Source organism: Pseudobacillus sp. FSL P4-0506, from assembly GCF_038003025.1.
Taxonomy (GTDB): Bacteria; Bacillota; Bacilli; order Bacillales; family Domibacillaceae; genus Pseudobacillus.
In genome coordinates this window covers 2865001-2979938 of the sequence record NZ_JBBOOI010000001.1, presented here as the reverse complement: position 1 = coordinate 2979938, position 114938 = coordinate 2865001, and the positions used below count along the sequence as shown (strand labels likewise).

The following is a 114938-nucleotide window of genomic DNA, read 5'->3' as shown; positions in this document are numbered from 1 at the left end:
AAAAAAGTGGCACGTGGAATCATTACAAAGGATAACTGGTCTGCACGTGGATAAGTGAAATAAGCTAAAGAGCCCTAGTGAGCAGTGCTTGAGAAGGATGAATCATCCCTTTGATTTATCGTATCTCCAAGAGGCTGGGGAAATTGAGCAAGAGGGGTAATAATTGGATGATGGTGATTTAAGTGCTTTCTCCACAATTTTCAACTTAATGAAGAACCCCTTTCACTTTTGGAAAGGGGTTTTTTCGTTATTTTTAAAAGCGTGCTCTGCGATTTGATGGTTCCTCATAAGTTTGTTTGGAAAGCCTTCTACATGTGCTGCCGGTTTATAATTGGAAGCCTATCCTTTTTATTATATATCCCCGCATTGAATTCGCTTAATTAACTCTTCAAGCCATTTAATTGTATGCTCTGCTTTAGTAGAAACATACCCACCTATAAACTCATTTAACTTTTCTTTATCCTTTTCTATGGAAACATGCTTTTTAAAATCCGCAATATGCTCCCAACGAGCAATATAATTTTTAAGTTTATTTTCTAGTATATCTACTACTTTGTGACGCTCCACATACTTGATATTGGCGAGTCCTACTAGCATGTCACTAATGGCATCCGCTTTTTCAAATAGTTTGTAGATTTTTTTTGGTAGTTCCTCGCGGCCTTTAGAGGTAATGGCGAAGACTTGCTTATCCGGTCGATGCTCTTCTTTTATAATTTCAACCGTTTCAATTAACCCCTGTTTTGCTAACGCTTCAAAATGGTAGTATAACTTACTCTCTGTTAATCCAGCTAGTTTATCCAACGGAATAGGCTCTGAAAGCTCTTTTTTCAACTTATAAGGATAATTATTATCCTCCATCAATTTGCTCAAAATAAAAATTTGGATGGACATTCTCTTTTTGCTCCTTTAAGAAGAGTTCTCCTCATTTTAGCAAAACTACATGCCAATTTCAGCAGGGGTTTCGGCGCTTTCAGCTTCCGTCATTGTTTTTTGTTGATCTACTGCTGATGATTTATGCAAAAACGCTACAATCGCTATGTTAATTAACAGGGCAACTGCTCCAACAGCAATCATCGACCAGATATACGGATTTGGACTGATGCTGCCATACAGATTCGCAAAATACGATTGAACCGAGTAATACATTGGTGAAATGTAGCTCATCCATTTATATGGCAAGTACATCATATCACGTGTCAATGTGGCGCCATTGGCTAATGTTTGGATCAACAAAATAGGTAAGTTTAATACCATGCCGCCTTCGCCAACCAGGAAGATCAAAATAGCTGTGAAGTTAAAACATACCATATAATTTAAAATTTGTTGGCCTAGTAAACCAAAGAATAGGTCACCGCTCGGTTGGTTGACTAGATAAGCTACTCCTGCAGCAAGGAAGGATGAGACAACAGCAATTAATAATGCGGCTAATTGTACATACAGGAATAATCGTGTTTTACTTGCTTTTCCGCGGCTTGACTTAAATGCGCCTACCAATTGCATAGCTCCGATCATCGCACCAACATAACCGGCCATGGTTAAAAACATGGGCAGCATATTATTATTCATACCATCTGGCATTTTATTGACTGTTACTATATTTCCTACATACGCTGTTTCAATCTTTTTGGCTAATTCAGCAGCTTGCTTTTCAGGGACGTTAAAGTTCATTAGAACGCCTTGAGCGGTTTGCTGCGAGAACTGTTCGCTTAATTGATTATTAATTTCTGTAACGACGGACTTCATAGTGGATGAAACGACAGTTGCTCCCGCTTCATTAATTGTAAAATCGATGCTTGATGCCGTTTTGCCTTTTTGCATATCAGCAGAGAAGGTCTCAGGGATACGTACGACTAAGGCTAAATCATTTTTCTCCAAGTCTTTTAACGCTTGACTGTTCGTTAAATTAGTCTCGATTTTCTTAAATGGTAAATTTTCTTGTAACTGGTCGGCAATCTTTGCTCCATAGGCACCGGTATCCTCATTGATAATGGCAATCGGTAATTTATCGACATTACCTGGTATTGCTGAATAACCAGGCAAGAAGATGCCCAGCATGGCGATTGAATAGAAAATCCCCATGAATATGGCAGCAATGGCCCCTTTTGTTTTTAAAAACTGAATAAATTTCATAGGCTGCTTTTCCCTTTCTTAAGCTAAATATGATTCAAACAAAGTACTTTATTTAAAGTACTTTGTTTAAAATACTCTACTAGTTTAGTGTGTTCTTTTTATAAAGTCAATTATTTTCTTCTGAATCAATATGTTTAAAAGTCAGTTATATTGAAAATTAGGTAATCATTTAACATAAAGGTTACAATTTGGTTGTTATGTTGATGTAAATCATCGCTCCATCGCGGAAACGGGGCATTTTAAAATAGCAAATATGGGGCAATAGTTTCACAGCATGAGGCTTTAATTGGTGAATTGAGAGAGAAAATTTTCTCATGGATTTCATTGTCGGCATTGTGGAAGTAAATCAGTGGTTCGTTACGGCAAACGAGATGGTCGCTAACAGACAGTTTAATGGTGTTTCTAGAAGCATTTACAGCTTTATTTAGTGTGGTTTCAATTTCTCGGCAAAAGGAAAATGGAAAGTGAGTTGGACAGGAAAAAGCAGATGCTTATCTTGGCAAGTGTTCATAGTACTTGGGAAACCGCAGATAAGTTAAGGCTGAGAAACATGGCATTCTAAATGTAAAGATTACTCATGTTGTTTCATAGAAAATACAAATGCACATAAAAAATGAGCTGGGAAATTATCTCCAAGCTCATGAATTTTGCTGTCTGTTTTTTACTAAAGCCTTTGTTAGTAGAAGAGTAACACTAACAAATTATACAAGGAATGAATAATAATTACTGACCAAAGAGAATTACTTTTTTTATATACAAACCCAAATACAATACTCAATACAAAAACGCTTATTATAGAACCCAAAATATTAGGAAATTCAAACAGACCTTTATAAAACCAAATAGGAAAATGGATAGATACAAAAAGTAAAGATGTAATTGTGTTCGCTATCCAGAATCTATAAGAATCTACAAATTTTCTTAATAAAAAACCCCTAAAGACAATTTCCTCGGTTATTCCAACTAACAGAACAGTATTAAGCCATTGGTTAAATCCTATTTGAAAATTAAGATTTTTCTCTAAAATAATGACATTAACGACTACAAAATAGGATATGAAGATTATGGATACCCAACCTGTCCATATTAGCCCTTTTTTAATATTATTACGTAATCCTAAAAAGGAAGACGGGTCACTTTTTTCCACAATTTTAACTAAAAATATGACTGGAACAATCCAAACAGCTATTTTAGTGACAGCTGATGCTATAGCTCTGGGAACGGAATCCATCAAATTTAAATATTGAACTAACCATAATTATCTGATGCACCATAGTGTAAAAAATGTTATGAAATATACCCAAATATAATTCTTGTTTGATTTTACACTTACCAAAACAACACTTCCTTTTTCCACTAAACTGCCTCGTTCGTATTATAAGGTCAGCCAGATTTTTCTGGTTGATCTTTTTTGTTTAGGATTTATCCTATCGGTAGCCGGGGTAGAACGTACCTGCCCGTGGAACAACGATTCCGCCAACTAACCTGTTCGCCCCCTACTTGTAGAAACATGTTTGAGGCTGGTTGGGACTGCGATCCCGTATAACAAGCGAAGCTATGAAACTGCAAGCAGGAATTAGGGGTTACCGGCAATCATTCAATCAGGAGGAGATAACAAGCATGAACCCAGTAATTGGTCTGGATGTGGCGAAAGGTGAAAGCCAAGCCCAGGCATTTTTAGACAAAGGAAAACCTTATGGAAAGAGCTTCGGCATTCAGCATACACGTGAGGGATTAGATACATTTCTTCACTTTCTAAAAGAGGTGGAAAAGCAGACAGGACATCAACCTGCGGTCGTTTTAGAGTCAACAGGACACTACCATACTCCCGTCATTCAGTTTCTGGAGGAACATTATTACCTGTTTATTGTCATTAATCCTATCATCTCTTATCAAGCGAAAAAAGCCAGTCTACGCAAGGTAAAAACTGATGCCATTGATGCCTATCATCTAGGGGAACTTTACTACAAAGAAGAACTTGAACCGTATAAAAAAAGAGGAATTCAGCTTTTAAACCTCCGACATTTGACTAGGCAGCATGAAACCCTGACGGGTTTATGTGTTCAAGCCAAGTTACAGTTTCATTCAATTTTAGACCAGGTGTTTCCTGAGTATAGAGGTGTGTTTGGTGACTTGTACTCCAAAGTATCTCTGCATACTTTATTGGAGTTTCCTACGTCAGAAGCTATATTAAACGCTGGAGAAACGAAAGTAGCTGAAAGAATTGCCATACTATGTATGAGCCGTTCCGAACGGTGGGCAAAGGAAAGAACAAAAAAGCTAATGGAGGCAGCCAAACGAAATCCATTTCAAAGCATTATATATCACAGTCACCTCATCAGCCTAGAAATGTATATCAAGATGGTTCTCCAATACCAAGAGCATCTAGCTCAGTTGGAGAGCAAAATTGATGCCCTAGCTGGAGAACTGGAAGAATATAAGATTATCCAATCAATCCCTGGTATAGGAGAAAAGATCGCCGCCACGATTATTTCTGAAACAGGAGAAATTGATCGGTTTAATCATCCTAAGAAACTGGTGGCCTTTGCCGGTATAGATCCTAGTGTTCACTCATCTGGTAAGTTTACAGCTACGATCAACCGTATCACCAAACGAGGCTCAAGCAGGCTTCGGCATGCCTTATACATGGCTGTTCTCTGTGGTATTAGAGGTTCCCGAAATAAAAAGCTGAAAGCTTTCTATGACAGAAAACGAGAAGAAGGAAAACCCTTTAAGGTGGCAATTATAGCCTGTGCCAACAAGCTAATTCATTGGATTTATACTCTTTTGAAACGCAAAGAACTTTTCCTTGACTTAGATTAGAAAGAAATTTTAATTAAAAAACCCAAAACCTTCCACATAGAAAATGGAAGGTTATTTGGCATGTCTATTTTTAGTATAGCATCTAATTCTTAAAATATTTATAGAAAAATATTGACAAACTATTAGCTGGGTTAGTTTAAGTACGTCTCTTCATAATATTCGGATTTATTTTAACATAAATATCCAGTTGGGATTAAGCAAATTTAAATATGTGAAGCGGGTTCTTCATACCATTTTACAATTAATCAACCTTTTCCTTTAACATAGCCTAAGTGAAAATAAAAGAGTCGGAAGAGAATTGGGTAAGTGAGTGTGCCTATTATCATCCATCCAGAGACGATGCAAAATTCACTCCTCTTTAAGTAGTTATTTTTGTAGTTAGAGTACAGGTTTTGTACTTTTATCAAAGTGCATTTGATAGAATATAAATACCATGTCAATCAGGAAGAAACTATATACATTTGATGCATGGGGTAAGTCACTTTGTTCTTTTTTCACTTGCTTTAATGGTGAAACAGGACATATGTGAGAAGAGTTTAAAAGGCAAGGCCATATTGCCTTTTAATTCTTTAATCAGTGGAAAGAGCTTATTATGTCGCACGAAGGAGTGCTTACGAGTGGAAACATTGCTTATTTATCAGAATGATACATCTAATAAATTTTGGAAAATATACGTGTCCGGCAACTCATTTACTGTAACATATGGAAAGGTTGGCACAGGGGGATCGGTAAAAGTAAAAGATTTTGAATCAGAGGCGGCTTGTCAAAAGGAAGCAGAGAGGCTCATTCAATCTAAATTAAAAAAAGGATATATATGGTCAAGGTCTGCTTATCAAGTAATTAAAGAAAGTGCGATGACAGAAGAGCGGTTTTGGGAGCTGCTCGGGACATCTAAAGAGAAAGGGCAGAGTATAGACGAGCAAATCGAGTGGTTAGTCACCTATTTGTCGAGAAAATCGATCAAGGACATTGTTATGTTTGATTCAATTTTCAATCAGCATTATTACCAATCCTATACATCTGATTTGTGGGCGGCTGCTTACATCGTTATGGGGGGATGTTCAGATGATTGCTTTGATTACTTTAGAGCATGGATGCTTTACCTTGGACAAGAGACGTATGAAGAAGCGATTAAGAACCCAGAAACTCTTCTCCCGCATTTTAAGAGATTAGAAGAGCAAGAGGATATTCCACAGCTGGAGGAACTATTGTATATTGCCAGCTCTGCTTATGAGGAAAAAACAGGACTAGATGATGAGGCGTATTTCAAGGTGTATGATCAATTAGTAAAAGATGATGAAGGTGAACCAGAAATGGAGTTTGACTGGGAGGAGGAGGATGAAGAAGGATTGCGGAAAAAATTCCCTCTGTTGTGGGCAGAGTATGGAGAAAAGCCATTATGAGGATGAGAGAAGATAGTAGTTATGTTGATCCCTCAGGCTACAAATTGCTCTTCCACTAATTTGCATAAAGTGGAAGTCTTTTCAGGCTTCAGAAGAGGGAATAAAAGAGTCGCCCCTAGACGGGAGAATACAATTGTTTGGAGTTTGAGCCACTGACATTCCTTGCGGTAAGTTGGTGGCTGTTTGCATGTGCTCTCTTCAAAATAACAGCCGTCTGGCCTGACTGCACGGACGCCATTTAAAATTAGACGGATGGACTGGGAGATTTAGTCGTTTCTAAAAAAAGGCACCAGAATAAGATAATAGTGCAGGGACAAACTTTTTGAAAGGAGTGAACGTGAATGCCAATTATTAAACCCTTTATGGCTTCGAGAAAGTTTTTCGCTACCATAGGAGACGGGACAGGTACTGGTGCGACCTTTGCCATTGCGGCTACAGCTTTTACTGACGATACGGGAGCAGCTGCCACAGCATTTCCAGGGTCACTTGCTTATTATGTTTTATATATAAATGCTCAGCCGCAAACAGCTGATACTTCAACTCTTACTCCTACAGAAATAACGATTCCAGGCGGTGACGTGCTTGATCCGGCCACTCCAATTCTTATTGAAGTTGTAGTTAACTAGCGGGTTTTTATTGAATGGACTAGTTTCCCTTTAGGGAAACTAGTCCATTTTTTATTTTACTATATCCCTTTATTCCTCAAGATAAGAGAGAAGCAGCTATCACTTTTTATCCATTAATAGTTATAAATTGAAGCGTAATCGGTACGCCTTCTGCCGGGGGCTGATCCGTCAATAAAGTTAATTCTCCTGCTTCTACTTTGTAGTCACTCTGAGGTTGGATCATGCCATTGATAAACAAATTGATATAAGAAACTTGGCTCGGTGGCAATATTTCTGTTGTTCCGTATTGCTCTAATCCATCGCTGTTAGTATAAGTAAGTTTTTGTCCATCTGAAAAAGTGAAGTATAGTGAATTTTGTGCAGGAATGGGACTTGGAATAGAGGGGCCAGGAGGACCGGGAGGCCCAGGAGGACCAGGTAATCCCTGTGGTCCGGGCCTTCCTTGAGGGCCGCGTGGACCAGGAGGACCGGGTTCACTTTTTTCTTCCGAACGTTCAGGAATGGGGCAGGAATAGAAACGAGGCCATGTGCTTCTTGTGTGTGTGTTTTTTCGATAATTGTTGGTACGTGTTCTCTTGCAGTTTATCCCACGTTGATAAGGTTTGTTGGGAGGATAAGGATGTTTCCCAATAGACACCCAATACTTACATGATGGGCTATATCTAGATGAGCATCTACATGATTGATCGCTAAAATGACAGTTTGGGCATAAGTTCAATCAAATCACCTCTTCATTCAGTTACTATATTTTATTAATTACTAGACAAAGTGCCTGTGCTTATAAGCTAGAACAGAATCCTGGCACTTTTGCCGTTTTCGATAGCATTTCCCTTAAATCGGTTTCATTTCTAAGTTCTCAGCCGTGCGCATAGGATGAATCATAGGCAGAGAAGAATTTAACATTAGGAGAATACGTTATGCCAACTGGAATCATAGAATTATTAATATCTAGGCCTAATACAGCGATAGTAACTAAATCAGGGGATGATTCTAAAGGTTCAATTGGAGGGTCTCCCTTCAAGACGATTAACGGAGCGATAGCAGCCATAAATGCATTAGGTGCTACAGGAATAACGATTCTTGTATTTCCAGGAATGTATGACGAGAAAATAGTGATGCCTCCAGGGAATTCATTAAGGGGTCTCAGTTTATCAACTGTAACGATTCGCCAACAAAATGTAACGGCAAACTCAACCTTAGTAACTATGGGTGAAAATACAAGAGTAGAAGACGTCAGTTTGCTGTTAACTTCCTCCAACCACGTTTCCCTAGTCGGGATCGCTTTTCCTGGAACTACCTCGCAGACCGCTAAATTGCGAACAACGTCCCTAACAGTGGATAACTCTGCTGCTTCAACCACCGGTACATCGAATGTTTATGGAGTTCACTCTTATGGCACAGGAAATCCCTTGGATTATGTAGATGCTGTCAGGTCGTCAGTAGTAGTAGTGAGATCAGCGGGTCTCGGCACAAAACGAGCATTGCTAGTAAACACAACTGCCCATCGGTTTAATTGCCGTGACAATAATTTTTTAGTGACAAGCGCAGGAGGGGGCGGTTCATATATAGGTGCGGAAGTCAATCAAATAGGAGCACAACTGGTAATACGGGCATCAACCGTTCAAGGGGTGACAGCTGATATTTCTCAAACAGCGGGAACGCTCACTGTGGGTACGACAAATCTGTTTAATTCCAATGCTAATAATTTAAATTTCTCTGCTGTCTTACAGCCTTCTACTGTGATTTGGGGAGATCCAGGCAGCTTGCCTAAAGGAGCTACCCGATTTTATCGTCCGGGAACAGCTGCTGTTTCAAGTACGGAAATCTTTATCCGGCTAAGCCAAAAGTGTCTTTTAAAATCATTAAGTATCCGGTCGTTAACCGGGCCGGGAGCTGGCAATACAGATATTTGGACCGTTCGGAGAAATGGTGTTGATACGCTTCTTGCCGTTTCATTAACAGGTACACAAACTGCGAATATCAATAATGCGGCATCCGTTTCTTTCCAGGCAGGGGACAGTCTTTCATTAAAAGTAACGACAAGTGCCGCAACCACTGTGACAGACACCGTTATTCAAGTGGATGTTTTTTAGGCAGCAAACAAAGAACATAAAAATTTGAAAATCGAAGTTGTATCTATTTAACAACCGTTGGATAGGAATAGCGTTTTCTATGTATAAACGGTTTTTCAAATATACACAACAATATAAGGATAACGAGACGGCAGGCGAAAGTTTTTAAAGTGATAAGCAGGTAAAGAAGCCGGAAAACCAATTGGTTGCCGGTCTTCTCTTTTTATAGATGAACGATTTACTCCAATCAGACCTATGACACACAACACGGGTTTTTTATGAGAAGCGACCGCAGGGATAGGCTATTTACAATAGTTAAAGAGGATAAAAAGGGCAAAACGGCTTTGACTAAATAAAGTTGAAAGATAGGGGAATATTTTATAAAATTTAGAAAAGCGAAAAGAATTTTATTTTAGTAGCATAATAGGTTGTAATCAGGAAAGGAAGCATATATAATGTCTACTATATAAAAACAAATGTACACTAGAAAAGAACACGGGAGTGAGGAATTGTGAGAGACAACGTAAAAGTAGGTTTATTAGGGTTAGGCACAGTCGGTACAGGGGTTGTAAAGATGATTCAAAATCATCAGGAGCAGCTCATTCATCAAGTAGGATGCCCAGTATCAATTAAAAAAGTACTAGTGAAGAATCCAGACAAAGTTCGGGATGTCGAACTCGATAGCAGCCTCCTCACTACAGATCCGTACGATGTAATTAATGATTCAGAAATCGATGTGATTGTTGAAGTCATCGGTGGAATTGAAGAAACACGCCAGTACATAATTGATGCCTTAAATTTGAAAAAGCAGGTCGTTACTGCTAACAAAGACTTAATCGCTCTTCATGGCTCAGAATTGCAGAAAATCGCTGTGGAAAATGGCTGCGATTTATTCTATGAAGCAAGTGTAGCCGGTGGCATTCCAATCATTAAAGGATTGGCGGATGGTCTGGCTTCTGATAAAATCCAAAAGATGATGGGGATTGTGAACGGAACCACAAACTATATTTTAACGAAGATGACGAAAGACGGTCTTTCTTATGAAACGGCTTTGAAAGATGCCCAAGACTTAGGGTTTGCGGAAGCCGATCCAACATCTGACGTGGAAGGTTTGGATGCAGCACGCAAAATGGCGATTCTCGCCCGCCTCGCTTTCTCTATGGATATTGAGCTGGATGATGTATCCGTAAGCGGCATTTCAAGCGTAACGAAAGACGATTTGAAATATGGCAATATGCTCGGTTACACAATGAAGCTGATCGGCTACGCTGAACAGGAAAATGATCGGGCGGAAGTAAGTGTTCAACCAACATTCTTAGAAAACAATCATCCGCTTGCTTCTGTTCATGACGAATATAACGCTGTTTATGTGTATGGGGAATCCGTCGGTGAAACAATGTTCTACGGTCCGGGAGCGGGAAGCTTACCGACTGCTACTTCTATTGTAAGTGATGTTTTAGCGGTTGTTAAAAATATGCGTCTCGGCGTAAATGGCCGCAGCGTGCTGACACCGCAATTTGACCGTCAATTAAAAGAGGCGGATGAATGTTTCGCTAAATACTTTATCCGTTTACACGTTCGTGATGAAGTAGGTGCTTTTTCCGAACTGACAAAATTATTCTCTAGTCATTCGATTAGCTTCGAAAAAATTCTTCAGTTGCCGCTTGAAGAAGAAGGAGTAGCGGAAATTGTGATTGTTACTCATAAAGCTTCGATGGAAAACTACCAAAATGTATTAACACAAGTAAAAGACCTAGGTGTAGTCAAAGGTGTGGAAAGCTTCTACCGGGTTGAAGGAGAGGGAACAACAAGATGAAATGGGAAGGCTTAATTAAACAATACAAGGAATTTTTGCCGGTAACAGAACAAACACCGGAACTGTCTTTAATGGAAGGGAACACACCGTTGATTCCGCTCCACAACTTGTCTAAAAAGCTTGATATTGATCTTCATGTAAAAACAGAGGGAACTAATCCAACTGGTTCTTTTAAAGACCGCGGCATGGTTATGGCTGTAGCAAAAGCGAAAGAAGAAGGCAGCAACACGGTAATCTGTGCTTCTACCGGCAACACGTCAGCTGCGGCGGCGGCTTATGCAGCCCGTGCGGGAATGCGTGCGATTATCGTTATCCCTGAAGGCAAAATCGCCATGGGAAAACTAGCTCAGGCGATGATGTACGGTGCTGAAATCGTTTCAATCGAAGGAAACTTTGATGATGCGTTAAAAATGGTCCGCAATATTAGCGAGCATTCACCAATTACGCTTGTTAACTCAGTTAACCCATACCGAATTGAAGGCCAAAAGACAGCTGCTTTCGAAATTTGTGATCAGCTTGGCAAAGCGCCGGACGTTTTAGCTATTCCTGTAGGAAATGCCGGTAATATTACAGCTTACTGGAAAGGGTTTAAAGAATATAACGAAAAATTTGGCACAGGTCTTCCAAAAATGCACGGTTTTGAAGCGGAAGGAGCAGCAGCGATCGTGAAAAACATGGTGATCGAACAGCCGGAAACAGTGGCTACAGCGATCCGCATCGGGAATCCGGCAAGCTGGGATAAAGCAGTTGCCGCAAGAGATGAATCTGGCGGTAAAATCGACCTCGTAACAGACGAGGAAATCCTCGCAGCCTTTGAATTAATCACAAAAGAAGAGGGGATTTTTGCAGAGCCGGCTTCTTGTGCATCCATTGCTGGTATTATTAAACATCGTAAATCTGGTGAAATTCCAGCTGGTGCTACGGTTGCGGCTGTCTTAACAGGAAACGGCTTGAAAGATCCACAAACAGCGATTGACCAAATTGCGAAAAAGCCAGTTGTTCTGCCAAATGAAGAAAAAGCTGTGTTTGATTTTATCCAAGGAGTGGTTCGTGCATGAGTACGCCGGTAACAATGAAAGTACCGGCCAGCACGGCCAACCTCGGGCCGGGGTTTGATTCCCTCGGCCTTGCCTTAAATTTATATTTAACACTGGAGATTACACCAGCCTCTGAATGGCACTTTGAACACCGTTCACCGGCGCTTGCCGGTTTGCCAAATGATAAGACTCATCTTGTATATCAGGCGGCCGAGAAAACGGCGAATGCCTATGGTGGCACTTTACCGCCTTTGCACATCGTGATGGACAGTGAAATTCCGCTTGCCCGCGGACTTGGCAGCAGCGCAGCAGCTATTGCGGCCGGCATTGAACTGGCAGATCGGTATGCGAATTTGCAGCTGTCTGATCAGGAAAAGCTAAAGATCGGCAATCAAATGGAGGGGCATCCTGATAATATTGGAGCTTCTTTGTTTGGCGGCATGGTCGCAGGCGTTTCATTCGGCGAAGAAGCTGATATTGTGCAGCTTCCTGTTCCTGATGTAGATGTGGTCGTTCTCATTCCATCTTATGAAGTGAAGACGAGTGATGCACGAAGCGTTCTTCCAGAAAGCTTTACAAGACAAAAAGCGGTAGAAGCGAGCGCGGTGGCCAATGTCCTGCTTGCGGCGTTATCTGCTGGCAATTATGAGCTTGTTGGCAAGCTCATGGAGAAAGATCAATTTCATGAGCCTTATCGGTTGCAGTTGATTAAGGAATTGCCGGAAGCGAGAAAGCTTGCACATGAAGCAGGGGCGTATGCCACGGTTATTAGCGGAGCAGGCCCGACAATTTTAACATTTGCGCCAAAAGGAACAGCATCTGATATCCTGTCGGTGTTCCGTGATCAGTTCACGGATTGTGAGGTTAAGCAGCTTGATTTTCATACAGGTCAAATCCAGTATACATAAAGCATAGCTTAACGGACTAAATCCCCCGATCGCAGAGAGGAAAACCACTCTGCAATCAGGGGATTTTTGTGTACAAGCGATTTTATACAGATTGTGCCGGTCTGTTATCAAGAGTAACAATTGATTCTTTTGGAAAATAGCATCTTGGCTAAAATTAAGCGCTAAAAAGCCAAGAAGCTGAGAACACGCATCCTACAAGCAGCCGGGCAACAGAGAAAAAAGAGCCGCCGGCTGCATCGACCACAAAGCCAATGGACAGTGGCGCTGCGAATCCAGCGAGCTGCCCGCCAACAGATTTAGGGAAGCGTTTTAACGTAAGTGCATGGATAAGAAGAGTAATCGTCGTTAAGAAGAATGGCAAAATGGATTGATAAATAATAAACACGATTCCACTTTTTAGCAATCAAGTCGTTTGAAAATCTAAGCTTTATTCAAATCTTATTGAAGCTCTCTCACTCTGATCAAAACGATAAAAATCAATTGTATAATCATCATCAGAAGAACTAACTGTTTTGAGCTTGCATCAGTTCATATATCTTACGGGCAGTGTTGACATTTCTTACCGTAATTTGTTTGTATATCTTTGATCCGATGATCTTTGTCTTTCCACTTTTGGTTACATTTTTCTTGTCAACCGACCATAGAATCGCGCCGGGGACATATTTCACTGTGTCGATATTTGGTTTAATAACCAGCTTCTCAAGTACCGATTCATCATCGATTTCATCCCATAAAAACATGACATCACTCGTCATGTTTTTATCATTTTTCCATGTGTCAGGAATAGCGTTCATAATTCCTCTGACATCATCGACACTACGAACTACTACTTTAATTTGTAATTGGAAATCATTATAGATTGCTTCTTCCAAAATACGTGATAGTTCAGTTTTTGATAGGCTATTGTGTGAAAAAATAATGTTACCTGTATTGATGTATGTCACTACGTCATTCATCCCGACGTGCTCAAATGTTTGTTTAAGCAGCTTCATGTCAATTTTATTCTTTCCACCCACATTAATCCCCCGCAGAAGAGCAATATAAACCATAACCATCATCCTTTTCACTTTTTATATAAATCTATTACAGTCTTAGTCACTTTTTATTCTCCGCTAATTGCTTCGATTCCTTTTTCTTAATCGCCCTGTTCTTTAATTAAATGGTTCTATTTATACTTGAGCGTTGATTTTCATTGCAGGGGCGGTCCGTGAGCCTCGACGTCGTATGTACTTCTACGGGGCTCACAAGGACTCTCTTTTCCGTTACGATCAACAATAGAAAAAACAACCTTTAGCTTTAACAGAGCCTATTAAAAAATTGGTATGAATACATCAAATCGGGCAATATTTCCGGGGGATGAGTATTTTACCGCCGTTATGTTGAAAAACTCGTACGTTTAATGAAAAATTGTTCACTTAATGAACACATACTCGAAGAGACAGTAGTCTAAACAGGCAGGACATTTTGTCGGTGTGAAGAATATACCCTATACAAATGTGTACGTACGACTCCATAGAAAAAAACTCAATTGCCCATACTGTAAACAATACGCAACCTCTTGATTCCTGTTCGTTTTGTCTCAGAAGTAAAGAAGAAAAGATTAGAAAGTTAGCTATCGGACCAGGAGTCTCTATATGCCATGAATGTTTGGAGTTTGGCGCGGAAGTGATTAAATCACATTCTGCTGTAATTTAGATGGTGTTCTGCTTGAATAAGGCAAGGGAAACTTTTAGTTGTACGGGTTTTCCTCTATTCCCATTCAGTTATCGATCATAATATTTAAAATAGCCTAAATAATAAAGAAAGATGGTTGACAATAAATGTGAATCGGTTATAATTGAAATTGAAATTCATTCTCATTACCCCCTCTTTTAATGAGACTGAAGCATTGCTGATATGTGTGAGAAGGCAGTACGTTTAACGTGCTGTCTTTTCTTTTTTATGAAACGGATTGCATCTGCTGGGCTCGTATCGTAATGTTATAAGAGGCTGCTAAGCTCCTGTTAAAGAAAGGAAGGGAAACATGAATAAAAAGGTACAGGAGGATTCCCGTTTCAAAATAGCTAAAAAAGAAGCGTGGATAGGAATCTTGTTAGTCGTTTTTAATTTTATTTGGTGGTACGGTTTTGCATATGGTCTTGGCAGTGGTCCAGCTGAAAATTACAGCTTCATCTTCGGACTTCCAGCTTGGTTTTTTTTCAGCTGTGTAGTAGGCCTTATTGTAATGATTTTTCTCGTAGCCTTTACAGTAAAATACTTCTTTAAAGAAGTACCGTTTGATGAAGAAGGTGAGAAGCGATGAATATGTCGGTAATTTGGCCGCTTGTTGTGTTTCTTGTACTGATTTTTTTAGTTGGGATTTATGCCTCAAGGCATGTGCAAAGTTCGTCCTCATTTATTCAGGAATATTTTTTAGGCAGCCGCGAGCTGGGGGGATTTATTCTTGCCATGACGATGGCGGCGACGTATGGAAGTGCCTCCAGTTTTTTGAGTGGTCCTGGAGCCGCTTATAATTATGGGCTTTCCTGGGTGCTGCTGGCGATGAGCCAGGTGGCTACCGGGTATTTTGTTTTGATGATTCTCGGAAAGAAGTTTGCTATCATGGCGAGAAGGTATCAGGCTGTAACCCTTGTGGACTTTTTATTTGCCCGTTATAAAAGTCAGCTTGTTGTTATATTGGCCGCACTCAGCATTATTATTTTCTTATTTTCTGCTATGGTGGCCCAATGGATTGGCGGAGCACGGCTTGTAGAGTCACTTACGGGTCTTTCCTATACTACCGCCTTAATAATTTTCGCAGCCTCTGTCTTAATTTATGTGGTAATTGGTGGATTTCGTGCAGTAGCAATTACTGATATGGTTCAGGGCCTTATTATGGTTGCTGGTACAGTGATTTTATTTGTGGCTGCTTTGAAGGCCGGTGGAGGCATGGAGAAGATTATGATGACTCTCGGAGCAGAAAATCCCAATCTATTAAGCCCCTATGGAAATGATCGCAGTCTAACACCGCTTTATGTTTCATCTTTTTGGGTGTTGGTCGGCATCGGTGTTGTTGGCTTGCCACAAGTAGCTGTCAGAGCAATGAGTTATAAAGATGCCAAGGCTATGCACCGTGCGCTGATTATCGGCACCATCGTGGTAGGGGTGATTATGCTCGGCATGCACTTGATTGGAGTGATGGCGCGCGCAATTATTCCTGGTGTGACAATAGGCGATAAGGTAATGCCTGAACTGGCAATGACCATAATGCCAGACTGGCTGGCCGGCATTGTTCTTGCGGCCCCGATGGCGGCGATTATGTCTACGGTAGATTCTTTGCTTCTGCTCGTATCAAGTGCGGTTGTAAAAGATTTATATTTGCACTTTATTAATAAAGAGGCAGAAGAAAAGAAAGTGAAAAAGCTAAGCTTTATTGTGACGACGATTATTGGAGTGGTTGTTTTTATCGTTGCTCTACAGCCTCCTGATTTAATTATCTGGCTCAATTTATTTTCATTCGGCGGTCTTGAAGCTGTATTTATCTGGCCGGTTGTTTTAGGCTTGTACTGGCAGCGGGCAAACGGAGCAGGAGCAGCATCCGCAATGATTATAGGTATGGTCTCCTATATTCTTTTTAATACGTTTTATCCCAATGCATTTGGGATGCATACAGTGGTTTTGCCCATTTTGTTATCACTTGTTACATTTATAGCGGTCTCTTTATTGAGCGGACGTTCCAATTGGAAGCAGGCCTAGATATAATCTGGGCCTGCTTCTGTTTTTATAATCATATCAGCCCATTGGAATGCGTCTTGATAACAGGCCAATAATACCCGTTCCTCCATTTGCATTTCATGGCTGATTTCACTGACAGCTGTCCAATGTCCTCTCTCCATTTCCACTATCAAATGAAGCAGCTGAAAAAGTGTCCCGTCTTCAAAGAGAAGGGCTTCTTTTATTTTTTCATCAACCGGCAAATCTTGAAGGAGCACTTCTATTGGCTTATGGATGAAAACGTCAATCATCGAGAGCATGCCTAAGAGAAAAAACAGAGATGAAGGTTCATCGTGAAGGTAGCATAAGGCAAGTAATTCTAACGTTTTTGCCCGCACCAAAGAAACACGGATGACCTCCTCTGAACACATCGAATCAGAGGAGCTGAACATCATCACAAACAGCCACTTTTTTAATTCATCAAGACCAATAAGCATAATGGCTTGATGAATCGTTTTTATTTTTTTTCTTTGAATAAAAACAGTCCGGTTGAGCAGCTTTAATAACTTGTAGGAAAGAGACAAGTCTGCTTCAATAAGTTTGGCTATTTTATAAACGTTAGGTTCGGAACTCATGACTTCATGCAAAATAACAAAGTAGCGTCCTGAAAACTGGGGAATGGATTTAGCGCTGATAATTGTAGGCTCAGCAAAGAAGAATCCTTGGAATAAGTCGAATCCTTCATCCAGCGCTTCTTGTAAATGTTCCCTTGTTTCTACTTTTTCTGCGAGCCATATAAGAGGAAGGCCAGCCATGTCCCGTTTCATTTTGCCTCTCTCAGCTTTGGTCGTATCAAGAAAATCTACCTTGATAATATCCGCATATTGTATCAGTTCCTTATTTTCGTCTCTTAAAAGGAAGTCATCAAGAGCGAGAGTATAGCCTTTTGCCTTTAATTCCTTGCAAGCAGCCTTTATTCCGGCAGTTGTTTCTATTTCTTCTAATAGCTCAATGACAATTTTTTCTGCCGGCAAAATTTCAGGAAAATGCTGCAAAAGCAAATTTTCTGTGAAGTTGATATATACTTGTTTTCCTCTGGAAAGCTTATCGAGTCCAATGTTTAAGAGACTGTTCGCTAATACTTCGATCGTTGCTTCATCACCGTTTATTGACGTTCCAGGATGTTTGCCGTCACTGTCGCGATAGAGCAGCTCGTAAGCAACTGTTTGTTCTTTTCGATTAAAAATTGGTTGCCTGGCTACATGCACAGTCATTGATCTCACCCCATCTATTACTACTTTGTTCATAACCTATAGGTAAAAAGATACAATCATTAGGAATATTTGTCTATAAATACCTATAAAAATTTGGAAAATCTATTTTTAACAAAGTGAGACGACCATCAGGCTTATAAAAATAAAAAAATTCAAACAAAGGGTTGACTTTTTATATAAAATTAGAATATGATGTATTACAACAAAACAAAGAACGACTTATAACAAGTGTTGACGAAGAAGAGTAGCTTTAATGAATGCTTCAGAGAGCTGATGGTTGGTGCAAATCAGTGCAAACATTTTAGTGAATGGCCTTCCGAGCTTCCGTACCGAACTCCTTTCGATAGTAGGCTGCGGCGAACGTCTTATCGTTACAAAAGACAGGCATTCAAGCAATAAGCTTCGATGCTCTCAGAGTGGACTGCACGAACCGCAGTCAATAAAGGTGGCACCACGGCTCCCCGTCCTTTGCGATAGGGGGCTTTTTGTGTTTTTTAAATTTATAGGTAAATTCATTGACGAAGAAGAGTAAGTTTGTGACGCGCGCAACAGAGAGCCGGGAAGGTGAGAGCCGGTGCCGCATATCAGGCTGAATGGACTTCGGAGAGGCAGCAGGAAATGGCTGCCCGGCTTCCACCGTTACCAGGACCCAGACGGGATCAATATTCCGTCTGGACGAAGAGGAAGCTTTAGAGCTTCAATGCGAGGTGGCACCGCGGTTAATCCGTCCTCCGCAGCAGTGATCTATTCACTTGCTGCGGAGGACTTTTTTATTTTTATTAAACGCTCAAGAGGTGAAAGAGAGATGAAAACAACAGAAAAAATGAATTATAAATTGAAGGAAATGGAAGGCGATATGCTGACACCGATTATGCTTTATCATCAAATGCAGGGAGAAAAGAAATTTCTGCTTGAAAGCTCTTATAAGCATGAACAAAGCGGGCGGTATTCTTTTCTTGGAATGAATCCAGCAGCCGAATATAAAGCGGCTGGCCAGGAGACAGAACGAATCAATCACCGCACTGGAGTGAGAGATTCGTCTTTCGGCCATAGTCTCCACCAGTTAAAAGAAATGCTATATAACAGAGAGACAACTGAACAGCCTTTTCCTTTCTTTGGGGGCGGGATTGGGTATATCGGGTACGATGTTATGTTTTTAGATGAGCATATCGGTGAATCGCTAGAAGACGAACTGGAAATGCCGGATGTTCACTTTATGTTTTACGATACATTTATCATTTATGACCACTTGTTGCAGAAAGTAACACTTGCCGCAGTTGATCTGTTTGGTGACCGGTCAGAAGAGGAGCTGGAAGAAACGTTACTGAATTTGGAAAATTGCGTAAACGGCGCGAGCCAGCCAAAGCAGACGGAAGTGCTAGATCATCTTTCATTTGCTGGCAATGTGGATAAAGAGCAATTCAGCCAACTGGTTGAAACAGCCAAACAGCATATTATTCGCGGAGACATTTTCCAGGTAGTCCTTTCCCAGCGACTGAAGGCAGCATTCGAGGGCAATCCGTTTTCGCTATACCGGCGTTTACGAACATCCAATCCTTCGCCTTATATGTTTTATATTGATTTTAATGAATATACGGTATTAGGGGCTTCGCCTGAGAGCCTTATACGGATTAATGGTCGGGAAGTTACAACCAACCCAATAGCCGGTACAAGGCCACGAGGAGTAAATGAAGAGGAAGATACAGCGCTAGAACGGGAACTGCTTAATGATGAAAAGGAAATAGCTGAACATCGAATGTTGGTAGATTTAAGCCGTAATGACCTTGGTCGGGTATGTAAAATTGGGAGCGTTCATTTATCTAAATATCAGAAGATTGAAAAATATAAGCATGTCATGCATATTGTCTCGGAAGTAACAGGAGAACTAAAGGAGGAAATTCATCCCCTTGAAGCGCTGTCAGCTTGCCTGCCTGCCGGAACAGTATCGGGTGCGCCAAAAATCCGGGCGATGCAAATTATTAATGACTTAGAGTCAACGAAGCGCGGCTTGTACGCCGGAGCAGTCGGCTATATCTCATCAAATGGTGATCTCGATTTTGCCCTTGCGATCCGGACGATGATTGTGAAAGGCAACCAAGCCTATGTTCAGGCAGGAGCCGGTATCGTGTATGATTCCATTCCGGAAAAAGAATATGAAGAAACAATGCATAAAGCAAAAGCATTGCTGGAGGTAAAATAATGATCCTACTCATTGATAACTACGATTCCTTTACGTATAACTTGTATCAGCAAATCGGTTCTTTAGGAAAAAATGTACGGGTCATCCGCAATGATGAAATGACACTCGCAGAGATTGAAGCCCTTGAACCGGAAGCTATCGTATTATCACCCGGTCCCGGCACACCGGAGGAAGCAGGCATTTGTATCGATGTGGTTCGCAGCTTCTTTCACCGGATTCCGATCCTTGGCATTTGCCTGGGGCACCAGGCGATTGCGGCCGCATTCGGGGCGAAAATCAAGCCCGCAAAAACGATTAAGCACGGAAAAATCTCACTCATTAAGCATGACGGCAAAGGGATGTTTCAGGCACTAGCTGGCCCAGTTCCTGTCATGCGGTATCATTCGCTTTCTGTTGATCAAGAGTCGCTTCCAGAAAAGCTGGAGGTACTCGCCACATCTGCGGACGATGAAGAAATTATGGCGCTTCGCCATCGAGAGTACCCCGTGTACGGGTTGCAATTTCATCCTGAATCCATCGGAACAAAAGCAGGAACGGATATGATTCAGCAATTTTTCCGTCAGTACCGAAAGGAGAAGAACATGAAACAATACTTACTGAAATTGTCCGATCACCAGTCACTGCAGGAAATAGAAATGGAGGCGGCCATTGAAGAAATCCTGCAGGAGGATGCAACAGACAGCGAAATTGCCGCTTTCCTCGTTGCTTTAAAGGCAAAAGGGGAAACGGTGGAAGAGATTGCTGCGCTTGTGAATGTGTTGAGACAAAATGCACTTGGTATAGGGAAGCAACTGCCGGGCGTAATGGACAATTGCGGAACCGGTGGAGATGGCTCGCAAAGCTTTAATATCAGCACGACATCGGCTTTTGTATTAGCAGGTGCGGGAGTAAAAGTAGCGAAGCATGGCAACCGCAGCGTATCGAGCAAAACAGGCAGCGCTGATGTATTAGAGCATCTCGGCATTTCTCTTGATTACTTAGAAGGGGAAACAGATGAGCTTCTGGAAGAGAACGGCATCGCCTTTTTATTCGCGCCTCACGTTCATCCAAGATTAAAAAAGATTATGAAAGTCCGCCGGGATTTAAAAATTCCAACGGTTTTTAACTTAATCGGTCCATTAACAAATCCGGTTCACCTTGATACCCAACTGCTCGGTATTTATCGCCGGGATATGCTGGAGATGATGGCCAACGTGCTGAATCGTCTTGGAAGAAAGCGAGCGGTTGTGCTAAATGGAGCAGGTTTTATGGATGAAGCTTCTTTAGCAGGGGAAAATCATTTGATTTTACTTGAATCAGGAGAGACGAAAAAAATGATCGTCACACCAGAAGAAGTTGGACTCCCTGTTTATGGTCTAGAGGCGATCCGCGGCGGCGAAGCAAAAGAAAATGCCGAAATTTTAAAAAGCATTCTGGAAGGGGAAAAAGGAGCAAGACGCGATACCGTTCTCTTAAATGCCGGCATTGGCTTGTTCGCTAATGGCAAAGCAAAAACCATTCAAGAAGGCATCGAGCTAGCGAGAGAAAGCATTGATTCAGGTGCAGCCTTATCAAAATTACAGTATTTAATTGACTATTCAAAACATCGGCAGAAAGTGAGGATCCCAGTATGAATGCAACCATTTTAGATAAAATTCTGGCTAAGAAACAGGAGGAAGTCGAGCGATTGAAGCAGACTTTCCAGGTGAGTATACCAAAAGAGAAACAGGAAAAACGATCTTTATATACCCGTTTTTATGAATCTAAAAAAATGAACATTATTTCTGAGATTAAAAGGGCCTCCCCTTCTAAAGGAGATATTCATCCAGACGTTGATCCTGTTCGGCAGGCAAAAGAATATGAACAAAGCGGTGCCGATGCTATTTCTGTCTTAACAGACGAACCTTTTTTTAAAGGCACGATGAGCGATTTGGAAGCAGTGCGCCAGAACGTGACGGTCCCAGTCTTATGCAAGGATTTTATGATTGATTCTATCCAGATTGACCGGGCAAAAGCAGCGGGTGCGGATATTATTTTACTGATTGCAGCCGCTCTTCAGCAAGACCAGCTGGCAAGTCTCTATTCATATGCTAAGGAGCAGGAGCTCGATGTATTGCTTGAAGTTCACAATGAAGAAGAGATGGAGCGGGCTCTTCTCATTGATGCCGATGTCATTGGTATTAACAATCGTGATTTAAAAAGCTTCGTGGTCGATCTGGGAGTAACTGAGCGGCTATTGCAGTCTTATTGGCATCCTGAAAAGGTGTTTATTGCCGAAAGCGGCATCCGCACAGCTGCTGATGTAGAAAGAGTCAAAGCGGCTGGAGCCAAAGGCATTTTAGTCGGAGAAACCTTTATGAAGAGCGGGAATATCGGTAAAACGTTCCGTGAATTGAAAATCAGCCTGTGAGGTGACGAGCATGAAAGTGAAAATATGCGGCATTCGGGACGTAGAGACCGCTCTGTACGCCAAACAAATCGGAACCGATGCACTTGGCTTTGTGTTTGCCAAAAGCAAGCGGCAGCTGTCAGCTGAACAGGCACAAGAAATTGCTGCCAGCCTGGGGAAAGGCCCGTTAAAAGTCGGGGTCTTCGTGAATGAGGAATTAGAGAAAATAGAATCTATTGCCGATCAGGCTTCACTCGATGTGATTCAGCTCCATGGTGATGAACCGCCTGAAATGGCGAAAAGACTCCGATTGCCAGTGATTAAAGCATTCAGCTTTGAAAAAGGGGCGAAGCTTTCAGACATCCTGAGCTATCCAGCAGACTTTATTTTGCTTGATAGTCCGGCTGGCCCTTACCGGGGCGGCAATGGGACGTCTTTTGACTGGACGCTTTTAGAAAAAGAATCTTTTGATCGTTCCCGTCTGATTTTAGCTGGGGGACTAAACACGGAAAATGTAGAAGAAGCGATTGGAACGGTCCGTCCGTTTGCCGTAGATGTCTCAAGTGGAGTGGAAACAGACGGAGTAAAAGATCGGGAAAAAATAAAACAGTTTATTCAAACAGTGAAGGGAGTAACGAAAGATGACTACATATGTACAACCAGATGAGCGAGGGCACTTCGGACCATTTGGCGGCCGTTATGTACCGGAAACATTAATGCAGGCGGTTCTTGAATTGGAGGAAGCTTATCAGGAAGCAATGCAAGATCCAGCGTTTTTAGAGGAGCTAAATGACTATTTGACAGATTACATTGGCCGGGAAAACCCGCTTTATTTTGCCCGGAACTTAACCGAAAAGCTGGGCGGGGCAAAAATTTATTTAAAACGCGAAGATTTAAATCATACGGGTGCCCACAAAATTAACAATACGATCGGGCAGGCGCTGTTAGCGGTGCGTATGGGGAAAAAGAAAGTCGTCGCAGAAACGGGAGCCGGCCAGCATGGTGTGGCGACAGCAACAGTGAGTGCGCTGTTGAATTTAGAATGTGTCATCTTCATGGGAGAAGAAGATATTCGCCGCCAAAAGCTGAATGTATTCCGGATGGAGCTGCTAGGGGCGAAGGTGGTCAGTGTGAGCCAGGGAAGCGGCACGTTGAAAGATGCAGTCAATGAAGCATTACGTTATTGGGTAGCCAATGTGGAGGATACGCATTATGTTATGGGATCTGTCCTAGGACCGCACCCATTCCCACAGATCGTCCGTGATTTTCAAAGTGTCATTGGCAAGGAAACGAAAGAGCAGATGTTGAAAAAAGAAGGAAAGCTTCCAGATGCAGTCGTGGCTTGTGTGGGCGGTGGCAGCAACGCAATGGGCATGTTTTATCCGTTTATTAATGATGAAGGTGTAAAGATGTATGGGGTAGAAGCTGCCGGAAGTGGTGTGGATACGGAAGAGCATGCTGCTTCGCTGACGAAAGGAAAGATCGGCGTCCTGCACGGCAGTAAAATGTACCTTCTCCAAGATGAGGCCGGCCAAATCCAAGAGGCGCACTCTATCTCAGCGGGGCTGGATTACCCAGGTGTCGGACCGGAACACAGCCTGTTAAAAGAAATCGGCCGGGTCGAATACACATCGATAACTGATGAAGAAGCACTGGAAGGGTTCAAGCTGCTGACGCAAACAGAAGGGATTATTCCAGCACTGGAAAGCTCGCATGCGATCGCCTATGCTGCAAAGCTCGCAAAAAAGATGGAGAAAGACGAATGTATCGCTGTTTGTTTATCTGGCAGAGGGGACAAAGATGTAGAAGCCATTCAAGCAAGATTAGGAGGCAAAGAACATGAGTAAATTCAAGCTAGAAAAAGCTTTTCAAACCGTACAAGAAAAAGACTATAAAGCCTTTATTTCTTATATTATGGCTGGGGACGGCGGACTCGATGCTTTGAAGGACCAGCTTCTTTATTTACAGGAAGCGGGTGTTACCGCAGCAGAAATCGGCATTCCTTTTTCTGATCCGGTCGCCGACGGCCCTGTTATTCAGGAAGCTGGAAAGCGGGCGTTAGCACATGAGGTAACGTTGAAGAGGGTGTTGGAGTATTTAACCATTCATCAAGATTCTTTTACGATCCCAATCATTTTGATGACGTATTTGAACCCAGTCTTTCAATACGGGGCTGAAGCGTTTGCTGAAGATAGCCGCAAAGCAGGGGTATCCGGTGTGATCATTCCCGATATGCCAATTGAAGAAGAAGGAGAAGTAAGTGAAGCGCTGAAGCAGAAGGATCTTGCGTTAATCCGTTTAGCTACCTTGACGAGTCCTGAAGACAGGATCGCTAAAATTGCAGATGGAGCGGAGGGCTTTATTTATGCAGTAACAGTAAAGGGAACAACAGGTGTCCGCGCAAGCTACCAGGATGATGTCGCCTCTTATTTGCAGCGTATTAAATCAAAAAGCGCGGTTCCCGTACTAGCCGGATTCGGCGTATCTTCAAAAGAACAAGCAGAGGAACTTGGCCAGTATTGTGATGGGGTCATTGTCGGCAGTAAAATCGTTGAATTGTTCCATGAAGGAAAAAAAGAGGAAATCAAACAATTGATTCCTCACGCTACGGTTAAAGTGAATTAATGAAGAGAAGTATTCTACTAATGTAGAGAAATGATAGGGAATCGAGTGTGAGACTTTAACGGTTTCACACTCGATTCTTGTTGTAATACGACATGTTTTTAGCAGTTTAAAATAAATTTATTTCTCATCTTAAAATCTAATAAAGAGATTTAAAGCGGTCATTATCGAAAAAAGTCGAATTTAAGCAAAAAGACCCCTTTCAAATTCCTCGTGAATTTCAAGTTATTGTCATGTTATAGTAAATCTAGAAGTAAAAATTATATTATTTTGAGAATTTAGAGACTGTTCTTAGTCATCCTCTCACTGTAATAGAAGGGAGGTACCACAAGATATGTCATCAAACCATACAGCAACCATGTTAAAAACCCTGAAGGAATACCATAACTGTGAAATATCATTAACTTTTACAAGTAATAGTGGCACACCTCTATTATTCGTAAGCTACCAGAACAATAGCTACCAAATAACATATCTTACAAACCTCATGATTGAAACTTATGAAACCATTGAATCTACAATTTCAGCTGTTGATAAAGCTATGCAATCTGATTTATGAGAAACCTCTGATTTTAATTAGGGGTTTTTATTTTGCAATCCACAGCATTTATTCGATTCTTTTGCCGATAGCCACGCTACAATAAAGCATGAGTTGATCAGTAAAGGGATAGTTAGAACAGGAAATTTAAGAACAATGAACATTCCATATAAAATTTAGTTTTACGTAAGGGAGGGAAAGAATGAAGCACGTATTAGTAGTAGGTGGAACGGGGATGCTTGCAGGAGTATCACTTTGGCTATTAGATAACGGCTATCATGTATCCATCCTCGCAAGAAATGCTGGGCGCATGAAATCATTAATAGAAAGAACCGGTTTAAAAAGCTGTGTAACACCTATACTAGTTGATTATCACAATGAATATGAATTAAGAAAGAAAGTAAAGGCAACCATTAAGCAAAACGGAGATATCGATATGGTAGTCGCTTGGATTCACTCGACTGCTGAACGTGCACTTGAGTTTATAGTAAAAGAGGTTTCTGCCAATGAGAATAAATGGGAACTATTTCATATTTTAGGCAGCAGTTCGGATGCGGATAAAATCAAGAGAAAGCGTCCTTTAGCTGATAGTTACTTTTATCATCAAGTTCAATTAGGTTTTATCGATGAAGGCAGTCATTCAAGATGGTTAACAAATGAGGAGATTTCTAAAGGTGTAATTGAAGCTGTAAAGAAGAAAGAAAAACTACTAACCATTGGTCAAATTGAGCCTTGGGAAAGACGGCCTTGACAAAGTGAGACTGCTTTTATGGTAGAATATGTATATCAAAAGATAGAATGGTGGAGATTCTATGTATACATACGATTCATTTGAAACTATGGGAGCATTCACTTTATTGCGGCCTGTCTTTATTACTTTAATTGTGGCAATGTTGTTTCTATTTCTTATCGCGCTGCTTCCTTCTTTAAGAAGAAAGGTTCATCATTTATTCGTGGTGGGGGGATCGGTCGTTTTAGTCATTGTATCTGCCCAACTGTTATATTATGACGCAATTATCGTTGATGAGCTCGGTTTAGGGGGAGATGAAATAACGACCTATCTGTTCTTGATAATTGTTATCTTTAGCGTGATGAATTCTATCATCTTTTATGTTAGGCAGAAACGCTCAGAACGATGATAAACGAGTCTTGTACGATCCTAATATGTAATAAAAGGAGACGGATTAGGAAAAAGCTTAGGACCATAATAATCCCTAAGCTTTTTAAATGTTATGTAGTGTGCTTTCACATGAGAATGACAAAAGATAAACTGCTTATCTTGCGTAATGTTTTTCCGCTCACTTTTTGAAATATACCTATAAGGGTATTTGACAATGAGATTATTTTATAATAAAATGCAAGTATACAGTGACTGGATATTTTTTTATCTGAAAATATACCCCCATGTGTATATGTAGAAGGAGGAAATAAAATTGAGTAAAACAGTAGAGGTAAAAGAAATTGATCATCTAGTAAAGGAAGGTGCTTTACTGATTGACGTTCGTGAGGAATCGGAGAGGTTAATGGGCTATATAGAAGGAAGTAAAAATATTCCGCTCGGAGAACTATCCAAGCATTTGGGCGAACTGCCTAAGAATCAGCCTGTCTATATTTCCTGCCAATCCGGAAAGCGTGGAGAAACAGCTGTTCAGTTATTATTGGAGAATGGATTTGATGCTTATAATGTAGCGGGCGGATATCGTGCTTATGCTGAATATCTTCAATCTACGGGTAATGAGAAAGAAGAGAAGATAGAGGGGACACAAATAAAACCAGATAAGGAATTGAATTGCTCAGGGTTACAATGTCCAGGGCCGATTAGCCAAGTGTTCCAAGCAATGAATCAAATGAAAGATGGAGAAGTACTAGAAGTAAAGGTAACTGATCCAGGATTTATTGCTGATGCCAAAGCATGGTGTGCGAATACAGGAAACACGTTTATCGGCAGTGAAACAACAGGGAAAACAACGGTTGCCTACATGCGCAAAGGAGCAGCGGGAAAACCTGAAGCTTCTGTACAAGCAGGAGAAGAAAAGACTAATAAAGGAGCGACTCTCGTTGTATTTAACCAGGATTTAGATAAAGCGATTGCTTCCTTTATTATTGCAACAGGCGCAGCCGCTATGGGAAAGAAGGTCACGATGTTCTTCACATTCTGGGGATTGAACATTCTGCGCCGTGATGAAGAAATTCCTCAGGATGGAAAAGATTTTATGGAAAAAATGTTTACGAAAATGATGCCAGCGGGTCCTAAGCATTTGCCTATTTCTAACATGAATATGGGTGGCATGGGCGCAAAAATGATTCGTCAAGTGATGGAAAAGAAAAACGTAGACAGCTTGGAAACACTAATGGAAAATGCGATGAACATGGGAGTTCGCATCGTTGCTTGTGCAATGAGCATGGATGTTATGGGCATCCGTAAAGAGGAATTGATCGATGGGGTAGAAATTGGCGGGGTAGCTACCTATCTTGGTCAGGCCGAGAATGCTAATGTGAATTTATTCATTTAAAAAATAAGAAAAGTGTGTGCGTTTGCACACACTTTTCTTATTTAATAGCCGTCACGCAAACGGTTAACACCGGCCGCTCTTCTTTGTAATGAACGGCAGCGCCGGAAAAACCGGCTTTCTCCAGGTCGTTGCAGATCATTCGTGCCAGCTGCTTTGTCTTAGTATCGTCGGCATTCTCCTCGCGTGGTTGGACGGTAATGGCAATTTGTCCATCCTGTTTCACCAGCTGATATAAGACGGCAAGTCCTTTTTCACGGTTTGACCAGAGCGGATAATTATTGACTGACAAAACCCGATCATAATGCTTATCTGTTTCGAATTCAGCAATATCCTTGACGAATAGACGCAGCCTTCCTTCACTTACTAACAATTGGTTTCGCTTTTCACACGTATGTTTCATTGTTTCGGACGCATCCACTCCGTCAATATAGATAGAAGGAAAGCGTTTGCCTGCTTCTTCGATAGCGAAGCCAGGTCCAAAGCCAACTTCGAGCACGTGGTCATTCAGTTTGATGTTTAAAAGATCAAGCGTCCATTTATTAATGGTTCGATTCTCCACTGACATAATTTTGCCTGCTGCTTGGCCGAGCAAGCCATCCGGCTTTTCGAATTGTTTAGAAAAAAATGAAAACATCCAGTCGTCCTCCGCTTTTTTCTATAATATATACCTCTTTATTTTCTATGAAATCATCGATCGAGCATTTATTTTAAGCATTGCTTCATTAATCATATAAAAACGCAAGTCCTATTCATGGAATGAAGCAGCAAATTTCCCTCATAACACAGCGAAGAAGTGCTTACTTGACAAGTTGTATAATAAATGCGACTTTTTTATGAAAAAATATTGGTTTTTCGCCGCAAGAGTAGTAAGATTGTACATGGAAAAAATGATGCTGCTCTATTGAGATGAAGATAGAGGAATGAATCAAGCGGGGAAATGCTGTAAAATTGCTGCTTAGCAGAATAATTTCCACTTGTCAAATTATACTAATAAAAAATACGTGGCATATTTGGCAAATTAAGCTTTAATGCTTTCCCTCAATACCTTGCAGTGGTAAGATGTCCTTGTAGGCAGTATAAATTTTCATCCTGGGTGTATCATGGTGTATAGAGTGATAGGCAATACACAATGTAAGCCCATCAAAATATCATTTAGCAAAAATTAATGGGCGAAATAGTTGGAGGTTTTTCAGAATGAAAATGCAGACAGCCCAAGGGAATCCGTGGAGTGAGTTCTCCGGACCAAACCTTGGATATGTAATGGAGTTGTACGAGCACTATCTAAAAGATCCTGAATCAATCGATCCAGAAATGAAGCAGATGTTTGAAGAGTGGGGAGCACCTGTAGCAAATGTACCCCACCAAGAAGGTGGTAAGACAGCTGTACCTGCATCAGGCAATGATTTAAATGTTTTGTTTAACGCAGTCAAACTGGCTGACAGTATCCGTACGTACGGTCATCTTGCAGCAGATATTAATCCACTGAGTGACAAGAATAAAGATACGTACCGAATCGAATTAAGCACTTTCAACTTAACAGAAGAAGAATTGCGAAAAGTTCCTGTTCAATATTTATGTCCTGATGCACCTGCACATGTGAGGGACGGATATGATGCGATCCAACACTTGAAAAAAGTCTATACAGATAAACTGGCTTTTGAGTTAGCCCAAGTCCATAATTTAGAAGAAAGACAATGGTTCAGACAGCAAATTGAATCAACTAATTATTATCCAACATTCTCAAGCGAACAAAAAATTCAGCTGTTAAAGAGACTGACACAAGTAGAAGGCTTTGAGAAATTTATTCATAAAACATTCGTCGGCCAAAAGCGCTTCTCTATCGAAGGGTTGGATGCGATGGTTCCTCTACTAGATGAACTTGTAAAGCATTCAACAGAAATAGGAGCAAAAACAGTAAATATCGGCATGGCCCACAGAGGCCGCTTAAATGTTTTGGCCCACATCTTAGGTAAACCATACGAAATGATTTTTGCCGAGTTCCAACATGCGCCAAGCAAAAATCTGCTTCCTGAAGGCTCTATGAAGATGACTACATATGGCTGGACGGGCGATGTGAAATATCACCTTGGAGCGGATCACAGCTTTAAGGAAGATGCAGATATTACTCGTGTGACGCTCGCTAACAACCCGAGCCACCTTGAAATCGTTAGCCCAGTTGTAGCTGGCTACACAAGAGCGGCACAGGAAAACCGCGCTAAACCAGGTGTGCCTGAACAAGATACAAATGCTGCGTTGGCTATTTTAATTCACGGTGATGCTGCATTCCCAGGCCAGGGCGTTGTGAGTGAAACATTTAACATGAGCCGGATTCCTGGTTATCAAACAGGCGGTTCCATTCACATTATCGCGAACAATATGATCGGATTTACGACAGAAAGCTATGATTCACGTTCTACTCGTTATGCTTCTGACCTGGCAAAAGGTTTCGAAGTGCCGATCGTTCATGTGAATGCGGATGATCCAGAAGCATGTATTGCTGCGGCTCTTATGGCCGTTGATTATCGTAATCGTTTCGGTAAAGACTTTGTTATCGACTTGATTGGTTACCGCCGCTTTGGTCATAATGAAATGGATGAGCCAATGACGACAAATCCAACGATGTATCAAATGATTCATCAACACCCAACCGTTCGTCAGCTTTATGCAGATAAGCTCGTTAACCGCGGAGTCATTTCTAAGGAAGAAGCAGAAAAACTTTACGCGGAGAATGAACAGAAGCTAAAAGACTTGTATGAAACGGTTCCGAAGAAAGACGAGAATCCGGATATTGTAATGAATCCGCCAAAATTCGTTGAACGCGAGCTTCCATCCAGCGAAACAGGAGTAGAAGCAGACGTATTAAGCAGAATTAACAGCGAATTATTAAACTGGCCGAAAGATTTACACGTATTTAAAAAGCTTGAGCGTATTTTAAAGCGTCGTGAAAATGTCTTTGAAACAGATGGACAGATTGACTGGGGCCATGCAGAAGCACTTGCCTTCGCTTCCATCCTGAAGGGCGGCACACCAGTCCGCTTAACAGGGCAGGATGCTCAGCGTGGTACGTTCGCTCATCGCAACCTTGTTCTTCATGACGTTGAAACAGGCCAAGAATATATTCCTTTAAATCACTTAGAGGAAACAAATGCTTCTTTCGTTGTCATTAACAGCCCATTAACAGAACTAGCAGTTGTCGGTTATGAATATGGCTACAACGTATTTTCTCCGGAAACACTCGTTCTGTGGGAAGCCCAGTTTGGTGATTTCGCCAATATGGCGCAGCCAATGTTTGATCAGTTTGTGTCTTCTGGCCGAGCAAAATGGGGACAAAAATCGGGTCTTGTTATGCTTCTGCCACATGGCTATGAAGGACAAGGACCTGAACATTCAAGCGGCCGTCTAGAACGCTTCCTGCAAAATGCTGCAGAAAACAACTGGACAGTAGCCAACCTTTCTTCAACGGCTCAATACTTCCACGTGTTGCGCCGCCAAGCCGCAATCTTGCAAAAAGAAGAAGTGCGCCCGCTAGTGATCATGACTCCGAAAAGCCTGCTGCGCCATCCGCTTGCGGCTTCTAAGGCTTCTGAGTTTGCTTCTGGCTCCTTTAAGCCGGTTGTAGCAGAACCAAGACTTGGAGATCATCCGGAACAAGTAGAAAGAGTTGTTCTGTGTAGCGGTAAAGTGTCTGTTGATTTGGCTGAACAAATTAGCAAAGCAGAAGAAGAGCTTAACTGGCTGCACGTGTTAAGAGTAGAAGAATTATATCCATTCCCTAAAGAAGAAATTAGAGAATTTTTAGCGCAATTCCCGCAATTGAAAGAGGTAGTATGGATGCAGGAAGAACCGCAAAACTTCGGAGCATGGACTTATATGGATGCACGTCTTCGTGATGTAGCGCCAGAAGAAGCGACCGTTCGTTACATTGGCCGCCGTCGTCGCTCCAGCCCTTCAGAAGGGGATGCGATTGTGCATAAGAAAGAACAAGCGCGTATTTTAAAAGCAGCTATTACAAGAGGCTAATAAATTAGATGAAAAGCTGGCAGGCTGTCTTTGCGGCCTGTTCAGCTTTGAAATAAAATATTTTTATTACAACTAACAAGATAAGACGAATGTATATTAGAGGAGGACACGAAAGTGGCTGAAATTAAAGTTCCAGAGTTGGCAGAATCAATTACAGAAGGTACAATTGCGCAATGGTTGAAAAAACCAGGAGATGTAGTTGAAAAAGGCGAATACATTGTTGAACTTGAAACAGATAAAGTAAATGTAGAAGTAATTTCCGAAGAAGCGGGTGTTATTCAAGAGCTGAAAGCGGAAGAGGGCGATACAGTAGAGGTTGGTCAAGTCATCGCTATTGTAGGTGAAGGAAATGGCGCAGCACCGGCACCTGTTGAAGAAGCAGCACCTGCGGCAGCTCCTCAGCAAGAGGAAGCTAAACCAGCACAAGAAGTTGTAAAAGAAGCTCCAGCAGCTCAAGATGCAAAGCAACGCCCAATCGCTTCTCCAGCAGCCCGTAAAATGGCTCGCGAAAAAGGCATTGATTTAAATGAAGTGCCTACAGTGGATCCAATGGGCCGCGTGCGTAAACAAGATGTAGAATCTTATTCTGCTAACGGAGCTAAACCAGCAGCTCCACAACAACCAGCAGCTAAGCCTGCTGCTCCAGCGGCTGCCCCAAAACAAGATGACAGCAAACCTGTTGTTCGTGAAAGAATGTCTCGCCGCCGTCAAACGATTGCTAACCGTCTTCTAGAAGTGAAGCAATCTACAGCTATGCTGACTACATTTAACGAAATTGATATGACAGCTGTCATGGAACTGCGCAAACGCAAAAAAGATAAATTCTTTGAAGCTCATGATGTCCGCTTAGGATTTATGTCTTTCTTCACAAAAGCAGTTGTTGCTGCATTGAAGAAATTCCCTTATGTAAATGCTGAAATTGATGGAAATGAAATCGTATTGAAGAAATTTTACGATATCGGTGTGGCCGTTTCTACTGAAGAAGGCCTTGTTGTACCGGTTGTTCGTGATTGTGATCGTAAAAACTTCGCTGAAATCGAAAGCGATATTTTAGGTCTTGCACTAAAAGCTCGTGACAACAAACTAGCTCTTGGTGATCTTCAAGGCGGAACATTTACGATTACAAATGGTGGTGTGTTCGGTTCCCTGCTTTCTACACCGATCCTTAATGGTACACAAGTAGGTATCCTTGGCATGCACACTATTCAAACTCGTCCGGTTGCTATCGATAAAGACCGCATGGAAAACCGTCCAATGATGTATGTGGCTCTATCTTATGACCACAGAGTAATCGATGGAAAAGAAGCAGTTGGCTTCTTAAAAATGGTAAAAGATTTACTTGAAAATCCTGAAGATCTTCTTCTTGAAGGTTAATAAGAAAAAACCAGCCGTGAATGGCTGGTTTTTTTATTTGTAGCATAAAAAAGGTATGCCAACTTACGGCATACCTGGCATTTTTTTAGTTAGTTAATTTTTCGTCACATTGAGGCCGCGCTTCTGCGCCTCGTTTCGAAGCATTCTAATCCAATCTGTGTCTTGACCTTTGTTCTTTGCGTCTCGATAGGCTGCTACAAGCATTTCATTACTCATGATTTTCATGAAATTACCTCCTTGAAATAGGTCAGTATATCCGTGGCTTAGAAAATGAAATAAAGATTTATCTTTATTTTCTGTCATTATACATAATCTGATTAGATTTTTAAAGAGAAATGGGCAAATTCATCCGAAAGTCAGTGCCTAAAAAAATTAGATAGCCCTTTCGATGGGGTAGCTTGCTTTTATTTATTATAACATTATTATGTAAACTTGTTTGCGATAGCTTTGTTTGATGAAACAGCTTTCCAGTTCAATTTTAAATATGGTATGATAATGGAGAAAAATATAAATAGATCTATCAGTATAACCGTGTGATCGAAAGGAGAAGTTATGAATCATCTTCAATGGACAGAAAAAGAAACAATCAAGAAAGTGAAATGTCTTCATACAGATGCGAAGAAATACATGGTGAAAAATAGATTAACACCAGGGAAGCTGTACGACGTAAAAAATGAAACGGAAGAATTTTATTTTCTTGTAGACGATAAAGGAAAGGTATCAGGCTTTTATAAAGATTATTTTGAACAATAAAAGTGAACATAATTAAAACGAATGGGCCACCCTTTTTAAACAAAATACAAGAACAACTAGTATTTACAGGGATTTTTTGTTAAGATAATGGGCAGGGAAGAGACTGGTAATTTTGTAGGTCATCTTTTCTATACATAAATATAACGTTTTTTGTCCATTATAGGGGGAGTACTAGGTGTTTGATGAAAGAATTGCATTAAAGATCAGGCTGGAACAATTGGCTAATTCAGAACTAAGGATTATACAGGAATTTCAAAAAGAGAGAGATGCGATTTTCCGGAGATTAAAAGAGTTGGATATGATGGAAGCTGTAAAAGCAGAGCCCTCTAAGGAGATTGTCTCACTTACTAAAATTGGCGGTTTGCCTAAAGAAAGAAAGCGAAGAGGGCGGCGCAGTGAAAACCTTGAAGAGTTACGTCAGTTAGCGGTCACTATACTAAAAAAACAGAATACGCCGATTCGCGGAGTTGAACTTCAACGCCAAATTGAAGGGGAAACAGGGAAGAAAATTGCGAATATGACGACATTCATGGTTGGACTAGAGCGAGAGAATCACCGGGTGCGTAAGCTAGGAAGAGGACTGTATATATATGAGTATGAAGACTGATTGCTAAGGCAGTCAGTTTTTTTATTGTTCTAACTGTTTTACGTCAGGTCAATGAAAATGTATGATAGGGATAAATCACTTAAATGATGGTAGAGAGGAAGATTAATTTGTTCATCAATGAATGGCCACCTGCTGTGGAGCGAAAAATAGCAGAGAGAAGAGAAATGTTTTTACATACAGAAGAGAAACGGCTGATTGGAAAAGAAGGATACCAGCCGGAAGATGAAGCAATTTTGTTTGATGCCGTCCTCGCTCTTTCCTTAGGTAAGAATTTGCTTTTGAAAGGGCCGACTGGATCTGGAAAGACAAAGCTAGCTGAAACATTGTCGGCAATATTTTCACAGCCGATGCATAGCATCAATTGTTCTGTGGATCTTGATGCAGAAGCCATGATTGGCTATAAAACGATAATAGAGAGAGAGGGAAAGAATGCGATTGAGTTTGTGCCAGGCCCTGTTGTGAAAGCAATGAAAAAGGGGCATCTGCTTTATATCGATGAAATTAATATGGCCAAGCCGGAGACGCTGCCGCTTCTTAATGGTGTGTTGGATTACCGGAGGATGATTACCAATCCTTTTACGGGAGAAGTGATAACGGCCGAACCGTCCTTCGGTGTTATTGCCGCGATCAATGAAGGGTATGTAGGGACGGTGCCATTAAATGAAGCGCTGAAAAACCGTTTTATCGTCATAGAGGTACCCTATATTGGTGGAGAAACATTAATTCGTGTACTCCAGTCAGAAAGCCAATTGAAGGATGATAAGCTCATTCAGCGCTTTGCTGTCTTATCCCAAGATTTGATTGCACAAGTGAAAAATGGACAAATCTCTGAAGAAGCTGCTTCTATCCGGGCACTGATCGACACGTGTGATTTAGCCTTATTTATGCCGCCGCTACGGGCCGTTCAACGGGGAATTATTGACAAGCTTGAAGACGAACGAGAACAAGCAGCAGTAAAAAACATTGCTGAAACACTGTTTGAATGAGGAGGATTCATGAAACGGTTTATCCAATTTAATGATGAAACAATCGACTCTTTCCTGTTCATGCAATTAACAGATTTGGCAAAAACGTTAACGAGAGAGCCGGAAGTGGAGATTGAATATAGTCCCTATTCCTATGTGAACAAACAAGAGAAAAAGCTGTATGTCAGCCACTTTTGGAATCACAGACCAGAGGCGGATAAGTGGCATGGGTACAAATCGGATCTCTTTTTGCGTGCGCTCGGCAGTTGGCAGCACACGGACGAACAGGTGATCAGAGCATTTGTACAGCAGACAAAACACTCTCCTGTCGCTTCTTTTGCCAATCAGCTCGTTGTGTTGGCAGAGGATATGCGCCTTGAAGAAATATGTAAAAAAGAGCGGCCGGGTACGAAGCAAGCTTTTGCTGCCCGCAGAAAAATGTACCGTCAGCACTTCTATGCCCAGTTGAATGCTAATCTGGTTAAAAGTCTTTTCACGGATGCTTTATTTAACTTACATTACTTGTTGCTGCACGCAGAGTCTCCTATGCAGCCACCATCTATGAATAATAGAATCGATGCCGCTATGCCGTTTATCCAACGGTCGATTATGGATTTTTATGATGCACGCTCAACAGATGGGGTTGTAAAGATTAGTCAAGGAATTGTAGAAGTGATGGAGGAAGTGTTGGATCGAGACATGCTCAATCAATATTTCCATTTGCCGGATTTCTCTAGTGCACAAGAGGTCAAAGGGGATACCTATGAAGAGTTAAAGAGAAAAGATCCGCTTGTCAACGATGACAAGCTGGAAGAGGAGAAATCGGGCAAAGAAGAAGTAATAGATGAAGAGTTTCGGACGTGGCACCGCGAAACAAGCAAACTGGGGGACAGTTTTTTGCAATTTGACTTAGATCAAGGATCAAAAACGGATCTTTCTGGCGAGGGAGTGAGAGAAGGCGAAGACGGCGATCAAGCGCTTGCTATGGTGCAAGGCTCTGCCAGAAAAACAAGCCGCAAAGACTTTTCTCACCTCTCAGCTGATCAAATGCAGAAAGAAGCGAAAAGTAGCGGACAAGCTGTTTTTGGGAAAGAGAATCGTTTTGCTGTACCGGTTTTTAAGAAAGCAAACCCTCCTCATTTAGAGGAAATACGCAAATACAAAGCCGAAAGGTCACAAATAGCTTCTCTACAGAAAAAGTTGAAAAACATGATTGAAAAAACATTGGAGCACAAAAAAATTCAGCCGCGCAGCGATCTTCATAGGGGAAGGTTAAATAAAAAGCTTTTGCGCTTTTTTACAGAGGACCAGCCGCGGCTATTTTATAAAAAGCAAGAGCCATCGACAGAAATTGATGCTACTTTTACGCTTCTTGTTGATTGTTCGGCTTCCATGGAAGATAAAATGGAGCAAACAAAACAGGGGATCGTTCTCTTTCATGAAGCATTAAAATCTGTAAGAGTGCCGCATGAGGTCATTGGCTTTTGGGAAGACACGAATGAAGCAACAGACAACCTTCAGCCTAACTATTTTCATACAGTGATTGATTACCGTTCTTCTCTACAAACCGGGAGCGGACCTGAAATTTTGCAACTCAAACCGGAAGAGGATAACAGAGATGGATTTGCCATTCGGATTGTTAAAGAGAGAATGATACAACGGAGTGAAAAGCAGAAATTTCTGCTGATCTTCTCTGATGGAGAGCCGGCAGCTTACAGTTATGACCGCAATGGCATTATCGATACTCATGAAGCCGTATTAGAAGCTAGAAAGCTAGGGATTGAGGTAATTAACCTGTTTCTTGCGGATGGAGAAATTGCTGAATCAGAAAAGGCAACTGTACAAAATATATATGGCAAGTACAGTATATTTGTAACAGACGTGAATGATTTGCCGCAAGTCATATTCCCATTGTTGAAAAAATTATTATACAAAAGTTTTTAAAAAGGAGATAACGTTGATTATCTCCTTTTTTATTTTTCTTAAATAATTTATGCATAAGTAAAATATATGTAATTTATAAATAATATTTTAGGAAAATATAATAAAAAGGTTGTACATAACAAGTTGGAAAAAATGGATACAATATGTAGAATCGTTAATATATTAACAAAAAATATAGAGTATAGAGGACGTTTTCAGATGAAAAAGCCGATACTCCCTGTGCGAAGGAATATCGACTCCCAAAAAGAGTGCGTTGAAAAGAAATTAATGTAGCGATTGAGCAGTAACAATAGGGTGGAGCTTTCCATCTAAAGCAAAGGATACTCTGCCGGTCTCTTCTGATACAACTAGCACAAGGGCATCCGTCCGCTCTGTTAAACCGAGTGCGGCACGATGACGGGTACCGAGCTTTTTTTCACCTATAACGGCAGTTGTTAGAGGCAGCACATTAGCTGCTGACACAATTTGATTTTCATAAATAATCACTGCCCCATCATGAAGAGGATTTCCGGGATAAAAGATGGCCTCTAATAAAGCAGGAGTTAAAGTAGCTCCTACCATGGTTCCTTTTTGAATGAAGGACTCAAGAGGGTCACGCCGTTGCACAACAATCAATGCACCGTGACGTCGATCGGACAGCCGCTGAACACAAATGGATAGATCCGCATACTTATCTGTAAAAGCAGACAAATAACAGTTTAAATAAAAGGAAGCAGCCACAGATTCCATCTGAATAAATTTGTTCTTAATGTCCTCCAGTTGGCTTAAAAGACAGTAATTTTCATTATCTAACACCTCTAAGCTATACTGAAGCTCATTTGTAATATGCTGTATGCCTTTTGATAATTGCTGCTTCATTGGTGAAAAATCGCAATTGGTAGTCTTCACATATAAACAACTCCAACGAATAGTGATTTTGGAAGATCAATTTTTTCTATCAGTATCTGTGTAAATAGTATGGACCAATTTCGTTCTTTGCAAAGCAGGTATTTTTATCAAATGATTTTTTTGGAAATGGTGAATTCCTTCACTAGGACGGCCGATTGAGGAAAGTGCAATCCTAACTGCCAAGCGCCAATCCCTCTTAACTGATAATTAACAACTAACATAAGCTTTTGAGCACGAGCTCTCGAGTCTTCAAACCACACAATATGCCGCTTACCCATTTCGTCTCGGTAGTGGTAAAAAGGCTGCTGGTATTCTGTAGAATATTGGATAGGGACTTGGTATTTCATAGCCGTTTCTACTGCGCTAGAAACAGAAATTGCCCGAGCGCTATCTACCGTTCCATTAGACATTGTCCAATCGTACCCATAACGCGGAACACCAAGGATAATTTTAGTTCTTCTCATGTGGTTAAGAGCATACTCGATTGTTTGTCTCACCTCGTTAATAGGTGCAACAGGACCAGGAGGACTGCTTGCTTCGTGCCAGTCATAGGCCATAATAAAGACAAAATCAACAGCTGCGCCAATCCCCCCGTAATCGTATCCCTTTAGCCAAGGAATAGCATCGCTTGTTTTAGCTGGTACCGCAGCTGACGTATAATATCCCTCGGGTCGCAATCGTTCACTTAACGAACGCAGGAAGCCACTGTATAAATCTCTGTCCCCTTCACGCACCTGTTCAAAATCAATATTTACACCCGCATAGTTTTTGCTTTTAACCAGGTTATAAATATTATTAATTAATCGCTCTCTGATTTCAGGAGTGTTCAAAACTCGGCTTGTTAGCTGAGGGCTAAATCCAGTTGGAGTTAAATTTGTAATAACTGCAAGAGGTGCTACATGATTCTCTCTTGATAGCCTAATTAACTGCCGATCATCTAAAGGACTCAAGCTTCCATCTTCCAGAACATGATGCTCGAAAATTCCAAAGTAGGTATTGATTGGTGAAAACTCTTGAACGATCATTCGATTTCTTTCTGGTGTAGAAGGCGTTATATAACTAAGATTTTCTGATTCGTATTTAGGCCTGGGAGGTAGATATAGCCCCATTCCAATCGTTAAAACATCTGATTGCAGACCGTTATATAGACGTATTGTTTCAATTGGGATGAAGCTCATTCGAGAAATAGAATATAACGAATCACCCGGTTGAACGATATACATATCCGTTGGAATAAGCAAATCTTGTCCTGGTACTAACCTATCGGTTTTCAATCCGTTTATTGTACGTATACTATCCATGGACACTTGATATTTTGTGGCAATGGAAAATAATGAATCACCGATCTTAACCACATAAATAAACACAGAATGCCTCCTTTTTTACATTTGGATATTTATTCGAAATATATGTAGTTATTTTTTGGTTCAGCACCACTTGAGGTCGCTTGTCTAAAATAAAGCTCTTTCCAAGACAGTGGACGAGCAGTTTGTATTCTATAGTGGAAGAAAGTTTTTATTGGCATGACAAAAAAGATTGAAATCTCGAATTCGAGACTTTTGATTGATTTCTTATCACTTGCATAGTAAAGTGATAAGGAAGCTAAGGATGGAGAGGAAAACGGAATGCGTAATAATACCATGGGGCGTTAATCTGGTTACGCCTGATGCGTTTTACAAACCAAAGTAACCAGCTATCAAATGACTTTTTAAAGCGATTTAATTTAACAACGGCACAGTTTGATGTGCTCGTGCAGATTCATGTCTATCAGCCGCTCACTCAAATGGAGTTAGCTGAAAAAGCAACCGTGACCCAAGGTGGCATCTCTCGTATGCTTTCACGACTTGAGAAAGAAGGCTACATTGTACGCAAGCAAGATTGGAAAGCAAAAACAATCAGCTTAACGGAGACGGGTGAAGCAATTTTAGAAGAAGCAATGCCGGCTCAACTGGCGTTTCAGTCGTCATTTTTTGACGATGTATTAACCGAGGAAGAAATGAAAACATTGTACACACTCATAACACGTGTACATAAATCCAGTCAAACAAAAGAATTACCGCCTGAGTAATTTTTACGCTATCACTTGATTGATGAACTATACGGGCAACAAAGATTCATGGCGTAGCCTGATTTTGCCGGTGTGCCATTTGATAAAATAGCAAAAAATATTGAGCTAATTGCAACAGAGATACTGCCGGTAATAAAGAAGTATACAGTTGGAAAATAGGCTTTGTTACAGATGAATGTTATTTTTTCAATCGTTGATTGCAGCGAAAAGAGAGCGTTGATGAGACCCCGCAGGAGGAGGTTCACGGACCGTCCGCCTACAGCGTCTAAAACACAAGGAATATATTTGAGGGGGATAAAGATGGACCAATTTGAACAAGTAGTCAGGGAAAGACGGTCAGCAAGTAATTTTTTAGACAATCATCCAATTACCCAAAAAGAAGTAAACGAAATATTTGAGCTTGTAAAAATGGGTCCTTCTGCTTTTAATTTACAGCACACAAATTATTTGGTTGTTATGAACTCCGAGCTAAAAAAAGAGGTAAAACAAGCAGCTTACAATCAATATAAAGTGGGGACTGCTTCAGCAGTAATTGTTGTTTTAGGGGATAAAAATGCTTATAAAGAAGCAGGAAGAATCTATGAAGGGTTACTCATGCTGGGAATACTAAGCAAGCAAGAATACGATCATGAGATAGAGGATGTAGTTTCTCTTTATGAGAAGAGAGGAGAACATTTCCAACGGGATGAAGCGATTCGCAATGCTTCCTTGTCGGCTATGTTATTTATGCTAGCGGCTAAAAGTAAAGGATGGGACACTTGTCCGATGATTGGTTTTGATCCAGAACAATTAAAGAGAGTGTTAAGTATTTCAGATCAATATGAACCCGTATTAATGATCACTATTGGGAAAGAAAAGGTCAGCAGCAGAAAGCCAAGGGGATATCGGAAACCAATTGCTGAATTTGTTAAATACCTATAAATGTCCATTCGTAAAAAGGCTCTGATGTACTAAAAGACCAATCCAAAAGTAAAATTAATTTGACAGCTTTAGGATCTGCGCTATAATGTTGTTGTAGCAATAGTTGTTACAGCAACTTTATGGGGGTAATCTATATGAAGTTAGCTTTACATGATTACATTAGTATTTTCATTCACCAGACAGACTTAACCCTTACGAGTTATGTGAAACAAAAATTAAGTCCCTTTAACATTGCGCCTGAACAAAACTTGATTATGATGCTTCTTTGGGAAGAAGATGGTCTAAATCAAAATGAGATTGCTGAAAAATTAAATAAAGATAAGACGAACATTGCCCGCATGGTTTTTAATCTGGAACAAAAAGGACTCATTCGAAGGATCAGCAATGAACAAGACAGGCGTTCCTTGAGAGTGTATCTTACTAATGAAGGAAAAGAACTCGGTAATCACGTAGTTCCTATTGCTGAAGAATTCAATGAACTAATATGCAAGGGAATTTCAAAGGAAGAGCTTACGGAAGTTAGGAGAATCCTTTCAAAGATGTGTTTGAATGTCCAGTAGGGCACGAGCGCTTCTTTTTTCAAAAAGTTGCTATAACAACTGACTCAAATCAAAACAGACAGTGAGGAGATTTATTATGACCAAGGTTCTTTTCGTCAAAGCCAATTCACGTCCAGCTGAGCAAGCAGTTAGTGTGAAGCTTTATGAGGCGTTTCTTAATAGTTATAAGGAGTCACATCCAGAGGATGAGATTATAGAACTCGATCTTTTTAAAGAAAATCTGCCATATTATGATACAGATAAAATTAATGGCATGTTCAAACTTGGACGCGGTCTTGAATTAACAAAGGAAGAAAAAGAAGCAGCTGATCTTGTGAATCAATACGTCGATCAATTTCTTTCCGCTGACAAAGTAGTATTTGCTTTCCCACTGTGGAATTTCACGGTTCCTGCTGTGCTGCATACTTACGTTGACTATTTAAGCCAAGCGGGAAAAACATTCCGTTACACACCGGAAGGCCCGATCGGTTTGCTTCAAGGGAAAAAGGTTGCTCTCTTAAATGCGCGAGGAGGCGTCTATTCTGAAGGCCCATCTCAATCTGTTGAAATGGCTGTTAAGTTCATCACAACCGCTTTAGGCTTCTGGGGTGTGACAGATATCACGACGGTTATTGTAGAAGGACATAACCAGTTCCCTGATAAAATGGAGGAAATTATTGAAGAAGGAATTCATAGAGCAGTAACAGCAGCGAAGCAATTTTAATGTTTCTGCAAAATGTTGTTCCTCGGCAGTAGAATTCCTTTAATGCTTCTTTGCTGTGAGGTATTAGAAAAAGGAAACAGGTATTTTTTTATTAATAAAACGCCCGCATATTAAGTATGCGGGCGTTTTATTCTATTGAAAACCCGAACGAAACAAACAATAGAAGAAACCCACAATTATGTATAAAAATTTTTTCAAATCATCGATAACAATTTTCTGTGATTGGGTGTATTTACTTTATAATGATTCGAATACGATGGATTGATTTGAAATTTCAGAAAAAAATAAAAAATATATTTGACTTACATAGCCGTTTAATTGTATTATGTACACATAAAACATATAGAGTTTAAACCATTCATATAAATTCAAATTATTCATATGGTAAAGACTTATCAAAAAGGATGGATTGATATGGAAGGGGTTCAATTAAAACCAATTGCGAAGGAAAAAACGACACAAGACAAAGTTTATAAGCAAATTAAGAAAGCAATTTTATTTGGTGGTATTACTAGTGAAGAAATCTTTACAGAAGTTCAATTAGCAGAAACGTTGAATACTTCAAGAACGCCGGTAAGGGCAGCTATCCAAGACTTGGTAAAGGAAGGACTGCTTGTTTCTATTCCAAGGAAGGGAATGACGGTAAGAAAGCTTACACAAGAGGAGCAGGAGGAAGTCTTTTTACTAAGAAGTGCTATTGAAGTGGAGGCTGTAAAAAAGTTAATAAAAGTAATTACATCACCTGAGCAGTTGAGGTCACTAAAATTAATTTTGGAGCAACAAGAAGAAGCATTGCAAAATGATGATGCTGTTAGGTTTGTTGAGCTAGACCATGAGTTTCATCTCTCGCTGACAAGATTAGCAAACTTTACTATAATAGAGCAAGTTTTGAACAACCTTCATAATCTTACTCAGCTTATGGGGTTGAAAGCAGTCAGTAAGCAAGGAAGAATGAAAAACGTTTTAATGGAACATAAACAGATTATTCAAGCTTTAGAGGAAGAAAATCCTGAACTGGCTTCACAAATGATTTTAAACCATTTAGAAAAAACGAAAGAAACATTAATTGTTATTGATAATTCTTGATTCTTTAACAAATGTTTTGAAGGGGGGTGCTAAGGTAGTTTACCACTATTTAATGGATGAAATATTTGAATAATGAAAACGTTTAAACGATAAAAGTTTGGAAGAATTGTTCAGGTATTAAGTAGTGAGTTATAAGTGATACTACATTTTATTAGCAATGAAAGCGCTTGCGTTTCAGGCCTTTTTTATAGCTATAAAGTTTTAAATATTTAAACAAATCAATGTATACACAACACATAATACAGAACACATAAAAGTAGTTAACTCACTGGTAGTTTTTTCTTATCTTTTTACATCTGTTTATTCCACATATGGGGAGGAATTAATTATGGTTAGAACAGGCAAAGAATATTTACAGGCATTGAAAGATGATAGAGCAATCTACATAAATGGAGAACGAGTTCAAGATGTAACGACCCATCCAGCTTTTAAAGGAATTGCCCATACCATTGCAGGTTTATATGATTTAGCATCAGATGAGTCTCAAGAGATGATATATAAGACTGAAGATGGATCTTTAGCAAACAAAATTTATATGATTCCAAAGAGCCGGGAAGAACTAAAAGAGAGAAGATTGGCGATTTCTAAATGGTCGGAAGCGACTTGTGGATTTGTCGGAAGAAGTCCCGATCATGTTGCCAGCTTTTTGGCTGCATTTGCTAGTTCACCCGAAGTGTTTGATCGCGGAGGAGAAGGTTACGGAAATAATGTTTTGAATTTTTACAAACATGTACGGGATGAGGATCTATATGTAACATACGTCATTATTCCCCCACAAATTGATCGAAGTAAAGCGGCTCATGAGCTGGAAGATAAATTCCTCCCAGTGGGAGTATACGAAGAAAGAGAGGATGGTATTGTTGTTCGAGGTTCCCAAATGCTCGGTACAGCATCAGCCGTATCAGATTACTTATTTGTAAGTTGTCTTACTCCACTTCGGCCTGGTGATGAAGATTATGCTTTGTCTTTTGTACTGCCAATCCATGCAAAGGGATTAAAATTTTATGCAAGACCTAGTTATGCTGAAAAATCACCGAGTACATTTGATTACCCATTATCCTCTCGTTTTGATGAAAGTGATTCATTGGTTGTTTTTGACGACGTCTTTATCCCATGGAAAGACATTTTTGTTTACAAAAATATAGATATCTTAAGGGCACAGTTCCATGAAACACCAGCTCACGTATTAGGAAATAATCAGGCGCAAATAAGATTTAGCAATAAATTAAAATTTTTGATTGGTGCTGCTCGAAAAGTTACGGCTATGAATGGAATAGATAAAATCCCTTCTGTCCAAGAGAAGTTAGGAGAACTGGCCTCTATTGCAGCTTCTGTAGAAGGTAATCTTTTAGCTTCTGAATATAATTGTGTCATTGACAAAAACGGTGTGGCACGTCCGGACCCGCGTTTCCTTTATGGTGTAGTCGGTCAACAGGAGACTATTTATGCTTCTGTTATTAGAATTTTAAGAGAATTATGCGGTGGAGGTGTATTACAATTACCATCTTCATACAAAGAACTCATCAATCCTGAAACGAAAGATGATATGTATCAATATATTCGTTCTACGGGAGTTGGAGCTGAGGAGAAAATTAAGTTGTTTAAGTTAGTGTGGGATATCATTGGTTCAGAATTCGGAGGGAGACATCAACAGTATGAATTGTTCTATAACGGCGCACCTTTCGTTACAAAAGGCTATTCATTTAGAAATTACGGATATGATGAGCCCGTTCAAATGGTGGATAAATTTTTAGAAAGTTATTCTCTTCCCTCTCATGTGGAGGAACCAGTTTAGGAAATATAGATAAAAGGATGTTGAAAAAAATGAAAATCGCATCAATACAATTAGAGATCAAAGACAGCGAATCTAAAAATGATCGTATAGGTCGTGTAGAATCAATGATTGATGAATTAAAAGGGCAAGATCTGATCGTTTTACCTGAAACGTGGGCAACAGGATACTTTGCATTTGATAGTTATATTGACGAATCAGAAGAGTTAAATGGGAATTTTGTGCAACGGTTCTCCTCAAAGGCGAAAGAGATTCAGTCCTATATATTTGCAGGTAGCTTCATAGAAAAAAATAATGGAAAATACTACAATACCAGTGTTCTATTTTCTCCTGATGGGGCATTAATAGGAACCTATCGAAAAATGCATTTATTTCGTTATGGTTCAAAAGAGGGGCAAATATTGACAAGAGGCAATGAAACAGCTGTAGTAGATACTGAATTTGGGAAAGTAGGCTTATCAACTTGCTATGATTTACGATTTCCTGAATTGTATCGTGCACAAGTAGATTTAGGAGCAGAGTTACTGCTTGTTACCTCTGCATGGCCACATGGAAGATTGGAGCATTGGAAAATATTCAATTCCGCTCGAGCATTAGAAAACCAGTGTTTCTTGATCTCAAGCAATTGTGTCGGTAATACTCAGGGCGTCCTTTTAGGTGGTCACAGTCAAGTGGTTGATCCATGGGGAATTGTTGTGGCTGCTGGAGGAGATGAAGAGACTATTGTAAAAACAGAAATTGACCCATCTCAGATCGCTTATATTCGTGATGTATTTCCTAACTTGAAGCATCGGGTCTTGGATAGACAGGAGGAATTCATTTGATAAACATTAACGTTCATGGGAGAACCATTGCGGCAGATCCTAAACGATTACTTATTGCGGGTTACACAGGAAAAGATCAAGAATCTGTAAAAAAGCATATTGATGAATTGAAAGAGATCGGCGTTCCGGCCCCTCCGCAAATTCCAATGATTTACGATCTTTCAACAAATCTTATTACAACAAGTCCGTCTATTTCGGTTATTCAAGAAAGTAGCAGTGGAGAAGCGGAAGCGATCATTATGAGTGTGAAAGGAAAATGGTATTTAGGGCTTGGAAGCGATCATACGGACCGTGAGCTTGAAACAGTATCCATCCAGAAATCCAAACAAGTGTGCAGTAAGCCTATCTCAACACAATTTTGGCCTTTAGAGGACGTAGAAGATCGCTGGGATGACATCGAAATGAGAAGTTGGATGATTGTTGATGGGGTTAAAAAAGAGTACCAAACTGGAAAACTCGGAGAATTCTTGAATCCTAAAGAATTGCTTAAAATTATAGAGGAACGTGGATATCACAGTGAGGATATGGTTGTATTTTGTGGAACCCTTCCCATTAAAAGTGGTGAGTTTATTTATGGGGAAGCATTTTCAGCAGAATTATACGATCGCTTAACAGACAACAAAATCCAATTAAATTATCAGGTTCATATTTTGACAGATGCGGAGGTAGTATGACATGGGAAAATCGGAAATAGAAATTGTTAGAAAACCAGAACTTGAATTTGTGGATTATAAAACGTTTGAGGCTGTTCCTTCAAAAACTGTAGAAGGTGCATCCCAACGAATTATTGCACAGATTCCAGGCACTGATGTAGCAACTCGTATTCTTGAACTGAGGGCAGGGACTGATACATCCCCAGATGGAGTACAAATCCATGATTTTTGGGAAGAATTATACATTATCGAAGGATCGTTAATCGATTTGCGTTTAAATGAAGAATTTACAGCAGGAATGGTGGCGTGCCGTCCTCCAGGAATGGAGCATGGACCATGGAAATCACCAAATGGCTGTAAAATTTTTGAAGTTCGCTATTATGCAGATCAGAAAAAAGAAGAACACGAATTTGTTGATTATCACACTTTTGAAGTGAAGCCTTTTAGTAAGGTTGAAGGTCTTTCTGAAAGAATCATTGCTTCTGACCCTGCTACAGGAGTAGCGACAAGAATTCTTCATAATGCTCCAGGGACGGATACTTCTCCTAATGGAGTACAAATCCATGATTTTTGGGAAGAGTTATACATTATTGAAGGATCGCTAATCGATTTACGTTTAAATGAAGAGTTTACAGCAGGAATGGTGGCGTGCCGTCCTCCTGGAATGGAGCATGGACCGTGGAAATCTCCAGATGGCTGTAAGATTTTTGAAGTTCGTTATTACTCTAAAGACCAATAAATAGGTAAACGTTTTGAATGGATAAAAGCTAACATTCATAGATGAATCCATCATTACAAAAGGCTTCTCGTGACATAAAGAACGAGAAGCCTTTCGACTCTCTTTAATGAATGAAGAATTACTTTTCCTTATATTTTTGTGTATACACCATACAGAGTTCAAAAGCGGAGTAGTCTTCTTTTTATTATTGACCAGTCGATCCAAGTCTATGTTGCTTTTTCTAGTCAATGGAAAGTATAAATTTTAACAAAAGAATTCTATGAACTTATGAAAAAATATTGATTAATAGAAAATGAACAACAACAGTGATAAATTATCTCAATTATATTGTAGGAAAGGTGAGGCATATTGGAAATTCTACATTTAACACACCAACTGGATAAATCGTTTCGTATTCAAGAACCTCATGTCATGGCTTTAGGGTTTTTTGATGGTGTTCATTTAGGTCACCAATATTTATTACAGCAAGCAAAGAACATCGCCAAAAAGAAAAATCTAAAATTTACTGTTATGACCTTTGACCCTCATCCAAGTGAGATTATTAAATGTGAAACGAGTAGAAGATATTTAACCCCGCTGTCTTCCAAACTTGAAAAGCTATCTAGTTTTGGTGTAGAAAGAATTTTTGTGATGAAATTCACCCTACCTTTTGCGTCCCTTCCTGCAAGTGAATTCATTAATCGATACGTGTTAGATCTCAACGCTACCCATATTGTTGCAGGTTTTGACTTTACCTTTGGTTATAAAGCTCAGGGCAATGTAGATTATTTACGAAATGCCAGCATGAATAATCCCTTTGAAGTTACTGTAATTCCAAAAAGGACAACGAATGACAACAAAATAAGTTCAACGTTAATAAGAGAACTAATAAGTGATGGAAAGGTTCACCTCGTACCGTATTACTTGGGGAAACATTATGAAATTAATGGAATTGCTCATTTTCCAACGGATTTGTGTACAAGAAAGAAGCTGAATAATAGTGAGTTTCATATTCAAGGGAAGTATGTTTTACCCAAACGAGGTTTATATAAAGCCGAACTAACAAATGGATATAGAACCATTCAAGGTTTTTTTAAATGTGACAGCGCTCATGAAGGTAGATATGAACTGAGCAGCAGTAAACTAGAGTGGTTGAAAGAAGGGAGTCAAAAAGAACTTACAGTCAAATTTCTCAATAAAGTAGCTTATACCGACACGATCTCTATTTAAACTAAGGAATGTATATGGCGTTAATTAAACAGATCAGTAGATATGAATTTACCCATAAAAAGAAAATAGTTGGAGGAATGAAAATAATGGGAAAAGAAAAATCAACCGTAAGTTCCCGGAAAGTATTATTCGCTAGTTTAGTAGGTAGTACAATTGAATTTTACGATTTCTTTCTTTATGGCACGGTAGCTGCACTCGTATTTAATAAACTGTTTTTTCCTAGTCATGATCCATTTGTCAGCTTATTACTAGCTTATGCTTCTTTTGGAGTAACATTTTTTATCCGCCCCCTTGGCGGTCTCGTTTTTAGTCATATGGGCGATAAATTCGGCAGAAAAAATACCCTTGTCATCTCACTTCTTTTAATGGGAGTTTCAACAGTATGTATTGGATTGCTACCAACTTATCATGCAATCGGAATTTTAGCACCCATTTTGCTTGTATCTTTACGGCTGCTTCAAGGAATTGCTGTTGGAGGGGAATGGGGGGGAGCTGTTCTCCTAGCAGTTGAAAATGCACCGAAAGAAAAACGGGGCTTTTATGGAAGCTTCCCTGCAATGGGAATCCCTCTTGGCATGCTGCTCGGAACAACTGCTGTTTCATTAGTGAGTTTACTTCCAGAAGAACAATTTCTATCATGGGGATGGAGAATTCCTTTTTTACTAAGTGCGGTTTTAGTCATTACGGGTCTCTGGATACGGCGCGGAATTGAGGAAACATCAGCATTCAGTGAAGAAAAACAAAAAGGTAATGTTGTAAAAGTTCCTCTTTTTGAGACATTGCGATATCATTGGAAAGCTGTCTTAATTTCATTAGGAGCAAAATGTGTAGAAGTGGGTCCATTCTATATTTTCACAACATTTTTTATTTCTTATGCTACAGATAATATTGGTTTCTCAAGGACTACAGCATTAAATATCATTACGATCGCAACAGTTGTTACAACATTGTGCATCCCAATCATGGGGAAATTATCTGACATAATCGGCCGTAAGCGCGTTTTTATGATAGGGGCAGCAGGGATTGCTCTATTCTCTTTTCCATACTATTATTTATTATCAACACAATCAATCTTTTGGGCATATACCGTTTCAATTATTGGTTTAGGAATTCTGTGGTCTGCCATTGCAAGTATTATTGGAACAATGTTCACCGAAATGTTTAGCACGAATGTTGGATACACGGGAATAACACTTGGCTATCAAGCAGGTTCCGCATTGTTTGGAGGAACAGCTCCGATGATTGCGACTGTTTTGTTAAGTGCTTATCATAATTCTTGGGTTCCTCTCGCTAGTTTTATTGCTATTCTTTCCGTCGTTTCTTTTATCTCTGTTACATTCTTACGCAGAAATCAAGCAGTGAATACTCATGTAGATCACCCATTATCTCAGGAGGATACAGTGGCTAAATAACAAAGTGGAAAGATACCGCTTCCATATATCTGAATATTAAGAATAATGTATGCGCATACATTAAGCAGAGAAACTTTTAAAACCTTTTTATGGAAGTAATCCATAAGAAGGTTTTGTCCTTGAAGTAAAGATCGGATTCATCAAATGCCTTGGATCATTAAATTTCTTCTGTTTTCGGTAGTAAAAGTCTAGTAACAAATTTATAACTAGAATGCGGATGATGAAGAAGAGAAAGACCATGAATATCCATTGTAAGCAGTATGAAGTAAAATAGATTGATTTTTAAGGGGAAACAGTAAAAGTTTAAAATCAATTGAAAGGGTTTGATTATGATAAAAAAATATTTATTTCTTCTATTGATAGTGCTACTTTTTAATTCGGTATTTACAGGGAGTACGTTAGCGAAGAAACATTCGAATCAAGCGGCTGATTTGATTTTTAAAAATGGCGATGTGTATACAGTTGGTAAAGATCGAAGTTGGGCGGAAGCGGTTGCGATTAAGGATGACAAGATTCTCTATGTTGGTGATAACAAGGGGGTTGCAGCTTTCAAAGGCAACAATACTAAAGTGATGAACTTAAAGGGAAAAATGCTTATGCCTGGATTTATCGACAGCCATAACCATGCGTACCTTATGGCGGAAAGTCTTTTTTGGCTGAGTCTTAATCCTTATACCACTGTGGAAGAACGTCAACAGGCTATCAAGGATTATTTAAAGGGACATCCCAATATTAAACAATTACGCGGTGTAGGCTGGGATGAAATTAAACGCGATAGTGAATCCAGAGGGGTCACTCCTAAAGAATTGCTCGATCAAGTTGTCCCTGATATACCTGCTGTCTTCATTGCAAATAGTCACCATAGTATATTGGTCAACTCAAAGGCACTAGAGATGGCAGGGATAGATGAAAATACCCCTGATCCGCAGGGAGGAACTATTGAACGTGATCCTAAAACAGGAGAGCCTACAGGGATTTTGCATGAATTTTCCGCCCAAAACCTTGTGATTAACGCTCTTCCTCAACCAGATTTTACAGTACAGCAATATAAAGAGACGATCCTAACTTGGCAAAAAATAGCTGCTGAAGATGGAATCACTTCGACATTTGTACCGATTCACTATCCAACCGAAAATCTGCTTAAAGCATTTGAAGATCTGGATAATGAGAGAAAATTGACTGTAAGATACGATTTAGGTTTATGGGCTGATGAAAACAAAGGAACGGAACAGATTGGAAGATTAAAAGAATTACGCGACAAATATCAAGGAAAATCGTACAAGATAGATACCATTAAAATATTTGCTGACGGTGTCGGTGAACACAAACTGGTTTGGGATCAAGATGTTTTAGAGGAGACCGTAGCTGCTTTGGATAAAGAAGGTTTTCGCGTCTATATCCATGCGATTGGCGATCAGGGATTTTACCCATCTCATAATGCTTTAAGTGCTTTTGAATACGCGGCTGAAGCAAACGGTAAAAGAGATTCCCGTCATGTGATTACCCATATAGACTGGGTTAAAGAAGATGATGTTACCCGGTTTAAGAATTTGGGAGTCATACCTGCTCCTCAGCCTGCATGGTTTGGTAAAGGCTGGTATCAGGGTGTGAGTGGTGAGCAGCTGAAGAACCTTAATCGATTGAATAGCTATTTTGAAGCCGGAATACCCGTTGCTTCATCGAGTGATTTTCCTTCAACAGATACTTTTAAAAGAGATATGTATCCTTTAACGGGATTAGAAGTAGGGATAACAAGATTAGATCCGGACACAACCACTGAAGCCGATCTAAATAAAGTAGCATGGCCTAAGGAAAAAGCTACTCTCGATGAGATGATTACAAGCTATACAATTAACGGAGCCCATTTGATTTTCCAAGAAGATGAAAGAGGCTCTATAGAGGTGGGGAAAAAAGCGGACTTGGTTGTTTTGGACAAAAATCTCTTTGAGATTCCTGTAACGACAATTGGCGAAGCGAAAGTTTTGCTGACTTTGTTCGAAGGGAAAGAAGTGTTCCGTCATCCCACGCTTATTAACGCATCCTATATAAAAACTCTTGTTGAGCAATTCAAAAAAGATGGGGAAATTTCCAACCATGGTGCTGCCCGTTCCTTGCAGGCCCATTTGGATCAAGCGGTACGTTTGGAAAAGCGAGAAGCAGCAGAAAGAGTGGTCAAGCACATGCAAAAGTTTAACGAGTTGCTTGACAAGCATAAAAAAAATAGGGTGATATCCGAGGATGCATATAACACACTAAAAATTCATACAGATTCATTGATTAAGAAGTGGCAAAAAGATTGCAAGAAAGACTAGAGTTACCAAGTTGATAGTGAATCAGGTAGTTGGGTGGGTCCCATTTGATTAGGGACCCCGTTTCTTGTGCTTGTAAAGAGACGACTACAACCACTTCATATCGCTATTGCCTCGCAACTAAAATTGTAAACATTAGAAAATAGGATGTTAAACAAAAAATTATTCCATTTCTCATTCTCTGTGGTTCTCCTCTTTCGCGATGTACCCTTCGAAAATCATACTTTCTTCCTCAACATGATGCTCAATATAGATCCCCGGCTTTTTTACCTCTCCGATTGAAAGAGTCTCTGTTAGCTGAAATTGATAGTTATCGATATTAGCTTTGATAAAATCCTTTTCAAAGTTTTTAAGATAGGCACTCGGATAGAGTTCCTTCATTTTACGTATAGATTTTGCGCCTTGTTTATAATAAGCGAGGCATCCAATAATTGTGGCATCTTTTTTACAAAGATTTGTGAGCTTTGCAAGAGGGAACACATGATTAAATAGTGCATAGTCGTTGAAGGAAATGCTATCAATGAGATAATCAATGCTCTTATTTGCCAATGGCAAATGAAGAGACGAGTTGACAATATAAAGGACTTTCAAAGCTGGATTGATTGAGTCAATTTTCGCCTTCAGCTTCTCGACCATTTCTTGTTTACTGCCGCAAAAGATGTAATAGGCATTTTCTGATAACAGATGTAAATACTTTGGCAGAAATACAAAGGTATCAATGCAAGGTTCCATAACAACTTTATTTTCTAAATCGACATTTTTCAGTTTTTGATAAGTGAAGAGACTGCATTTCTCAATCACTTTGACGAGTTCAGGGCTCATTTCTTTTACCGTTTTTTGCTCATACAAGTATGCGCTATTTTGAGTGGAGTCATCAAGGTCAGGAGCATACAATATGCTTTTATGAATTTCTGCATGATAGCCGCATGTACAATGAATAGAGGCATCGATAATCGAATCATTATGAATCAGTGCGTTTTGAAATTGAAAAGAACCGGAACAAACAGGGCAACGCAGAAAAGGGATAAACGACAAAGAAAAACCCGTTCCTGGTTTGCTGGTTTCCTTTTGGCGAACGGCATCAATTTTCTGATCAATTTCTTGTATCGTCGAGTAAAGTTTAGAAATTTCAAAGGAGATTTCTTCTTTTTTTCGTTCAAGCATTTGCATGTAGAGAGCCAAATCTTCATGGTCACGCAGCAATGTAATCCTTTTTAAATCAATGATTTCCCTGATTTCATTTAATGTAAATTCAAACGATTTTAATTCAGTAATGATTTTCATATCGTCTTCACATGTTTGATCAAAATCATAATATGTCCCTGTTTTTACAGGTATAAGCAATCCAAGATTCATATAGTAGCGAATCGTATCAATAGATACATTGAATTTTTTAGCAAATGAACTAATTCTCATCTTTCACTTCTTTCCTGGAGTATACTCCATGCTTTTCGTAAATTTATTTAAAAATACAGATTGACCTCCACCATAGACAATCTTTTAGTATTTATTCGAGATGTTTAAAATTTCAGCCAATTCGCTCAATAAAGGAGGATAAAGATTTTAACTATTATCTTAATTTAACATTAGCAAAACTTATTACAAGGAAGGGATTTTAATTTGGAAAACACACACATGGAACGCTCACTTACGTTGTTACCACTTATTATGTTTGGAATATCCTTTATGGCGCTTGGAACGGTATTTAGTACATATGGAATAGCAGCAAAACTAACCCACGGTATGGTTCCTTCTGCTTACATTTTAGCATTGGTTGCAATGTTTTTTACAGCATTAAGTTATGGCAAAATGGCCTCCGCTTATCCAGTAGCTGGTTCTGCTTATACGTATGTGCAGAAATCCATCTCTCCGTTTGCTGGTTTTTTGGTAGGATGGAGTATTCTGGTTGACTATTTACTTCTTCCGATGGTCAATTATTTGATTTTTGGTACATTTTTGCATGCCGCTATACCAGGTGTTCCTAAGTTTATTTGGATTTTGGGGATGATTATCCTAGTTACATTTGTGAATGTGAGAGGAGTCAAACTAGCCACCAAAGTCAATTTTCTTATCAATGCTTTTTCTGCTTTATTTATTATTTTATTTTGCTTTTTTTCTATCAAATATATGGTTACAAATGAAGGCGCTTTCTCCTTGTTTACATTGACACCATTTTATCAGCCTGAAGCAGGATTTTCTGCAGTCATAGCGGGTGCATCGATTCTATGTTTCTCTTTTTTAGGATTTGATTCAATTACTACATTCGCGGAAGAAGTTAAGAACCCCACAAAAGTTCTGCCCAAGGCCATTCTGATTATTACTTTTTCAGGCGGAGCTATCTTTACGCTAGTTGCATACTTAGCGCAGATTGTCTATCCGAATTATGCCTCGTTTAGTGATCCCGATTCCGCATCATACGTGATCATTCAGTCTGTGGGCGGGAGCTTTTTGGCCTCGTTGTTTATCGTGATGATTTCTATTGGCTGTTTCGGATCAGCAATGGTTTCTCAGGCAAGTGTGGGACGTTTACTTTATTCAATGGGCCGGGATGGTGTATTGCCAAAAAGAATTTTCGGCTTTATTCATCCAAAATATAAAACACCCTTTAACAATCTGTTAATTGTTAGTGCGATTAGTTTGGCTTCCTTATTTATTAATATGGCAACCGCTACTTCGCTGATCAACTTTGGTGCTCTTCTCGCTTTCACTTGCGTTAATCTATCCGTGATCGCTCACTTTTATTTGCGACGAAAGGAACGTTCCATTACTGGAACAATTCAATACCTGCTGTTCCCGATTGTTGGAATGGTTTCGGATGTTTGGCTTCTTTGTAATCTTGCTTCCTATTCTCTGACATTGGGCATCGTGTGGTTTTGTATTGGATTGGTTTATTTAATGGTGATAACGAAAGCGTTTAAACAAAGACCTCCAGAAATCCAAATGGATTCTGTAGAAAATCTCTAATCTTCTATATAAAGAAAGGAAAGATATGAAATGAATGCAGATTTGATCCTAACAGGAAATAAAGTATTTACCGGCCTTGCTGATCATCCGGAAGAGGCAGCAATCGTCATTCAAGGAAATCAGATTATCGCTGTATGTTCGATTGAAGAGAGCAAGTCTTATGCGGGGAAAGAAACAAAGCAGTATGACTTCCATAACCAACTAATTCTCCCAGGGTTCCATGATGCTCATCTGCATGTGATGCTTGGCAGTCTTTTTAGCAACTTTAGTGTTGATTTAGGGGAAGCGGCATCTGAAGAAGAGGCAGCAAAGATGGCGAAGGAATTTGCGGATAAGAGACCAAATGACGATTGGGTTATCGGTAATGGATGGGATAGCGGAAATTGGGAGAAGAAAGGGTTTCCTAGCCGTTTCTCCCTAGATCAGGTTATCCCTGATCGTCCAGTTCTGCTTTTTCATGCTGAAGGACACTATGCCTGGGTAAACAGTAAAGCTTTAGAAATTGCCAGAATAACTCGCCAAACAGAGAATCCTCCTTTTGGAACTATTTTGAAGGACGAACAAGGGGAACCGTCAGGTGTGTTAATTGAAACAGCGGTTGCTTTGGTAGCGGATATCGCACTTGCTTTTTCTAAAGAAAGACAGTATGAGCTGTTGAATGGATTTCTTCAGCAGGCTAAAAGAGAAGGAATCACTTCCGTGAACGATTTGTACGCCCAGCGTGCTCTTGAAAAGCTGGAAAGTTTTGATACCTTCGGGGAATTTGATGAAGCCGGCCGTCTAACCACTCGTATCCATTTTTATCCTGCTTTGAATGGAGATCTAAATCGGGTGAAACAACTACGGAATAGATTTAATTCAGATAAACTAAGATTAGCAGGACTAAAACAATATATTGATGGTGTTATTACTGGATATACTGCTTACATGCTTGATCCCTACCTTGATAAACCAGAAACGAAGGGGCATGTCGCCTTTTCGCCGGAAATGATCAAGTCTTGGGTAGCAGAAGCAGACCGAGAGGGTTTTCAAATTCGCTTCCATGCGATTGGGGATGGAGCGGTTCAGTTAGGATTAGATGCGTTTGAAGAGGCACAAGAAATAAATGGACAGCGGGATTCCCGACATGCTTTAGAGCACGTCGAAGTCATTAACCCGAATGATCTTCCACGTTTTAAAGAGCTTGGTGTCATTGCATCCATACAGCCTTCTCATCTTGCTTTGATGCCGAGAACCAGTATTACATCCCGTGTGAAGGAGGAAAAATTCCCTTATCTCTACACTTGTAAGTCATTGCAGGATGCGGGCGCAGCTCTGGCTTTCGGAACGGATTTTCCGATCGCACCGTTGAGCCCTATTCTACAAGTTTTCCATGCAGTCACAAGAGTCGATTACACCGGGAAAGACACATGGAATGCACAAGAACGGATTGGGATTGCAGAGGCACTTCGGGCTTATACAAAAGGGGCAGCTTACAGCGTGCATCGAGAGAAAGAGCTAGGAACATTGGAATCAGGCAAGCTTGCTGATATTGTTGTTCTCGACCGTGACCTCTTTGCTGTTCCGCTTGAGAAAATACCTGAAACAAAAGTGAAAATGACCATCATGGACGGTGAAATCGTCTTCACTGATCTTGAACAACAAGCAAATGTCGCAACAAACTATGCAATTAAGGAATAATAAAAGAGCGCCACATCGCTATTAAGCTGATAGTTTCTTGTATTTCAAAAAAGCCTGTCCTTTATTTTAGAGAAAGAACAAAAGCTGAAAATAAGCCTCATGAACGAACTAAAACGGATAGATCTTTAGAAATGCAAATTCTATCTTTTTAAATAGGGAAGTGATTGCTGTGAACAAGAACTCAAGTGATGGAATTGTAGCGGTAAAGGGAAAGAATGCACAAGCTACCAAACTGCAGAGGTATATTTCAAAAAAATTCTAACAATTTATTGACTTATGAATTCAGTGTTATGTACAATGTATACATAAAGCTGAATTGAAGTTAAAAAGCATATAAGGGGGCACACAAAAATAGCATCTCTGCCAGTCAATTTATATTTGAAGAATCTCTTTGAGCAGAATTATATAACCTAAAGTCTAATAGAAAGTCATGCTTTCTTAGTAAATGCAAATTTAAATAGATGGTAAGGAGGAATAAACATTGCCAAAACAAGAACTTGAATTTACTAGTTATACAAAATTCGAAGTAGAACATTTCGAAAATGTTAAAGGATTATCTCAAAGAGTGATTGCTGAAGATCCGGAGAGTGGAGTGGCAACTCGTATTTTACAATTTGAGCCTAACACAGATACATCACCAAATGGAGTGCAAATTCATGACTTTTGGGAAGAGCTGATCATCATCGAGGGTTCAATTATTGATTTGCAATTAAACGAAGAATTTACAGAAGGAATGGTTGCTACCCGTCCCCCGGGCATGAAACATGGTCCTTGGAAATCGCCAAACGGATGCAAGATTTTTGAAGTCCGTTATTACACTACATAAAGCCGACTACATTATCTCTTCAAATGGACAGGTAGGTAATATGAAAAGATTGATAGTTACATTTTTAAATCAGGTAACTTCTATGAAATCATCTCAATATCATTTAAATTTTAAGGAGGCAATCAACTGATGGATGATAGAACTTTTAGAAATGCGATGGGAAAATTTGCTACAGGAGTAACAGTCATTACAACACTTTTAGAAGGTGAAGCACACGGTATGACTGCAAATGCATTTATGTCAGTTTCCCTTAATCCAAAATTGGTCTTAATATCAATAGGTGAAAAAGCTAAAATGCTAGATAAAATTAACGAGTCTGGAAAATTTGCTGTTAATATATTGTCTGATGATCAAAAAGAGCTATCCATGCATTTTGCGGGTCAAACGAAAGAAGAACGTGAAATTGAATTTGATTGGGTAAATGAACTACCAGTAATAAAAAATGCTTTAGCAAACATTGTATGTAAGGTCCATAGTAAACAAATAGCAGGGGATCATACACTTTTCATTGGAGAAGTAACTGATATTGTCACTAGCGAAGGGGCACCACTAGCCTTTTATGAAGGGAAATATAGTGAAGTTAATCAGCTAATTAGCTTATGAGTAATAATGAACAAGATAAGACTATTATTTAAGGCAGATAATTAAATGGTGTGCTAGAAAGAGTGATAGTGTAAAAACATAGAACTATATATTTTTTTCGACTTAAGATGATAATCAAAACAATTTATGCATCAATGCAGCTCTATCGTAGACAGACTTCGCCTGTTATTGGTGAGTCTGTCTTTTTTATTATATAAAAGGTAGATTATATCCCAAGAGTAACCACTCTTAGAAAAGAATTTAAAAAGGAGGAATGAGAGTTGAAACGCATTTATTTAGATCATGCTGCAACGTCTCCCATGCACCCAGAAGTTATGAGAGAGATCCTCCCATATATGTCAACTGCATTTGGAAATCCATCCAGCATTCATTCTTTCGGTCGGGAAAGCAGACATGCTGTTGATGAATCAAGATCCATTCTTGCTGCAAGTATTGGGGCAAAACCGAGGGAAATTATTTTCACAAGCGGTGGAACAGAATCTGTTAATCTTGCTGTTATTGGAGTCGCTCTGGCAAATGAGCAGAAGGGTAAGCACATTATTACGACTAAAATTGAACACCATGCGGTCTTGCATTCATGTCTTTATTTAGAGAAATTAGGGTTTAATGTGACTTATCTACCTGTTAATGAAGAGGGAAATATATCGATAGATGATTTAAAGAAGGCACTTACAAACGAAACGATTTTAGTTTCTATTATGTATGGAAATAACGAGGTTGGCACGATTCAGCCTATTGAGGAAATAGCCGAGCTTTTAAAAGACCATCCAGCTTATTTTCATACTGATGCCGTCCAAGCATATGGAATGGAGAAAATCGATGTTCAACAATTAGGCATTGATTTTATGTCCGCAACGGCTCATAAAATTAATGGACCAAAAGGTGTAGGGTTTCTTTATGCAAGAGAAGGGAAGAGAATAAATCCCCTTATTTTTGGAGGAGGGCAGGAACTTAAACGGCGTGCTGGTACAGAAAACGTTGCCGGTATTGTTGGTCTAGGGGTTGCAGCAAAAATGGCACTTTCTTCTCGTAAACAAAGGAGTGAACAATACCTATCATTTAAAGAAGAGATGTTATCCATTTTCCGTGAGCATGACCTAGAGTTTAATGTTAATGGCTCTTTAGAAGGTTTACCGCACGTGCTAAACATATATTTTAAAGGGGCACATGTGGAATCTCTATTAACAAATATGGATCTTGCGGGGATCGCTGTGTCGAGCGGCTCTGCTTGCACAGCTGGATCGATTCAGCCTTCACATGTATTGGTCGCAATGCATGGAGAAGATGCTATGCGAAGTATGTCTTCAATTCGGTTCAGTTTTGGGAGAGAAAATACGTTAGAAGATGTGAGAATTGCTGCAAATGAAACAGCTAACATAGTTACACGATTAGCAGCTGAGAAGCTTAGAAAATGATTAAATAGAAGAAAGCAATAAAAAAGAAGGCTTATCCAAAATCTATATTTTGGATAAGCCTTCTTTTTTATTAACCGTTCATTTCTTTTCGATCTGTTGAAACCTCTTTATTTTAAATTTAACAATTTTTGCTTTAGCTCATTTTCCATAGAAGAAAGTTCTTGTTCGGCTTGTTTACGTTTAGCCCGGCCTTCCTGTTGAATGCGCAGCGTTTCTTCTAAAGTAGAGATCAAATTGGCCTGTGTTTTCTTTAATGTGTCGATATCAACGAGGCCACGTTCATTTTCTTTTGCTGTTTCTATTGTATTCGTTTTTAGCATTTCAGCATTTTTTAATAGCAAATCGTTGGTTGTTTGTGATACTTGCTTCTGGGACTCCATCGCTTTTCGCTGTCTGACAAGCGTAAGTGCAATCGCCACTTGGTTTTTCCACAATGGAATAGCCGTTAAGATGGAAGACTGGATTTTTTCAGCTAATGCTTGGTTCATGTTTTGAATCATGCGAATCTGCGGGGCGCTTTGAATCGTGATCTGCCGACTCAGTTTTAAATCATGTAGTCTTTTTTCTAGACGATCAGCAAATTGTACCATGTCGTTTACATCTTGAAAGTCCATTTGATCTCCTGACTGCTCAGCCTTCCGGCGCAAAGCAGGAACCGTTTCCTGTTCTAACTCTTCTAGCTTTAATTCCCCGGCTGCAATAAAGATATTTAACGCCTGGAAATATTCTTTATTTTTTTCATACAATTGCTCCAGCATTTGTATGTCTTCCAAAAGAATCTTTTTCGAGTGATCCAACTTGACGCTAATCCGGTCAATTTGCGTGCCAACCTTTTGATACTTTGACATAATTTCTTGAATAGAGTTGGATACTTTATTAAACAGACGACTGAATACATTCTTTTTTTCAGGACTTAATTCATCCGGATTGACTTCCTGCAGTTTCTTCATTAAATCACTTAAGATATCCCCAATTGTTCCGATATCTTTTTGTTGTACATGATCAAGCATGGAATGTGAAAAACCTGAAAGCTTCGTCTGAGCTGCTGTACCATAGCTGATAACCGCCTGGTGATTTGTCGGATCAATTTGCTTGGCGATTTCCTGAGCTTTGAGTCGGTGTTCTTCAGGAAGCACATCAATCAATTTTTTAGGAGCTGATTGTTCATGAAGAGAGGGGCTGGGACTTTGCTCCATTAAGCTTTCGCCGAATGGCGAAGAAAGCAAATCATCAAGCCCACCCACATCTTCCTTTAATAAGGAGGGACGTTTCTCATTTTCTGTTGTCATAATTTATTTTATCTCCCTTCTCCAGGGCCTCGGGCAGTTCCTGTCTATTTAATGACTGCTTGGCCACATCGAGTTCAAAAGTTAAATGTTCAATATCTTGTGCCAATACTTTATGCAAATCTTTTTCTAATGTTTTTGTTAGATCATTGAGTGTTTCTTTTGTTTCCAGCAAAGACTGTTTGACGGATGAGTCCTTCAATTTTTGGGAATTTAACCACGCATATTTTTCAGCCAGTTCAACAACAGAGTCCAAGTGGGAATAAAAAAAGGATTCTGCTTCATAAAAACGCTTTGGCTCTTTTTTCACTACCGAAAAAATTCTGCGTACGAGACGGTTCAATTCAATCATTTGTTTTAGGGAACTGATGCTGCGCACGCGGACAAACACGTTTTTTAGCCGGCTTAGTTTTTGTTTTGCTTCTTTCATATTTTCAAGAATAAAATTGTATTCTTTTCTCGTTAAGCCATATTTTTTATATAGACGCGCATCTGCATATTTTCCCAAACCGAAATAAATGCCGGCCCCCAAGGCCACAGCTAATATAACTGCCAGCAAGGGAGAGAGCCCGAGCTGATTCACAAAGAGCAGCGAGCAAATGATCACTGCGGGAATGGTGATCATTGCACGAAGGATAAAAAGCAATGGATTTTTCATCGTACTCACTCCAGTTATGATTTTCCTTGTAATACGCGCGATCTGTCAAAAAGTTTCATGATTCTTTAAATTTTATCAAAAATGCAGCCGCTTTGTCTTTACTTTTACTAATAGAAGAAAAGAATGGGAAAGTCAACTGAAAAGAAAAAAATGAAACAGATCCTTTAGGATCTGTTTCATTTTTTATTTTCCTTTGCTTACTTCTTTAGCAGGATAGAGTTTCTTACTCAGCCACGTTTGTCCGATGAGGAACAGACCGCTCACTCCCCAATACAGTGGAAGTGCTGCCGGAGCGGAAAACGAAAATACGAGAATCATAACAGGTGAAAGCATGCCGACAATTTTCATTTGCTGTTGCTGCTGTTCTGGCATGCTCATTAAGGATACTCGGAATTGAATAAAGTACATAACACCAGCGATAATTGCCATTCCGATATCCGGCTGGCCAAGCTTGAACCAAAGAAAACCGGCATGCCGAATATCGTCTGATGTCCGGATCGCATAATATAACCCCATCCAAATAGGCATTTGCAAAAAGATCGGTAAACAGCCCATGGCAAATGGATTAATATTATGCTGCTGGTAAAGGGCCATCATTTCCTGTTGTACTTTCCGCTGCTCCTCTGGAGTTTTGGCGGCTTTCAATCGTTTCTGGATCTTATCCATTTCTGGTTTAACGACTTCCATTTTCTCTTTCATAACTTGCTGTTTCTTCATCGTGTTCAGCATTAAAGGCATTAAGATCAAGCGAACAGCGAGCGTGATAACAATGATAGCAAAACCATAGCTTCCGAGAAGCTCGCCAAGTGCATGAATCAATTCAACAAAAGGTCGGACGAGATAATCGTGAAAGAAGTGCCCCTCCTCTTGAGCAGCCTGACACCCGCTCAAAAAAAGGCTGGCGCCGAGCAAAGAAGATAACAGTATCGATGTTTTTTTCAATGAATAGTTCCCCCTATAAGCCATTAATTGGCAGTCAAACTGTTTCTATATGATGAAAACTAAAATGAGTATACCTTAAATTGCCTGTTAGTTCAAATGAATACATACGTAGAATAGCCTATTCGTTTTCATCACTAATGGGTTTTGTGAACTTTTATTTATAATAGGTTGACTTAAAAAGCTTTTATCTTTTATCCTTAAAGAGAGAAAAGATAAAGGGGAGAGAGCAATGGCAAATTGGGACCATGTAGCAGAGCAAGTGTTGGAAGGGAACGAATTAAGTGATGAGCAGGCATTGGCCGTGCTAAATTGCCCAGATGAGGAGCTGCTGGCTCTTTTGCAGGCTGCATACAAAGTGAGAAGTCATTATTACGGCAACAAGGTGAAGTTAAATATGATCATTAATACAAAGTCAGGGCTATGCCCGGAGAATTGCGGCTATTGCTCGCAATCTATCCGGTCGACGGCTCCAATTGAAAAGTACAGAATGATGGACAAGGAATCGATTTTACAGGGAGCCAAGCGGGCGTATGATTTGCAGGCCGGCACGTATTGCATCGTCGCCAGCGGCCGCGGGCCGAGTAATAAAGAGGTAGAGCGTGTGACGGAAGCAGTGAAGGAAATTAAAGAAAAATATCAATTAAAAGTGTGCGCTTGCCTCGGGCTGCTAAAGCCGGAACAAGCAGCCAGGCTGAAGGAAGCGGGAGTAGACCGTTACAACCATAATCTCAATACTTCAGCGAGCCACCATGAACAAATTACAACGACTCATACATACGATGACAGGGTAAGAACGGTCAATACCGTCAAGGAATCGGGCATCTCTCCTTGTTCGGGCGTCATCATTGGCATGAAGGAGCAAAAGGAAGACGTGGTTTCCATGGCCCGCAGCTTACGAGTGTTGGATGCCGATTCTATCCCGGTAAACTTTTTGCATGCGATCGATGGGACGCCGCTTGAAGGAACGGCTGAATTAAATCCCCGTTACTGTCTAAAGGTATTGTGTCTGTTCCGCTTTATTAATCCGTCAAAAGAAATCCGGATATCAGGAGGCCGGGAAGTGAACTTAGGTGCACTTCAGCCGTTGGGTCTTTATCCAGCTAACTCTATCTTTGTAGGGGATTATTTAACCACTGCCGGGCAAGAAACGACAGCTGATCATAAAATGATTGAAGAAATGGGCTTTGAAGTCGAGTTTGCTTCACAGTCAGAGGAGCAGCCGGTTGTGTGAATGAGTGCTAAGCTACAATAAAGAGACTTAAAAACGGAAGGGTGCTATTCAACAATCCAATCAGAGTGTTGAATAGCATTAAGATTAGAATAGGACGAAGATTTGTACGCAGTTCCGTCCTATTCTAATCTCTAACAAAAACTTCTTCTCTAAAATAATGTATAAATTGGTAAAATAATATACAATCAAATTAGAACAATCGTTCAAATATGTGAATTATATTTATGGCTTAATTAGAACGATTGTTCAATTTAAGGCGGGTGCAACTTTTTGAATAAAAGACGTTATGACAGTGAAAAGGCAAGAAAGGAAATCATGGAAAAAGCAACATTGTTATTTTCTGAGAAAGGCTACAATCAAACATCAGTTGGAGACATATCAAAAGCGTCTAGTTACAGCAAAGGGCATATTTATTATCACTTTCAAAATAAAGAAACGCTTTTTGTCATACTGGCAAAAAAAACGATGCAAGAATGGCATGACAAGTGGCTGAGAAAAGAATCTACTTGCTCTTCTGCAACAGAAAAGTTGTACGGAATGGCCCTGCATGTTCTCTATAATTACCAGACACCGTTATTAAAAGCGGGACGGGAATTGGCATCAAGTCCGAATTCGAGCTCAGAGTCTGTGAAAGAATTATACAATTTAGCCATTGTTCCAATGAGTGCGTACCGTGCTATTTTACAAGAAGGGGTAGATCAAGGAGAATTTATAGCTGGAAATATTGATGAATGGACCGTATTGCTTGGATCATGGCTCGGGGGATTGTGCCAGCTCACCAATACTCAGGAACTGGGTTTGCTTGAACCTCTTTTTAATCAAGCAATAACCATCTTTTTAAGATCCATCAAAAAGGAAGGGATATAAAATGAGGATTGGCTTAATTGGAGATAGTTTAACAGAAGGTCGCCCTGGCGTGTCTTTCTTGAATTTATTAAAAGAGAGATACCCGAATTTGACTTTTGATAATCTCGGAAAACCAGGTGAAACAGTCAAAAGTTTGCATGCTAGACTAACCAAATCGAAATTAGCAACAGATTATGATCTGGCTTTCCTGTGGATTGGAACCAACGATGTTTATTCTAAAATGTTAAGCGTTCAAGCACAGCCTGTTACAGGAGACCGTCAGGAATTTCGAGAAGTGTTTACTAAGGTTTTAGAGATCGTTATCGCTTCTGCAAAACAGGTTGTTACTGTATCGCCGGCAATTATAGGAGAAAACATGAGCAATGAAGCAAACAAAGAATTAAGGGATTTGTCTACAATCATTCAGTCGATTACTGATCTATATTCCACTGTAAGCTTTTTGAATATGCAGGCTGTGTTTGAAGGACATCTAGCCAACGTGAAAAGCTCGGATTACATGAGCACCAGCGTTTGGAGAGTGATGAAGGATGTACTATTTTATAAAAATGAGGCTCGGATCGATCGATTATCAAACAAGCGGGGGCTCCATTTGACATTAGATGGCATTCATTTAAATACTAGCGGTGCCCGGATCGTTGCCGATGAATATACAACGGTGATGGAACATCTTATCTATAATAACAGTCGTACATTGGAGAAGTAATTCTTGATAGAAGGTGAAGTTTTTCAAACGGAGGGATTGGCATGGGGGAAAGTAAAAAAGTTGCGATTGTAACTGGTGGAGCATCAGGAATAGGGAGAGCGATCTGTAATGAATTAACTGCACATAATGTGTTTGTCGTTATTGCAGATATTAATATTCGAGAAGGAAAAGCCGTTGAAGAAGACCTTAATAAAAGAAATCATCATTCAAAGTTTGTTTATTTAGATGTCACTGATTCAGCTAGTGTGGAAGAGCTTATTAGAGAAACATATAGGGATTTTGGGAGATTGGATTATCTTTTTAACAATGCTGGCATGGCTATGTACGGTGAACTATATGATATGTCGATAGAAGACTGGAAAGAAATTATGGATATTAATTTATGGGGCGTCATTTACGGAACTCAAACCGGATACAAGATTATGAAGGAGCAGGGATATGGTCATATTGTCAATACGGCATCAGCTGCAGGTCTTGGTCCTTCTCCTATATCCTCAGCGTACTCAACAACAAAGCATGCTATCGTTGGGCTCACCACCTCTCTTCACTATGAGGCAGAAGAATTTGGTGTGAAAGTGAGCGCGCTTTGTCCGGCCTTTGTTGATACTCCAATTTTTGATGAAGCGAAAGCCATTAATATTAATAAATCTATGATGACCGAACAACTAAAAAAACAAAAGCCGATGTCACCAGAGCAGCTTGCCAAAATGACGATTCGTGCCGTTCATAAAAATAAACTTATCATCTGTCCACTCCCCATGCGTAAAACGATGGATGTCATTTTTACAATTTTTCCTCCATTACACCGTTCACTTATGAAATTAGTTTGTAAGGTAAGTAGAAAAGCCCGTATGTTGTAGCCAATCTTATCATTTTCTCAAAATCATTCGCTCTTGTTGAACAGACCAGTTAAAGGAACAAAAATCTCTAATAGGGCAGTTTTTCTTATAATAAAAACTCTGTTTTATTTTTCCACCTGTCGTAGTTCTGCTGTTTCATTTAATGTTACTATTATATAAATACAAAATAATGTAGAGCAGAAGAAAGGGTGGGGCTATGAGAAATGGTTGTCTGTTTATTGTTCAACTCGCTTTTTTATGGCTGATTTACGAGCTGGGCCAATTTATTTCTGGATTTTTTCACTTGCCTGTGCCTGGCAATGTTTTAGGAATGCTCATTTTATTTTTGTTGCTTTCTTTTAAGATAGTGAAAATAAGGTGGATTGAAAAAGGGGCTTTATTTCTAAACACGCATTTGGCTTTTTTTTTCATACCTATCGCCGTCGGTTTAATGACTTTCATGCCACTTTTAAAAGAGAGCGGTGGAGCGCTCGCTGTTATTTTATTCGGCAGCTCCATTATCGGAATGGCAGTAACAGGCGGAGTGGCGCAATTTTTATCAGCGAAACAAGTGCACAAAGAAAAAGGGGAGACTACCCGTGAGCATCATCACTCTGTTTAATATTGTCTTAACACTTGTGGTTTATTTGCTTGCCCGTGTTCTTGCCTCCCGTTTCCCATCGCCGCTTACTACACCTGTATTTTTAAGCACAGTGACTATTATTTTTATCTTAGTGTGCAGTGGAATGTCTTATGAAGACTACACACCTGCAAAAGAGATCATGACTTATTTGCTTGGGCCTGCGACGGTAGCACTGGCTATTCCGCTGTATCACAACCGACATGTATTATTGCAGAGAGCTATGCCTGCTTTTTTTGGATTGACAGCTGGGACACTGGCAACTATTACTTCGGCAGTTTGGCTAACCAAAGCTTTTCAGTTGCCAATGGCGACCGCTGCCTCTGCCGCAGTCAAGTCAGTCACCACTCCGGTAGCCATTGAAGTAGCTCGTATAATCGGGGGAGATCCAGCTTTATCAGCTATCTTCGTTATGGTAGCAGGAATGTTCGGTGCCATGTTTGGACCCTGGCTGCTCACATGGATGAGGGTGACAGACCCCTTTTCCCGCGGCTTGTCCATCGGAACGACTGCCCACGGAATAGGAACGGGCCAAATCGTTAATGAAGGAAGTCTTCAAGGGGCCGTTTCGGGCGCCGCTATGGGATTTGCAGCTATCTTTATCTCTTTTGTTCTGCCATGGTTTTTTCCATTGTTAAAATAAAGGCCCGGTTAATTTTATCTGGTTGATTGGAGTGGAAGTTACAAAGACCTCTCTATCGTGTAGTTACAGGGTTTTGTATGAGGAATTCAAATTTACTATTCAATGCCCTATGGAAAGCAAAGAGAATCCGCTCGATTCTTATGATTAACATAGCCATAATAAAAAAGACGCCGTTTTTGTTTCGGCGTCTTTTTTACCTGGGCGATTACCCAATTAAAATTCGTTCCTTTGGGAAGTTATAGCTGTCCTTAATTTCTTTTCCGCGAATAATAAAGAGCAAAGAGAAAAGCCCGATTCTTCCGATAAACATTAGCGTCATCAATAATAGCTTAGCGGAAGTGCTTAAATCGCTTGTGATGCCTAAAGATGATCCGGTAGTTCCGAAAGCGGAAGATACTTCGAAGATGATCTTTATAATGGGCAGCCCTGGTTCAAGGAATGAAAGAAAAATAATCGAACCGCCCCAAATAAAGAAGCCTGTTGTGATCACGACGAATGAGCGTTGTACATCAACTGGATGAACTTCTCTATTAAAAATCTTAATGGTATTTTTTCCTCTCGCATAAAAGTAAACACTCAAAATAGCGATCGCAAAAGTAGTCGTTCTCAGCCCGCCACCTACACTGCTTGGCGAAGCGCCGATAAACATCAGTGTTGAAATAAGCAGCAGGGTGGCCATTGAAAACTCGTTCAAGTCCAGTGAAGTTAAGCCGGCACTGCGAGCAGCGATAGATTGGAAAGCAGAATAAAAGAACGACTCATGCCATGTTTTATCAATGAAAAAGTGATTTCGTTCAAGCAAATAAATGAGCAGAGTACCGAGAGCCGCCAAAATGGCATATACGGTCGTTGTCAGCTTTGTAAACAGAGAGAAATGAAACTTCACTGGCTCTCTGTAAGTCAAATAATCTTTAATTTCTACTAACACAGGAAAACCGATAGCACCGAGCACAATCAATATCATATTGATAAACTGGACAAAGTAATCATTGGAAAAACCAATTAATGAGCTTCCGGTTATATCAAACCCGCCGTTCGTTGTGGCGCTGATTGAAGCAAAAACCCCATGTAAAAAGGCTTCAGAAACAGTCGGATAATATTGAAGAAAATACGTGCTTAAAATAAGAGCACCGACAGCTTCAATTCCAAGAATTAATAAAAAGATTTCAATCATCAGCCTGACGAGTCCGGCTAAATCTGTTCTATTTTGGTCAGCCATGATCAGCTGACGCTCGCGCATCCCAATCCGCTTTCCAAATAAGATCCAGATAATAGAGCTCAGAGTCATAATCCCTACGCCGCCTACTTGCAAAATAAACAGGATAAAAAAATAACCGACCGTACTGAATGTATCAACGACTGAAACTGTTGATAACCCAGTAACACTTAAAGCACTGACCGCCACGAAGGCAGCATCTATAACAGAAATTTCAACTCCGGGTTTATGAGCAATAGGTAACAGCAATAAGCCGGTAGAGAACAATGCACCGGTTAGATACAGCATGACGATTAATTGAAAAGTGGACAACTTGAGTGCTTTTATTTTCCCAGGATCTTTCATAACATCTACCTCTCAATTTTCCCGGCATAATGTCTGCCCGATTTTTGCGTCGTAAAAACATATTCCCTATTATATTAGAAAAAGGAACGAATTTAAAAGCCTTTCCTCAAAAGAAAAAAACCTTCAAAGATATGAACAAATGACAGAGAGGATGTTTTATTTTTTTCGACAAAAAACGAAACCAAATAAAAAAGAAAACGTATAAATAGGCAACTGCGGAAAAGGAGGAAAAAGATGAAGAAGATTTGGAAGCGGCTAAAGTTTGTTTTTACTTTCAGACGGTCTATCCCGTTCTTAAAGGATTTCTTTTTAAGCAAAGAAGTAACTGCCGTTAGCAAAATAGTATCCATTGGGTTAATCATTGGCTATTTGTTGCTGCCATTTGATTTGATTCCTGATTTTTTTGCCGTTTTCGGCTTAATAGATGATATTGCCATTTTTGCGTTTGTACTTCAACAAATTGTTAAACTGGCACCAGATTCATTAAAAGAAAAGCATAAGATGATATAAACACTGCCCTGTACCGCTATTTGAGGTACAGGGCCATTTTTTTTTTTTTTCAGGAGACAGGAGCAAAAATGACTTGCAAATTTCTTGCCGCTTTTATTAATTGCTCTTCCGGCTGAACAAGGGCGATTCGCACATAGCCCTCTCCGGAAGGGCCAAAAGCATTTCCTGGCACCATAACGACACCGGCTTTTTCAATACAGTAAAAAGCAAACTCTTTGGAAGTCCAGCCTGCCGGTATTTCGGCCCAAATAAACATGCCGCCTGATGGACGGTCAACATCCCAGCCGATAGTGCTCAACTCATTGATGAATAGGTTCCGCCGCCGCTCAAAAACGGAGCGGACCTGCTGGCTGATTTTCTCGGCATGATCGAAGGCGGTGATGGCCGCAGCTTGAATCGGGGCAAATATGCCGTAATCTAAATTAGACTTTAATTGAGTGATTGCTTTAATGATATCCTCATTGCCAGCAATATAAGCGATGCGGGCTCCAGCCAGGCTAAAGCTTTTAGAAAGCGAATTAATTTCAATGCCGACCTCTTTGGCGCCTGGCACACTCAAAAAGCTGAGCGGTTTTGTATCATCAAAATAAAATTCTGAATAAGCTCCGTCATGAAGAACGACAATCTGATGTTTTTTAGCAAAAGCGATGACGTCGTTGAAAAATTGCTCATCTGCTTCGCCAGCAATCGGATTGCCGGGGTAGTTTAAAATCATCAGTTTTGCTTTTTCAGCAACCTCATTTGGAATAGCGGTTAAATCGGGAAGAAAGCGGTTTTCTTTAAGCAATGGCATGTAAAAAGGCTCCGCTCCCGCTACAGCTAATCCGGTTTCATAGGCGGTATACCCAGGATCTGTGACAAGAACGACATCTCCAGGGTCAGCAAATACGAGCGGTAAATGGACAAGTCCTTCTTGGGAGCCCATCGCATGAACAATTTCTGTTTGAGGGTTTAAGGTAACCCCGTATACCCGTTTATAATAGCGAGCGGCTGCCTCATAAAATGCTTTCGTGCCTGAGAGGGTATACCCATAGCTGGAAGGCTCAGCAGCTCGGGCAGCAAGCTCATGGCGGATAACATCCGCTGGCGGGAGGTCGGGACTTCCTAAGCTTAAATCGATGAGTTCTTTTCCTTCTGCTTCCTGCTTGACTTTAAATGATTTTAACTCACTAAAAATAGATGAACCGAACTTTTCCATTCGCTTTGAATAATGAAACGCCAAGATGAACGCCCCCTGTGTAGTATAGATCAGTCTTTATTCCATATTGTAGCATACAGAATTCTTATTTAATTTTAAATTTTTCAATTAATTACCATAATTGTTCAGATGGCAAGTTTGGGCTTGCTTGCCAGTTTCCTTTCTCCGGGAACGGGAATAGTCCTGTATGCAGGAGAGGGAGGAGCATTATGGACAAAAAGAGAACGAGAAAGCAGATTTTGATTATTATTTTTCTAAGCATTTATGCAGTCACCATGCTGGGCAATGTGTATAAGCCGCTTCCCAAGCATGTATCATATGAAAGCCCTGTTTACCAGGTAGGGGAAGATCAGGTGAATTTTTATTATAATTTGTCTGGAAAGAGAAAAGAGGGGAAGACATTTACTGAACAAATATTTAAAAGAACACTGGAGATTATTGATGAGGCTGACCAATTTATCGTATTGGACTTTTTCCTCTTTAATTCCTATCATAATAAAAATCAACAATTTCCTAAAATAACAGAGAAGCTCACTAGAGCCCTGATTGAGAAAAAAAAGAAAAACCCGGATATAGACATCATTCTTATCTCCGATGAAGTAAATACATCCTATAATTCTCACAAGGCACCTGAATTTGAAATGCTGAAGAAAAATGGCATAAAAGTTGTTTTAACCGATGTTCAACCGCTGCGTGATTCCACCCCGCTTTATAGTGGAGTGTGGCGGATGTTTTTTCAATGGTTTGGCGACAAAGGAAAAGGATGGCTGCCCAATGCACTTGCGGAAACGGCACCGGATATGACGGTGCGTTCTTATTTGAAATTATTTAACGTTAAAGCGAATCATCGGAAGACCATTGCCACAGAAAAAACAACGCTTATCAGTTCAGGCAATCCTCATGATGCGAGTGCATATTTTGCCAATACAGCCTACGAAGTGAGAGGAGCTTTAATGAATGATCTGCTCGTTTCAGAAAAGGCGGCGGCTGATACACGACGGAAAATTACTTTCCCGGAGCCTGTCCACCAACAGACCGGTAAAGGCAATATGTACGTACAGTTATTAACAGAAGGAAAAATTGCAAAAGCGGCCAAACGGGAAATAACAAAGGCGAAGAAAGGAGAAGAAATCTGGCTTGCGATGTTTTATCTTGCCGATCGTGACATGGTTGATGCTTTGGCGGAGGCGGCGAATAGAGGGGTAAAAGTGAACCTCATTTTAGATACGAACAAAAACTCGTTTGGTAAAAAGAAAACAGGATTGCCGAATATTCCAATCAGCGAAGAACTTCTGGAAGATTCTCACGGCAAGATCCATATTCGATGGTTTGCGCCAGAACCTGAGCAATTTCATACGAAAATGATTTATATAAAAAAGAAGAAGAGCAGCACGATTATTAGCGGTTCTGCCAATTATACATCAAGAAATTTGAACAACTTTAATTTGGAGACAAGTGTAAAGATAACAGGCCCTCATTCGGCTGCTGTCATAGCGGAAACAGAACGTTATTTTCAGCAGATTTGGAACAACGAAGGGGCAGAATATACAACGAATTATAAAATACATTATGAAAAAACAGCAGGAATCAAGAGGGTAGTATATACACTACAGAAGCTTTTGCATTTAACCACATATTAATGTAGAACCAAACAAGCAGGCGGATTCGCCTGCTTGCTTGGTTTGCAGAAATTGACAAAATAATTTTTTTTAAAACAACCATGCTATAAGAGAATCGATTACAAGGAGGAACAGCAATGACAGTAATTAGTGATTTAAAGCAAACGATGTCCGGATTAAAAAGTGCCCAAGCAAGCCTCGAGGGATTTGCTTTAGCTACAGAAAACCAACAGGCGAAGCAATTATTCCAAACGGCTGCTCAACAAACCCAGTCGGTAATAGATGCTCTTCAGCCGCGCATCACTGAAGTAGAAAATGAAGAACCGCAATACAAAAATAGTTAAATAAATACACTTTGTGCAAAAATCAAAAAACATTCAATAGCAGCAAATGGAGGTGAAAGCGTGGAGAAGCAGCGAACATGGGTCTTTGATAACAAACCAGTCATTATTTCAACCGGCGTTGTCGGGGGACCGTTTGAAAGCAACGGAAAGCTAGCAAATGAGTTTGATGTGCTGCATGATGATCTATGGATCGGGCAGGAGTCCTATGAGAAAGCGCATAGAAAGTTAATGGAAGAAGCTTCTTTGCGGGCTATTGAAAAGGCAAGACTGAAAAAGCAGGATATTGAATACTTCTTCGCCGGTGATTTAATTAATCAAATCACGCCGACAAGCTTTGCTGCTCGGACTCTTGCTGTGCCGTACCTCGGACTGTTCGGTGCCTGTTCCACATCGATGGAAGGGTTGGCGCTCAGTTCCCTTCTTATCAACAGTAAGATGGCGAACTTTGTTTTAACTGGTGCATCTAGCCACAATGCGGCAGTGGAAAAACAATTTCGTTATCCAACAGAATACGGAAGCCAGAAGCCGCCAACGGCTCAATGGACGGTAACAGGAGCTGGGACAGCCATCGTGGCCCAACAAGGCGAGGGCCCTCATATTTTATCTGCCACGATTGGAAGAGTCATTGATATGGGGCTGACCGATCCCTTTAATATGGGAGGAGCCATGGCTCCAGCTGCAGTGGATACAATTATTGATCATCTTACTTCTTTAAAAATTGACCCTTCTTACTATGATTTAATTGTTACAGGAGACTTAGGAACAATCGGCAGAAACATCGCCCTTGAATTGCTGAAAAAAAGAGGCATCGAAATCAATGAGAGTCAGTTTCAGGACTGCGGCTTAATGATTTATAAAGAGAACCAAGAAGTCTTTGCCGGGGCAAGCGGAGCAGGGTGCTCGGCTGTTGTCGGCTATGGGCATTTGCTAAACCGATTGAAAAAAGGAGAACTAAAACGGATTCTATTAGTGGCGACTGGGGCTTTGCTGTCCCCGCTTTCCTTCCAGCAACAAGAATCTATTCCTTGCATTGCCCATGCGGTAGCGATTGAATCTAACCAGTAAGAGGAGACTATTATGACCGTAGCATCAGATGTGAAAATATGTACGGCCGGTTTAAAACAAGCAGAAGCGGTTTTTTCTAAGCTGGCCCTGTTGTCAAGTGATCCCGAAGCGCAACGGCTTTTTCATGAGAGTATGCTTACTATGCAGGAGATCATCGAACGAATGAACAAGCGAATTTTTGAACTGGAAAATGAGGAACCGCAATATAAAGGGTTTTAGTCGGGGGATGATTATATGACTCAGTGGCTAGAAGTCCTGATCCGGTCTATATCTTTTTTGACCATCTTATTTATCATTACAAAGGTAATTGGAAAAAGGCAAATTGCTCAGCTGTCCTTTTTTGAATATATTGCAGGCATCACAATTGGTAGCATTGTCGCTGAAGCTTCGCTAGCAAGAGAGCGGTCAATTATCGATGCTCTTATAGCAATTGCGGTATGGGGAATTATACCCGTTCTTGCTGACTATATTGCTATGAAGAGCAAATCAGCAAGAGGGGTGCTAGAAGGCCATAGCACAGTATTTATAAAAGATGGAAAAATTCTTGAGGATAATTTAAAGAAAGAAAAATATACAACAGACGAATTGCTTTCTTTATTGCGGAAAAAGAATATTTTCTCCTTAGAAGATGTGGAATATGCCGTTTTAGAGCAAGACGGAAATCTAAATGCTCTCTTGAAAAAAGATAAGCGTCCATTAACGAGAAGCGATTTACAAATGCTTTCAATCAATGAAAAAGAGCCCTATACCGTTATTATGGATGGGCGTGTATTAGTGGAGACACTTTCAAAAAGCGGCAAAACGAAGGAATGGCTGAATCAAGAGTTAGAAGCGGCCGGTGTGACACTTGAAAATGTGTTTCTCGGTCAAGTAAATTCTTATGGAGAACTGTACATCGATTTATTTGATGATCAGCTGCAGGCGCCTCCGCCGCAGGAAAGGCCGTTATTGCTGGCAAACTTGAAGAAATTTGCTGCGGATATGGAAGCTTTCGCCTTAGCTACAGACTGCCAAAAAACAAAGAAAATGTATGAAAAAAATGCGGCGGATATTCAAAGGCTCATTCGGCAAACAAAGCCATATCTATCGAATTAAAGCTCTCTCGTTAGACAGTTTTTAATTCGATTTTTCTTAATTCAATATGTGCAAAATTCAAAAAATGAATTTTTATTGGTTCTATAGCCAGTAATTTGCTAAAATAAAGATAAAGTAATCATACAAATAGGAAGGCAAAGGAGTGAGGAGTTTGCCAAGAGGTGAAGGAAAGTTCCTAATTAAGCAAAGAGCCTTTTTAAAACTTTTTATGATTCGTTTCGTAGAAGAAAATAAGTTGTATGGCATGCAGGCGATGGATGAACTGAAGATGACCTTTAAACAATTCGGCTATGAACCGAACCATTCGGAAATTTATCGGTCGCTTCATGAGTTAATTGATGATGGGATTTTAAAAAGACAGAAAAAATTGCAGGAAGGCGCCAAATATAAAGAAGTTGTCATTTATCAGTTTGCTGACTATGAAAAAGCAAGGCTTTATAAGAAGCAAGTAAAAACAGATCTCGATCGAAGCATGGGACTGTTGCGTAAAGCGCTGGAAGATGTGTATTAACATAAAGGGCAATGAGCAGCGAAAGAAAAGAGGGATAAGATGGGAATATTTGACGGTTTAATTGGCAATGCGACAGAAGCGGATATTGAGAAAGTAGAAAAAACGCTTGAGAAAATTCTTTATGAGGGAGAACAGATTGAGAAGGCCTTTCAGATTTTAAGGGACTTAATTGTTTTCACTAGCAGGCGCCTAATAACAATTGATAAGCAAGGAGTAACTGGAAAAAGAATGGAATACCATTCTATTCCCTACCGCAGCATTACGCATTTCAGTGTACAGACAGCTGGCACATTCGATCTGGAGGCTGAGCTGCTTATTTGGATCGCTGGCACAGAGAATCCTATTGCGAAGCAGTTTCGAAAAGATGACAGCATATTTGATGTGCAAAGAGCACTTGCTGCTTATGTGTTGTAGCGTCCTTACATATCAAGTTTGCATACATAAAAGAAAAGAGACAGACGCATGAGCTGTTTCTTTTTTGGAAAAGTCTTATTAAGCTGTTTTTTTATGATTTTCATCCTGGATAGATATATGTAGAGAAGGCACCATAGATGGAAGAAGAAAATGAAATCAGACTTTGCCTGCTGCATCGCAAGGAAATAGCAAGTCAAGTCTGACTTTATCAATATCCCAGGAGGATGTATCTTGATCGGAGATCCTATCTATGGTGTTTCATTCATGAGGCAAAGGCAGTGTTATTCACACTGATTGTTTAGCACCAGAAGGAAGCGCCAATGATAATCAAAAGAATGAACAACACAACAATCAATGCAAAAGTGCCGCCGTAACCGCCGCCATAATAGCCACCGCCGTAGCCGCCGCCATAACCGTAGCCGCCACAGCATCCGCCGCCAAAGAAGCCCATGTTTTTCACCTCCTAATTAATTAAGAACAATATATACTATGAGTTACATATAAAGAAGGTTTGGATTAATGTACTAGTAGGATAAGTAATTGCTGTTTTTTGATTGCTTTCGTGAGATCATTCAGTTTATAAGAAAAGCTTTCATTGCTGCGTTTGCCGCAGATTGACATGAAAATGAAACAGCCAGGCGTGTACCTGGCTGTTTTATTTAAAAGACAACGAATCATTAAAAGCCAAACCGTCTAGGTCTTGGAGGACAACAAGGATTAACTGGCTTCCCACACATGATGTGTTGTTCACAACATTCGTTCACAACAGATTCTGTATGTGGGAAATAATGTTCGTGATTAATCATATGTTTGTTAACTGTAGTTGTATGAGAAGGATGAATATGTGGTACGACAGTATTGAAAACATTTGTTTTGACAAATTGCTGTGTCGGTGAAACTAATGGCGGATCGTATTGAGTAGGCATTAGTTGCGGTGGGCACAGATGAGGAGGACATCCTCCATGGCCAGCCCAAGGTCTATTAAACATGTCATGACCTCCTTTTTTCTAAGGTGTGAGTCATTAATAGTCTATGGAAATAGACTGGTTATGTCCGGGTTGGTTACCCATTTATTTCAAATAAAAGAGAAATGAAACGTGACAGATTAATCTTTCTACAAAGAGACCAGATTCGTCACACAACCTAAGAAGGATAAGGGGAAATGACTGGTAGAAGAAAAGCATAAGAAAAAGAGAGCCCTTGGTTGCTCTCTTTTCTTATGTCTGGATAAAGATACATATGGCTGTTAATACTTATGTTGCTTTTTAGACTTTTTTTTATGATGAGGCTTATGATGAGGCATTGGATAAGCCATCGGCGGTTGAGTAATTAACACGGCTTGTTGCTGGGTCACATGTGGATGCGCTAGATAATGATGAAAGTGGTGATGAAAATGATGGTGATGCGGACAGCATTCCATCTCGCTTACTGGGTGTCCACACCCCATCATTTGGGCATGGCCAGGGTGCATCATGGGTGCCCCATGCATAAATCCTCTCATATCAGGGACTGCATATTGATCTGGCCACATTTCCTCGTCTAACCACATGCCTTCGCTCTGCTCAATGCTTACATTTTCTCTTTCATATTGATCCTGCCATACATTTTGGTCTGGCCACATATGATTTTGTTCTTGTTCCATTTTTGCCACCTGCTTTTTAATAGTTGTAGAAAACTTTCGTACACTTGCATGCTATGTTCCATACTTAAAAAAAGAGCTTGTTTTTATCGGGTTTGGGTGATGACCTATTATCTGCAAAAAATTATTTAATCTTTTGAGGTTTTTTAGTGGAAACACGTTTAGAAAGTGGGCTCTTCATTTCTTTGTGCCGAAAAATCAGCATTTTTTCTCATTTTTCAAAAAAATATTGTTTTTTAACTTTTTTTATGGATATAATTAACAACGTAGATTTAATGCGTTTGTCAGCCGTACGTTCATGAACTGGTCAGCTTTCACATTAACTTCAAGAGGCAGAAGCAATGGATGCTTTTTGAAAGGAGGTGAGACCAGATGACGATCAACTTAATATTTGTCATTATCACCATAAAAAGACGCAAAAAAAGTGTGGAAGATTATTTTCATGACGAGCGCGTTGAACAAATGTATGAAGAAATGAAATTAAAGCAACACGAAAACATGAGAAACCTGTTTTAAAAAAATTACAAACTGGAAGGAGAATGTACTATGACTTTCTTATTGCCAACTCAAGTAAAATTATTGAATTCACTCTTCGTTTTGAAGGATTCTGCCTAGTAAAGCTGACCAGAACTAAAGTAACACCATAGCTGATAATTTTGCCCCCGCCATGTAATTTGCTGCGGGGGTTTTTATCGTCAATGGAGAGAGTACATATAATTTTTGAATAGGAATGATACTTATGTCGACTGCAACGAATAAAGCCGAAGTACGTCAGGCTACAATCTACAGTATTTTGTTTGCTATTAGTGCAGGGCACTTTATTAATGACTCCATACAATCTGTAGTCCCTGCTATGTTTCCGATTATTGAACGTTCTTTAGATTTATCTTATGCACAGCTGGGCTGGATTGCTTTCGTATTAAATATGACCTCTTCGGTGATGCAGCCGGTATTTGGAGCTGCGGCTGACCGGAAACCGCAACCATACCTGCTGCCGGCCGGAATGCTTCTATCTATGATTGGTGTTATCGGTTTTGGTTTGTCTCCTAACTTTTATTTCGTACTCTTCGCTGTATTGTTTATTGGCTTAGGGTCAGCTGTTTTTCATCCGGAAGGATCACGGGTCGCTTTTATGGCAGCAGGTGGCAAGCGAGGGCTGGCCCAATCCATTTATCAAATGGGCGGGAACGGCGGCCAATCGCTGGCTCCAGTTTTTACAGCCTACATTTTTTTACCGCTTGGTCAGAAGGGAGCGTTATTGTTTGCGGCAGTTACCGCAGTTGGTGCGTTGCTGCTTTCAAGAGTCTCCGCCTGGTATAAGCAACGGCTGACAACTCAGGCGGCAAAGAAGAAACAGCAAGTTTCCTTGGAAAAAACAAAATTACAGGCACGGATAAAGTGGGCAATGGTGTTATTAATTTTCTTTGTATTTGCCCGCTCCTGGTATGCGGCAGCTATAACGAACTTTTATCAATTTTATTTAATTAAGGATTATGGATTGACTATTAAACAATCACAATTATATTTGTTTGTTTACTTGGCTGCTGGCGTGGCAGGCACGTTTCTTGGCGGGCCGCTGGCTGATCGCTTTGGCCGGAAAAATCTACTTGTCTTTTCCATGCTGGGTGCTGCTCCGCTTACAGTCATTCTTCCATATGTACCGGCTTTCGCTGTCCTGCCGCTCTTGTTGTTAATTGGTTTTATCTTGCTATCAAGCTTTAGTGTAGCCGTGGTTTATGCACAGGAGCTGCTTTCTAATAAAATTGGGATGGCTTCCGGTTTAATTGTTGGGCTTGCGTTCGGGATGGGGGCTATCGGGGCTGTCATCCTCGGCTTTCTCGCTGACAGTTTCGGAATAAAATTTATTATGATTCTATCAAGTCTTCTCCCGCTTCTCGGTATTTGTGCTCTTTGGCTTCCAGGAGATCAAAAATTACGGGAAATGCAGGATAAGTAATGGTAAATTAAAGACCGCTTCACATACAGTTATTCACTGGTTGTGCGGCGGCTTTTTTTACCTATCAGTAATCAATTTATCAATAAGGCGGAGGAAGGTATGCTAAGGCAAATAGTCAGTATAATTTAGATGGCTATAAAAATGATGTATTAAATTTTTAAGCAGAGCCTATTAGTTGAAAAGCAATGTATACGTTTATTAAGCTGCATAGTATTTTAAGTTCTTTACTCTTTAGTAGATGTAATAGCTTTTTTGTAGAATTGAGTCAACTTAGTTCTGAATATTCAGTTGACATGATCTCTTCCATAGACTAGTATCTAAATTAGATAGATAAGAGCGGATGAATATTGTGGGAGAGACTAGACCCATGGTTTAGCACCGAAGGAGCAAGTACCAGCTGGTATCAATCTCTCAGGTAAAAGGACTACAATAGGACGCATCTCTGGAGAGAGCCATAGGCCACCAAAGGAGTTAAACTCTCAGGTACAAGGGACAGAGAAAAATGGGAAATACTCCTGTTTTTCTCTGTCTTTTTTTGTCGGAGAAAAATGGAGAAAAGTAAAAAGGAGGAGGAGAAGCTCGAAATTATCCTTGTAAGAAAAAGAATTGTAATGACTCTATTTCTAGATTGATTGCACAACAAGAAATGAAAGAAACTGCCCTGAAAAAGAGTTAGAAGCCTTGGATTCGATTGTTTTAGAAATTGCAGGCATTAACGGAACGGGAGCATGTGTATTGACAAAAGTTACCACTGCAGAGCATGCATGTTCTTTTGAGGAATTTATTTATTCTAAAATGTAAGCGCTTTTTTCTTTCGGATTAACGAATTTTATATTAAACTTTAATTGTGGGATATTTAATTTATTAGCTTACGATTTAAATACCGTAACAAAATATTTTAAATCGACAAGAAAGAATATTCCGAAAAGTAGAAAGAGGGAAATGGTATGCAGGAACAAACTTTGTCGAGAGGCCTGAAAAACCGGCACGTGCAACTCATTGCTATTGGCGGGGCAATTGGAACAGGATTATTTCTTGGAGCAGGAAAATCTATTCATTTAGCAGGCCCTTCCATTTTATTTGCTTATATGATTACAGGAGTCATTTGTTTTTTAATCATGCGTGCACTTGGGGAATTGCTTTTAAGTAATTTAAATTATCATTCGTTTGTTGACTTTGTAAGAGATTATTTAGGGAATATGGCAGCGTTTATGACTGGATGGACCTACTGGTTCTGTTGGATTTCTATTGCGATGGCCGATTTAACGGCTGTTGGTTTGTATACTCAGTATTGGTTTCCATCTGTCCCGCAGTGGATGCCAGGGTTAATCGCCCTTGTCATTTTACTATTTATGAACCTTGCTACTGTCAAACTGTTTGGTGAAATGGAATTCTGGTTTGCTTTGATTAAGGTTATCGCCATTCTAGCACTGATTGTTGTTGGGGTTGTAATGATTATTAAAGGCTTTTCTACTCCTTCAGGAGCAGCCAGTTTTACAAATCTATGGAGCCATGGCGGCATGTTCCCTAATGGCATAAATGGATTTATCCTTTCCTTTCAGATGGTCGTGTTTGCGTTCGTTGGCATTGAATTGGTAGGGTTGACAGCGGGTGAAACAGAGGATCCAGAGAGAGTTATTCCAAAAGCGATTAACAATATTCCTATTCGGATTATTATTTTCTATATTGGTGCGCTTATCGTTATTATGAGTGTGTATCCGTGGAACGATATTATCCCAACCGAAAGCCCATTCGTGCAAGTATTCGTGGCAGTTGGTATCGCTGCAGCTGCTGGTATTGTGAATTTCGTCGTGTTGACGTCTGCGGCTTCAGCATGTAATAGTGCCATCTTTAGTACAAGCCGGATGGTCTACTCACTTGCTAAAGACAAAAATGCACCTGTATCTTTGGCCAAGCTTGATGGTCGCAAGGTACCTTCTAATGCCTTGTTCTTTTCAACAGTAGTCATCTTGATTTCCGTTGTATTGAACTATGTGATGCCAGAGGGAGTATTTACATTAATCACAAGTGTTTCTACCGTATGTTTTATCTTTATTTGGGGCATTACAATCATCAGCCATTTGAAATACCGTAAAACAAGACCGGATTTAGCGAAAGTGAATAAATTTAAAATGCCGCTTTACCCGTTTGCTAATTACTTAATTTTAGCTTTCCTGGCATTCGTTCTTGTCGTGCTTGCTCTTGCGGAAGATACTCGTATTTCCTTATTCATTACGCCTGTTTGGTTTATTTTGTTAATCGCGGTGTATAAGATGCGCAAAGTAAAGATAAATCATGCCGATCAAGAAAAAATAGTAGAAAATTAAAAGACAATATAATAGATGTAAAGACCGGAGCTGCAGCTGAAAAGTATAAACGCTTATTCAGCTGCAGCTCCTTTTATTTTCCTATATCTTGCATGTTAGAAAGCTATCTGTTAAAAGGTAGCCATCATTATAGCTAAAAATTGAAAATAGAAAGGATATACATTATAGTAAAATATTAGTAGGATAATAAGCCTATCTATTACAACTAAAGATCATAGGGGGAGAATATGAGAAAAAACGCTTCTGTTCGATCAAAAATTTTATTAGTTATCACAGCTATCATCTTTACTATTGGCCTTGCTGCATCAGCAGGAATTTACTATTCCGTCCATACTTCTGCCAATCATTCGTTAGGAGCCTTCGCAGGGGATATAGCAAAAAACTATAGTGAAACAATAGATGGGGAAAAGTATGAATCGTTTATAAACGATCCAAAGGAAGATAGAAATTATCATTCGCTTCAAAAGAAGTTAGCGCACTTTCGAGAACAAACGGGGGCTTTATTCGTATATATTTTAGATGTAGACGGTCAAAAGGTCCGCAACATGATAGATGGAGGCTCCAACCTTTCGGATGATAAACCGCCTGCAATGGGAGACGAGAGCTCTATTCCTGCAGAAGAGCTAGCTCCGGTATTGGAGGGAGAGATACAGCGTACAGATGTATTCAACGATCCGAAATACGGCCAATATTTATCAGGGTTTGCACCAATCAAAAACGAGAACGGAGAAGTGATTGGTGTATTGGGAATTGATATTTCGGCTGAAACCGCTAACAAAATAGGAGGGGATGTATTTTTCTCTACTGGGTTAAAGCTTCTAGCCCTTATTTTTTTATTGTTTTTATTAACTGTTGGAGGAATGAACGTTTATTTAAAAAGAAAGCTTTCTCCATTAACTTTACTTGAAAAGCAAGCGGAGAAAATGGGGAACGGTGATTTTTCCGAACAGATTCAGGCTGCCTCAGGAAAAGATGAATTTAGCAAAATTCAACAGGCGTTTATACTTATGCAGAAGCAGTTAAGAGGATTAATTAAAGAGGTACAGTCATCCTCAGATTATAGCGCCAACACATTTACAGAAATAACAAACGGTTCACGGGATATTCGTGAACAGACGAAAGAAATTGTACATGCAAGCAGTGAAATTGCTTTGGGGAATCAGGAGGTTACAAAAGCTGTTGAAAAGTCTGCGGTGGCCGTCAACCATTTACATGAAAATTTAAATGATATGGAGCAAAATATTCAAAAATTGCATCGTTTTTTTAAAGAAATTACGGCAGGACAGCAAGAGAGCATTGCGCAACTCAGTCAATTTATCATTCATTCTGAGCAAACACAGACGAGTTATCAATCAATGGTAGAAGAATTAAAAATACTACAGGAAGAGTCTGCGGCTATTACAAAGATTATTTCTGACATTCAAGGCATTGCTGATCATACAAATTTACTAGCGCTCAATGCTAGCATCGAAGCTGCAAGAGCTGGAGAACATGGGAAGGGATTTGCGGTAGTAGCTAAAGAAGTCAGCGCTCTTTCCACCCAATCGAAAGAAGCAACGAGTATGATCCAGCATTCTTTAAGCAACATTCAGTCGCAAGTGGAAAAAACGATTGAACGAACGGATGCAACATCACGGGAATTCCTTATTCAAAAAGCTGAAATTGACGCAGTCATTACAAATGTCAATCGCTTGAAAGAAAAAATCGAACAATCCTTTAGGGAGTTAACTGTTATTCAAGAGAGAACGTCCTCAATTATGAGCGAACATTCTACTTTAAATCACCAGATGATCTCTGTAAATTCTGTATCAGAAGAAACGGCTGCTGCTACAGAAGAGGTGGATGCAATTATTCAGCAGGTGCAAAGCAATTTGAATCGCTTTACAGATCAAGTTATAGAAGCCGGTCATGTTGTTACAGAGGTCCATCAAAAGGTACGAGCCTTCAAATTATAAACCCATTAAAAAAGCTAGTTCGTCCAGAAGTACTTCTGGACGAACTAGCTTTTTGTTGAGAGCAATCTTATATAAAATTTCTTAAGGCTGCCATGATGGCAATCCCGACGATAACAGTTACTAACAGGCTTTTCGTCCATAAAGCAATGAGTAAAGTAGGAATGGTTGCTACTAAAACTTGCCAATTAAGAGACGGTAGTGTTCCTTCTCTATGCTCAATTACACTTCCTGCCACCAAAGCCGTTAAAATACACACTGGGATAAAGGAAAGCCACTTCATTATAGCGTCCGGTAGTTGTACGTTACGCACAATCAGAAAAGGAGCAACACGAGGAATCCAAGTCACGATCGCACAGCCGGCCAGGATAAGAATTACAGTTATGTTTATACTCATTTAGACGTCACCACCCCGATGGTCGCTACGATCACAGTCGAGAAAATAACGGCGAGATCGACTGTGACGAAAGATGAGAAAATATACATCATTACAATCATTAGGAAGATAAGCATTAAATAGTGCTTTAACTTGGCTGCTTTAATGCTTTCCAGCTGCAGTACAAGGAGGGCGATAAACATTGCAGTTAAAGCAAAATCTAAGCCGAATTTCTCAGGATCAGCTACCCACTTTCCAAGAACTGCACCAATGACACAAGAAGCAATCCACGTCGTATAAGCCGTTAAATTAAGCCCATTCATCCAACGGTCATTCACCGGCCTGTTGTTGAAAATTCTTCCTGCTGCGACTCCGAATGATTCGTCTGTTACAAGCGTTCCGATGCCAGCGTTTTTCCATGCGGAATATTTTGAAAAGTGTGGAGCCAACGTGGCACTCAATAAAAAGTGACGCAAATTGACAATAAAGGTAGTAAAGATAATAGCTGAAGCCGGGCTTCCAGTTGCCAGCATTCCACAAATAATAAATTGAGCAGCGCCAGCATAAACAAAAATGGACATAAAAGCAATTTCAATAACAGACAGGCCGGAAGCAACACCGATCATACCAGCCGCAAAGCCAATGCTTATGTACCCTAAAAGCGTGGGAATACAATCTTTTACTCCCTCTTTAAACGATAATGATTCTTCTTCCGTAGCTTCCACTTTTTATCTCCCCCATCTCGTTGTTTATGATATTATACATTTGTATGTTATAATGTTCAATCATAAATAACGGGAGGATGATGATGGAGTCTTTACAGGAATTAATAGGAAAGAATTTATTTGCAATCCGTAAGGGCAGAGGATTGAGTCTAGATAAAACAGCTGAATTAACAGGTGTCAGTAAAGCAATGCTTGGACAAATAGAAAGAGGGAAAACCAATCCAACAGTTACGACGCTTTGGAAAATAGCGAACGGCTTGAATGTTTCTTTTTCTGCATTCATGAAAGAGGAAAAGACGCATATCACCCAAGTAAAGAAAGAAGAGCTGCAAGCATTAATTGACGATGAAGGAAACTATTTGGTTTATCCGCTTTTTCCTTATCACCCCCAGAAAAAGTTTGAAATTTACTCGGTTGAAATTGAACCAGGAGGAAGCCACTTCTCCGACGTGCATACAAAAAACAGTGAGGAATTTATTTTAATAAGTGAGGGAGAATTGACAATTGAAATACAGGGCCGGGAGTTTACGTTAAGTAAAGGAGAGGCCTTGAGCTTTCAGGCTCACCAAGAGCATACGTACAAAAACTTTTCTCAGAAAAAGACTTCCTTTTTTGTTATTATCTATTATCAAGAATAGCTGAGGGAAAGTACCGAAGGGAAGCTTTTGTAAATGAAGGGCGTACACAAGGTTCTGCTGTTTGTGTCAGCATGCTCTGAGATAGACTCTGGACAAAAGTCAATCTGTAAGAAGTAGTAACGGAGGAGACGCCGCCTTTTTTTATTGTAAAAGTTAAAGATAGAGAAGAAGGATGGAAAGTAGATATATCATGTAAAGTGAATAATAATGAAAAAGGCAGGATTGCCATTCATGCTCCAAAAGATTTAAAAAAGTATGCAGAGCTAGGATCTCTTGAATATGATGATAGGACGAGAGAGCAGTTTGAAGAAAAAGTAAAAGTGAAGCAAAAAATCGCCCTAATAGGCGATTTTTAATTTGATGGAAGCAAGTAAAATACTGAGAAAAAGTGAGTCACGCTGCCGGCAAGAACGAACAGATGCCAGACCATGTGGTGGTATTTAAATCCTCTCCATACATAAAACACGGCGCCGAGTGTGTATAGAATTCCCCCTGTGACTAAAAGGGCAAGACTGCCGGCGGAGAGGTTCTGAACGAGCGCATCCCATGCAAATACAATGAGCCAGCCCATCACTACATAAAGAAACGTGGAAGTATTTAAAAACTTTTTAACGAAGAAGCATTTAAATACTGTTCCGCACAGAGCAAGTCCCCAAACAACACCGAACAATGTCCAGCCGAGCGATCCCTTTACAGCTAGAAATAAAAAGGGAGTGTAGGTGCCCGCGATGAAAAAGTAAATCGAAGAGTGATCGAAAATTTCAAATAAATTTTTGGCCTTGCCCTCTGGGAAGCTATGCACGAGTGTAGAGGATATATACAATACAAGCATCGTTACGCCAAAAATTGTAAAACTGATCACGTGCCAAACTGTCCCGTATACAGAGGAGTAAACAATAAGAAGGATGAGCGCAGCCACGCTGAGCAAAGCACCAATTCCATGAGTAATCGAATTGGCAATCTCCTCTCCTTTTGAAAATGTATGAGTATTTGCCATAGAAGAACCCTCCTTTTAAAACAATATAATTCAAGTGTACCATATAAATTCAGTTCCAATCATTTTTGACGTATCGTGTCAAAAAAAGGAAGATTTTATCGATAATAGCTAGGAGGCTTTTATTGGCATATAAATTGCAAATTTATTAATAAATAACCATGAAGGAGCGAGGGGGGAAATAGTATAAGTTATGAATGATAAAACATCGCCCAAAAAGGATTGGAATAGTTTTTGATCGAGTGTTACCATTATATAGACTAAAAGCAGGATCATACATAATGAGTATATTTATGCATATTGGAATAATTTATTCATATTTGAATAGAAAATACCAGGAAGAGAGATCTAGTTCGATGTAGGTCTAAAGAGATATTAGAGGTTTTGAAAAAGTGGAAAGGAAGGTCTGGATTATGACAATAGCAAGAAGGTTAACTTTAACAATGCTGGTGATTTTGCTCTTTATATTTGCTGCTACGATCGTACTAGCCTATATTAACACCAGTTCTTCCGCAGAGAAGACGGTTGGTGCGCAGGGAATTCAATCTGCTGAGAACGCTGTTAAATTTATAGATCTAGATAAATATGAAGAATTTTTATTGCAGCCTTCAGAAAGCGAAAATTATTGGGAGATCCGTCGTCAATTAAATCAGGTAAGAGAACATATAGGAGCGATGTATTTATATACTTTCACATTGAATGAGGGAAAGGCGGAAATGCTCATTGATGGCATGTCTCGAGAAGATGAGTATTCCACCAAAATCGGTGAAGAGCTAGCGATGCCCATAAAGGATGTTGAAGCTGTATTTCAAGGGGAAAAACGCTACACAGACATTATTAATGATGAACAGTACGGCAAGTATATGTCAATTATGATACCAATTAAGAATGAAAATGGTGAGGTCATCAGTATGCTGGGCCTCGACATTTCAGCTAAACAAATTGATAGCATTGAAGGAGAAATTTTAAAGAAAAGCCTCCCGTTGATCATCGGTCTGTTTTTAGTTATTATCCTGCTGTCCTGTACGATTGTTTACATGTTCATTAACCGTACATTGAAACCGCTGTCCGGCATGAACAGGGGCTTGGATGAATTGGCTGCAGGACGTATTGGACAATCTCTCCAACGGATAGAGGCCATCCATTCAAATCGAAAAGATGAAATTAAACAGTTTACTTCAAATTTCCAATCGGCAGTCTCTCAGTTAACGACCATGATTACTTCGATTCGCTCATCATCTGATTCATTAACGCAGGCGGCTGAACAGCTAGCAGAAGATAATCAATCCGCCCAGAAATCAAGCGAAGAAATTATCAGAAGCATTCAAGAGATTTCTCTTGGCAGCGAACGGCAAATGCAAAACAATAGGGAAGCTGTGAAAGCCATAGAAGAAATGGCTGTCGGTGTTCAACGGATTGCTGAATCAGCTTCCTCAATCGCTGAAGCGAGCAGTGGGGTGACAGAGCTGACGGAAGCAAGCTACACACAGACAAATGCAGCGGTATCTGAAATTGAAGAAGCAGCACGGTCGATTTTAGATACAAATAAAGAAGTAGTTGAGCTTGGTGTGATGTTTAAAGAAGTAGGGAAAATTGTAGAAGTAATTACGTCCATTACGGATCAGACCAACTTGTTGGCTCTCAATGCCGCTATTGAAGCGGCAAGGGCAGGAGAAGCAGGAAAAGGATTTGCGGTAGTAGCTGACGAAGTAAGAAAGCTAGCAGAAGAATCAAAAGCCTCTGCCGGCCAGATCTCCGATATGCTGCATAATTTTGAACTGGTGACAGCCAGAGTGATAGAAAACACAAAGATCAGCACAAAGAAAGCAGAGACGAGCACAGAGGCGGTCTTAAAAGTGGAACATTCGCTTCAGCAAATTAAGGATTCTATAAGAGAAGTAAATAAGGATATTCATGAAGTCTCAGCAGTGACAGAAGAAATGTCGGCTGGAACAGAAGAAGTGCTTGCCTCAATGGAACATGTCGCTCAGGTTTCCAAAAATAACGTGGAGCAAACCCAGCAAGCTGTGTTTGCCTCAGAGGAACAAAGGGAATTAATGAGAAGGATGAACGAGTCAGCACAGCAATTGACAGAACTGTCCCATCAGCTTGAATCAGCGGTTCATCGATTTGATCTATAAATAGATAACTTTGTTGAGGAGTGGACAATTATGCACGTAAAACATGAAAACGGACGGTTTTTTGTTGAGAAAGACGGAGAGTTGTTAGCTGAGATGTCCTATGTGCCTGCGGGTGATGGACAAATTGAAGTGAATCACACATATGTAGCAGACGAACTCCGTGGACAAGGGATAGGGAGCGAGCTTATCGAGGAAGCTGTTCAGTATGCTCGCGAGCAGGATAAAAAGATTCTCCCAACTTGTTCGTATGCGAAAGCAAAGATGGAGGAAGAGAGCAAGTATAAAGATATCTTAGTGAAACAATAAAAAAAGGCCCAATAGGCCTTTTTTTATTGTTTCGGAAAATCTTTTATCGCTTGATCGAGTTGATCAATTCTTCCTTCTATCGTTCCTTCTGTATACGTATCGGTTACTTGTTCATGGGTAACAGCAAAGCCTTTTTCTGTTTCGTCAGCGCTTTGGTAATGATTAAATTCAAATGTTTTTCCTGCAGGTCCTGTTTCATTTTTCTTTTTCATCGTTCTGCTCCTTTCGCTCAGTTGTCTGCTTAGTGTATGAGCAGGAACGGTGAATTATTCAGTCGGCTTTTTAATTATTGTCATCAACGTAGCGTCCGTAATCAGGAACAGCAATCTCCTCAAAATGATCAATTAAATAGGCGAGACCTTCTCTTAGTTCCTCTCCGTTCGATTCTTCTCCATGCCCCGTTACAGCAATAGACGGCTGCAGTTCTGCTAGCCGAACAACAGAAGCTTTTGCAGCAGTCCAGTCCGTCGTTAAATAGCGCGGCGGGCCCTGGAATTCCTTCTTCTGAGTCAGCACATTATACAGGGCATCCTGTTTGACTGTCACAAACGCGTCACCTGCAATGAGCACGCGGTCTGCCGGGCGGAATAGGGAAATATGCCCCGGAGAGTGTCCTGGCGTATGAATCCAGCGCCAGCCTGGCATAGGTGGCACCGTCCCATCTGTAGGCAATGCCTGGACCTTCCCGCTGATATTAATCGCTTCTGTCGGAAACATGGGTGACATTTTGGCGACCAGTCCGCCTTCAACTGTTGCATCGGGCTTTGGATAATCTCTTTTCCCTGTTAAATAAGGAAGCTCCATTTCATGCGCATATACAGGCACATCCCAGCGTTGAACCAGCTCTTCCAGCGCACCAACATGATCGAAATGGCCATGGGTTAAAACAATTGCTTTTGGTTTGGCTCCCTCGCCAAATAATTTCTCTGTTTGCTCAAGGACGTCATCAGCAGAACGGGGCATACCTGCATCAACGAGCACCCAGTCATTTTTTACACCTACAAAGAAGAGATTAACAATTTGTACAGTATACATATGAATATCCGGCTGAATAGCTACCACTCGGCCGCTGTTGACAGAAGTTGCAGGGATAAATTTATTTTCCAAATCTTCTCCTCCTCCATTTATGGTCACTGTTACTATATCCATAATCAAGAAGTGAAAAACGCTTAAGGAAACATAATGCTTGTCTTTCCCTCATATGCTGTTATGAGAGAAATAACAGGGGGGAAAAGAATGCAATTTTACTACGGACCGCAAATGCCGCTCCGAATCTTAGATGAAGCTGAGTTTTGGAAGCATCAGGAAGAAGAGCATACAGTTGTTATTAGAGAAATCCTGCCTAACCTTGAAAAAAAGTATGTGGACGCATTAAAGGAATGGGAAAATGCTCTGGCGACTACACACCAAAAGGTTGTTCAATTTATTGAAGCGGTGTCCCGCTCTGGAAATTATATCCCTGCTGCTCTTCATCAGGAAGTGATGATGCTCACTGAATTTTGTTTAAAGCAAAGCCTAGACTTTATTGGACTTTGCCAGCAGATTAAAGAGAATAGCAAAGCGGTTCAGGATAATCCTGTCGCTGTAACCGTATTAAATCATATTATTCGTGAGTCAGAGTACTTCATTGGCATTGCCAGAGCTTTATTATCAGCATAGAAACTAAAAACAGCCTGCGATTTATACAATCTCAGGCTGTTTTTTTAGTAAAATTCTTTATATACTTTCCCATGTTTTAAGACATCATAAATCGCTTTGCCGTCACTTGGATTTTCTTCTCCATAATCGATCGGAATAACCGAGAAAAAAATAAGATACAGGGAGAAATAGACGAACTGATAAAAAAATAGATGCTTCGGCAAGTACCCCATATGAATGAGGCCGTTAATCGGTATGATAGATAATGCGTTGAAGAGCGGTCCGCCTGCATAGATTAGTGCATGCTTCCAACGCTTCTCCTTTTTTAATTTCCCGTAATAACAAGCCGCATCGACAAAGTAAAACTTCCGCACTTCTACTCTTTTTAATGAAAAAATCACCTTTCCTCTCCCGACTGTCAATTTTGCAGAGCTGCCAAACAGCCAGGCGAAAAATACATGCCCGCCTGTATGAATAATCAACGTAAGCGGGAGCGTAATGAAAAACGCCCAAGCGAAGGTGATCATATCGTGAAATGTAAACATACACCCTCCTTTGTGAAAAACTCTCGTTGTCTTCTAGTCGTTTACCTCTAATAACTAACCATAAACCACAAATTTTTTCATATATTTCATACTTTTTCCTATTTATGTGTTCATTATCTGTTTATTCATTAAAAAATTTGGAAATCATGGGACATTAAGGCGATAGCATGTTCTTATTTGCATAATTGAAAGGAAGATGAAAATGGCAGATAAAGATGAACAAATGACCATGACGAGAAGACGGTTTATTAGAAATTCAGGACTGATCGCAGGAGGAGCCGCAATTGGCGGAGGCTTGATTGGAGCGTTGATCGGTGCAAATGTAGATCAGCAGGAGAAGACAGAGAATGAACATCAAGCTGGCCATAATCAATCGGGCAATGAACAGCAGAATAGCAATCGAGCGCTTATTTATTTTACCGATCGAGAAGACTTTCAAGTATTGAGTGCGGCGACCGAGAGAATCTTCCCAGAGGATAAAAATGGCCCGGGAGCTATTGGGTTAGGGGTGCCTTACTATATCGACCATCAACTCGCAGGAAATTATGGGAACAACACGAGGGAATATATGCAGGGACCTTTTTTCCCAGGAACAGAAACGCAAGGTTACCAGTCTCCGTTAAAGCGCAATCAAATATTTAACGAAGGAATCCGTATGATGAAAGAATTGAGTCAAACCAACTACAAAAAAAAGTTTGACGAATTGGATGGAGAACAACAAGATGCCATTCTTTCACAATTTGAACAAGGAAAAGTGAAATTAAAAGGAACGGATTCGGCTACTTTCTTCAGCCTTCTTCGGTCAGCTGTCCTTGAAGGAGCTTATTCGGACCCAGTATACGGAGGCAATGCCAATATGGAAGGCTGGAAAATGAAAAACTTTCCTGGCCACCAGGCAAGCTATCTTTCACAGATTGAAGCAAAAGAATTTAAGAAAATCAAGCCGCAGAGCTTGCACGCATTTCACCAATAAAAGGGGGATTCTCAATGGCAAAGAAATTGCCTAAAGTAGACGTAGTAACCATTGGCGTTGGCTGGACAGGAGGCATTGTTGCTGCTGAGCTTGCCAAACAGGGACTCAAGGTAGTAGGACTGGAACGAGGAGCTTCGCGCTCGACAAAAGATTTCTTAATGATTCATGATGAATATCGTTATGCTATCCGCTATGAACTTATGCAGGATACTTCAAAAGAAACGATTACTTTCCGAAATGCCCCGAAGGAACGCGCACTTCCTATGCGACAGCTCGGTTCTTTTTTAATCGGGGAGGGACTTGGGGGAGCTGGGGTCCATTGGAATGGACAAAATTTCCGGTTTTTGCCTTATGATTTTGAGATCCGAACATTGACTGAGAAAAAATACGGCAAGAATAAAATCGGAGCGGATTATCTCATACAGGACTGGGGCATTACCTATGATCAGCTGGAGCCTTATTTTGATAAATTTGAAAAAACAATCGGTGTAAGTGGAGAAAAAAATCCGCTTGGCGGTCAACGGTCCAACGCTTACCCAACTCCGCCTATGAAAGAAACTGTGATTACCAAACGATTTAAAGAAGCTTCTAAAAGGTTGGGGCTTCATCCTTATCATATGCCGTCAGCTAATTTGAGCGAGCCTTATAAAAACCCTGATGGCGAACAGATTAACGCTTGCCAATATTGCGGATTTTGTGAACGATTTGGCTGTGAATATGGAGCAAAAACAAGCCCGAATGTAACGGTTATCCCTACAGCAGAAAAGACCGGAAATTTTGAGCTTCGCACCCAGTCAAACGTAACTCGGATCTTACATGACGGCAAAAAAGCAACAGGGGTCCGTTACGTAGATGTATTAACAGGAGAAGAGTTTGAGCAGCCGGCTGAGATGATAGCTGTAACAAGTTATGTAATGAACAATGCAAAGCTGCTGCTGACTTCCAAGCTAGGCAAACCATACGATCCGAACACCGGAACGGGTGTCATTGGCAAGAACTATTGTTATCAAATACTGCCAGGATCTGTCGGTTTTTTTGAAAAGGAGCGATTTAATACATTTATGGGGGCAGGAGCACTCGGAGCAACCATTGATGATTATAACGGAGATAACTTTGACCACTCTGATCTGAACTTTATTCATGGAGGGAGTGTCTCTATTACCCAGACAGGTTTGCGCCCGATTCAGAATAATCCTGTTCCGCCAGATACACCAACATGGGGGAAAGAATTTAAGGAAAAGTCGATTCACTATTATAATCGTGTGTTAAATATCGGTGCTCAAGGAGCCTCAATGCCGTTTCGCCGCAATTACATGGATCTTGATCCGACCTATAAAGATGCCTATGGTGAACCGCTTTTAAGGTTAACTTATGATTTCACCGAGCAGGATAAAAATTTATTTAAGTTTGTCGGAGAGAGAAGCAGCGAGATTATGAAAGAAATGGGGGCTGATCATGTTATTACGGTGAAGTCTGCTGAAAAGTATAATATTGTCCCTTATCAAACGACCCATAATACCGGAGGGGTCATTATGGGGGCTGATCCGGCTACATCAGCAGTGAACACCTATTTGCAAATGTGGGACGCCGAAAATGTATTTGTTATTGGTTCTTCTGCTTTTCCGCATAACAGTGGCTACAATCCTACCGGAACAGTGGGAGCTTTAGCCTATCGTGCAGCAGAAGGAATGATGAAATACAGCAAACAAGGCGGCAGTCTTGTATAAAAGGAGAGAAAACGATGGGTATTGCTAATATCGGTATACCGGGGCTGATTATTATCTTAGTTATCACACTTATTATTTTCGGCCCCAAGAAATTGCCAGAAATCGGTTCTGCTTTTGGACAGACGCTATCAGAGTTTAAACGCGGAGCCAATAAATTAATGGAAGAAGATAATGAGAAAAGCAAGAAGGATGATCAAATCCCAAAAGCATAACAGGAGGGGAAGAGGATGGGAGAACTGAAAACCTCTGAAAAAGCTTCTCTGACTGTATCAGAACAAGAGCAAACACTGGTCGAGCATTTAACCGATTTAAGGAAGGTTGTTTTAAACTCTGTCGGTTGTGTACTGTTTGTCTTCGCTGGCCTGCTGTTAGTCATGCATAGGATCATTCCTTTTTTGTCTCATGAACATGAATTAATCATGCTTGGGCCGTTGGAAGTGATTAGGCTTTATGCTGGAATCGGCTTAATCTTGGCATTGGGCTTATCAGCCCCTTTTATTGCTTTCCAATTCTGGATTTTTTCGCGTCCGGCTCTAACAAAGCAGGAGAGCAAAATGGCTCTATTGTTTCTTCCAGCGGTTTTAGGGAGCTTCGTGGCAGGGATTGCATTTGGCTTTTATGTTATATTTCCAACGGTGTATCGCTTTCTAATGGGACTTGGAGCAAAAAACTTTGAAATGATGGTGACCGCTAAAGAGTACTTTCACTTTTTGACTATGACAACTGTACCGATGGGCATCTTATTTGAAGTGCCGCTTTTGCTCATGTTTTTAACGGCAGTTCAGTTGGTTACACCATTAAAGTTAAAAAAGGCGAGAAAGTATGCGATACTTCTTTTGGCTGTGCTGTCTGCTTTGATTACACCGCCTGATTTTCTTTCTCAGCTCATCGTTCTCATTCCACTTATTTTGCTCTACGAGGCAGGGATTCTATTATCAAGCTTCACAGAGAAATGGGTGAATAATAAAAAAGTTAGAGTACCTATTGAATAACAAAAAGCCGGAAGCGGGGAGCTTCCGGCTTTTTGTTTGAAATTAAGAAACTTGATACATTTCCTTTACTTGCTTTTGCAAGTCTGTATTTTCTAAGTACTCGTCATAAGTCATTTGCTTGTCGATCAAGCCGCTCGGTGTGAGATCCATCACTCGGTTAGCGATCGTCTGAATAAACTGATGGTCATGAGAGGCAAAGATCATTGATCCTTTAAAGCTTGTTAATCCATTGTTTAGAGCAGTGATGGATTCAAGATCTAAATGGTTGGTCGGCTCGTCAAGAAGCAGCACGTTAGCGCCAGACAACATCATTTTCGACAGCATGCAGCGGACTTTTTCTCCACCTGACAATACGCTGGCTTTTTTCAATGCTTCTTCTCCGGAGAAGAGCATGCGGCCTAAGAATCCGCGTAAGAAGCTTTCGCTTTCATCTTCAGGTGAAAACTGACGAAGCCATTCAACAAGTGTTAAATTAGATTCATCGAAGTACTTGCTGTTGTCCTTCGGAAAATACGACTGGCTCGTTGTTACTCCCCATTTATATGTTCCGCTGTCCGGCTCCATTTCGCCAGCTAAAATTTTAAATAAGGTCGTTTTCGCTAATTCATTTGTACCGACAAGGGCAATTTTATCATCTTTATTCATAATAAAACTGATATTATCAAGCACTTTTACACCGTCGATTGTTTTTGTTAAACCTTCGACACGCAACAAGTCATTACCAATTTCACGTTCCGGCTTAAAATGAACGTACGGATATTTACGGGAGGAAGGCTGGATATCATCAAGTGTAATCTTATCAAGCAATTTTTTCCGGGAAGTGGCCTGTTTAGATTTTGATGCATTGGCGCTAAAACGGGCAATAAATGCCTGAAGTTCTTTGATCTTTTCTTCTTTCTTTTTATTCGCATCCTGGGCCATTTTTGCAGCCAGTTGGCTGGACTCATACCAGAAGTCGTAGTTTCCGACATAAAGTTGGATTTTACCGAAATCCAAGTCAGCAATATGTGTACATACTTTATTTAAGAAGTGCCGGTCATGTGAAACAACGATAACTGTGTTTTCAAAGTTAATTAAGAATTCTTCCAACCATTGAATTGCCTGAATATCCAAGTGGTTGGTCGGTTCGTCAAGAAGCAGGACATCCGGTTTGCCAAAGAGGGCTTGTGCAAGCAATACCTTCACTTTTTCAGATCCGGTTAATTCAGCCATTTTTTTCGTATGAAGGTCTTCTGGAACGCCGAGCCCTTTTAATAGGATAGCTGCTTCAGACTCCGCTTCCCACCCATTTAGTTCAGCGAATTCTCCTTCGAGTTCGGCCGCTTTCATCCCGTCTTCATCTGTAAAATCGGCTTTCATGTAAATGGCATCCTTCTCTTGCATCACTTCATATAAGCGGGCATGGCCCATAATGACCGTTTTTAAGACTTCCTCTTCCTCATATTCGAAGTGGTTCTGTTTCAGCACAGCCATACGTGCGCCAGGAGTCATGGAAACATGTCCAGTTTGGGACTCAAGGTCACCGGATAAAACTTTTAGGAAAGTGGATTTGCCGGCTCCATTTGCACCGATTAACCCGTAGCAATTCCCCGGGGTAAATTTAATGTTAATGTCTTCAAATAACTTCTTATCGCCGAAGCGTAAGCTGACATCCTGTACAGTAATCAATAGTATTCTTCCTCCATTTATTCATAATCGTATCGATTATACCATCTTATAGAGGGAAAAGGGAGAGTCCTTCTCAACGGGAGAATGCAAACAAAAAAAGAACCTGCAGAGTTGTTCTTCTGTCTGGTTCTTAGGATTGAGAAATAATAGGGCAGTGCTTTAAATGTTTAATGTGAGTCAGCTCTACCTGGTGTGGAGGGGAAAGTCGCATAATGTCACAATATCCAGCCGGATCAATCCGTAAAATCTGATATCTTTTCTCCTCATATAAAATGATATCCTGTTCTTTCACGCGGATAACCTCTCTTTATTTATAAGTAAATTCTTGGCCAAACTCGCTGCCAAGAAAAGGGTCCTGAAAGCGAAAAGCCAAGTGGTTTCCAACACCATGACAATGCTTGCATATTTTGCTGACGAGGAATCCTCTGACAAGAGGAACTCTACCTAGACCATTGCATTCTGTACAAACTCGTCTGTGAGTCATCAAATTCCTCCTTTCAAAGATGGTAAATAAACAGACTTTTCTGTAGTATACCCATTTGCTTATCTACCTAATCTAATCAAGGCGGATTTTTAGGCGGAAAACGCAGACAAATCTTTTCCTGGGTTGAATGAGGGAAGGGAGGAGTGTAGTTTTCCCTATGAGGCAGGCAATGAACTATTCATTGCTTTTTAACAAGCTGAAGCACCTTCTCGCATGGAAGGTGCCGATATTGTTACAATTCTAATACTTGAGGAGTATCTTTTCCTTTATTCATGTAACGAATCGTATTTGGAGTAATGGCAAGGACAATGTATTCAGGATCGTCTGGCCCGTTAAACCATTGAGAAATCTCTTCGTTCCAAAGCCGCTTTTTAGTTTCGGCTGAATCATCTATCTTAGCGGTGCCTTCAATTTCAAGAAATGCATCGCCCATTCCTTCTCCGGAATAACCGATCAAAATGTGAACATTTGGATTTTGTTCAATCTCTTCAACTTTATATGTGTCTTTCCCTGTCGGTGTATAAAGGGTCAAATCATCATTATAAAATGTCATGTAACGAGTGTGAGGTTTGTTGTTTTTTACTGTGGCAAGCGTACCAGTTTGATTTTCTTTCAATACATCAAGAATTTCTTTTTTTAGCTGTTCCATCATTCCATCTCCTTTTGCAATGCTTTCTTCTTTTACTATTCCTTCGTCTGACAAAAATAAACATCGCCTCGTTGACATTCATAAAAAAAGTAAATTTCTTAAAAATAAGGTTTGACTTTAGAAAATTTTCTGATAAGATTATCTATATTCATAAAATCCTATCTGTAAAGTAGGTGTTTAAAAGTGATTAAATATGAACAGTGGAACGAAACAGAATTGCCGCTGTTTCCAGCAGAAAGTGCAACAAAAGGAGCGCTTGAAACCCTTCAATGGGCATATGAGCAGTATGGGGAAAAGCTTGTATATGCGTGCAGCTTCGGAATTGAAGGCATTGTCCTTATTGACTTAATTTCAAAAGTAAAACCGGATGCCGAAATTGTCTTTTTAGATACCGGCTATCATTTTAAAGAAACTTATGAGGTCATCGATGAGGTAAAGAAAAATTATCCCGCTCTTCGCATTCATCTTCAGCAGCCTGAATTGACGATTGAAGAACAAGCTGCCCAGTATGGGGCGGACCTCTGGAGTTCAAACCCTAACCAATGCTGTAATATCCGGAAGATCGCCCCGCTTTCTAAGGCGCTGGCACCTTCTATTGCCTGGATTTCAGGGCTGAGAAGAGAACAGTCGGAAACGAGAAAACATACGAATTTCTTAAATCAAGACCACAAATTTAAAAAGATAAAAGTATGTCCTTTAATTCACTGGACATGGAAAGATGTCTGGCGGTATGTAACAAAACATGAGCTTGCTTATAACCGGCTTCATGATCAGGGATATCCAAGCATTGGATGTGAGACTTGCACAAAACCAGCGTATTCCTTGGAGGATATGCGTGCCGGACGATGGTCAGGTACTGGAAAAACAGAATGTGGCTTGCATACAAGCTAATTTTTTTACTCTTAATTCATAGTATTTTTATAAGTTTAATTAATTTGGGAGGTATACGCAATGACTCAAAGCGTGCCGCATGGCGGAAAGTTAGTTCAATTATTTCATCCTGATTTAGACATTTCCAACATTTATAAAGAGATTGAATTAGATCAAACAGCTCTGAGTGATTTGGAGTTGATTGGTACAGGAGCGTATAGCCCGTTAATCGGGTTTTTGACAAAAAAAGATTATGATTCTGTTGTTTCTAGCCTTCGTCTAGCAGACGGAACGGTTTGGAGCTTGCCGATTACTCTTCCTGTCACAGAGGAAACGGCTGCTTCTCTTCAGGAAGAAGAGACTGTACTGCTTGTTCATAACGGCGTTCCATATGGAGTGCTGACCATTGAAGAGATTTTCCGGCCGGATCAGCAGCATGAGGCTCAAGAAGTATACAAGACAACTGATACAGCTCATCCAGGAGTGAAAAAACTGTTGGAACGGGGATCTGTATATATTGGTGGGCCCATTACGTTAATTCGCCGGATTGAACGAAAACAGTTTAGCGAATTTTATTTTGATCCTGTTGAAACGAGAGCGATTTTTAAAGAAAAAGGCTGGGAACGCATCGTTGGCTTTCAAACGAGAAATCCTGTCCACCGTGCCCATGAATACATTCAGAAAACTGCGCTTGAAATCGTTGATGGTCTTTTATTAAATCCACTTGTCGGGGAAACGAAATCGGATGACATTCCGGCGGATGTACGAATGGAAAGCTATCAGGTTTTATTGAAGGATTATTATCCGCAAGATCGGGTAAAACTTGCTGTTTTCCCCGCTGCTATGCGCTATGCCGGCCCAAGAGAAGCTGTCTTTCATGCCCTCGTGCGCAAAAACTACGGCTGCACCCACTTCATCGTCGGTCGCGATCATGCCGGAGTCGGCGATTACTATGGAACGTATGATGCACAAAAGATTTTCAGCCAATTTTCAGCCGAGGAAATCGGAATCACGCTGCTCTTTTTTGAACACAGCTTTTACTGCAAAAAGTGTGAAAGCATGGCCTCAGCCAAGACATGTCCGCATGATAAAGAACATCATGTGATCTTATCTGGTACAAAGGTGCGGGAAATGCTGCGTGCCGGCGAAGTGCCGCCATCCACATTTAGCCGAAAAGAAGTCATCGAAGTGTTAATCCGTGGACTGCGTGAGAAAGAAACTGTTTAACAGGAGGAGTATAAATGAGCACAAATATTGTTTGGCACGAGCAGGCATTAACCAAACATGATAAGAGGATGAGAAATAAACATCACAGTGCCGTCTTCTGGTTTACCGGTCTTTCCGGTTCAGGAAAGTCTACGGTTGCCAACGCGGCAGCCAAAAGACTGCACGAGCTTGGTGTGAATACGTATGTACTTGATGGCGATAACATCCGTCATGGATTAAATAAAGATTTAGGATTTTCTGATGAAGACCGTAAAGAGAATATCCGTCGCATTGGTGAAGTAGCCAAATTGTTTGTTGACAGCGGCCAAATTGTATTTACAGCATTTATCTCTCCTTTTCAGGAAGATCGGGAAACCGTTCGCCGTCTGCTTGGTACGGATGAGTTTATCGAAGTATACGTCAGCTGCCCGTTGGAAGAGTGTGAGGCACGTGATCCAAAAGGACTTTACCAAAAGGCTCGCAATGGACAGATTCCAGAGTTTACAGGCATCTCTTCTCCATATGAAGCACCCGACATGCCGGAGCTGGTTCTGGAGACAAACCGCTATTCAGTCGATGAATGTGTGGATCAGTTAGTTAGCTTTATTAAAGGAAAACGTTGGATTGAAAGATGAATAGATAAAAGCAGCAGACCGGCTTCCTGCTGCGCTCTAAAGAATTAAAGCGGAGGTGGCCATTATGGCAAAAGTGTGGTTAGTAGGAGCAGGGCCCGGTGATCCAGACTTAATTACAGTGAAAGGCTTAAAGGCCATTAAAGAAGCAGAAGTGATTCTTTACGACCGGCTAATCAGCCCGGAACTTCTGGAGTATGCAAAGCCTGATGCTGAATTAATTTTTTGTGGGAAACTTCCGGACCACCATCATTTACAGCAAGAAACGATCAACTATTTGCTCGTCAAACACGCCAAGAGCGGCAAAAACGTCGTAAGGCTAAAAGGCGGCGACCCATTTGTTTTTGGCCGTGGCGGCGAAGAAGCAGCCTTTCTTACCGAGCATGGGGTACTGTTTGAAGTGATCCCTGGGATTACCTCAGGAATTGCCGCTCCTGCTTATGCGGGCATTCCTGTTACTCATAGGGAGCATAGCGCTTCTTTTGCCATTGTAACTGGTCATCGACGCGAAGGAGAAAAAGAGGAACTGAAATGGTCTGCACTTGCCAATGGGATTGACACACTCGCGATTTACATGGGGGTAAAGAACCTGCCTTATATACAGGAAAAGTTAATTTCACACGGTAAGTCGCCACAAACACCAGCCGCTTTAATCCATTGGGGTACCACGAAAGAGCAGAGAACAGTGACAGGAACACTTGAAACAATTGCTGATATAGCAAAAGCTGAGGGAATGACTAATCCCAGCATGATTGTCATCGGAGAGGTTGTGCGTCTTCGTGAGAGATTACAGTGGTTCAGTGAGTGGGAAGCGGACGCTGTAATGACAGCAGGTGCCAGCCAATGAAAGCTGTTCTTTACGTTTGTCACGGCAGCCGAGTGAGAACAGGCCGAGAGGAAGCGTTGGCTTTTATTGAACGGACAAAGCCGTTTATAGATGTTCCTATTCAGGAGGCATGTTTTCTTGAGCTGGCGGAACCAACGATTGAGCAAGGGATTGCCCACTGTGTAGCCCAGGGAGCAACCGAAATTATTGTTTTTCCGTTTCTGCTGCTTGCTGCGGGCCATGCCAAGAAAGACATCCCGTTAGAACTGGAAAAAGTAAAATTCAGTTTTCCTTCAGTAACCTTTCATTATGCTCAGCCACTTGGTGTACATGAAGCAATGGTTGACATTTTGGTGGAAAGAATGAAAGAAACCGGACATCCAATTTTGCCTAATGCCTCTATATTGATTGTTGGCCGAGGAAGCAGTGATCCGCAAACGACAGCGGATTTTGCTGCAATCCGCGACCTGTTTCGCTATAAAACCAAGTTAATAGATGTGAATATTGGATATTTAGCCGCCGCTGCTCCTTCGTTTCAGGAAGAATTAATCCGGCTTAATGAACAGAAGCCTACTCAACTATGGGTCCTTCCTTATCTATTATTTACAGGCATTTTATCCAAAACATTAGAAAAAGAAATTCGCTCTTTAAACTCGAAGAGCTTCGTTATATTAACAAGGTGTCTTGGCTACCATCCATTTATTAGTCAAATTATAAAAGATCGTATTCAAGAAGCAGATCCAACAGGAGGGTATGCCTATGTTTCCCATCATGGTTGATTTAGCGGATGAAAAAATTGTTGTTGTTGGCGGCGGGGAAGTAGCCCTGCATAAAATAAAGAATTTATTGCGTTTTGGCCTTCATGTGCATGTGGTCAGCCCGTCTATTCATCCAGAGATAGAAAAATTGGCTGAGGAGGGATTGGTGACGACCCTGCAAAAACTGGCGGAAGAGGAAGATTACGATGATGCCTTTCTAGTAATTGCGGTGACGAATTCCAAAGAAGTGAATGATAGAGTAGCCAGAAAAGCAAAAGCGGCTGGCAAGCTTGTCGTTCATGCCGAACAGCCCGATCTTGGCAACAGCACGATTCCTGCTTCTCTTCAGCGAGGGCGCCTCGTCCTTAGTGTGTCCACGGGAGGAGCCAGCCCAACTCTCGCTAAGCAGATTAGAAATCAGCTTGAAGAAACATATGATGAATCGTATGAAGACTATCTCGATTTTTTATATGAAGTTAGGCAAATTGTGAAGAAAGTAGAGCCAGACCGCAAAGTGCGCCGCCATTTGCTGAAAATAGCGGCTGATCCTATTTTTTATAAAGATATTAAAAGAAGAGAAACGTTTTTACATGAAATCCGGCCATTTGCTCATGTAAGGCACTGATTTGGGGGGAGAAATATGGAACGATTTGTCATACTAGCGCTTGTTGGTCTCGCTGCTCAGCTTGTAGATGGGTCGCTCGGAATGGGGTACGGCCTTACATCTACCACACTTTTAATGACTGCGGGTATCGCGCCAGCAATCGCCTCTGCTTCTGTTCATATGGCAGAAGTTGTGACGACTGCAGCTTCAGGAGTCTCACATATGCGGTTTGGAAACGTTGATAAACAGATGGCAAAGCGTCTCATTATCCCCGGATCGATTGGCGCATTTTCAGGAGCGACATTTTTAAGTCATCTAACAGGCGATTATGTCCGGCTATATGTGTCCATCTTTTTATTTGCATTGGGGTTATACATTCTGGCACGCTTCTTGTTTTTAAAAGATGCGCGTAAACAAGAGCATAAACAACTGACGAATAAATTTTATTTGCCTCTTGGCTTTGTGGCTGGCTTCTTCGATGCGAGCGGAGGAGGCGGGTGGGGGCCGATTGCCACACCAGCTTTGCTTTCGCGAAAAGGAATAGAAGCCAGAAAAGTCATTGGAACTGTCAGTGTCAGTGAATTTGCAGTAGCCGCTTCTGCCACGATCGGATTCATGATTTCGCTTGGCCCCAGCAAAGTCAATTGGCTTTGGGCAGGAGCGATCATGCTAGGTGGGGTGGTTGCAGCACCGATTGCTGCCTGGATCGTAAAAAGTCTTCCGACAAAAATATTGGCCGTCATTGTAAGTGGCATGTTGATATTTACAAACGTGCGGTCCATACTTAGCTATACGACCATCGATCCTACGATTCATCATGTAATCTATGCGGCCATTGTTCTTGTATGGATATATATAGTATTTTATGTAGCCCAAAAAGAACGCAAGCTGAAGGGCGAAACGCTTCAGCTTCCTTTGGAGAAATCTAGAGAAACCTCTTAATAAACGTTTAGGAGATTTTTGGGGAACGATCCCTTCCATAATAGCAGAGAGGGGATCTTTTTTATTTATTAATCCTGGCCTTTGCTGTGTTGTTGTCATGTTATCAATGATGAGCAGTCTCACTTATCCAATTTTAGTCGGCAAAATAAAGGGCCATCATGTAAAATTTGACGGCAAAATGATTCGTGAAATGCTTGTGGTGTAAGATCGGATAGACAAGGTAGCGTTAAGGAAGAGGGAATTATCACGACTGGCCTCCTATATTGTTCAGATTTTTGAGTAGGAGGAATCGGTATGTACTCTTACTTTTCATCATTTGGTCATTAACATAAAAACCTCCGCAAGGAACGTTAACTTGCGGAGGTTTTTATGTTAAATTGGAACGAGGAGGACAAATTACTCTAATTGGAGCGAACTTCCATTGCTTAGAATGAAAGGAAGGCACTAAATACCTATTGGACAAATAATATAGCATAGAAAAATTTCTTCTTACGAAATGATAAGTGAAAGATTGAAGCTTTAGGGGAAAAAATCAAATTTTAATATAAAAAGCTATTTATTAACAAATGTCAACAAGAAGTGATTCCGATTTATAGCACAATCGTTAGTATAAATGAGTATTAGTCAATGGATGAGGAGAAAGGGTGGAAGGAATGACGATGAATTCCCTTGTGAATTTTTCTAAATATATCAGTAGCCATGTAGAAGCTTTATCTCATGAAGTAGTCGAGGCTGTTATTAATAGAATGCAATTAGAAATCCCTTCTTGGGAAAGAGAGCAAGCAATCAACATGTATATTGAGCTTTTAAAGTTTTTTAGTGAATCTCTCTTTTGTGAAGAGAACGATTCAGTACCGGATGCATTAATTGAATGGAGCAAAAAAAACGCAGCCATGCAGGTCTCCGCTGGTCAAGGTATCCTGGAAATAGTTGTGCGTTATCCGGCGACTAGAGATGTTTTTAATGACTTATTGACGCGGATCAGCATCGAGCTTGAGCTCTCTGTAAAAGACAATGCTTTTATTATTAAACGAATCAACAATATGTTAGATATCAGTTTAAACGAAACGTTTTTCGCTTTTGAACGTCTCTCCGAACAATTTAGAGAAGAAACACAAAAAGAGCTAGCTGAATTATCAGCGCCTATTGTTCCTGTGAAGGAAGGAATTGTGGTTCTTCCTCTAATTGGAGACATTGATGATTACCGGGCAAGTTACATAATGGATAATGTGATTCCGAAAATAGCTGACTTAGAGGTAGAACATGTTATCTTCGACTTTTCAGGGATTTTAACGATTGATGCACAAGTGGCAGAGTATTTCCGGAGAATAGAAGAAACTCTACGTTTAATGGGCTTGCATGTTATTACGACGGGACTGCGTCCTAAATTAGCCCAAACGGTCGTTCATTCAGGGATGGATCTGTACAGGGTTGAAGCGTTTGCGACTGTTAAACAAGCACTGGAGAGCATTAAATAATCCCTCTCTTCTGGGAATAACCTCTAAACATAAAAAAGCTAACAGACCGAGATCTGTTAGCTTTTTTATGTTTAGAGCGCAGTTTGAATGCAAGCAAAGAAACATGTGAATCTAGGTCCTTTTCGAATTGCCAACCGTTGATGAGTGAACAAGACAGCTCCAAAACATTTCTCTTTTGTCCAACTTCTTAAACAAATGATCCGTTCCCAAAGAGTCAAAAAGACTGAAGGATAGATTTAATATTTATAACCAAAATAAATAAGAATAAAACAATTGATAAAAGCCGGGTGAGTAAAAAGTGAAAAAGGTTTTTCAAATTTATCAAATGGATTGGAAAAGAATTTTCAGTGTTCCCACTGGGATTTTGCTCGCCATAGCTATTATGATTTTGCCTTCTGTTTATGCTTGGGTGAATATAAAAGCGATGTGGGATCCTTATAAAGATACATCTGGGATAAAAATAGCCGTGACCAGTCTTGATAAGGGAGGAGAAGTGAGAGGTAGAGAACTAAATATAGGAGAAGAGTTAATCGATAACTTAAAGAAGAACAAAAAATTAGGATGGACATTTGTCAATCAGGAAGAAGCTGAACGGGGCGTTAAGCATGGCGAGTATTATGCCAGCTTATTGATTCCCGCAGACTTCTCCGAAAAAATGATTAGCGTTTTATCGGAAAATCCTAAACGGGCAGAGATTGTTTATAAGGTAAATGAAAAGCTGAATGCCGTTGCCCCGAAAATTACTGAAAAAGGAGCGACTGGTGTGGTCGGGCAGGTGAGTGAACACTTTACTAACGCCGTTGACCAAGCTGTTTTAACAGAATTTAACAAAGCGGGTGTTGAGCTTGAAAGAGAGCTGCCGACCATCAGGAATATAGAAAGTAAAGTTTTTGCTTTGGAAAAGCAATTGCCTGCCATTAGAGAAATGGGGGACAGGGTACGGGAATTGGACAAGAAAATGCCGGAAATAAGAGAAAAAAGCCAAAAGGTCGTAGAGCTAGAGAAACAACTACCTAAAATCGAACAATTGGGAAGCAGTATATTAAGAATAGAAGAACGTCTTCCTAAATTACGAGAAGTCGGTAATGAAATTTTACTTATTCAAAAAAAGCTCCCTGTTATTCAGAAGGCCGCTGAAAAGACAGCAGAAATTGATCGCAACTTTTATAAAATAGAAGAAGCTGTAGCGAAGGGGATCACGGATGCTCAAAAAGCTAACCAAATCATCATGGCTGCTCGACAGGAGCTTCCTGAAATAGCAAAAGTAGCAGAGAGAGGAAGTGGGTTTGCCAATCAGCTAAACGAATTTTTACAGAAAAACGCTGAAGCTTTCCAAGCTATTGTTCCGGTCATCAGTCAAAATGTCTCTCTTTTACAGCAAACGGCAGATTCTGCTGTGCAGCTCACGGAATCTATTCAGACAGAGAGTGGTGATCCTCAACGGGCCCTTAGCTCTGTCGAATTGCTGAAAACACGTGTACAAACAGGAGAAGCGGTAGTTGGCCGGACAATCAATCTGCTCGCCAAGATGAATCAATACACTGAAGGGAACCAGCTAGGTGGCCTAATCAGTCGTTTAACGGATGTGAGACAAAACTTTCAACAGCAAGAGGGCGTTTTAACTCAAATAGAGGCAGATATGAGAAATGGTCGCGAGCCGGCAACAGAACTAGCGGGGCAATTAAACAGGCTGGCTTCATCAGCCAGCAGTACATTAGGCTCCGTTTTAAACGCCTATGATAGTGAAACTGTACCAACGATTACTCAATCACTAACTGCATTAATTGAAAAAGCCAGAATATCGAACGAAGTAGTGCAAACAGCAAAAGCAAAGCTGCCTGATATTCAGCAGATTCTGAATGACGCACAGGCAGGTGTACAATTTGGATTTGAAGAATTGACAAGAGTCCAAGCAGAGCTGCCTCGAATCCGCACAGACATTCATCAGACTGCATCTGCCATAGCAGGAAAAATGAAACAATTTACGGCTACAGTCAATGAAGCGGCGCGTTTTGTGAAAAATGATTTACCATCTGTGGAGCAAAGGATTCACAAAGCTGCCGACTTTGTGCGAAATGATCTACCGGCGGCAGAACGAGAAGTGCGAAAGGTCTCTCATTTCATTCAAACAAGGCTTCCGGAAATGGAGAAAGCAGTCCATCAAGCAGCAAACCTTATTGAAGCAGATTTACCAGAAGTAGAACGGTCTGTTCGTGATGCAGCTAACAGAATAAGAAAATTCCAAAAGGAACAGGATTTAAGAGAAATCATTAGGCTGCTGAAAAATGATGTTAAAAAAGAAAGTGAATTTTTGACCAAACCGATTGAATTAAAGGAAGAAAAAGTGTTTCCTATCCCTAACTATGGATCAGCCATGTCTCCGTTTTACACAACGTTATCTTTGTGGGTAGGAGCGATGCTGTTGATTTCTTTGTTTCGGACAGATGTCGAGGACTCGGAAAATATGTACCAGAGCCATCATATTTACTTTGGTCGGCTGCTTACATTTTTAACTATCGGTGTTTTTCAAGGATTTATTGTCAGCATGGGAGATATATTTCTACTTCATGCTTATGTAGTGGAAAAGTTCTGGTTCGTCCTTTTTTCCATCTTAACGAGCATCGTATTCGTTACAATTACTTATACGCTTGTGTCTGTTTTTGGAAACATCGGGAAAGGACTGGCCATTATCTTTCTTGTTTTACAGTTTTCCAGCTCAGGTGGAACTTTTCCTATTAGCCAAACCCCAGAGGTTTTCCAAAAAATTAACCCGTTTGTTCCATTTACTTACGCAGTCAGCTTGTTACGAGAAGCGGTTGGCGGCATTGTACCGGATATTGTGAGAACCGATTTGCTTGCGCTGCTTTTCTTCTTAGTGCTTACCATTGTATTTGCATTGTTATTGAAGAAGCCACTAAGCGGTATCACGAGCAAGCTTGCAGCGAATGCAAAGAAGACAAAGATTCTTTCTTGACACGAAGAAAAGGCTTGGATGCTTACTTTATTTTTCAAGTCTTTCTGTTTTTCTTCAGTCCTTCTGGTATGATAAAATTTGAAAGCACTTTGAGTGAAAAGGAGAGATTGTTATGGCGAAAACAGGAAAGATTGTTATGGAAAATGGAGAAACCATCGAATTTGAGCTATACCCGAATGAAGCGCCGAACACGGTGGCTAACTTTGAAAAGCTGGCGAATGAAGGATTTTACAATGGGGTTGTATTCCACCGTGTTATCCCAGGATTCGTTAGTCAGGGAGGAGATCCGACAGGTACAGGAAGAGGCGGTGCCGGTTACACGATTAAATGTGAAACAGAAGGCAACCCGCATAAGCATGAAGCGGGCAGTCTATCTATGGCTCATGCAGGGAAAGACACTGGCAGCAGTCAGTTTTTTATTGTCCACCAGCCACAGCCCCATCTAGATGGCGTACATACGGTCTTTGGTAAAGTAACATCCGGCTTGGAAACCGCACGCTCTATGAAAAATGGCGACGTAATGAAGGAAGTTACTGTTTCTGAGGAATAAGATTTTTATTTGAAATGTAGTCATAAAGAAAACACCGTCCGGTTAAATGGACGGTGTTTTCTAGCTATAAGTATCAGTTGGAAAGGAGTGACTTTGGATAGCTATTAGGATTAAAGTTGTTTTATTCTCGTATTGTTCCCCGCATAAATCGCTACATCAATTACTTACAGTATAGGCGCTCTCTAAAAAATCCCCTTTATATAAATGAAGAATCCAAAATTATCAATACGCTACCCGCGTTATAGGCTGCGTATGCTTTGCTATTTTTTACCAAAGTTGTTATCGTGGGAAAGAATCATCACAAATTCAATTTGCAAATAGGAAGGTGTTATAAATGTGTGGATTTGTTGGCTGTATGTACGACAAACCCCAAGACATGAACGATAAATTAGGAAATGGCTTTAGAAAAATGAGCGATATTATTACTCATAGAGGGCCTAACGACGAGGGGTTCTATTTTGATGAGTATGTTAATTTTGGATTTAGGCGGCTAAGCATTATTGATATCGAAAATGGTCAGCAGCCCCTCTCTTATGAAGACGAACGATATTGGATTATATTCAATGGTGAAATTTATAACTACATCGAAATTCGGCAAGAGATGGAAGAGAAAGGTTATAAGTTTTATACTCATTCGGACACAGAGGTCATCTTGGCCCTTTACAGTGAGATCAACGAACAAGCGGTGAAGAGATTAAGAGGAATGTTTGCTTTTGTCATCTGGGATAAGGAGGAACAAATATTATTTGGAGCAAGAGACTATTTTGGAATTAAACCGTTTTTTTATTCGGAGCAAGAAGGTTTGTGCGTGTTCGCTTCTGAGAAGAAGAGTATTTTATTAGCGGCAGGAAACCGTCTTTCTTTTGATATAGATCGTAATTCTTTACACCACTATCTTAGTTTTCAGTATGTTCCTGAGCCTGAAACAATGACGACTTTAATTAAAAAATTATCTCCAGGTCATTATTTTTTTAAAAAACCAGGACAGGCAATGGATATCCGGTGTTATTGGCAGCCTTATTTTCAACCGCACCAGTCAGTGAAGGATCAACTTGTCACAGAGATTCGTGAAGTCTTGACGGATTCTGTAAAAGTTCATATGCGAAGTGATGTGCCGGTTGGGGCTTTTCTATCCGGTGGGATAGATTCTTCATTTATTGTTTCTCTGGCAAAAGAAGTGAATCCGGGTTTAAAAACTTTTTCTGTTGGATTTGAAAGAGATGGATTTAGCGAAATTAATGTAGCTCAAGAAACAGCTGATTCCTTAAATCTAGAGAATATTAGTCATGTCATTTCACCCGATGAATTTTTAGAAGAGCTTCCAAAAATCATTTGGCATATGGACGATCCTTTAGCAGATCCAGCAGCCGTACCGCTTTATTTTGTTGCACGTGAAGCAAGCAAACATGTAACAGTAGCACTATCGGGTGAAGGGGCCGATGAACTGTTTGGAGGATACAATATTTATCAGGAACCGCAGTCCTTGCGCTTGTTCAAGTACATGCCAGCTTCGGTAAAACATGCATTAGAAACATTGAGTCATTTTCTTCCAGAAGGAGTTAAAGGAAAAAACTTCATTGAACGCGGGGTGACCCCTTTAGAAAAAAGATATATCGGCAATGCCAAAATTTTCGAAGAACAAGAGAAGGAAATGTTACTTACTAACTACAAAGATTCTTTAAGGTACACCGATATTACAAAACCTATATACAGTCAGTCTGCAAGCTACGATGCGGTTACTAAAATGCAGCATCTAGATATTCATACATGGTTAAGAGGAGACATTTTATTAAAAGCGGATAAGATGACTATGGCACATTCTCTGGAGCTAAGAGTGCCTTTCTTGGATAAGGCTGTTTTCAATGTAGCATCCAAAATCAGCGTGGATCAAAAAGTAAAAAATAATACAACGAAATATATTCTGCGAAAGGCAGCGGAAGGCATCGTCCCGAGCCACGTTTTGGGAAGGAGAAAATTAGGATTCCCCGTACCTATTCGCCATTGGCTAAAAAAGGAACTATACGACTGGGCTTGCTTTATTATTCGCTCAAGCCAAGTTGATTACATTTTTGATAAACAGCAGGTTCATTTGTTGTTGGAAGAGCATGTCATGAATAAGAAGGACAATAGCAGAAAGCTCTGGACCATTCTTACATTTATGATTTGGCATCAAATTTATATAGAACGCCTTTATAATTTTGAAGAATTAACTGAGAATCGAGAGACGCTGCTTTCTCATTGAGTTACCCTCTAAAGAGAGTAATCTTTTCACTTACATCCTATGTTTGTGGATTTGTGAGCGGATATTCGTTTATTTTTATATAGTCAAAGAAGCGCTCGTTAACGAGAGTACGGCCTTTATAACTGATGCAGCGTTTTTTTAACTAAACAATCGCCTATGCCCCTTCAGCATGTAAGCATATACTATCTTGTGATTACTTGAGGAGGGGTTAAGAATGGAAAGACAAATGGGTCAAGGCAGTTATCCAGGCATGGGAATGGGCAGTTATCCAGGCATGGGAATGGGCAGTTATCCAGGCATGGGAATGGGCGGTTATCCAGGCGGAGGAATGGGGGGTTATCCAGGCGGAGGAATGGGCGGTTATCCAGGCGGAGGAATGGGTGGTTATCCAGGCATGGAAATGGGTGGTTATCCAAGCGGAGGAATGGGTGGTTATCCAGGCATGGGAATGGGCGGTTATCCAGGCGGAGGAATGGGTGGTTATCCAGGCACGGGAATGGGCGGTTATCCAGGCGGAGGAATGGGTGGTTATCCAGGCGGAGGAATGGGCGGCTGCCCAGGTATGCGTTAAAGATTTGAACTTTTCATACGTTATAGAAAAAAGAAACCTTGGAGAGCTATTTTCCAAGGTTTTTCAATTCTCTTCAATTGCGCTTGTTTTCGCATACTTTGCAATCATTCTTACAATCAATTGCCCAATTGTATATATAATAGAAATAAATATCACTGCTCCATTTCGACCAGTAACTGTAAACCAGTAACCGTCGTTAGGAATGAATTTCATCGCGAGGACGAGCGAGACAATAGTCGTAAGTAGATTCACCAAGAGAATGACAGAGATGCGAACATTCTTTGATAAAATACCAACCAAGACTACAAAAAATAAGAAACCAAACAATAAAAGAGAGGCTTCCTTTCCTTTTATATATTGTTCATATTCATAAAAATGAAAGAAAAATGGTACAGGAATTAAACACACAATACCCCATGCTATCTTCATAACGAGCCTCCTTATCGGTTTATTTAAAATTAGAGGGATGTCTCTTTTTGAAATTCCATTTTTTTCAATATAACACATGAAAGGTTTATATGTTTACTCTTTTTGTTGTTTGTCGAAATCAAAAAGGTGTGTATGACAGTCTTTTTTATTTAGATTATAGGAAATAACTATTTTGTACAGAAAAACACTCTATGGTCCAGAATTCCGTGGTATTTTGCCATCATATAGAAATGTTGGTTCGATACTGCATGAAGCTGTGGTTCAATATATTTTGAATGATGAAACTCAGGCATTGAATAATTTGGGAAGAAGACGTGTGTTGGTCTATAAATATGGAGATTTTTAAAGCTGGTTTGTTTAAATAAGGCTAACCATTCTTTCTCTGTAAGAAGGTCATCCAATCCATAAAATCGTTTGATTTCTTCCTCATTGTTTGCTCCCAGGTGTTTGTTAACTGTGAGCTCATTAGCAATAAATCGGCCATCACTTTTCAGTAATCGGAAAATTTCTTTAAGAGATCTAGGCTTGTTTGCAAAAGCAAGAACAGATTCAGAAATAATAACATCAAATGTCTCATCTGGTAACGGGAAATTTTCTATAGATCCTTGAATAATTTCTACGGGCAATCGATGTTTTTTCATTCTTTTTTTAGCTTTCTCTATCATGATGGGATTAATATCCATTCCCATTACCTTGGCTCCATAGCGATCAGCTAGATAGGCAGCTGTTTGACCAGTGCCACATCCTACATCTAAAACATAAGAGGTATTATTTATTTCTTCAGTTTTGAAGATTTCTTTTGTTAAATGGATACCGCCGGGATGTGCACCACCGACACCAAACTTTGATAAAAAATCTAAGTACATTGAACTTCTAATTAAAATCACCTTCTTCACTCATTTTCATTTATACAAAATATGAAAGAGAAAGTCGGGAAGTTCCTGGTTTGTCTATTGAAACCATTTTGATTGGCATACTTGTTGACCTGTAATGAATTATTGAGTTATATAAAGTGCACGAGTGAGAGAGGACCTTTTGCTATTTATCCTAGAATTCTGGCTCTTCTATAGTTATTTTTTAAAAATAATTGTTATGAAGTAATCTGTTGATAGAGAATAGTAGGATAAAATGGTTGTTAATCTTACTTGATAACCTCGCGGTTTTAGTTATTCTTATTTATTATGTATGGGATAAAATAATTTAGAAAATAAAGCATTAAAATGATGGTTGACTTTATCTTTTATGATATGTTATATTAAATATCCGCTGTTAAGAATAGCAGCACTGAGAAAAAGCATAAAACAGTTGACTTTTATATTAGAATAATGATATAATGATAGAGTTGTTATGAATTGATCTTTGAAAACTGAACAAAATACATGCCAGTAAGTTAATTCTTATTTTTAAATTATGAGCAAGTCAAACATCTTTTTGGAGAGTTTGATCCTGGCTCAGGACGAACGCTGGCGGCGTGCCTAATACATGCAAGTCGAGCGGACTTGACGGAGCTTGCTCTGTTCAAGTTAGCGGCGGACGGGTGAGTAACACGTGGGTAACCTGCCTGTAAGACTGGGATAACTCCGGGAAACCGGGGCTAATACCGGATATTCTTTTTCTTCGCATGAAGAAGAATGGAAAGGCGGCTTTTAGCTGTCACTTACAGATGGACCCGCGGCGCATTAGCTAGTTGGTGAGGTAACGGCTCACCAAGGCGACGATGCGTAGCCGACCTGAGAGGGTGATCGGCCACACTGGGACTGAGACACGGCCCAGACTCCTACGGGAGGCAGCAGTAGGGAATCTTCCGCAATGGACGAAAGTCTGACGGAGCAACGCCGCGTGAGTGAAGAAGGTTTTCGGATCGTAAAGCTCTGTTGTCAGGGAAGAACAAGTACCAAAGTAACTGTTGGTACCTTGACGGTACCTGACCAGAAAGCCACGGCTAACTACGTGCCAGCAGCCGCGGTAATACGTAGGTGGCAAGCGTTGTCCGGAATTATTGGGCGTAAAGCGCGCGCAGGCGGCTTCTTAAGTCTGATGTGAAAGCCCACGGCTCAACCGTGGAGGGTCATTGGAAACTGGGAGGCTTGAGTGCAGAAGAGGAGAGCGGAATTCCACGTGTAGCGGTGAAATGCGTAGAGATGTGGAGGAACACCAGTGGCGAAGGCGGCTCTCTGGTCTGTAACTGACGCTGAGGCGCGAAAGCGTGGGGAGCGAACAGGATTAGATACCCTGGTAGTCCACGCCGTAAACGATGAGTGCTAAGTGTTGGAGGGTTTCCGCCCTTCAGTGCTGCAGCTAACGCATTAAGCACTCCGCCTGGGGAGTACGGCCGCAAGGCTGAAACTCAAAGGAATTGACGGGGGCCCGCACAAGCGGTGGAGCATGTGGTTTAATTCGAAGCAACGCGAAGAACCTTACCAGGTCTTGACATCCCGCTGATCGGTCTGGAGACAGATCTTTCCCTTCGGGGACAGCGGTGACAGGTGGTGCATGGTTGTCGTCAGCTCGTGTCGTGAGATGTTGGGTTAAGTCCCGCAACGAGCGCAACCCTTGATCTTAGTTGCCAGCATTCAGTTGGGCACTCTAAGGTGACTGCCGGTGACAAACCGGAGGAAGGTGGGGATGACGTCAAATCATCATGCCCCTTATGACCTGGGC

At 40.4% G+C, this 114938-nt stretch carries 112 protein-coding genes, 1 rRNA gene, 3 pseudogenes, 2 riboswitches and 2 other annotated features (1 of these 120 running past the window's edge); of the genes and pseudogenes, 85 read left to right on the top strand and 31 right to left on the bottom strand.

All coding sequences use genetic code 11. The annotated features are described in order from the left end of the window. Nucleotides 1–351: 351 nt before the first annotated feature. Nucleotides 352–891, bottom strand: coding sequence for a PadR family transcriptional regulator (locus tag MKZ02_RS15020; protein WP_120031000.1), 540 nt, complete (start codon nt 889–891; stop codon nt 352–354). A 45-nt stretch (nt 892–936) separates the two neighbouring features. Beyond that, nucleotides 937–2130 carry a YhgE/Pip domain-containing protein gene (locus MKZ02_RS15015; RefSeq protein WP_340854289.1) on the bottom strand — a complete coding sequence of 398 codons (1194 nt, stop codon included), beginning with the start codon at nt 2128–2130 and terminating at the stop codon, nt 937–939. A gap of 386 nt (nt 2131–2516) precedes the next feature. Here MKZ02_RS15015 and MKZ02_RS15010 point away from each other — a divergent pair. Next, nucleotides 2517–2692 (top strand): annotated as a pseudogene (locus MKZ02_RS15010) (IS1595-like element ISSpps1 family transposase); the annotation flags it as partial. Nucleotides 2693–2806: 114 nt separating this feature from the next. Here MKZ02_RS15010 and MKZ02_RS24020 read toward each other — a convergent pair. Next, nucleotides 2807–3277 (bottom strand): lysostaphin resistance A-like protein, encoded by a 471-nt coding sequence (locus MKZ02_RS24020; RefSeq protein ID WP_406909691.1) that lies wholly within the window; start codon nt 3275–3277, stop codon nt 2807–2809. On the opposite strand from MKZ02_RS24020, the gene MKZ02_RS15005 reads away from it, so the two are divergent. The 4 genes from MKZ02_RS15005 (at nt 3195) to MKZ02_RS14990 (ending at nt 6982) form a co-directional block, all read left to right on the top strand. Beyond that, on the top strand, nt 3195–3377 hold the full coding sequence (locus tag MKZ02_RS15005) for a hypothetical protein (protein ID WP_340854288.1): 183 nt from the start codon (nt 3195–3197) through the stop codon (nt 3375–3377). The genes MKZ02_RS24020 and MKZ02_RS15005 overlap by 83 nt on opposite strands. 373 nt (nt 3378–3750) lie before the next feature. Continuing rightward, complete coding sequence (locus MKZ02_RS15000; RefSeq protein WP_063442505.1) at nt 3751–4953, top strand: IS110 family transposase; 1203 nt, start codon at nt 3751–3753, stop codon at nt 4951–4953. Nucleotides 4954–5570: 617 nt separating this feature from the next. Beyond that, nucleotides 5571–6356: a DUF4240 domain-containing protein gene (locus MKZ02_RS14995; RefSeq protein WP_340854287.1), complete on the top strand. Its 786-nt coding sequence runs from the start codon at nt 5571–5573 to the stop codon at nt 6354–6356. A gap of 341 nt (nt 6357–6697) precedes the next feature. Next, complete coding sequence (locus MKZ02_RS14990; protein WP_120031008.1) at nt 6698–6982, top strand: DUF4183 domain-containing protein; 285 nt, start codon at nt 6698–6700, stop codon at nt 6980–6982. A 106-nt stretch (nt 6983–7088) separates the two neighbouring features. On the opposite strand, the gene MKZ02_RS14985 is transcribed toward MKZ02_RS14990, so the two are convergent. After that, the gene (locus tag MKZ02_RS14985) at nt 7089–7619 is read right to left on the bottom strand and encodes a DUF4183 domain-containing protein (protein WP_340854286.1); all 531 of its coding nucleotides are present in this window, start codon (nt 7617–7619) and stop codon (nt 7089–7091) included. Between the two features lie 280 nt (nt 7620–7899). Between MKZ02_RS14985 and MKZ02_RS14980 the strand changes: the two genes are divergently transcribed. The 4 genes from MKZ02_RS14980 (at nt 7900) to thrB (ending at nt 12815) form a co-directional block, all read left to right on the top strand. Next, entirely contained in the window at nt 7900–9075 is a 1176-nt protein-coding gene (locus MKZ02_RS14980; protein WP_340854285.1) for a hypothetical protein, read from the top strand. 490 nt (nt 9076–9565) lie between these two features. Then, nucleotides 9566–10870, top strand: coding sequence for a homoserine dehydrogenase (locus MKZ02_RS14975; RefSeq protein WP_120031014.1), 1305 nt, complete (start codon nt 9566–9568; stop codon nt 10868–10870). Further along, entirely contained in the window at nt 10867–11928 is a 1062-nt protein-coding gene (thrC, locus tag MKZ02_RS14970; RefSeq protein WP_120031016.1) for a threonine synthase, read from the top strand. Before MKZ02_RS14975 ends, thrC begins: the two co-directional genes overlap by 4 nt. Continuing rightward, nucleotides 11925–12815 (top strand): homoserine kinase, encoded by an 891-nt coding sequence (gene thrB / locus MKZ02_RS14965; protein ID WP_340854284.1) that lies wholly within the window; start codon nt 11925–11927, stop codon nt 12813–12815. The genes thrC and thrB overlap by 4 nt, the downstream gene beginning before the upstream one ends. Nucleotides 12816–12969: 154 nt before the next feature. Here the strand turns inward: thrB and MKZ02_RS14960 are convergent, their stop codons facing one another. Both MKZ02_RS14960 and MKZ02_RS14955 read right to left on the bottom strand, forming a co-directional pair. After that, on the bottom strand, nt 12970–13200 hold the full coding sequence (locus tag MKZ02_RS14960) for a hypothetical protein (RefSeq protein ID WP_120031020.1): 231 nt from the start codon (nt 13198–13200) through the stop codon (nt 12970–12972). 118 nt (nt 13201–13318) lie between these two features. Beyond that, nucleotides 13319–13864: a DUF1697 domain-containing protein gene (locus MKZ02_RS14955; protein ID WP_340854283.1), complete on the bottom strand. Its 546-nt coding sequence runs from the start codon at nt 13862–13864 to the stop codon at nt 13319–13321. A gap of 445 nt (nt 13865–14309) precedes the next feature. On the opposite strand from MKZ02_RS14955, the gene MKZ02_RS14950 reads away from it, so the two are divergent. From MKZ02_RS14950 to panF, 3 genes are all read left to right on the top strand, one after another. Further along, on the top strand, nt 14310–14510 hold the full coding sequence (locus MKZ02_RS14950) for a ClpX C4-type zinc finger protein (protein ID WP_340854282.1): 201 nt from the start codon (nt 14310–14312) through the stop codon (nt 14508–14510). Between the two features lie 328 nt (nt 14511–14838). Further along, nucleotides 14839–15117: a YhdT family protein gene (locus tag MKZ02_RS14945; RefSeq protein WP_340854281.1), complete on the top strand. Its 279-nt coding sequence runs from the start codon at nt 14839–14841 to the stop codon at nt 15115–15117. Beyond that, the gene (gene panF / locus MKZ02_RS14940) at nt 15114–16550 is read left to right on the top strand and encodes a sodium/pantothenate symporter (RefSeq protein WP_340854280.1); all 1437 of its coding nucleotides are present in this window, start codon (nt 15114–15116) and stop codon (nt 16548–16550) included. The genes MKZ02_RS14945 and panF overlap by 4 nt, the downstream gene beginning before the upstream one ends. Here panF and MKZ02_RS14935 read toward each other — a convergent pair. Then, a complete protein-coding gene (locus MKZ02_RS14935; protein WP_340854279.1) occupies nt 16547–17782 on the bottom strand; it encodes an EAL and HDOD domain-containing protein in 1236 nt (411 codons plus the stop codon). The two genes, panF and MKZ02_RS14935, sit on opposite strands and share 4 nt — an antisense overlap. 222 nt (nt 17783–18004) lie before the next feature. Beyond that, nucleotides 18005–18254, top strand: a binding site (T-box leader). A 34-nt stretch (nt 18255–18288) separates the two neighbouring features. Then, nucleotides 18289–18517: a binding site (T-box leader), on the top strand. Nucleotides 18518–18587: 70 nt separating this feature from the next. Between MKZ02_RS14935 and trpE the strand changes: the two genes are divergently transcribed. From trpE to MKZ02_RS14890, 9 genes are all read left to right on the top strand, one after another. Further along, nucleotides 18588–19982 (top strand): anthranilate synthase component I, encoded by a 1395-nt coding sequence (gene trpE / locus MKZ02_RS14930; protein WP_340854278.1) that lies wholly within the window; start codon nt 18588–18590, stop codon nt 19980–19982. Next, nucleotides 19982–21595 (top strand): bifunctional anthranilate synthase component II/anthranilate phosphoribosyltransferase, encoded by a 1614-nt coding sequence (locus MKZ02_RS14925; RefSeq protein WP_340854277.1) that lies wholly within the window; start codon nt 19982–19984, stop codon nt 21593–21595. Before trpE ends, MKZ02_RS14925 begins: the two co-directional genes overlap by 1 nt. Next, entirely contained in the window at nt 21592–22371 is a 780-nt protein-coding gene (gene trpC / locus MKZ02_RS14920) for an indole-3-glycerol phosphate synthase TrpC (RefSeq protein ID WP_340854276.1), read from the top strand. The genes MKZ02_RS14925 and trpC overlap by 4 nt, the downstream gene beginning before the upstream one ends. A 10-nt stretch (nt 22372–22381) precedes the next feature. Continuing rightward, nucleotides 22382–23017, top strand: coding sequence for a phosphoribosylanthranilate isomerase (locus tag MKZ02_RS14915; RefSeq protein WP_340854275.1), 636 nt, complete (start codon nt 22382–22384; stop codon nt 23015–23017). Beyond that, nucleotides 22992–24197 (top strand): tryptophan synthase subunit beta, encoded by a 1206-nt coding sequence (gene trpB, locus MKZ02_RS14910; protein WP_340854274.1) that lies wholly within the window; start codon nt 22992–22994, stop codon nt 24195–24197. The genes MKZ02_RS14915 and trpB overlap by 26 nt, the downstream gene beginning before the upstream one ends. Beyond that, entirely contained in the window at nt 24190–24975 is a 786-nt protein-coding gene (gene trpA / locus MKZ02_RS14905) for a tryptophan synthase subunit alpha (protein WP_340854273.1), read from the top strand. The genes trpB and trpA overlap by 8 nt, the downstream gene beginning before the upstream one ends. Before the next feature lie 737 nt (nt 24976–25712). Continuing rightward, nucleotides 25713–26261, top strand: a complete 549-nt coding sequence (locus tag MKZ02_RS14900) for a short-chain dehydrogenase (RefSeq protein WP_340854272.1) — start codon at nt 25713–25715, stop codon at nt 26259–26261. A gap of 61 nt (nt 26262–26322) precedes the next feature. Continuing rightward, nucleotides 26323–26649 carry a hypothetical protein gene (locus MKZ02_RS14895; protein ID WP_340854271.1) on the top strand — a complete coding sequence of 109 codons (327 nt, stop codon included), beginning with the start codon at nt 26323–26325 and terminating at the stop codon, nt 26647–26649. Nucleotides 26650–26943: 294 nt separating this feature from the next. Then, a complete protein-coding gene (locus tag MKZ02_RS14890) occupies nt 26944–28023 on the top strand; it encodes a DsrE/DsrF/DrsH-like family protein (protein ID WP_340854270.1) in 1080 nt (359 codons plus the stop codon). 37 nt (nt 28024–28060) lie between these two features. Here the strand turns inward: MKZ02_RS14890 and MKZ02_RS14885 are convergent, their stop codons facing one another. Continuing rightward, nucleotides 28061–28657: a class I SAM-dependent methyltransferase gene (locus tag MKZ02_RS14885; protein ID WP_340854269.1), complete on the bottom strand. Its 597-nt coding sequence runs from the start codon at nt 28655–28657 to the stop codon at nt 28061–28063. Between the two features lie 560 nt (nt 28658–29217). Here MKZ02_RS14885 and MKZ02_RS14880 point away from each other — a divergent pair. Together MKZ02_RS14880 and odhB are read left to right on the top strand one after the other, a co-directional pair. Beyond that, nucleotides 29218–32043 carry a 2-oxoglutarate dehydrogenase E1 component gene (locus tag MKZ02_RS14880; protein ID WP_340854268.1) on the top strand — a complete coding sequence of 942 codons (2826 nt, stop codon included), beginning with the start codon at nt 29218–29220 and terminating at the stop codon, nt 32041–32043. A 114-nt stretch (nt 32044–32157) separates the two neighbouring features. Continuing rightward, a complete protein-coding gene (gene odhB, locus MKZ02_RS14875) occupies nt 32158–33417 on the top strand; it encodes a 2-oxoglutarate dehydrogenase complex dihydrolipoyllysine-residue succinyltransferase (RefSeq protein WP_120031060.1) in 1260 nt (419 codons plus the stop codon). Nucleotides 33418–33510: 93 nt separating this feature from the next. On the opposite strand, the gene sda is transcribed toward odhB, so the two are convergent. Next, nucleotides 33511–33642, bottom strand: coding sequence for a sporulation histidine kinase inhibitor Sda (gene sda, locus MKZ02_RS14870; protein ID WP_120031062.1), 132 nt, complete (start codon nt 33640–33642; stop codon nt 33511–33513). 327 nt (nt 33643–33969) lie between these two features. Here sda and MKZ02_RS14865 point away from each other — a divergent pair, with 327 nt between their 5' ends. The 4 genes from MKZ02_RS14865 (at nt 33970) to MKZ02_RS14850 (ending at nt 37686) form a co-directional block, all read left to right on the top strand. Continuing rightward, nucleotides 33970–34170: a DUF6501 family protein gene (locus tag MKZ02_RS14865; RefSeq protein ID WP_120031064.1), complete on the top strand. Its 201-nt coding sequence runs from the start codon at nt 33970–33972 to the stop codon at nt 34168–34170. A gap of 175 nt (nt 34171–34345) precedes the next feature. Then, nucleotides 34346–34777, top strand: a complete 432-nt coding sequence (locus tag MKZ02_RS14860; protein WP_120031066.1) for a Rok-like winged helix domain-containing protein — start codon at nt 34346–34348, stop codon at nt 34775–34777. 164 nt (nt 34778–34941) lie between these two features. Further along, complete coding sequence (locus MKZ02_RS14855) at nt 34942–35763, top strand: ATP-binding protein (RefSeq protein ID WP_340856414.1); 822 nt, start codon at nt 34942–34944, stop codon at nt 35761–35763. 9 nt (nt 35764–35772) lie between these two features. Beyond that, a complete protein-coding gene (locus MKZ02_RS14850) occupies nt 35773–37686 on the top strand; it encodes a vWA domain-containing protein (protein ID WP_340854267.1) in 1914 nt (637 codons plus the stop codon). A 264-nt stretch (nt 37687–37950) separates the two neighbouring features. On the opposite strand, the gene cdaS is transcribed toward MKZ02_RS14850, so the two are convergent. Beyond that, nucleotides 37951–38574 carry a sporulation-specific diadenylate cyclase CdaS gene (cdaS, locus tag MKZ02_RS14845; RefSeq protein ID WP_120031072.1) on the bottom strand — a complete coding sequence of 208 codons (624 nt, stop codon included), beginning with the start codon at nt 38572–38574 and terminating at the stop codon, nt 37951–37953. Between the two features lie 107 nt (nt 38575–38681). Next, nucleotides 38682–39941 (bottom strand): glycosyl hydrolase family 18 protein, encoded by a 1260-nt coding sequence (locus MKZ02_RS14840; RefSeq protein WP_340854266.1) that lies wholly within the window; start codon nt 39939–39941, stop codon nt 38682–38684. Nucleotides 39942–40199: 258 nt separating this feature from the next. On the opposite strand from MKZ02_RS14840, the pseudogene MKZ02_RS14835 reads away from it, so the two are divergent. From MKZ02_RS14835 to MKZ02_RS14775, 13 genes and pseudogenes are all read left to right on the top strand, one after another. Continuing rightward, nucleotides 40200–40642 (top strand): annotated as a pseudogene (locus MKZ02_RS14835) (MarR family winged helix-turn-helix transcriptional regulator). Between the two features lie 24 nt (nt 40643–40666). After that, nucleotides 40667–40801 (top strand): annotated as a pseudogene (locus tag MKZ02_RS14830) (LLM class flavin-dependent oxidoreductase); the annotation flags it as partial. Nucleotides 40802–40942: 141 nt separating this feature from the next. After that, nucleotides 40943–41563 carry a nitroreductase family protein gene (locus tag MKZ02_RS14825; RefSeq protein WP_340854265.1) on the top strand — a complete coding sequence of 207 codons (621 nt, stop codon included), beginning with the start codon at nt 40943–40945 and terminating at the stop codon, nt 41561–41563. Nucleotides 41564–41697: 134 nt separating this feature from the next. Continuing rightward, the gene (locus tag MKZ02_RS14820; protein WP_120031076.1) at nt 41698–42123 is read left to right on the top strand and encodes a MarR family winged helix-turn-helix transcriptional regulator; all 426 of its coding nucleotides are present in this window, start codon (nt 41698–41700) and stop codon (nt 42121–42123) included. Between the two features lie 76 nt (nt 42124–42199). Continuing rightward, complete coding sequence (locus MKZ02_RS14815; protein WP_340854264.1) at nt 42200–42826, top strand: FMN-dependent NADH-azoreductase; 627 nt, start codon at nt 42200–42202, stop codon at nt 42824–42826. A 414-nt stretch (nt 42827–43240) separates the two neighbouring features. Then, the gene (locus tag MKZ02_RS14810; protein ID WP_340854263.1) at nt 43241–43912 is read left to right on the top strand and encodes a GntR family transcriptional regulator; all 672 of its coding nucleotides are present in this window, start codon (nt 43241–43243) and stop codon (nt 43910–43912) included. A 328-nt stretch (nt 43913–44240) separates the two neighbouring features. Beyond that, complete coding sequence (locus tag MKZ02_RS14805; RefSeq protein WP_340854262.1) at nt 44241–45707, top strand: 4-hydroxyphenylacetate 3-hydroxylase family protein; 1467 nt, start codon at nt 44241–44243, stop codon at nt 45705–45707. Between the two features lie 29 nt (nt 45708–45736). Next, nucleotides 45737–46528, top strand: coding sequence for a carbon-nitrogen family hydrolase (locus tag MKZ02_RS14800; protein WP_340854261.1), 792 nt, complete (start codon nt 45737–45739; stop codon nt 46526–46528). Next, nucleotides 46525–47202 carry a DUF2848 family protein gene (locus tag MKZ02_RS14795; RefSeq protein ID WP_340854259.1) on the top strand — a complete coding sequence of 226 codons (678 nt, stop codon included), beginning with the start codon at nt 46525–46527 and terminating at the stop codon, nt 47200–47202. The genes MKZ02_RS14800 and MKZ02_RS14795 overlap by 4 nt, the downstream gene beginning before the upstream one ends. Nucleotide 47203: 1 nt before the next feature. Further along, nucleotides 47204–47920 (top strand): hypothetical protein, encoded by a 717-nt coding sequence (locus tag MKZ02_RS14790; protein ID WP_340854257.1) that lies wholly within the window; start codon nt 47204–47206, stop codon nt 47918–47920. A 348-nt stretch (nt 47921–48268) separates the two neighbouring features. Then, nucleotides 48269–49129: an FAD synthetase family protein gene (locus MKZ02_RS14785; protein WP_340854256.1), complete on the top strand. Its 861-nt coding sequence runs from the start codon at nt 48269–48271 to the stop codon at nt 49127–49129. Between the two features lie 86 nt (nt 49130–49215). Further along, nucleotides 49216–50541: an MFS transporter gene (locus MKZ02_RS14780; RefSeq protein ID WP_340854254.1), complete on the top strand. Its 1326-nt coding sequence runs from the start codon at nt 49216–49218 to the stop codon at nt 50539–50541. 329 nt (nt 50542–50870) lie between these two features. Next, nucleotides 50871–52853, top strand: coding sequence for an amidohydrolase (locus MKZ02_RS14775; RefSeq protein WP_340854253.1), 1983 nt, complete (start codon nt 50871–50873; stop codon nt 52851–52853). A 171-nt stretch (nt 52854–53024) separates the two neighbouring features. On the opposite strand, the gene MKZ02_RS14770 is transcribed toward MKZ02_RS14775, so the two are convergent. After that, on the bottom strand, nt 53025–54266 hold the full coding sequence (locus tag MKZ02_RS14770) for a MerR family transcriptional regulator (RefSeq protein ID WP_340854251.1): 1242 nt from the start codon (nt 54264–54266) through the stop codon (nt 53025–53027). 204 nt (nt 54267–54470) lie between these two features. On the opposite strand from MKZ02_RS14770, the gene MKZ02_RS14765 reads away from it, so the two are divergent. From MKZ02_RS14765 to MKZ02_RS14745, 5 genes are all read left to right on the top strand, one after another. After that, entirely contained in the window at nt 54471–55814 is a 1344-nt protein-coding gene (locus MKZ02_RS14765) for an APC family permease (protein ID WP_340854249.1), read from the top strand. A gap of 30 nt (nt 55815–55844) precedes the next feature. Then, nucleotides 55845–57494, top strand: a complete 1650-nt coding sequence (locus MKZ02_RS14760) for an amidohydrolase (protein ID WP_340854247.1) — start codon at nt 55845–55847, stop codon at nt 57492–57494. Between the two features lie 481 nt (nt 57495–57975). Then, nucleotides 57976–58320, top strand: coding sequence for a cupin domain-containing protein (locus tag MKZ02_RS14755; RefSeq protein WP_340854245.1), 345 nt, complete (start codon nt 57976–57978; stop codon nt 58318–58320). Nucleotides 58321–58449: 129 nt separating this feature from the next. Continuing rightward, the gene (locus MKZ02_RS14750; RefSeq protein WP_120031087.1) at nt 58450–58923 is read left to right on the top strand and encodes a flavin reductase family protein; all 474 of its coding nucleotides are present in this window, start codon (nt 58450–58452) and stop codon (nt 58921–58923) included. A 260-nt stretch (nt 58924–59183) separates the two neighbouring features. Further along, a complete protein-coding gene (locus MKZ02_RS14745) occupies nt 59184–60338 on the top strand; it encodes a cysteine desulfurase family protein (protein WP_340854243.1) in 1155 nt (384 codons plus the stop codon). Between the two features lie 107 nt (nt 60339–60445). Here MKZ02_RS14745 and MKZ02_RS14740 read toward each other — a convergent pair whose 3' ends face one another. From MKZ02_RS14740 to yidC, 3 genes are all read right to left on the bottom strand, one after another. Then, nucleotides 60446–61627: a toxic anion resistance protein gene (locus tag MKZ02_RS14740; protein WP_120031091.1), complete on the bottom strand. Its 1182-nt coding sequence runs from the start codon at nt 61625–61627 to the stop codon at nt 60446–60448. Next, entirely contained in the window at nt 61611–62282 is a 672-nt protein-coding gene (locus tag MKZ02_RS14735; RefSeq protein WP_120031093.1) for a 5-bromo-4-chloroindolyl phosphate hydrolysis family protein, read from the bottom strand. Before MKZ02_RS14735 ends, MKZ02_RS14740 begins: the two co-directional genes overlap by 17 nt. A gap of 183 nt (nt 62283–62465) precedes the next feature. Beyond that, complete coding sequence (yidC, locus tag MKZ02_RS14730) at nt 62466–63248, bottom strand: membrane protein insertase YidC (protein ID WP_120031095.1); 783 nt, start codon at nt 63246–63248, stop codon at nt 62466–62468. Between the two features lie 205 nt (nt 63249–63453). Between yidC and bioB the strand changes: the two genes are divergently transcribed. The 6 genes from bioB (at nt 63454) to MKZ02_RS14700 (ending at nt 68147) form a co-directional block, all read left to right on the top strand. Further along, nucleotides 63454–64455 carry a biotin synthase BioB gene (bioB, locus tag MKZ02_RS14725; RefSeq protein ID WP_340854240.1) on the top strand — a complete coding sequence of 334 codons (1002 nt, stop codon included), beginning with the start codon at nt 63454–63456 and terminating at the stop codon, nt 64453–64455. A 270-nt stretch (nt 64456–64725) separates the two neighbouring features. After that, nucleotides 64726–65322 carry a TetR/AcrR family transcriptional regulator gene (locus MKZ02_RS14720; RefSeq protein ID WP_340854238.1) on the top strand — a complete coding sequence of 199 codons (597 nt, stop codon included), beginning with the start codon at nt 64726–64728 and terminating at the stop codon, nt 65320–65322. 1 nt (nt 65323) lies between these two features. Then, nucleotides 65324–66025 (top strand): SGNH/GDSL hydrolase family protein, encoded by a 702-nt coding sequence (locus MKZ02_RS14715; protein ID WP_340854236.1) that lies wholly within the window; start codon nt 65324–65326, stop codon nt 66023–66025. 41 nt (nt 66026–66066) lie between these two features. Continuing rightward, nucleotides 66067–66885: an SDR family NAD(P)-dependent oxidoreductase gene (locus MKZ02_RS14710; protein WP_340854234.1), complete on the top strand. Its 819-nt coding sequence runs from the start codon at nt 66067–66069 to the stop codon at nt 66883–66885. A gap of 196 nt (nt 66886–67081) precedes the next feature. Next, nucleotides 67082–67486 (top strand): CidA/LrgA family protein, encoded by a 405-nt coding sequence (locus tag MKZ02_RS14705; RefSeq protein ID WP_340854232.1) that lies wholly within the window; start codon nt 67082–67084, stop codon nt 67484–67486. Then, nucleotides 67464–68147, top strand: coding sequence for an LrgB family protein (locus MKZ02_RS14700; protein ID WP_120031108.1), 684 nt, complete (start codon nt 67464–67466; stop codon nt 68145–68147). The genes MKZ02_RS14705 and MKZ02_RS14700 overlap by 23 nt, the downstream gene beginning before the upstream one ends. 205 nt (nt 68148–68352) lie before the next feature. On the opposite strand, the gene MKZ02_RS14695 is transcribed toward MKZ02_RS14700, so the two are convergent. After that, nucleotides 68353–69708, bottom strand: coding sequence for a TrkH family potassium uptake protein (locus MKZ02_RS14695; protein WP_340854230.1), 1356 nt, complete (start codon nt 69706–69708; stop codon nt 68353–68355). A gap of 234 nt (nt 69709–69942) precedes the next feature. Between MKZ02_RS14695 and MKZ02_RS14690 the strand changes: the two genes are divergently transcribed. After that, nucleotides 69943–70218 (top strand): YkvA family protein, encoded by a 276-nt coding sequence (locus tag MKZ02_RS14690; RefSeq protein ID WP_340854228.1) that lies wholly within the window; start codon nt 69943–69945, stop codon nt 70216–70218. 49 nt (nt 70219–70267) lie between these two features. Here the strand turns inward: MKZ02_RS14690 and MKZ02_RS14685 are convergent, their stop codons facing one another. Further along, a complete protein-coding gene (locus MKZ02_RS14685) occupies nt 70268–71440 on the bottom strand; it encodes an LL-diaminopimelate aminotransferase (protein ID WP_406909669.1) in 1173 nt (390 codons plus the stop codon). 185 nt (nt 71441–71625) lie between these two features. Between MKZ02_RS14685 and MKZ02_RS14680 the strand changes: the two genes are divergently transcribed. From MKZ02_RS14680 to MKZ02_RS14650, 7 genes are all read left to right on the top strand, one after another. Continuing rightward, nucleotides 71626–73056 carry a phospholipase D family protein gene (locus MKZ02_RS14680; RefSeq protein ID WP_340854226.1) on the top strand — a complete coding sequence of 477 codons (1431 nt, stop codon included), beginning with the start codon at nt 71626–71628 and terminating at the stop codon, nt 73054–73056. 116 nt (nt 73057–73172) lie between these two features. Beyond that, on the top strand, nt 73173–73379 hold the full coding sequence (locus tag MKZ02_RS14675; protein ID WP_120031118.1) for a DUF1657 domain-containing protein: 207 nt from the start codon (nt 73173–73175) through the stop codon (nt 73377–73379). 60 nt (nt 73380–73439) lie between these two features. Then, complete coding sequence (spoVAD, locus tag MKZ02_RS14670) at nt 73440–74444, top strand: stage V sporulation protein AD (RefSeq protein ID WP_340854223.1); 1005 nt, start codon at nt 73440–73442, stop codon at nt 74442–74444. Between the two features lie 12 nt (nt 74445–74456). Continuing rightward, nucleotides 74457–74663 (top strand): DUF1657 domain-containing protein, encoded by a 207-nt coding sequence (locus tag MKZ02_RS14665; RefSeq protein ID WP_120031122.1) that lies wholly within the window; start codon nt 74457–74459, stop codon nt 74661–74663. Nucleotides 74664–74678: 15 nt separating this feature from the next. Continuing rightward, nucleotides 74679–75539 (top strand): DUF421 domain-containing protein, encoded by an 861-nt coding sequence (locus MKZ02_RS14660; protein ID WP_120031124.1) that lies wholly within the window; start codon nt 74679–74681, stop codon nt 75537–75539. A gap of 151 nt (nt 75540–75690) precedes the next feature. Next, complete coding sequence (locus MKZ02_RS14655; RefSeq protein ID WP_340854221.1) at nt 75691–76050, top strand: Replication termination protein; 360 nt, start codon at nt 75691–75693, stop codon at nt 76048–76050. A gap of 39 nt (nt 76051–76089) precedes the next feature. Further along, the gene (locus tag MKZ02_RS14650; RefSeq protein WP_120031126.1) at nt 76090–76464 is read left to right on the top strand and encodes a PH domain-containing protein; all 375 of its coding nucleotides are present in this window, start codon (nt 76090–76092) and stop codon (nt 76462–76464) included. 298 nt (nt 76465–76762) lie between these two features. Here the strand turns inward: MKZ02_RS14650 and MKZ02_RS14645 are convergent, their stop codons facing one another. The 3 genes from MKZ02_RS14645 to MKZ02_RS14635 all read right to left on the bottom strand — a co-directional run bounded on the left by MKZ02_RS14645 (nt 76763) and on the right by MKZ02_RS14635 (nt 78106). Further along, entirely contained in the window at nt 76763–76915 is a 153-nt protein-coding gene (locus MKZ02_RS14645; RefSeq protein ID WP_120031128.1) for a YjcZ family sporulation protein, read from the bottom strand. A 226-nt stretch (nt 76916–77141) separates the two neighbouring features. After that, nucleotides 77142–77453, bottom strand: a complete 312-nt coding sequence (locus tag MKZ02_RS14640; RefSeq protein WP_445324329.1) for a CotD family spore coat protein — start codon at nt 77451–77453, stop codon at nt 77142–77144. A gap of 257 nt (nt 77454–77710) precedes the next feature. Continuing rightward, nucleotides 77711–78106 carry a hypothetical protein gene (locus tag MKZ02_RS14635; protein WP_120031132.1) on the bottom strand — a complete coding sequence of 132 codons (396 nt, stop codon included), beginning with the start codon at nt 78104–78106 and terminating at the stop codon, nt 77711–77713. 369 nt (nt 78107–78475) lie between these two features. On the opposite strand from MKZ02_RS14635, the gene MKZ02_RS14630 reads away from it, so the two are divergent. From MKZ02_RS14630 to MKZ02_RS14615, 4 genes are all read left to right on the top strand, one after another. After that, nucleotides 78476–78619, top strand: coding sequence for a YrzI family small protein (locus tag MKZ02_RS14630; protein WP_120031134.1), 144 nt, complete (start codon nt 78476–78478; stop codon nt 78617–78619). A 223-nt stretch (nt 78620–78842) separates the two neighbouring features. Then, the gene (locus tag MKZ02_RS14625) at nt 78843–80060 is read left to right on the top strand and encodes an MFS transporter (RefSeq protein ID WP_340854218.1); all 1218 of its coding nucleotides are present in this window, start codon (nt 78843–78845) and stop codon (nt 80058–80060) included. Nucleotides 80061–80400: 340 nt separating this feature from the next. After that, nucleotides 80401–80497: riboswitch (glycine riboswitch) on the top strand. A 2-nt stretch (nt 80498–80499) separates the two neighbouring features. Then, nucleotides 80500–80559, top strand: a riboswitch (glycine riboswitch). A 448-nt stretch (nt 80560–81007) separates the two neighbouring features. Next, the gene (locus MKZ02_RS14620) at nt 81008–82387 is read left to right on the top strand and encodes an amino acid permease (protein ID WP_340854215.1); all 1380 of its coding nucleotides are present in this window, start codon (nt 81008–81010) and stop codon (nt 82385–82387) included. A gap of 227 nt (nt 82388–82614) precedes the next feature. Beyond that, nucleotides 82615–84342, top strand: a complete 1728-nt coding sequence (locus tag MKZ02_RS14615; protein ID WP_340854214.1) for a methyl-accepting chemotaxis protein — start codon at nt 82615–82617, stop codon at nt 84340–84342. Between the two features lie 67 nt (nt 84343–84409). Here the strand turns inward: MKZ02_RS14615 and MKZ02_RS14610 are convergent, their stop codons facing one another. Next, nucleotides 84410–84736: an AzlD domain-containing protein gene (locus tag MKZ02_RS14610; RefSeq protein WP_120031142.1), complete on the bottom strand. Its 327-nt coding sequence runs from the start codon at nt 84734–84736 to the stop codon at nt 84410–84412. Further along, nucleotides 84733–85440, bottom strand: a complete 708-nt coding sequence (locus MKZ02_RS14605; RefSeq protein ID WP_120031144.1) for an AzlC family ABC transporter permease — start codon at nt 85438–85440, stop codon at nt 84733–84735. Before MKZ02_RS14605 ends, MKZ02_RS14610 begins: the two co-directional genes overlap by 4 nt. An 83-nt stretch (nt 85441–85523) precedes the next feature. Here MKZ02_RS14605 and MKZ02_RS14600 point away from each other — a divergent pair, with 83 nt between their 5' ends. Further along, nucleotides 85524–86078: a helix-turn-helix domain-containing protein gene (locus MKZ02_RS14600; RefSeq protein ID WP_340854213.1), complete on the top strand. Its 555-nt coding sequence runs from the start codon at nt 85524–85526 to the stop codon at nt 86076–86078. 197 nt (nt 86079–86275) lie between these two features. Then, nucleotides 86276–86434, top strand: coding sequence for a hypothetical protein (locus tag MKZ02_RS14595; RefSeq protein ID WP_340854211.1), 159 nt, complete (start codon nt 86276–86278; stop codon nt 86432–86434). Here the strand turns inward: MKZ02_RS14595 and trhA are convergent. Then, on the bottom strand, nt 86431–87075 hold the full coding sequence (trhA, locus tag MKZ02_RS14590) for a PAQR family membrane homeostasis protein TrhA (RefSeq protein WP_340854210.1): 645 nt from the start codon (nt 87073–87075) through the stop codon (nt 86431–86433). The genes MKZ02_RS14595 and trhA overlap by 4 nt on opposite strands. A gap of 410 nt (nt 87076–87485) precedes the next feature. Between trhA and MKZ02_RS14585 the strand changes: the two genes are divergently transcribed. Next, complete coding sequence (locus MKZ02_RS14585; RefSeq protein WP_340854209.1) at nt 87486–89213, top strand: methyl-accepting chemotaxis protein; 1728 nt, start codon at nt 87486–87488, stop codon at nt 89211–89213. Nucleotides 89214–89243: 30 nt separating this feature from the next. Then, nucleotides 89244–89519, top strand: a complete 276-nt coding sequence (locus MKZ02_RS14580) for a GNAT family N-acetyltransferase (protein WP_340854208.1) — start codon at nt 89244–89246, stop codon at nt 89517–89519. Nucleotides 89520–89542: 23 nt separating this feature from the next. Here the strand turns inward: MKZ02_RS14580 and MKZ02_RS14575 are convergent, their stop codons facing one another. Both MKZ02_RS14575 and MKZ02_RS14570 read right to left on the bottom strand, forming a co-directional pair. After that, entirely contained in the window at nt 89543–89731 is a 189-nt protein-coding gene (locus MKZ02_RS14575; protein ID WP_120031152.1) for a YozQ family protein, read from the bottom strand. 70 nt (nt 89732–89801) lie between these two features. Continuing rightward, nucleotides 89802–90668 (bottom strand): MBL fold metallo-hydrolase, encoded by an 867-nt coding sequence (locus MKZ02_RS14570; RefSeq protein WP_340856409.1) that lies wholly within the window; start codon nt 90666–90668, stop codon nt 89802–89804. An 87-nt stretch (nt 90669–90755) separates the two neighbouring features. Here MKZ02_RS14570 and MKZ02_RS14565 point away from each other — a divergent pair, with 87 nt between their 5' ends. Beyond that, complete coding sequence (locus MKZ02_RS14565; RefSeq protein ID WP_340854207.1) at nt 90756–91178, top strand: DUF2935 domain-containing protein; 423 nt, start codon at nt 90756–90758, stop codon at nt 91176–91178. Nucleotides 91179–91222: 44 nt separating this feature from the next. On the opposite strand, the gene MKZ02_RS14560 is transcribed toward MKZ02_RS14565, so the two are convergent. Continuing rightward, complete coding sequence (locus MKZ02_RS14560; RefSeq protein WP_340854205.1) at nt 91223–91702, bottom strand: hypothetical protein; 480 nt, start codon at nt 91700–91702, stop codon at nt 91223–91225. A 202-nt stretch (nt 91703–91904) separates the two neighbouring features. Here MKZ02_RS14560 and MKZ02_RS14555 point away from each other — a divergent pair, with 202 nt between their 5' ends. From MKZ02_RS14555 to tatC, 4 genes are read left to right on the top strand one after another with little or no spacing between them, the layout of a single operon-like run. Continuing rightward, complete coding sequence (locus MKZ02_RS14555) at nt 91905–92675, top strand: gluconate 2-dehydrogenase subunit 3 family protein (protein ID WP_182916922.1); 771 nt, start codon at nt 91905–91907, stop codon at nt 92673–92675. A 14-nt stretch (nt 92676–92689) separates the two neighbouring features. Then, nucleotides 92690–94402 carry a GMC family oxidoreductase gene (locus MKZ02_RS14550; RefSeq protein ID WP_340854203.1) on the top strand — a complete coding sequence of 571 codons (1713 nt, stop codon included), beginning with the start codon at nt 92690–92692 and terminating at the stop codon, nt 94400–94402. Nucleotides 94403–94416: 14 nt separating this feature from the next. Continuing rightward, nucleotides 94417–94614 carry a twin-arginine translocase TatA/TatE family subunit gene (tatA, locus tag MKZ02_RS14545; protein WP_120031160.1) on the top strand — a complete coding sequence of 66 codons (198 nt, stop codon included), beginning with the start codon at nt 94417–94419 and terminating at the stop codon, nt 94612–94614. A 15-nt stretch (nt 94615–94629) separates the two neighbouring features. Beyond that, complete coding sequence (gene tatC, locus MKZ02_RS14540) at nt 94630–95394, top strand: twin-arginine translocase subunit TatC (RefSeq protein ID WP_120031162.1); 765 nt, start codon at nt 94630–94632, stop codon at nt 95392–95394. A gap of 42 nt (nt 95395–95436) precedes the next feature. Here the strand turns inward: tatC and MKZ02_RS14535 are convergent, their stop codons facing one another. The 3 genes from MKZ02_RS14535 to MKZ02_RS14525 all read right to left on the bottom strand — a co-directional run bounded on the left by MKZ02_RS14535 (nt 95437) and on the right by MKZ02_RS14525 (nt 98198). After that, nucleotides 95437–97062, bottom strand: coding sequence for an ABC-F family ATP-binding cassette domain-containing protein (locus MKZ02_RS14535; protein WP_120031164.1), 1626 nt, complete (start codon nt 97060–97062; stop codon nt 95437–95439). 307 nt (nt 97063–97369) lie between these two features. Then, nucleotides 97370–97546: a hypothetical protein gene (locus MKZ02_RS14530; RefSeq protein WP_182916923.1), complete on the bottom strand. Its 177-nt coding sequence runs from the start codon at nt 97544–97546 to the stop codon at nt 97370–97372. Between the two features lie 232 nt (nt 97547–97778). Then, entirely contained in the window at nt 97779–98198 is a 420-nt protein-coding gene (locus MKZ02_RS14525) for a pyridoxamine 5'-phosphate oxidase family protein (protein ID WP_120037727.1), read from the bottom strand. 180 nt (nt 98199–98378) lie between these two features. On the opposite strand from MKZ02_RS14525, the gene MKZ02_RS14520 reads away from it, so the two are divergent. The 12 genes from MKZ02_RS14520 (at nt 98379) to MKZ02_RS14465 (ending at nt 111848) form a co-directional block, all read left to right on the top strand. Then, nucleotides 98379–99086: a phosphoadenylyl-sulfate reductase gene (locus MKZ02_RS14520; RefSeq protein WP_120031166.1), complete on the top strand. Its 708-nt coding sequence runs from the start codon at nt 98379–98381 to the stop codon at nt 99084–99086. Nucleotides 99087–99146: 60 nt separating this feature from the next. Further along, on the top strand, nt 99147–100292 hold the full coding sequence (gene sat / locus MKZ02_RS14515) for a sulfate adenylyltransferase (protein WP_120031168.1): 1146 nt from the start codon (nt 99147–99149) through the stop codon (nt 100290–100292). A 14-nt stretch (nt 100293–100306) separates the two neighbouring features. Then, the gene (cysC, locus tag MKZ02_RS14510) at nt 100307–100906 is read left to right on the top strand and encodes an adenylyl-sulfate kinase (RefSeq protein WP_340854198.1); all 600 of its coding nucleotides are present in this window, start codon (nt 100307–100309) and stop codon (nt 100904–100906) included. A 64-nt stretch (nt 100907–100970) separates the two neighbouring features. After that, nucleotides 100971–101750 carry a uroporphyrinogen-III C-methyltransferase gene (gene cobA / locus MKZ02_RS14505; protein ID WP_340854196.1) on the top strand — a complete coding sequence of 260 codons (780 nt, stop codon included), beginning with the start codon at nt 100971–100973 and terminating at the stop codon, nt 101748–101750. Beyond that, nucleotides 101747–102508, top strand: a complete 762-nt coding sequence (locus MKZ02_RS14500) for a sirohydrochlorin chelatase (RefSeq protein ID WP_340854194.1) — start codon at nt 101747–101749, stop codon at nt 102506–102508. Before cobA ends, MKZ02_RS14500 begins: the two co-directional genes overlap by 4 nt. After that, complete coding sequence (locus MKZ02_RS14495; protein ID WP_120031176.1) at nt 102489–103112, top strand: NAD(P)-binding protein; 624 nt, start codon at nt 102489–102491, stop codon at nt 103110–103112. The genes MKZ02_RS14500 and MKZ02_RS14495 overlap by 20 nt, the downstream gene beginning before the upstream one ends. Before the next feature lie 15 nt (nt 103113–103127). Further along, nucleotides 103128–104033 (top strand): sulfite exporter TauE/SafE family protein, encoded by a 906-nt coding sequence (locus MKZ02_RS14490; protein ID WP_120031178.1) that lies wholly within the window; start codon nt 103128–103130, stop codon nt 104031–104033. Nucleotides 104034–104686: 653 nt separating this feature from the next. Next, the gene (locus MKZ02_RS14485) at nt 104687–105511 is read left to right on the top strand and encodes an STAS domain-containing protein (RefSeq protein WP_259455764.1); all 825 of its coding nucleotides are present in this window, start codon (nt 104687–104689) and stop codon (nt 105509–105511) included. A 298-nt stretch (nt 105512–105809) separates the two neighbouring features. Then, a complete protein-coding gene (locus MKZ02_RS14480; protein ID WP_340854190.1) occupies nt 105810–108485 on the top strand; it encodes a YhgE/Pip domain-containing protein in 2676 nt (891 codons plus the stop codon). Nucleotides 108486–108597: 112 nt separating this feature from the next. Further along, on the top strand, nt 108598–109035 hold the full coding sequence (locus MKZ02_RS14475; RefSeq protein WP_120031183.1) for a peptidylprolyl isomerase: 438 nt from the start codon (nt 108598–108600) through the stop codon (nt 109033–109035). 334 nt (nt 109036–109369) lie between these two features. Further along, complete coding sequence (gene asnB, locus MKZ02_RS14470) at nt 109370–111277, top strand: asparagine synthase (glutamine-hydrolyzing) (RefSeq protein WP_340854188.1); 1908 nt, start codon at nt 109370–109372, stop codon at nt 111275–111277. A gap of 214 nt (nt 111278–111491) precedes the next feature. Further along, nucleotides 111492–111848 carry a hypothetical protein gene (locus MKZ02_RS14465; protein ID WP_340854186.1) on the top strand — a complete coding sequence of 119 codons (357 nt, stop codon included), beginning with the start codon at nt 111492–111494 and terminating at the stop codon, nt 111846–111848. A 63-nt stretch (nt 111849–111911) separates the two neighbouring features. On the opposite strand, the gene MKZ02_RS14460 is transcribed toward MKZ02_RS14465, so the two are convergent. Further along, on the bottom strand, nt 111912–112277 hold the full coding sequence (locus tag MKZ02_RS14460) for a hypothetical protein (RefSeq protein WP_340854185.1): 366 nt from the start codon (nt 112275–112277) through the stop codon (nt 111912–111914). Between the two features lie 167 nt (nt 112278–112444). Continuing rightward, on the bottom strand, nt 112445–113164 hold the full coding sequence (locus MKZ02_RS14455) for a class I SAM-dependent methyltransferase (protein WP_340854184.1): 720 nt from the start codon (nt 113162–113164) through the stop codon (nt 112445–112447). 541 nt (nt 113165–113705) lie between these two features. Here MKZ02_RS14455 and MKZ02_RS14450 point away from each other — a divergent pair. Next, nucleotides 113706–114938 (top strand): 16S ribosomal RNA (locus MKZ02_RS14450) (it continues 321 nt past the right edge of the window).

What these genes read in the sequence shown, in the direction of transcription:
- MKZ02_RS15020 (WP_120031000.1), bottom strand. Translation starts at nt 891, where the DNA reads ATGTCCATCCAAATTTTTATTTTGAGCAAATTGATGGAGGATAATAAT.
- MKZ02_RS15015 (WP_340854289.1), bottom strand. Translation starts at nt 2,130, where the DNA reads ATGAAATTTATTCAGTTTTTAAAAACAAAAGGGGCCATTGCTGCCATA.
- MKZ02_RS15005 (WP_340854288.1), top strand. Translation starts at nt 3,195, where the DNA reads ATGGATACCCAACCTGTCCATATTAGCCCTTTTTTAATATTATTACGT.
- MKZ02_RS15000 (WP_063442505.1), top strand. Translation starts at nt 3,751, where the DNA reads ATGAACCCAGTAATTGGTCTGGATGTGGCGAAAGGTGAAAGCCAAGCC.
- MKZ02_RS14990 (WP_120031008.1), top strand. Translation starts at nt 6,698, where the DNA reads ATGCCAATTATTAAACCCTTTATGGCTTCGAGAAAGTTTTTCGCTACC.
- MKZ02_RS14980 (WP_340854285.1), top strand. Translation starts at nt 7,900, where the DNA reads ATGCCAACTGGAATCATAGAATTATTAATATCTAGGCCTAATACAGCG.
- thrC (WP_120031016.1), top strand. Translation starts at nt 10,867, where the DNA reads ATGAAATGGGAAGGCTTAATTAAACAATACAAGGAATTTTTGCCGGTA.
- thrB (WP_340854284.1), top strand. Translation starts at nt 11,925, where the DNA reads ATGAGTACGCCGGTAACAATGAAAGTACCGGCCAGCACGGCCAACCTC.
- MKZ02_RS14955 (WP_340854283.1), bottom strand. Translation starts at nt 13,864, where the DNA reads ATGGTTTATATTGCTCTTCTGCGGGGGATTAATGTGGGTGGAAAGAAT.
- MKZ02_RS14950 (WP_340854282.1), top strand. Translation starts at nt 14,310, where the DNA reads ATGTGTACGTACGACTCCATAGAAAAAAACTCAATTGCCCATACTGTA.
- MKZ02_RS14945 (WP_340854281.1), top strand. Translation starts at nt 14,839, where the DNA reads ATGAATAAAAAGGTACAGGAGGATTCCCGTTTCAAAATAGCTAAAAAA.
- panF (WP_340854280.1), top strand. Translation starts at nt 15,114, where the DNA reads ATGAATATGTCGGTAATTTGGCCGCTTGTTGTGTTTCTTGTACTGATT.
- MKZ02_RS14935 (WP_340854279.1), bottom strand. Translation starts at nt 17,782, where the DNA reads ATGACTGTGCATGTAGCCAGGCAACCAATTTTTAATCGAAAAGAACAA.
- trpE (WP_340854278.1), top strand. Translation starts at nt 18,588, where the DNA reads ATGAAAACAACAGAAAAAATGAATTATAAATTGAAGGAAATGGAAGGC.
- MKZ02_RS14925 (WP_340854277.1), top strand. Translation starts at nt 19,982, where the DNA reads ATGATCCTACTCATTGATAACTACGATTCCTTTACGTATAACTTGTAT.
- trpC (WP_340854276.1), top strand. Translation starts at nt 21,592, where the DNA reads ATGAATGCAACCATTTTAGATAAAATTCTGGCTAAGAAACAGGAGGAA.
- MKZ02_RS14915 (WP_340854275.1), top strand. Translation starts at nt 22,382, where the DNA reads ATGAAAGTGAAAATATGCGGCATTCGGGACGTAGAGACCGCTCTGTAC.
- trpB (WP_340854274.1), top strand. Translation starts at nt 22,992, where the DNA reads ATGACTACATATGTACAACCAGATGAGCGAGGGCACTTCGGACCATTT.
- trpA (WP_340854273.1), top strand. Translation starts at nt 24,190, where the DNA reads ATGAGTAAATTCAAGCTAGAAAAAGCTTTTCAAACCGTACAAGAAAAA.
- MKZ02_RS14900 (WP_340854272.1), top strand. Translation starts at nt 25,713, where the DNA reads ATGAAGCACGTATTAGTAGTAGGTGGAACGGGGATGCTTGCAGGAGTA.
- MKZ02_RS14895 (WP_340854271.1), top strand. Translation starts at nt 26,323, where the DNA reads ATGTATACATACGATTCATTTGAAACTATGGGAGCATTCACTTTATTG.
- MKZ02_RS14885 (WP_340854269.1), bottom strand. Translation starts at nt 28,657, where the DNA reads ATGTTTTCATTTTTTTCTAAACAATTCGAAAAGCCGGATGGCTTGCTC.
- MKZ02_RS14880 (WP_340854268.1), top strand. Translation starts at nt 29,218, where the DNA reads ATGAAAATGCAGACAGCCCAAGGGAATCCGTGGAGTGAGTTCTCCGGA.
- sda (WP_120031062.1), bottom strand. Translation starts at nt 33,642, where the DNA reads ATGAAAATCATGAGTAATGAAATGCTTGTAGCAGCCTATCGAGACGCA.
- MKZ02_RS14865 (WP_120031064.1), top strand. Translation starts at nt 33,970, where the DNA reads ATGAATCATCTTCAATGGACAGAAAAAGAAACAATCAAGAAAGTGAAA.
- MKZ02_RS14855 (WP_340856414.1), top strand. Translation starts at nt 34,942, where the DNA reads ATGTTTTTACATACAGAAGAGAAACGGCTGATTGGAAAAGAAGGATAC.
- MKZ02_RS14850 (WP_340854267.1), top strand. Translation starts at nt 35,773, where the DNA reads ATGAAACGGTTTATCCAATTTAATGATGAAACAATCGACTCTTTCCTG.
- MKZ02_RS14825 (WP_340854265.1), top strand. Translation starts at nt 40,943, where the DNA reads ATGGACCAATTTGAACAAGTAGTCAGGGAAAGACGGTCAGCAAGTAAT.
- MKZ02_RS14820 (WP_120031076.1), top strand. Translation starts at nt 41,698, where the DNA reads ATGAAGTTAGCTTTACATGATTACATTAGTATTTTCATTCACCAGACA.
- MKZ02_RS14815 (WP_340854264.1), top strand. Translation starts at nt 42,200, where the DNA reads ATGACCAAGGTTCTTTTCGTCAAAGCCAATTCACGTCCAGCTGAGCAA.
- MKZ02_RS14810 (WP_340854263.1), top strand. Translation starts at nt 43,241, where the DNA reads ATGGAAGGGGTTCAATTAAAACCAATTGCGAAGGAAAAAACGACACAA.
- MKZ02_RS14805 (WP_340854262.1), top strand. Translation starts at nt 44,241, where the DNA reads ATGGTTAGAACAGGCAAAGAATATTTACAGGCATTGAAAGATGATAGA.
- MKZ02_RS14800 (WP_340854261.1), top strand. Translation starts at nt 45,737, where the DNA reads ATGAAAATCGCATCAATACAATTAGAGATCAAAGACAGCGAATCTAAA.
- MKZ02_RS14790 (WP_340854257.1), top strand. Translation starts at nt 47,204, where the DNA reads ATGGGAAAATCGGAAATAGAAATTGTTAGAAAACCAGAACTTGAATTT.
- MKZ02_RS14780 (WP_340854254.1), top strand. Translation starts at nt 49,216, where the DNA reads ATGGGAAAAGAAAAATCAACCGTAAGTTCCCGGAAAGTATTATTCGCT.
- MKZ02_RS14775 (WP_340854253.1), top strand. Translation starts at nt 50,871, where the DNA reads ATGATAAAAAAATATTTATTTCTTCTATTGATAGTGCTACTTTTTAAT.
- MKZ02_RS14770 (WP_340854251.1), bottom strand. Translation starts at nt 54,266, where the DNA reads ATGAGAATTAGTTCATTTGCTAAAAAATTCAATGTATCTATTGATACG.
- MKZ02_RS14760 (WP_340854247.1), top strand. Translation starts at nt 55,845, where the DNA reads ATGAATGCAGATTTGATCCTAACAGGAAATAAAGTATTTACCGGCCTT.
- MKZ02_RS14750 (WP_120031087.1), top strand. Translation starts at nt 58,450, where the DNA reads ATGGATGATAGAACTTTTAGAAATGCGATGGGAAAATTTGCTACAGGA.
- MKZ02_RS14740 (WP_120031091.1), bottom strand. Translation starts at nt 61,627, where the DNA reads ATGACAACAGAAAATGAGAAACGTCCCTCCTTATTAAAGGAAGATGTG.
- MKZ02_RS14735 (WP_120031093.1), bottom strand. Translation starts at nt 62,282, where the DNA reads ATGAAAAATCCATTGCTTTTTATCCTTCGTGCAATGATCACCATTCCC.
- yidC (WP_120031095.1), bottom strand. Translation starts at nt 63,248, where the DNA reads ATGGCTTATAGGGGGAACTATTCATTGAAAAAAACATCGATACTGTTA.
- bioB (WP_340854240.1), top strand. Translation starts at nt 63,454, where the DNA reads ATGGCAAATTGGGACCATGTAGCAGAGCAAGTGTTGGAAGGGAACGAA.
- MKZ02_RS14715 (WP_340854236.1), top strand. Translation starts at nt 65,324, where the DNA reads ATGAGGATTGGCTTAATTGGAGATAGTTTAACAGAAGGTCGCCCTGGC.
- MKZ02_RS14710 (WP_340854234.1), top strand. Translation starts at nt 66,067, where the DNA reads ATGGGGGAAAGTAAAAAAGTTGCGATTGTAACTGGTGGAGCATCAGGA.
- MKZ02_RS14705 (WP_340854232.1), top strand. Translation starts at nt 67,082, where the DNA reads ATGAGAAATGGTTGTCTGTTTATTGTTCAACTCGCTTTTTTATGGCTG.
- MKZ02_RS14695 (WP_340854230.1), bottom strand. Translation starts at nt 69,708, where the DNA reads ATGAAAGATCCTGGGAAAATAAAAGCACTCAAGTTGTCCACTTTTCAA.
- MKZ02_RS14690 (WP_340854228.1), top strand. Translation starts at nt 69,943, where the DNA reads ATGAAGAAGATTTGGAAGCGGCTAAAGTTTGTTTTTACTTTCAGACGG.
- MKZ02_RS14680 (WP_340854226.1), top strand. Translation starts at nt 71,626, where the DNA reads ATGGACAAAAAGAGAACGAGAAAGCAGATTTTGATTATTATTTTTCTA.
- MKZ02_RS14675 (WP_120031118.1), top strand. Translation starts at nt 73,173, where the DNA reads ATGACAGTAATTAGTGATTTAAAGCAAACGATGTCCGGATTAAAAAGT.
- MKZ02_RS14665 (WP_120031122.1), top strand. Translation starts at nt 74,457, where the DNA reads ATGACCGTAGCATCAGATGTGAAAATATGTACGGCCGGTTTAAAACAA.
- MKZ02_RS14660 (WP_120031124.1), top strand. Translation starts at nt 74,679, where the DNA reads ATGACTCAGTGGCTAGAAGTCCTGATCCGGTCTATATCTTTTTTGACC.
- MKZ02_RS14650 (WP_120031126.1), top strand. Translation starts at nt 76,090, where the DNA reads ATGGGAATATTTGACGGTTTAATTGGCAATGCGACAGAAGCGGATATT.
- MKZ02_RS14645 (WP_120031128.1), bottom strand. Translation starts at nt 76,915, where the DNA reads ATGGGCTTCTTTGGCGGCGGATGCTGTGGCGGCTACGGTTATGGCGGC.
- MKZ02_RS14640 (WP_445324329.1), bottom strand. Translation starts at nt 77,453, where the DNA reads ATGTTTAATAGACCTTGGGCTGGCCATGGAGGATGTCCTCCTCATCTG.
- MKZ02_RS14635 (WP_120031132.1), bottom strand. Translation starts at nt 78,106, where the DNA reads ATGGAACAAGAACAAAATCATATGTGGCCAGACCAAAATGTATGGCAG.
- MKZ02_RS14630 (WP_120031134.1), top strand. Translation starts at nt 78,476, where the DNA reads ATGACGATCAACTTAATATTTGTCATTATCACCATAAAAAGACGCAAA.
- MKZ02_RS14625 (WP_340854218.1), top strand. Translation starts at nt 78,843, where the DNA reads ATGTCGACTGCAACGAATAAAGCCGAAGTACGTCAGGCTACAATCTAC.
- MKZ02_RS14620 (WP_340854215.1), top strand. Translation starts at nt 81,008, where the DNA reads ATGCAGGAACAAACTTTGTCGAGAGGCCTGAAAAACCGGCACGTGCAA.
- MKZ02_RS14615 (WP_340854214.1), top strand. Translation starts at nt 82,615, where the DNA reads ATGAGAAAAAACGCTTCTGTTCGATCAAAAATTTTATTAGTTATCACA.
- MKZ02_RS14610 (WP_120031142.1), bottom strand. Translation starts at nt 84,736, where the DNA reads ATGAGTATAAACATAACTGTAATTCTTATCCTGGCCGGCTGTGCGATC.
- MKZ02_RS14600 (WP_340854213.1), top strand. Translation starts at nt 85,524, where the DNA reads ATGGAGTCTTTACAGGAATTAATAGGAAAGAATTTATTTGCAATCCGT.
- trhA (WP_340854210.1), bottom strand. Translation starts at nt 87,075, where the DNA reads ATGGCAAATACTCATACATTTTCAAAAGGAGAGGAGATTGCCAATTCG.
- MKZ02_RS14585 (WP_340854209.1), top strand. Translation starts at nt 87,486, where the DNA reads ATGACAATAGCAAGAAGGTTAACTTTAACAATGCTGGTGATTTTGCTC.
- MKZ02_RS14580 (WP_340854208.1), top strand. Translation starts at nt 89,244, where the DNA reads ATGCACGTAAAACATGAAAACGGACGGTTTTTTGTTGAGAAAGACGGA.
- MKZ02_RS14575 (WP_120031152.1), bottom strand. Translation starts at nt 89,731, where the DNA reads ATGAAAAAGAAAAATGAAACAGGACCTGCAGGAAAAACATTTGAATTT.
- MKZ02_RS14570 (WP_340856409.1), bottom strand. Translation starts at nt 90,668, where the DNA reads ATGGATATAGTAACAGTGACCATAAATGGAGGAGGAGAAGATTTGGAA.
- MKZ02_RS14565 (WP_340854207.1), top strand. Translation starts at nt 90,756, where the DNA reads ATGCAATTTTACTACGGACCGCAAATGCCGCTCCGAATCTTAGATGAA.
- MKZ02_RS14560 (WP_340854205.1), bottom strand. Translation starts at nt 91,702, where the DNA reads ATGTTTACATTTCACGATATGATCACCTTCGCTTGGGCGTTTTTCATT.
- MKZ02_RS14555 (WP_182916922.1), top strand. Translation starts at nt 91,905, where the DNA reads ATGGCAGATAAAGATGAACAAATGACCATGACGAGAAGACGGTTTATT.
- MKZ02_RS14550 (WP_340854203.1), top strand. Translation starts at nt 92,690, where the DNA reads ATGGCAAAGAAATTGCCTAAAGTAGACGTAGTAACCATTGGCGTTGGC.
- tatA (WP_120031160.1), top strand. Translation starts at nt 94,417, where the DNA reads ATGGGTATTGCTAATATCGGTATACCGGGGCTGATTATTATCTTAGTT.
- tatC (WP_120031162.1), top strand. Translation starts at nt 94,630, where the DNA reads ATGGGAGAACTGAAAACCTCTGAAAAAGCTTCTCTGACTGTATCAGAA.
- MKZ02_RS14530 (WP_182916923.1), bottom strand. Translation starts at nt 97,546, where the DNA reads ATGACTCACAGACGAGTTTGTACAGAATGCAATGGTCTAGGTAGAGTT.
- MKZ02_RS14525 (WP_120037727.1), bottom strand. Translation starts at nt 98,198, where the DNA reads ATGATGGAACAGCTAAAAAAAGAAATTCTTGATGTATTGAAAGAAAAT.
- sat (WP_120031168.1), top strand. Translation starts at nt 99,147, where the DNA reads ATGACTCAAAGCGTGCCGCATGGCGGAAAGTTAGTTCAATTATTTCAT.
- cysC (WP_340854198.1), top strand. Translation starts at nt 100,307, where the DNA reads ATGAGCACAAATATTGTTTGGCACGAGCAGGCATTAACCAAACATGAT.
- cobA (WP_340854196.1), top strand. Translation starts at nt 100,971, where the DNA reads ATGGCAAAAGTGTGGTTAGTAGGAGCAGGGCCCGGTGATCCAGACTTA.
- MKZ02_RS14500 (WP_340854194.1), top strand. Translation starts at nt 101,747, where the DNA reads ATGAAAGCTGTTCTTTACGTTTGTCACGGCAGCCGAGTGAGAACAGGC.
- MKZ02_RS14495 (WP_120031176.1), top strand. Translation starts at nt 102,489, where the DNA reads ATGTTTCCCATCATGGTTGATTTAGCGGATGAAAAAATTGTTGTTGTT.
- MKZ02_RS14490 (WP_120031178.1), top strand. Translation starts at nt 103,128, where the DNA reads ATGGAACGATTTGTCATACTAGCGCTTGTTGGTCTCGCTGCTCAGCTT.
- MKZ02_RS14485 (WP_259455764.1), top strand. Translation starts at nt 104,687, where the DNA reads ATGACGATGAATTCCCTTGTGAATTTTTCTAAATATATCAGTAGCCAT.
- MKZ02_RS14475 (WP_120031183.1), top strand. Translation starts at nt 108,598, where the DNA reads ATGGCGAAAACAGGAAAGATTGTTATGGAAAATGGAGAAACCATCGAA.
- asnB (WP_340854188.1), top strand. Translation starts at nt 109,370, where the DNA reads ATGTGTGGATTTGTTGGCTGTATGTACGACAAACCCCAAGACATGAAC.
- MKZ02_RS14465 (WP_340854186.1), top strand. Translation starts at nt 111,492, where the DNA reads ATGGAAAGACAAATGGGTCAAGGCAGTTATCCAGGCATGGGAATGGGC.
- MKZ02_RS14460 (WP_340854185.1), bottom strand. Translation starts at nt 112,277, where the DNA reads ATGAAGATAGCATGGGGTATTGTGTGTTTAATTCCTGTACCATTTTTC.